At 55.1% G+C, this 115343-nt stretch carries 104 protein-coding genes and 1 pseudogene (2 of these 105 cut by a window edge); 43 read left to right on the top strand and 62 right to left on the bottom strand.

The features are described from left to right. From chrA to CKW14_RS02700, 6 genes are all read right to left on the bottom strand, one after another. Window positions 1-1029, bottom strand: the 5' portion of a protein-coding gene (gene chrA / locus CKW14_RS02675; protein WP_095124576.1) for a chromate efflux transporter. The gene continues 315 nt to the left of window position 1, outside the view; 1029 of the gene's 1344 nt are visible here — the first part of the coding sequence; its start codon is at window positions 1027-1029; the stop codon falls past the left edge of the window. Between the two features lie 460 nt (window positions 1030-1489). Then, the gene (moaE, locus tag CKW14_RS02680; protein ID WP_095124577.1) at window positions 1490-1951 is read right to left on the bottom strand and encodes a molybdopterin synthase catalytic subunit MoaE; all 462 of its coding nucleotides are present in this window, start codon (window positions 1949-1951) and stop codon (window positions 1490-1492) included. A 3-nt stretch (window positions 1952-1954) separates the two neighbouring features. Then, window positions 1955-2206 carry a MoaD/ThiS family protein gene (locus tag CKW14_RS02685; RefSeq protein ID WP_095124578.1) on the bottom strand — a complete coding sequence of 84 codons (252 nt, stop codon included), beginning with the start codon at window positions 2204-2206 and terminating at the stop codon, window positions 1955-1957. Next, window positions 2203-2688, bottom strand: a complete 486-nt coding sequence (gene moaC / locus CKW14_RS02690) for a cyclic pyranopterin monophosphate synthase MoaC (protein WP_095124579.1) — start codon at window positions 2686-2688, stop codon at window positions 2203-2205. Before moaC ends, CKW14_RS02685 begins: the two co-directional genes overlap by 4 nt. Continuing rightward, window positions 2685-3530 carry a formate dehydrogenase accessory sulfurtransferase FdhD gene (gene fdhD / locus CKW14_RS02695; protein WP_095124580.1) on the bottom strand — a complete coding sequence of 282 codons (846 nt, stop codon included), beginning with the start codon at window positions 3528-3530 and terminating at the stop codon, window positions 2685-2687. Before fdhD ends, moaC begins: the two co-directional genes overlap by 4 nt. A gap of 216 nt (window positions 3531-3746) precedes the next feature. Further along, complete coding sequence (locus tag CKW14_RS02700; RefSeq protein WP_095124581.1) at window positions 3747-4646, bottom strand: LysR family transcriptional regulator; 900 nt, start codon at window positions 4644-4646, stop codon at window positions 3747-3749. Window positions 4647-4935: 289 nt separating this feature from the next. On the opposite strand from CKW14_RS02700, the gene moaB reads away from it, so the two are divergent. Together moaB and glp are read left to right on the top strand one after the other, a co-directional pair. Then, a complete protein-coding gene (moaB, locus tag CKW14_RS02705; protein ID WP_095124582.1) occupies window positions 4936-5475 on the top strand; it encodes a molybdenum cofactor biosynthesis protein B in 540 nt (179 codons plus the stop codon). Beyond that, a complete protein-coding gene (glp, locus tag CKW14_RS02710) occupies window positions 5472-6677 on the top strand; it encodes a gephyrin-like molybdotransferase Glp (RefSeq protein ID WP_095124583.1) in 1206 nt (401 codons plus the stop codon). Before moaB ends, glp begins: the two co-directional genes overlap by 4 nt. Window positions 6678-6946: 269 nt before the next feature. On the opposite strand, the gene CKW14_RS02715 is transcribed toward glp, so the two are convergent. Both CKW14_RS02715 and moaA read right to left on the bottom strand, forming a co-directional pair. Further along, window positions 6947-7843, bottom strand: coding sequence for a bestrophin family protein (locus tag CKW14_RS02715; RefSeq protein ID WP_077572313.1), 897 nt, complete (start codon window positions 7841-7843; stop codon window positions 6947-6949). A 36-nt stretch (window positions 7844-7879) separates the two neighbouring features. Further along, window positions 7880-8878 carry a GTP 3',8-cyclase MoaA gene (moaA, locus tag CKW14_RS02720; protein WP_095124584.1) on the bottom strand — a complete coding sequence of 333 codons (999 nt, stop codon included), beginning with the start codon at window positions 8876-8878 and terminating at the stop codon, window positions 7880-7882. 354 nt (window positions 8879-9232) lie between these two features. On the opposite strand from moaA, the gene CKW14_RS02725 reads away from it, so the two are divergent. From CKW14_RS02725 to CKW14_RS02740, 4 genes are all read left to right on the top strand, one after another. Beyond that, a complete protein-coding gene (locus tag CKW14_RS02725; RefSeq protein ID WP_095124585.1) occupies window positions 9233-11557 on the top strand; it encodes an FdhF/YdeP family oxidoreductase in 2325 nt (774 codons plus the stop codon). A 106-nt stretch (window positions 11558-11663) separates the two neighbouring features. Continuing rightward, window positions 11664-13067: a cytochrome ubiquinol oxidase subunit I gene (locus tag CKW14_RS02730; protein WP_095124706.1), complete on the top strand. Its 1404-nt coding sequence runs from the start codon at window positions 11664-11666 to the stop codon at window positions 13065-13067. Between the two features lie 3 nt (window positions 13068-13070). Continuing rightward, complete coding sequence (gene cydB, locus CKW14_RS02735) at window positions 13071-14087, top strand: cytochrome d ubiquinol oxidase subunit II (protein ID WP_095124586.1); 1017 nt, start codon at window positions 13071-13073, stop codon at window positions 14085-14087. Then, a complete protein-coding gene (locus tag CKW14_RS02740) occupies window positions 14074-14229 on the top strand; it encodes a DUF2474 family protein (protein WP_095118385.1) in 156 nt (51 codons plus the stop codon). Before cydB ends, CKW14_RS02740 begins: the two co-directional genes overlap by 14 nt. Before the next feature lie 184 nt (window positions 14230-14413). On the opposite strand, the gene CKW14_RS02745 is transcribed toward CKW14_RS02740, so the two are convergent. Further along, window positions 14414-15265 (bottom strand): CAP domain-containing protein, encoded by an 852-nt coding sequence (locus CKW14_RS02745; protein WP_095124587.1) that lies wholly within the window; start codon window positions 15263-15265, stop codon window positions 14414-14416. 199 nt (window positions 15266-15464) lie between these two features. Between CKW14_RS02745 and CKW14_RS02750 the strand changes: the two genes are divergently transcribed. Beyond that, a complete protein-coding gene (locus tag CKW14_RS02750; RefSeq protein WP_034155563.1) occupies window positions 15465-16085 on the top strand; it encodes a cell wall hydrolase in 621 nt (206 codons plus the stop codon). Here the strand turns inward: CKW14_RS02750 and CKW14_RS02755 are convergent. Continuing rightward, complete coding sequence (locus tag CKW14_RS02755) at window positions 16082-16969, bottom strand: LysR family transcriptional regulator (protein ID WP_095124588.1); 888 nt, start codon at window positions 16967-16969, stop codon at window positions 16082-16084. The two genes, CKW14_RS02750 and CKW14_RS02755, sit on opposite strands and share 4 nt — an antisense overlap. Window positions 16970-17072: 103 nt before the next feature. Here CKW14_RS02755 and CKW14_RS02760 point away from each other — a divergent pair, with 103 nt between their 5' ends. Next, window positions 17073-18485 (top strand): MFS transporter, encoded by a 1413-nt coding sequence (locus CKW14_RS02760; RefSeq protein WP_095124589.1) that lies wholly within the window; start codon window positions 17073-17075, stop codon window positions 18483-18485. 28 nt (window positions 18486-18513) lie between these two features. Here the strand turns inward: CKW14_RS02760 and CKW14_RS02765 are convergent, their stop codons facing one another. The 4 genes from CKW14_RS02765 to CKW14_RS02780 all read right to left on the bottom strand — a co-directional run bounded on the left by CKW14_RS02765 (window position 18514) and on the right by CKW14_RS02780 (window position 21829). Further along, window positions 18514-19929, bottom strand: coding sequence for a heavy metal sensor histidine kinase (locus CKW14_RS02765; RefSeq protein ID WP_095124590.1), 1416 nt, complete (start codon window positions 19927-19929; stop codon window positions 18514-18516). After that, window positions 19926-20597 carry a heavy metal response regulator transcription factor gene (locus tag CKW14_RS02770; RefSeq protein WP_007918415.1) on the bottom strand — a complete coding sequence of 224 codons (672 nt, stop codon included), beginning with the start codon at window positions 20595-20597 and terminating at the stop codon, window positions 19926-19928. The genes CKW14_RS02765 and CKW14_RS02770 overlap by 4 nt, the downstream gene beginning before the upstream one ends. A 9-nt stretch (window positions 20598-20606) precedes the next feature. Then, window positions 20607-20864, bottom strand: a complete 258-nt coding sequence (locus tag CKW14_RS02775; protein WP_064389346.1) for a DUF2790 domain-containing protein — start codon at window positions 20862-20864, stop codon at window positions 20607-20609. Window positions 20865-21118: 254 nt separating this feature from the next. Continuing rightward, complete coding sequence (locus CKW14_RS02780) at window positions 21119-21829, bottom strand: murein L,D-transpeptidase catalytic domain family protein (RefSeq protein ID WP_095047934.1); 711 nt, start codon at window positions 21827-21829, stop codon at window positions 21119-21121. 151 nt (window positions 21830-21980) lie between these two features. Between CKW14_RS02780 and CKW14_RS02785 the strand changes: the two genes are divergently transcribed. Continuing rightward, window positions 21981-23597: a murein L,D-transpeptidase gene (locus tag CKW14_RS02785; protein WP_095124591.1), complete on the top strand. Its 1617-nt coding sequence runs from the start codon at window positions 21981-21983 to the stop codon at window positions 23595-23597. 3 nt (window positions 23598-23600) lie between these two features. Here CKW14_RS02785 and CKW14_RS02790 read toward each other — a convergent pair whose 3' ends face one another. The 4 genes from CKW14_RS02790 to CKW14_RS02805 all read right to left on the bottom strand — a co-directional run bounded on the left by CKW14_RS02790 (window position 23601) and on the right by CKW14_RS02805 (window position 27108). Beyond that, window positions 23601-24116, bottom strand: a complete 516-nt coding sequence (locus CKW14_RS02790; protein WP_095124592.1) for a DoxX family protein — start codon at window positions 24114-24116, stop codon at window positions 23601-23603. Window positions 24117-24565: 449 nt separating this feature from the next. Further along, window positions 24566-25195, bottom strand: a complete 630-nt coding sequence (locus CKW14_RS02795) for a DNA-3-methyladenine glycosylase (RefSeq protein WP_095124593.1) — start codon at window positions 25193-25195, stop codon at window positions 24566-24568. Further along, window positions 25196-25993 carry an isocitrate lyase/phosphoenolpyruvate mutase family protein gene (locus tag CKW14_RS02800; protein WP_095124594.1) on the bottom strand — a complete coding sequence of 266 codons (798 nt, stop codon included), beginning with the start codon at window positions 25991-25993 and terminating at the stop codon, window positions 25196-25198. Between the two features lie 32 nt (window positions 25994-26025). Beyond that, the gene (locus tag CKW14_RS02805; protein ID WP_095124595.1) at window positions 26026-27108 is read right to left on the bottom strand and encodes a bifunctional transcriptional activator/DNA repair enzyme AdaA; all 1083 of its coding nucleotides are present in this window, start codon (window positions 27106-27108) and stop codon (window positions 26026-26028) included. A gap of 210 nt (window positions 27109-27318) precedes the next feature. On the opposite strand from CKW14_RS02805, the gene CKW14_RS02810 reads away from it, so the two are divergent. Then, complete coding sequence (locus tag CKW14_RS02810; protein WP_095047928.1) at window positions 27319-27732, top strand: VOC family protein; 414 nt, start codon at window positions 27319-27321, stop codon at window positions 27730-27732. Here CKW14_RS02810 and CKW14_RS02815 read toward each other — a convergent pair. Continuing rightward, the gene (locus CKW14_RS02815) at window positions 27729-28349 is read right to left on the bottom strand and encodes a LysE family translocator (RefSeq protein ID WP_095124596.1); all 621 of its coding nucleotides are present in this window, start codon (window positions 28347-28349) and stop codon (window positions 27729-27731) included. The genes CKW14_RS02810 and CKW14_RS02815 overlap by 4 nt on opposite strands. Window positions 28350-28624: 275 nt before the next feature. Here CKW14_RS02815 and CKW14_RS02820 point away from each other — a divergent pair, with 275 nt between their 5' ends. The 3 genes from CKW14_RS02820 to CKW14_RS02830 all read left to right on the top strand — a co-directional run bounded on the left by CKW14_RS02820 (window position 28625) and on the right by CKW14_RS02830 (window position 32392). Further along, a complete protein-coding gene (locus CKW14_RS02820) occupies window positions 28625-29239 on the top strand; it encodes a biliverdin-producing heme oxygenase (RefSeq protein WP_095124597.1) in 615 nt (204 codons plus the stop codon). Continuing rightward, the gene (locus CKW14_RS02825; protein WP_095124598.1) at window positions 29236-31473 is read left to right on the top strand and encodes an ATP-binding protein; all 2238 of its coding nucleotides are present in this window, start codon (window positions 29236-29238) and stop codon (window positions 31471-31473) included. Before CKW14_RS02820 ends, CKW14_RS02825 begins: the two co-directional genes overlap by 4 nt. Window positions 31474-31804: 331 nt before the next feature. Beyond that, window positions 31805-32392, top strand: a complete 588-nt coding sequence (locus CKW14_RS02830) for a LysE family translocator (protein WP_095047924.1) — start codon at window positions 31805-31807, stop codon at window positions 32390-32392. A gap of 121 nt (window positions 32393-32513) precedes the next feature. Here the strand turns inward: CKW14_RS02830 and CKW14_RS02835 are convergent, their stop codons facing one another. From CKW14_RS02835 to CKW14_RS02855, 5 genes are all read right to left on the bottom strand, one after another. Beyond that, complete coding sequence (locus CKW14_RS02835) at window positions 32514-32822, bottom strand: antibiotic biosynthesis monooxygenase (protein ID WP_095047923.1); 309 nt, start codon at window positions 32820-32822, stop codon at window positions 32514-32516. A gap of 21 nt (window positions 32823-32843) precedes the next feature. Next, window positions 32844-33827: a zinc-dependent alcohol dehydrogenase family protein gene (locus CKW14_RS02840; RefSeq protein WP_095124599.1), complete on the bottom strand. Its 984-nt coding sequence runs from the start codon at window positions 33825-33827 to the stop codon at window positions 32844-32846. A gap of 61 nt (window positions 33828-33888) precedes the next feature. Further along, the gene (locus CKW14_RS02845; RefSeq protein ID WP_077572353.1) at window positions 33889-34191 is read right to left on the bottom strand and encodes a helix-turn-helix transcriptional regulator; all 303 of its coding nucleotides are present in this window, start codon (window positions 34189-34191) and stop codon (window positions 33889-33891) included. Window positions 34192-34409: 218 nt separating this feature from the next. Then, complete coding sequence (locus CKW14_RS02850) at window positions 34410-35243, bottom strand: AraC family transcriptional regulator (protein ID WP_095124600.1); 834 nt, start codon at window positions 35241-35243, stop codon at window positions 34410-34412. 35 nt (window positions 35244-35278) lie between these two features. Then, the gene (locus CKW14_RS02855) at window positions 35279-35782 is read right to left on the bottom strand and encodes a VOC family protein (protein WP_095124601.1); all 504 of its coding nucleotides are present in this window, start codon (window positions 35780-35782) and stop codon (window positions 35279-35281) included. Between the two features lie 312 nt (window positions 35783-36094). On the opposite strand from CKW14_RS02855, the gene CKW14_RS02860 reads away from it, so the two are divergent. After that, window positions 36095-36364 carry a transmembrane sensor/regulator PpyR gene (locus CKW14_RS02860; RefSeq protein WP_095124602.1) on the top strand — a complete coding sequence of 90 codons (270 nt, stop codon included), beginning with the start codon at window positions 36095-36097 and terminating at the stop codon, window positions 36362-36364. A gap of 212 nt (window positions 36365-36576) precedes the next feature. Here the strand turns inward: CKW14_RS02860 and CKW14_RS02865 are convergent, their stop codons facing one another. From CKW14_RS02865 to CKW14_RS02875, 3 genes are all read right to left on the bottom strand, one after another. Further along, window positions 36577-37245, bottom strand: coding sequence for a bifunctional 2-polyprenyl-6-hydroxyphenol methylase/3-demethylubiquinol 3-O-methyltransferase UbiG (locus tag CKW14_RS02865; RefSeq protein WP_095124603.1), 669 nt, complete (start codon window positions 37243-37245; stop codon window positions 36577-36579). Window positions 37246-37374: 129 nt separating this feature from the next. Then, window positions 37375-38148 (bottom strand): carboxymuconolactone decarboxylase family protein, encoded by a 774-nt coding sequence (locus CKW14_RS02870; RefSeq protein WP_095124707.1) that lies wholly within the window; start codon window positions 38146-38148, stop codon window positions 37375-37377. Between the two features lie 282 nt (window positions 38149-38430). After that, on the bottom strand, window positions 38431-38787 hold the full coding sequence (locus CKW14_RS02875) for a DUF6124 family protein (protein ID WP_256587177.1): 357 nt from the start codon (window positions 38785-38787) through the stop codon (window positions 38431-38433). Between the two features lie 856 nt (window positions 38788-39643). On the opposite strand from CKW14_RS02875, the gene CKW14_RS02880 reads away from it, so the two are divergent. After that, window positions 39644-40036 carry a GFA family protein gene (locus tag CKW14_RS02880; protein ID WP_095124604.1) on the top strand — a complete coding sequence of 131 codons (393 nt, stop codon included), beginning with the start codon at window positions 39644-39646 and terminating at the stop codon, window positions 40034-40036. Window positions 40037-40180: 144 nt separating this feature from the next. On the opposite strand, the gene CKW14_RS02885 is transcribed toward CKW14_RS02880, so the two are convergent. Beyond that, the gene (locus CKW14_RS02885; RefSeq protein ID WP_095124605.1) at window positions 40181-41011 is read right to left on the bottom strand and encodes an alpha/beta fold hydrolase; all 831 of its coding nucleotides are present in this window, start codon (window positions 41009-41011) and stop codon (window positions 40181-40183) included. Window positions 41012-41277: 266 nt separating this feature from the next. Between CKW14_RS02885 and CKW14_RS02890 the strand changes: the two genes are divergently transcribed. The 4 genes from CKW14_RS02890 to CKW14_RS02905 are packed head-to-tail and all read left to right on the top strand — an operon-like array spanning window position 41278 to window position 45519. After that, window positions 41278-41733: a (2Fe-2S)-binding protein gene (locus CKW14_RS02890; protein ID WP_003224136.1), complete on the top strand. Its 456-nt coding sequence runs from the start codon at window positions 41278-41280 to the stop codon at window positions 41731-41733. A 22-nt stretch (window positions 41734-41755) separates the two neighbouring features. Then, complete coding sequence (locus CKW14_RS02895; RefSeq protein ID WP_095124606.1) at window positions 41756-43918, top strand: xanthine dehydrogenase family protein molybdopterin-binding subunit; 2163 nt, start codon at window positions 41756-41758, stop codon at window positions 43916-43918. 1 nt (window position 43919) lies between these two features. Further along, window positions 43920-44498 carry a hypothetical protein gene (locus tag CKW14_RS02900; protein ID WP_095047912.1) on the top strand — a complete coding sequence of 193 codons (579 nt, stop codon included), beginning with the start codon at window positions 43920-43922 and terminating at the stop codon, window positions 44496-44498. 55 nt (window positions 44499-44553) lie between these two features. Further along, on the top strand, window positions 44554-45519 hold the full coding sequence (locus tag CKW14_RS02905; protein ID WP_095124607.1) for a diguanylate cyclase: 966 nt from the start codon (window positions 44554-44556) through the stop codon (window positions 45517-45519). A gap of 176 nt (window positions 45520-45695) precedes the next feature. On the opposite strand, the gene fabI is transcribed toward CKW14_RS02905, so the two are convergent. The 8 genes from fabI to gloB form a co-directional block, all read right to left on the bottom strand. Further along, window positions 45696-46490 carry an enoyl-ACP reductase FabI gene (fabI, locus tag CKW14_RS02910; RefSeq protein ID WP_007910591.1) on the bottom strand — a complete coding sequence of 265 codons (795 nt, stop codon included), beginning with the start codon at window positions 46488-46490 and terminating at the stop codon, window positions 45696-45698. A 19-nt stretch (window positions 46491-46509) separates the two neighbouring features. Beyond that, complete coding sequence (locus tag CKW14_RS02915) at window positions 46510-48120, bottom strand: ABC transporter ATP-binding protein (protein WP_095047910.1); 1611 nt, start codon at window positions 48118-48120, stop codon at window positions 46510-46512. A 1-nt stretch (window position 48121) separates the two neighbouring features. Beyond that, the gene (locus tag CKW14_RS02920; protein WP_095047909.1) at window positions 48122-49141 is read right to left on the bottom strand and encodes an ABC transporter permease; all 1020 of its coding nucleotides are present in this window, start codon (window positions 49139-49141) and stop codon (window positions 48122-48124) included. A 1-nt stretch (window position 49142) separates the two neighbouring features. Next, window positions 49143-50216 carry a microcin C ABC transporter permease YejB gene (locus tag CKW14_RS02925; protein ID WP_007910584.1) on the bottom strand — a complete coding sequence of 358 codons (1074 nt, stop codon included), beginning with the start codon at window positions 50214-50216 and terminating at the stop codon, window positions 49143-49145. A gap of 4 nt (window positions 50217-50220) precedes the next feature. Beyond that, window positions 50221-52062, bottom strand: coding sequence for an extracellular solute-binding protein (locus tag CKW14_RS02930; RefSeq protein ID WP_095124608.1), 1842 nt, complete (start codon window positions 52060-52062; stop codon window positions 50221-50223). After that, window positions 52059-53891, bottom strand: coding sequence for an extracellular solute-binding protein (locus CKW14_RS02935; protein WP_095047907.1), 1833 nt, complete (start codon window positions 53889-53891; stop codon window positions 52059-52061). The genes CKW14_RS02930 and CKW14_RS02935 overlap by 4 nt, the downstream gene beginning before the upstream one ends. Before the next feature lie 516 nt (window positions 53892-54407). After that, the gene (locus CKW14_RS02945) at window positions 54408-55871 is read right to left on the bottom strand and encodes a transglycosylase SLT domain-containing protein (RefSeq protein ID WP_093430717.1); all 1464 of its coding nucleotides are present in this window, start codon (window positions 55869-55871) and stop codon (window positions 54408-54410) included. A gap of 99 nt (window positions 55872-55970) precedes the next feature. Next, the gene (gene gloB / locus CKW14_RS02950; protein ID WP_093431663.1) at window positions 55971-56738 is read right to left on the bottom strand and encodes a hydroxyacylglutathione hydrolase; all 768 of its coding nucleotides are present in this window, start codon (window positions 56736-56738) and stop codon (window positions 55971-55973) included. A 66-nt stretch (window positions 56739-56804) separates the two neighbouring features. Between gloB and CKW14_RS02955 the strand changes: the two genes are divergently transcribed. Together CKW14_RS02955 and rnhA are read left to right on the top strand one after the other, a co-directional pair. Continuing rightward, window positions 56805-57563, top strand: coding sequence for a class I SAM-dependent methyltransferase (locus CKW14_RS02955; protein ID WP_093430718.1), 759 nt, complete (start codon window positions 56805-56807; stop codon window positions 57561-57563). Window positions 57564-57653: 90 nt separating this feature from the next. Further along, a complete protein-coding gene (rnhA, locus tag CKW14_RS02960) occupies window positions 57654-58124 on the top strand; it encodes a ribonuclease HI (RefSeq protein ID WP_093430719.1) in 471 nt (156 codons plus the stop codon). 624 nt (window positions 58125-58748) lie between these two features. Here rnhA and CKW14_RS02965 read toward each other — a convergent pair. The 4 genes from CKW14_RS02965 to CKW14_RS02980 form a co-directional block, all read right to left on the bottom strand. After that, a complete protein-coding gene (locus CKW14_RS02965) occupies window positions 58749-59807 on the bottom strand; it encodes a hypothetical protein (protein ID WP_095124610.1) in 1059 nt (352 codons plus the stop codon). Window positions 59808-59981: 174 nt separating this feature from the next. Further along, window positions 59982-60803: a hypothetical protein gene (locus CKW14_RS02970; RefSeq protein WP_141231769.1), complete on the bottom strand. Its 822-nt coding sequence runs from the start codon at window positions 60801-60803 to the stop codon at window positions 59982-59984. Window positions 60804-60880: 77 nt separating this feature from the next. Beyond that, window positions 60881-61180: a hypothetical protein gene (locus CKW14_RS02975; RefSeq protein ID WP_095124612.1), complete on the bottom strand. Its 300-nt coding sequence runs from the start codon at window positions 61178-61180 to the stop codon at window positions 60881-60883. A gap of 162 nt (window positions 61181-61342) precedes the next feature. After that, window positions 61343-62122, bottom strand: coding sequence for a hypothetical protein (locus tag CKW14_RS02980; RefSeq protein WP_095124613.1), 780 nt, complete (start codon window positions 62120-62122; stop codon window positions 61343-61345). 457 nt (window positions 62123-62579) lie between these two features. On the opposite strand from CKW14_RS02980, the gene CKW14_RS29915 reads away from it, so the two are divergent. After that, window positions 62580-62723: a hypothetical protein gene (locus CKW14_RS29915; protein ID WP_176471239.1), complete on the top strand. Its 144-nt coding sequence runs from the start codon at window positions 62580-62582 to the stop codon at window positions 62721-62723. A 36-nt stretch (window positions 62724-62759) separates the two neighbouring features. Here CKW14_RS29915 and CKW14_RS02985 read toward each other — a convergent pair whose 3' ends face one another. Further along, entirely contained in the window at window positions 62760-63899 is a 1140-nt protein-coding gene (locus tag CKW14_RS02985; RefSeq protein ID WP_095124614.1) for a hypothetical protein, read from the bottom strand. 118 nt (window positions 63900-64017) lie between these two features. Between CKW14_RS02985 and CKW14_RS02990 the strand changes: the two genes are divergently transcribed. Further along, window positions 64018-66162: an AAA family ATPase gene (locus tag CKW14_RS02990; RefSeq protein WP_095124708.1), complete on the top strand. Its 2145-nt coding sequence runs from the start codon at window positions 64018-64020 to the stop codon at window positions 66160-66162. Window positions 66163-66191: 29 nt separating this feature from the next. Here CKW14_RS02990 and CKW14_RS02995 read toward each other — a convergent pair whose 3' ends face one another. After that, window positions 66192-67745: an LA2681 family HEPN domain-containing protein gene (locus CKW14_RS02995; protein ID WP_095124615.1), complete on the bottom strand. Its 1554-nt coding sequence runs from the start codon at window positions 67743-67745 to the stop codon at window positions 66192-66194. 183 nt (window positions 67746-67928) lie between these two features. Between CKW14_RS02995 and CKW14_RS03000 the strand changes: the two genes are divergently transcribed. Next, window positions 67929-69290, top strand: coding sequence for a hypothetical protein (locus CKW14_RS03000; RefSeq protein WP_141231770.1), 1362 nt, complete (start codon window positions 67929-67931; stop codon window positions 69288-69290). A 284-nt stretch (window positions 69291-69574) separates the two neighbouring features. Continuing rightward, window positions 69575-72961, top strand: coding sequence for a P-loop NTPase fold protein (locus tag CKW14_RS03005; protein WP_095124617.1), 3387 nt, complete (start codon window positions 69575-69577; stop codon window positions 72959-72961). Window positions 72962-73088: 127 nt separating this feature from the next. Here the strand turns inward: CKW14_RS03005 and CKW14_RS03010 are convergent, their stop codons facing one another. After that, the gene (locus tag CKW14_RS03010; RefSeq protein WP_095124618.1) at window positions 73089-73328 is read right to left on the bottom strand and encodes a hypothetical protein; all 240 of its coding nucleotides are present in this window, start codon (window positions 73326-73328) and stop codon (window positions 73089-73091) included. A 393-nt stretch (window positions 73329-73721) separates the two neighbouring features. Continuing rightward, window positions 73722-74207: a helix-turn-helix domain-containing protein gene (locus CKW14_RS03015; protein ID WP_095124619.1), complete on the bottom strand. Its 486-nt coding sequence runs from the start codon at window positions 74205-74207 to the stop codon at window positions 73722-73724. A 197-nt stretch (window positions 74208-74404) separates the two neighbouring features. Between CKW14_RS03015 and CKW14_RS03020 the strand changes: the two genes are divergently transcribed. The 5 genes from CKW14_RS03020 (at window position 74405) to CKW14_RS03040 (ending at window position 77019) form a co-directional block, all read left to right on the top strand. Continuing rightward, window positions 74405-75139, top strand: a complete 735-nt coding sequence (locus CKW14_RS03020) for a metallophosphoesterase (RefSeq protein WP_095124620.1) — start codon at window positions 74405-74407, stop codon at window positions 75137-75139. 128 nt (window positions 75140-75267) lie between these two features. Further along, the gene (locus tag CKW14_RS03025; RefSeq protein ID WP_095124621.1) at window positions 75268-75576 is read left to right on the top strand and encodes a hypothetical protein; all 309 of its coding nucleotides are present in this window, start codon (window positions 75268-75270) and stop codon (window positions 75574-75576) included. A gap of 119 nt (window positions 75577-75695) precedes the next feature. Then, window positions 75696-76136 carry a hypothetical protein gene (locus CKW14_RS03030; RefSeq protein WP_095124622.1) on the top strand — a complete coding sequence of 147 codons (441 nt, stop codon included), beginning with the start codon at window positions 75696-75698 and terminating at the stop codon, window positions 76134-76136. Next, window positions 76129-76506, top strand: coding sequence for a hypothetical protein (locus tag CKW14_RS03035; RefSeq protein ID WP_095048508.1), 378 nt, complete (start codon window positions 76129-76131; stop codon window positions 76504-76506). The genes CKW14_RS03030 and CKW14_RS03035 overlap by 8 nt, the downstream gene beginning before the upstream one ends. Window positions 76507-76533: 27 nt before the next feature. Then, window positions 76534-77019 carry a hypothetical protein gene (locus tag CKW14_RS03040; protein ID WP_141231771.1) on the top strand — a complete coding sequence of 162 codons (486 nt, stop codon included), beginning with the start codon at window positions 76534-76536 and terminating at the stop codon, window positions 77017-77019. Between the two features lie 195 nt (window positions 77020-77214). Here CKW14_RS03040 and CKW14_RS03045 read toward each other — a convergent pair whose 3' ends face one another. Next, window positions 77215-77619, bottom strand: a complete 405-nt coding sequence (locus tag CKW14_RS03045; RefSeq protein WP_095048506.1) for a hypothetical protein — start codon at window positions 77617-77619, stop codon at window positions 77215-77217. Between the two features lie 554 nt (window positions 77620-78173). On the opposite strand from CKW14_RS03045, the gene CKW14_RS03050 reads away from it, so the two are divergent. Next, window positions 78174-78521 (top strand): hypothetical protein, encoded by a 348-nt coding sequence (locus CKW14_RS03050; protein ID WP_176471240.1) that lies wholly within the window; start codon window positions 78174-78176, stop codon window positions 78519-78521. A gap of 628 nt (window positions 78522-79149) precedes the next feature. Here the strand turns inward: CKW14_RS03050 and CKW14_RS03055 are convergent. Beyond that, on the bottom strand, window positions 79150-79512 hold the full coding sequence (locus CKW14_RS03055; RefSeq protein WP_095048504.1) for a helix-turn-helix domain-containing protein: 363 nt from the start codon (window positions 79510-79512) through the stop codon (window positions 79150-79152). Between the two features lie 104 nt (window positions 79513-79616). On the opposite strand from CKW14_RS03055, the gene CKW14_RS03060 reads away from it, so the two are divergent. Beyond that, a complete protein-coding gene (locus CKW14_RS03060) occupies window positions 79617-80615 on the top strand; it encodes a zinc-dependent alcohol dehydrogenase family protein (RefSeq protein WP_095048503.1) in 999 nt (332 codons plus the stop codon). A 164-nt stretch (window positions 80616-80779) separates the two neighbouring features. On the opposite strand, the gene CKW14_RS29255 is transcribed toward CKW14_RS03060, so the two are convergent. Both CKW14_RS29255 and CKW14_RS03065 read right to left on the bottom strand, forming a co-directional pair. Continuing rightward, window positions 80780-81178, bottom strand: coding sequence for a hypothetical protein (locus CKW14_RS29255; RefSeq protein ID WP_141231772.1), 399 nt, complete (start codon window positions 81176-81178; stop codon window positions 80780-80782). Window positions 81179-81235: 57 nt separating this feature from the next. Then, window positions 81236-82009: an EAL domain-containing protein gene (locus CKW14_RS03065; protein WP_176471241.1), complete on the bottom strand. Its 774-nt coding sequence runs from the start codon at window positions 82007-82009 to the stop codon at window positions 81236-81238. A 742-nt stretch (window positions 82010-82751) separates the two neighbouring features. Here CKW14_RS03065 and CKW14_RS03070 point away from each other — a divergent pair. From CKW14_RS03070 to CKW14_RS03100, 7 genes are all read left to right on the top strand, one after another. Then, window positions 82752-83423, top strand: a complete 672-nt coding sequence (locus tag CKW14_RS03070) for a response regulator transcription factor (RefSeq protein ID WP_095048501.1) — start codon at window positions 82752-82754, stop codon at window positions 83421-83423. A 20-nt stretch (window positions 83424-83443) separates the two neighbouring features. Further along, window positions 83444-86830, top strand: coding sequence for an ATP-binding protein (locus CKW14_RS03075; RefSeq protein WP_141231773.1), 3387 nt, complete (start codon window positions 83444-83446; stop codon window positions 86828-86830). Between the two features lie 824 nt (window positions 86831-87654). Next, window positions 87655-88179: a fimbrial protein gene (locus tag CKW14_RS03080; RefSeq protein WP_095048499.1), complete on the top strand. Its 525-nt coding sequence runs from the start codon at window positions 87655-87657 to the stop codon at window positions 88177-88179. Window positions 88180-88306: 127 nt separating this feature from the next. Continuing rightward, the gene (locus CKW14_RS03085) at window positions 88307-88984 is read left to right on the top strand and encodes a molecular chaperone (RefSeq protein ID WP_256587174.1); all 678 of its coding nucleotides are present in this window, start codon (window positions 88307-88309) and stop codon (window positions 88982-88984) included. A gap of 103 nt (window positions 88985-89087) precedes the next feature. Next, entirely contained in the window at window positions 89088-91658 is a 2571-nt protein-coding gene (locus tag CKW14_RS03090; protein WP_095124625.1) for a fimbria/pilus outer membrane usher protein, read from the top strand. A gap of 9 nt (window positions 91659-91667) precedes the next feature. Beyond that, a complete protein-coding gene (locus CKW14_RS03095; RefSeq protein WP_095124626.1) occupies window positions 91668-92657 on the top strand; it encodes a fimbrial protein in 990 nt (329 codons plus the stop codon). 595 nt (window positions 92658-93252) lie between these two features. Then, a complete protein-coding gene (locus CKW14_RS03100) occupies window positions 93253-97014 on the top strand; it encodes an autotransporter outer membrane beta-barrel domain-containing protein (protein ID WP_095124627.1) in 3762 nt (1253 codons plus the stop codon). Window positions 97015-97270: 256 nt separating this feature from the next. Here CKW14_RS03100 and CKW14_RS03105 read toward each other — a convergent pair whose 3' ends face one another. Further along, window positions 97271-98107, bottom strand: coding sequence for an MliC family protein (locus tag CKW14_RS03105; RefSeq protein WP_176471242.1), 837 nt, complete (start codon window positions 98105-98107; stop codon window positions 97271-97273). A gap of 294 nt (window positions 98108-98401) precedes the next feature. Between CKW14_RS03105 and CKW14_RS03110 the strand changes: the two genes are divergently transcribed. Further along, window positions 98402-98767 (top strand): histone-like nucleoid-structuring protein, MvaT/MvaU family, encoded by a 366-nt coding sequence (locus tag CKW14_RS03110; protein WP_095048494.1) that lies wholly within the window; start codon window positions 98402-98404, stop codon window positions 98765-98767. Between the two features lie 46 nt (window positions 98768-98813). On the opposite strand, the gene CKW14_RS03115 is transcribed toward CKW14_RS03110, so the two are convergent. From CKW14_RS03115 to CKW14_RS03130, 4 genes are all read right to left on the bottom strand, one after another. Continuing rightward, window positions 98814-98945: a DUF2256 domain-containing protein gene (locus CKW14_RS03115; RefSeq protein WP_095048493.1), complete on the bottom strand. Its 132-nt coding sequence runs from the start codon at window positions 98943-98945 to the stop codon at window positions 98814-98816. Between the two features lie 109 nt (window positions 98946-99054). Beyond that, on the bottom strand, window positions 99055-99858 hold the full coding sequence (locus CKW14_RS03120; protein ID WP_095124628.1) for an ABC transporter ATP-binding protein: 804 nt from the start codon (window positions 99856-99858) through the stop codon (window positions 99055-99057). After that, window positions 99855-100964 carry an iron ABC transporter permease gene (locus CKW14_RS03125; protein WP_095124629.1) on the bottom strand — a complete coding sequence of 370 codons (1110 nt, stop codon included), beginning with the start codon at window positions 100962-100964 and terminating at the stop codon, window positions 99855-99857. Before CKW14_RS03125 ends, CKW14_RS03120 begins: the two co-directional genes overlap by 4 nt. Beyond that, window positions 100945-102087, bottom strand: coding sequence for an ABC transporter substrate-binding protein (locus tag CKW14_RS03130; RefSeq protein WP_256587175.1), 1143 nt, complete (start codon window positions 102085-102087; stop codon window positions 100945-100947). Before CKW14_RS03130 ends, CKW14_RS03125 begins: the two co-directional genes overlap by 20 nt. Before the next feature lie 344 nt (window positions 102088-102431). On the opposite strand from CKW14_RS03130, the gene CKW14_RS03135 reads away from it, so the two are divergent. After that, on the top strand, window positions 102432-104333 hold the full coding sequence (locus CKW14_RS03135; RefSeq protein WP_095124631.1) for a potassium transporter Kup: 1902 nt from the start codon (window positions 102432-102434) through the stop codon (window positions 104331-104333). 132 nt (window positions 104334-104465) lie between these two features. Here CKW14_RS03135 and CKW14_RS03140 read toward each other — a convergent pair whose 3' ends face one another. Continuing rightward, window positions 104466-105239, bottom strand: coding sequence for a CHAD domain-containing protein (locus tag CKW14_RS03140; RefSeq protein ID WP_176471244.1), 774 nt, complete (start codon window positions 105237-105239; stop codon window positions 104466-104468). 158 nt (window positions 105240-105397) lie between these two features. On the opposite strand from CKW14_RS03140, the gene CKW14_RS03145 reads away from it, so the two are divergent. Further along, on the top strand, window positions 105398-106171 hold the full coding sequence (locus tag CKW14_RS03145) for a ParA family protein (RefSeq protein ID WP_095124633.1): 774 nt from the start codon (window positions 105398-105400) through the stop codon (window positions 106169-106171). A 128-nt stretch (window positions 106172-106299) separates the two neighbouring features. Next, a complete protein-coding gene (locus CKW14_RS03150; RefSeq protein WP_095124634.1) occupies window positions 106300-106710 on the top strand; it encodes an arsenate reductase ArsC in 411 nt (136 codons plus the stop codon). Between the two features lie 962 nt (window positions 106711-107672). Here the strand turns inward: CKW14_RS03150 and CKW14_RS03160 are convergent. From CKW14_RS03160 to CKW14_RS03195, 8 genes and pseudogenes are all read right to left on the bottom strand, one after another. After that, entirely contained in the window at window positions 107673-107882 is a 210-nt protein-coding gene (locus tag CKW14_RS03160) for a hypothetical protein (protein ID WP_095048484.1), read from the bottom strand. Between the two features lie 51 nt (window positions 107883-107933). Further along, window positions 107934-108995, bottom strand: a complete 1062-nt coding sequence (locus CKW14_RS03165) for an SDR family oxidoreductase (RefSeq protein WP_095124636.1) — start codon at window positions 108993-108995, stop codon at window positions 107934-107936. A gap of 271 nt (window positions 108996-109266) precedes the next feature. Then, a pseudogene (locus CKW14_RS03170) lies at window positions 109267-109632 on the bottom strand (isochorismatase family protein); the annotation flags it as partial. Between the two features lie 508 nt (window positions 109633-110140). Then, a complete protein-coding gene (locus tag CKW14_RS03175) occupies window positions 110141-110710 on the bottom strand; it encodes a cytochrome b (protein WP_095124637.1) in 570 nt (189 codons plus the stop codon). Window positions 110711-111325: 615 nt separating this feature from the next. Continuing rightward, window positions 111326-112504, bottom strand: a complete 1179-nt coding sequence (locus CKW14_RS03180) for an MFS transporter (protein WP_095124638.1) — start codon at window positions 112502-112504, stop codon at window positions 111326-111328. 276 nt (window positions 112505-112780) lie between these two features. Continuing rightward, a complete protein-coding gene (locus CKW14_RS03185; RefSeq protein ID WP_095124639.1) occupies window positions 112781-113773 on the bottom strand; it encodes an LLM class flavin-dependent oxidoreductase in 993 nt (330 codons plus the stop codon). 439 nt (window positions 113774-114212) lie between these two features. After that, window positions 114213-114767, bottom strand: coding sequence for an NADPH-dependent FMN reductase (locus CKW14_RS03190; protein WP_095124640.1), 555 nt, complete (start codon window positions 114765-114767; stop codon window positions 114213-114215). A 34-nt stretch (window positions 114768-114801) separates the two neighbouring features. Then, on the bottom strand, window positions 114802-115343 hold the 3' portion of the coding sequence (locus CKW14_RS03195; RefSeq protein ID WP_095124641.1) for a multidrug effflux MFS transporter. It continues 673 nt past the right edge of the window; only the last 542 of its 1215 coding nucleotides appear in the window; its start codon lies off the right edge, out of view — the gene reads right to left on this strand; the stop codon is at window positions 114802-114804.

A 115343-nucleotide genomic window follows, 5' to 3' on the forward strand; every position in this document is an offset into this window, starting at 1 on the left:
CACCAACGTTGCCGCCAGCGCCCCGGCGGCAAAGGCATGTTCGGGGCCGAACGCCGGTTGCACGTAGGCACCGACGAAACCGACAAACGCCACCACCATGATCAGCGGGCCCGGGGTGGTTTCGCCGAGGGCGAGGCCGTCGATCATCTGCGTTGCCGTCAACCAGCCGTAATGCCCGACGGCGCCCTGATAGACGTAAGGCAGCACCGCGTAGGCGCCGCCAAACGTGAGCAGGGCGGCTTTGGTGAAGAACCAGGCCATTTGTGTGAACGTGCCGTCCCAGCCAAATAGTGCAGTCAGTATCGCCATGGGCAAACACCACAGCGCGGCGCCGACCGACAGCAGCCGCAGCAACCTCGCAAGGCTGAAACGGGCATGTTCGGGGGCCGGTGTATCGTCGTCGATCAACGCCGGGCCGAAGGATTTCTCGCTGTTGCGCGCGCCGCCGTTGCTGAATCGTTGCGGCGCGAATCGTCCGCCCAGATAGCCGATCAGCGCGGCCCCGAGGACGATCAAAGGGAAGGGCACATTGAAGGCGAAAATCGCCACAAACGACGCCCCGGCAATCGCCCATAGCCAGGCATTCTTCAGGGCGCGCGAGCCGATGCGATGCGCAGCGTGCAACACAATCGCGGTGATTGCCGGTTTGATCCCGTAAAACACTCCGGCCACCGCCGGCACGTCACCGAACGCGACGTACAGCCACGACAAGCCAATCAGAATGAACAACGACGGCAGCACAAACAACGCACCGGCGATGACACCGCCCCAGGTGCGATGCAGCAGCCAGCCGATGTACGTCGCCAATTGCTGAGCCTCGGGGCCAGGCAGCAACATGCAGTAGTTGAGCGCGTGCAGAAAACGCTTTTCAGAGATCCAGCGTCGGCGCTCGACCAACTCCTGATGCATGATCGCGATCTGCCCGGCCGGGCCGCCGAAACCGATGCAGCCGAGTTTCAGCCAGAAGCGCCAGGCCTGGCTCAGGGTGACGGGATCGGGGCGGGGCAGGTTGTTCGGCGCTGTGCTCAAGCGAGACTCCGGGTTGAATCCTGGCGGAGCGGCTATCTAATCAGACTTTCAACCCTCACCCCAGCCCTCTCCCAGAGGGAGAGGGGGCCGACCGAGGTGTCTGGCGTTATCCATCGACCTGAGAGACCGAGTCGATTATGGATTCAGAGCCAATCTTTCAAGTCGGTAAATCTCTGCAATGTTCCCCAATCAGTCCCCTCTCCCTTGGGGAGAGGGGGCCGACCGCGGTGTCTGGCGTTATCCATCGACCTGAAAAATCGAGTCGATTATGGATTGGGTCATCAGCCAAACGCCTAAGGGAGAAGGGGCCGACGGAGGTGTCTGGCGTCAGCCGTCGACCTGAAAGATCTTATCGATTATGGATTCACCGCAACTGTTTCAGGTCGGCGTACTTCTGAAATATCCCCCAATCAGTCCCCTCTCCCTTTGGGAGAGGGTTAGGGTGAGGGGCTTTTGCTCTTCAGGCATGCGCCAGGCTCCAGCGCAACGCCGCATCCCGATCGCTCTCACGGCCCTCGACCCAGTGAGAACCCTCAGGCGTAGTCTCACGCTTCCAGAACGGCGCGCGAGTCTTGAGCACGTCCATGATGAACGCGCACGCCTCGAACGCCATATGCCGATGCTTGCTGCTAACCCCGACAAACACAATCGGCTCACTCACCGACAACGCACCGACCCGATGCACAATCTCCACGCCCAACAGCGGCCAGCGCTCGCGGGCTTCTTCGGCGATCTGTTCGAGGGCTTTTTCGGTCATGCCTGGATAGTGCTCCAGAAACAGTTCATTCACGCTCTGACCAACATTCAGATCACGCACATAACCAATGAAATTCACCACCGCGCCCACCCGTGGATTGCGCGCGTGCAGATCAGCCGTCAACTGGCCGACGTCGAAGTTTTTGTGCTGGACACGAATAGCCATCGATCAACCTCCGGTCACTGGCGGGAAAAACGCGATTTCATCGAAATCCTCAATCACCTGACTCGGCTGACACAATTCCTGATTCACCGCGCACATCAGGTTGCCGGCGCCGAGCACTTCACGCCACAGATCGCCGCGCTGCATGAGCATTTGCCGCACATCTTCAACGCTGGCCAATGCATCAGTCAGCGGAATTTTTTCACCGCCCAGATTCAACCGGTCACGGTAGCTGGCGAAGTAGTTGATCAGGATCATTGCGCGTCCTCCCATTGAAAGTGCCCCGAGCGTCCGCCCTGTTTGCTGAGCAGGCGGATATCGCCAATCACCATCGCCCGATCCACCGCTTTGCACATATCGTAAATAGTCAGCGCAGCAACGCTGGCGGCTGTCAACGCTTCGAGTTCGACGCCGGTCTGGCCGGTGAGGCGGCAGGTGCTGGTGATCTGCACGCGGTCCGGTTCGCAGGCCTTGAGTTCGACGCGAATCGAACTGAGCAGCAGCGCATGACATAGCGGGATCAGCTCGTGGGTACGTTTGGCGGCCTGGATGCCGGCGATCCGCGCCACCGCGAAGACATCGCCTTTCGGGTGACCGTTGGCCTGGATCATTTGCAGTGTTTCCGGGCGCATCTGCACCCAGGCTTGCGCGCTGGCTTCGCGGCGGGTCGCAGCTTTGTCGCTGACGTCGACCATGTTGGCGCGGCCCTGATCGTCAAGGTGGGTGAGGGTGTGGCTCATGCGGAAAACTCCTGGAGCGGGCTGTAAATTCGTGGGGCGTTGCGATGTGGCACGTGGATCAGATTGAGTCGATGCTTGAGCGCCCAACGCACGGTCAACGCGGTAGGCGCGGACAGACTGACGAGGGTGCCGAGGCGTGCGCGCACGGCTTTGTGAATCAGTTCGAGACTGCAACGGCTGGTGACCACGACGAAGCCTTCAGCAGCATCGATGGCGTCGATCTGCATCGCGCCGATCAGCTTGTCGAGGGCGTTGTGGCGGCCGATGTCTTCGCGGCACAGCAGCGCTTCACCGTTGGCGTCGAAGTACAGCGCGGCATGCAGGGCTCCACTGCTGCGCGCCAGTTGTTGAGCTGATTCGATGCGTTGGCGGATGCCGTCGAAATGCTCGGCCGGCGGTAGCGGTGAAGGTTGCAGAATTTGCAGTTGCGGCAACGCCTGCTCCAGCGCTTCGACGCCGCAGATGCCGCAGCCACTGGTGCCGGTCATTTGCCGACGATGATCCTTGAGGGCCCAGAACGCCCGGCTGGAAATCTGCACCTCGGCCTGACAGGCCTGATCGAAATGCGTGAGGCGGATGTCGTAGATCTCGTCGACGCTGTCGATGATCGCGTTGCTCAGGCTGAAGCCACGGATGAAGTCTTCGAGGTTGCCGGGCGAGACCATCATCACTGCCTGGCTCAGGCCGTTGTAGCTGATGGCGAGGGCGATTTCCGAGGCCAGCGCTGCGTGGGAGAGGGCGGCGTCCGGCAGGTATTCGCGAAACGCCACCTGCGCCGGTTGCGGTGCTGGGGCGTTGGGTTCGCTGGTGGATTCTGTGACGGTTTCGACTTGGCAGAGCATCTTGAAAGTCCCGAGGCGCTGAAGAGTGTTCAGGCTACGGGGGCGTTAAAAATGCGTCCAATCGCTTGTTCCGATGTGGTGATTGCTTTGGTCGATCAACCAAAATATGTGTTGTCGGGTCAGGCCCCATCGCGAGCAGGCTCACTCCTACATTTGGAATGCGTTCCCCTGTAGGAGCGAGCCTGCTCGCGAAGGCGGTCTGACATCCAACATCAATTATTCAGCGGGCACTTCTACCCCAAACAACTTCCGCGCCTCGGCAAAACACTTCTCGGCAATCGCCGAGCGCGGTTCGGTCTTGCGCATCACCAGCCCCAGCGGCGCCAGCACACTGGCATCCGGCAACTGCATGAACGACAGGTGCTCGATCGGCTCCTCAAGCCCGCTGTCCAGCGGCATGATCGCGCAGCAGAAGCCTTGGTGAATCGCCTGCAACAGCTGATAGGTCGAATCGCTTTCCATGATCGGCTGTGGACTGAGGCCACGGCTGCGGAAACTCAAATCGATGGATTTACGATAATGCATGCCGGCGGTGATCATCCCCAGCGGCAATTCGGCGGCGTCTTCCCAGCTCATTTCCGAGCCTTCGAAATGGAAATGGCGGTTGTCGTAAAGCAAGCCGACGCGGGTTTCGCCGATCTCGAAAAACTCGAAATAGTTCGGGTTGACGTGATCGAGGTAGCACACGCCGAGATCAAGCTGATTGTTGCCCAGCCCGGCAATGATCTCGTCGGAACTGAGCGACGACAGGCTGAATTTCAGCTCCGGATAAGTGCCGGACAAACCCTGAATGTAATTGACCGGGTTGAAGCTGCTCAGCGGCACCAGACCCAGACGCAGGCTACCGACCAATTGCCCGCGACACGCCGCCGCTTCGGCGAACAGACCGTCGTGAGCTGCCAGCAAGGTGCGCGCCCAGGCCAGCACACGCTCGCCAGCCTGGGTGAAACCTTCAAAGCGCTGGCCACGGTTGACCAGCACCAGATCCAGTTCGTCTTCGAGATTGCGCAGGCGCATCGACAACGTCGGTTGGGTGATGTGGCAGCGTGCGGCGGCCTGGCCGAAGTGGCGGGTTTCGTCCAGCGCGATCAGGAACTTGAGTTGTTTGATGTCCACGATGGCACCTGCTTGATGAGGATTTTTTGATTGAGTATTGACGCAGATGCGCGAGGCGCACGAAAAGCGCAGGATGCGACGATCTCATCTGAACGGTTATTCGTCCAATCGGAAGTGTTTAAGGGACTATCGATCGGCTCTATCAGGCCCGGTTTCACTGGCCCTGAACAACGTGAAAGGCACCGATAGAGCCGGTCGATAATGTGGTTGGCCAGAGTGATTAGACAGTACTCATAAGTGGCACTTAGGCTGCTCGGCAATGTTGATTGACTGCTGCCGGAGAACTGCCATGAGCGCCAAAGCCGATGCCCTGTTTGTCCCCCTGAATATTGCCGTACTGACGGTCAGCGATACGCGCGATTACGCCAGCGATACCTCGGGCCAATTGCTGGTCAGTCGGTTACTGGAAGCAGGGCACACGTTGAGCGAGCGCAACTTGCTCAAGGACGATCTGTACAAGATCCGCGCTCAGGTAGCGAACTGGATTGCCGACGAAGGTATTCAAGTGGTGCTGATCACCGGCGGCACCGGGTTCACCGGTCGCGACAGTACACCGGAAGCGGTGGCTTGCTTGTTCGATAAGCAGATTGATGGTTTTGGCGAACTGTTTCGCGCGATCTCGATTCTGGATATCGGTACGTCCACCGTGCAAAGCCGCGCGCTGGCCGGGCTGTCTAACGGCACGCTGGTGTGCTGTCTGCCAGGTTCGACCGGTGCTTGCCGTACGGCGTGGGAAGGCATTCTTGCCGAGCAGCTGGATAACCGTCATCGCCCGTGCAACTTCGTTCCGCACCTGAAAGCCGTGCAGGCCTGCGGCACTCGCGGATGAGCCGGGCACCGTTGATGCCGGTCGAGGACGCACTCGACCAGTTGCTCGACATGGCCAATGAGCAACGTCTGGCCGACAGCGAACTGCTGGCGCTCGACGATGCGTGTGGGCGGGTGCTGGCCAGTGATCTGGTGGCGACACTCGACCTGCCGCCGTGGCCGAACAGCGCCATGGACGGTTACGCGCTCAATCTCGCCGATCTGCACCGACAGCCGCTGCAGGTCTCACAGAAGGTTTACGCCGGGCTGGCGCCGGACACGTTGCTGCCCGGCACCTGTGCACGGATCTTTACCGGCGCACCGCTGCCGCCCGGCGCCACCTGCGTCGAGATGCAGGAGAACGTCGAAGTGCTGGAGGATGGCCGCGTGCGCTTCTTGCAGCCACTGAAAGCGGGGCAGAACATTCGCGCACAAGGTCAGGAAAATCGCGTGGGCGATATCCTGCTGCGCGCCGGCAAACGCCTGGGGCCGTTCGAACTGGCGGTCGCCGCCGGGCAAGGGCTGGCGCAACTGCACGTGGTGCGTCGCCCGCGTGTGGCGTTGCTGTCGACCGGTGATGAACTGGTCGAACCGGGCCAGCCGCTGCGCCCCGGCAGCATCTACAACAGCAACCGCGTATTGCTCGGCCACTGGTTGCGGGAGTTGGGCTGCGAGGTGATCGACGCCGGCATCCTCCCGGATCGCCCGGCGCAGACGCGGCTCAAACTTGAGCAACTGCAAGTGAGCGCGGATCTGATTCTGACCACGGGCGGCGTGTCTGCCGGCGATGCCGATTGCCTGGGGCAGGTGCTGCGCGACAACGGCAAACCGCTGTTGTGGAAACTCGCGATCAAGCCTGGCAAACCGCTGACGGTTGGGCATTTCGGCACGGTGCCGGTGATTGGTTTGCCGGGCAATCCGGCGTCGGCGCTGGTGACGTTCGGGTTGTTGGCGCGGCCGTATCTGCTGCGCGTACAAGGTGTCGAAGACGTCACGCCGCTGAGTTTTACGGTCAACGCGGGCTTCGATTGGCACAAGGCTGGCAGCCGTCGTGAATACCTGCGGGTGAAGCTGGAAGCAGGGCACGCAGTGCTTTATCCCAATCAAAGCTCCGGCGTCCTGCTCGGCGCCACCTGGGCCGACGGCCTGGTGGAAATCCCCGAGCACAGCACGCACAACCTCGGCGATCCGCTGCGCTTTATTCCCTTCAACGAACTCTTCTGACCTCACCACCAATCAAAACTGTGGGAGCGAGCCTGCTCGCGAATGCGAAGTGTCAGTCAACATCGATTTTGGCTGATAGGGCCCCTTCGCGAGCAGGCTCGCTCCCACAATGGATTTGGCGCTCATCAATACTCGGGTGTGAATGCAAAACCTGTAGGAGTGAGCCTGCTCGCGATGACGGAGGGTCAGTCGACGAAGATGTTGACTGCACCGGCGCCATCGCGAGCAGGCTCGCTCCCACAGGGTTTCGGGGTGTCTGGAGAGAAGGATCAGCTCAGCACATAGTCCACCGGCTTCAGCGCCGGCGGTACGTCTGCGCCCAGTTCGCTGAGGATATCGCGTTCGATGGTGCGCACCAGCGCATCGGTCGGCAGGTCGTTTTCGTCGCGGCCAAACGGGTCTTCCAGTTCATCGGCAATCGCATCGAGGCCAAAAAACGTGTAGCTGACTATCGCCGTGAACAGCGGCGTCAGCCAGCCCAGCGGTTCCGCCATGGCGAACGGCAGCAGGATGCAGAACAGATAAATCGTCCGGTGCAGCAATAGCGTGTAGGGAAACGGTAGTGGCGTGGTTTTGATCCGTTCACATACCGCTTGCGCCTGGGTCAGGCTGGTCAGGTGATTGGCCAGCAGCATGTAGCGCCACTCAGTCAGTTCACCGTTCTGATGCAAATCGGAACACTGCTGGCCGACCGTCTGCAAAATGCGTCCGCTGTAGTCCGGGGTCTGCGGATCAGGTTTCGGCATGATCCATTGGCTGCTCGCATCGGCCTCGCTTTCCTTGCGCAATCGCGCGTTCAACGCATGGGCAAAGCCGCACAGGTTGAGCAACAACGGCTTGCGCTCAGCCGATTCACGAATCACATGGGTTTCACGGATCACCGAGCGAATGTGCACGATCACTTCGCCCCAGGCCTTGCGCGCCTCGTACCAGCGGTCATAGCAGGCGTTGTTGCGAAAATTCATGAAGATCGACAGCGACAAACCGAGCAACGTAAACGGCGTGGCGTTGACCTTGGTGAAGTTGCTTGGATGGAGGATTTCCACCAGCACGATGGCCGAAGCCAGCAGGGTGACCATCAACGTGCGCAGGGCGATGCGCTTGGCGATCGAACCCTTGAGGGTGAAGAGAATGGCGAACTGGTTGACCTTGGGTCTGATGATCATGCTGTGCGGTTCCGATAACCGATGAAACTGGCGGGATCAGCCGCCGGTCATGTTCATGAAGCGCACGACCTGAACATCATCGTTCACTTCGAAATTATGCCGATACGGCTTGAGTTTCATCGCCTCGACAATGGCTTTCTCCAGCCGCTGCGGTTGCCCCGGGTGGGCGCGCAGCACCGCTTTCAGATCCACCGAATGCTCGTTACCCAGACACAGTAGCAGGCGCCCTTCGACGGTGAGGCGCACACGGTTGCAGGTGCCACAAAAGTTGTGGCTGTGCGGTGAGATAAAACCCAGGCGAATCTCCGGCGCCTCGGCCAGCCGCCAGTAGCGCGACGGGCCTTGGGTCGATTCCGCCGAGTCGATCAGGGTGTAGCGCTCGGCGATTTTTTCGCGCACCTGCGCGCTGGAGAAAAATGACTCGGCACGGCTGTGTTCGCTGATGATCCCCAGCGGCATCTCTTCGATGAAAGAGACGTCGAGCTGACGATCAATGGCGAAGCTGACCAGATCGTTGATCTCTTGATCATTACGGCCCTGCATCACCACCACGTTGAGTTTAGTGCGGGTAAAACCGGCCTTGCGCGCGGCATCGATGCCGTTGATCACCTGCGCCAGATCGCCGGTGCGGGTCATCTGTTTGAAGCGCTGCGGATCAAGGCTGTCGAGGCTGATATTCAGGCGTTTGACCCCGGCGTCGAACAGCGGCGCCGCGAGTTTGCCCAGTTGCGAGCCGTTGGTGGTCATGCACAACTCGCGCAGGCCGGGCAGGGCGGCGATCTGCTCGCACAGCTTGACTACGCCCGGACGGATCAGCGGCTCGCCACCGGTGAGGCGAATCTTGCGCGTGCCGAGCGCCACAAAGCTCTGTGCCAGTTGGTAGATTTCCTCCAGCGTCAGCACCTGCTGCCGTGGCAGAAACTGCATGTCTTCGGCCATGCAATAGACGCAGCGGAAATCGCAGCGGTCGGTCACCGACATGCGCAGATAGTCGACGCGGCGGTTGTAACCATCGATCAAGACACGCTCTGACATGACAGCCTCGCAGGAATGAAAATCCCGGTTGAAGGGATTCGGTCAGCGCAGGTTATGGCTAACTTTCAGTGGCGTCCAATCACTGTTAATGAACAGCTGATTGATGCCGTCGATGATGAATTATTTTTCGTGGAAAGTTGCTCCGTTAGTTTCGCAAGGCCCCGTAAATAAAGGGTTTTTAGCCGTGATAGATGCTTTCGATAAGGCGGTCATTAATAGCGATTAGACAACGTTTTGTAACGGTTCATATCCTTGCCCCGGCAAACCCAACGACCGCTTTGCAACCTTGAAAGTCGGCCGTCGCTGTTTAACCGAATCAGGTTCATGCCTGTGTGCATCGTCATGGAGAGTCCCATGTCACAAGTCGACCGTTACAAACCCTACAAAGGCGCCGCTGCCGGTTGGGGCGCTGTCATCAGCCTGACCAAATCCTGGCTGGGCAGTGAAAACGCCCTGAAGAACATCCGCGCCATGCTCAAGACCAACCAGAACGGCGGCTTCGACTGCCCGGGTTGCGCCTGGGGTGAAGCGCCGGGCGCGAGCATGTTGAAGTTCTGCGAAAACGGCGCGAAAGCGGTGAACTGGGAAGCGACCGGGCGTTTGGTCGACCCGGCGTTCTTCAACAAGTACACGGTGTCGAGCCTGGCCGAGCAGAGCGACTACTGGCTGGAATATCAGGGTCGTCTGACCCACCCGATGCGCTACGACGCGCGGGTCGACCGCTATGTGGAAATCAGCTGGGACGACGCGTTCACGCTGATTGCCGATCACCTGAAAAACCTCAAGTCGCCGCACGAGGCCGAGTTCTACACCTCCGGTCGTGCGAGCAATGAAGCGGCGTTTCTCTATCAATTGTTCGTCCGTGCGTTCGGTACCAACAACTTCCCCGACTGCTCGAACATGTGCCACGAAGCCAGTGCGGTGAGCATGATCGAGACCCTCGGCGTCGGTAAAGGCACCGTGGTCTACGAGGACCTGCATCACGCCGACGCGATTTTCGTCATCGGCCAGAACCCCGGCACCAACCACCCGCGCATGCTCGAACCGCTGCGTGAAGCGGTAAAGCGCGGCGCCCAAGTGGTCTGTATCAATCCGCTGAAAGAGCGTGGCCTGGAGCGTTTCCAGAACCCGCAGAACCCGCTCGAAATGCTCAGCAACGGCTGGGAAGCGACCAACACCGCGTACTTCCGCCCGGCGCTGGGTGGCGACATGGCGATGATTCGCGGCATGGTCAAATTCCTCTTGCAGTGGGAGCGCGAAGCTCAGGCCACGGGCGGCGAACCGGTGTTCGATCATGCGTTCATTGCCGAGCACACCACAGGGCTCGACAGCTATCTGGCTGAAGTCGAGGCGACAAGCTGGGAGCACATTCTCGAGCAGTCTGGCGTGCCGTTGCATGACATCGAACTGGCCGCGCGCATGTATGGCCGCGCCAAGAGCGTGATCATGTGCTGGGCCATGGGCCTGACCCAGCACGTGCATTCCGTGGCGACCTTGCAGGAAGTCATCAACCTGCAACTGCTGCGCGGTAACGTCGGCCGTCCGGGCGCCGGGCTTTCCCCGGTTCGCGGACACAGTAACGTGCAGGGCGACCGCACCATGGGCATCAACGAGCTGGCGCCGAAAGACTTGATGGACGCGCTGGAAAAACGCTTCAACTTCGACGTGCCGCGCATGCACGGGCACAACACGGTGATGGCGATCGGCGCCATGGAGCGTGGCGAAGCCAAGGTGTTTATCGGTCTGGGCGGCAACTTCGCCCAAGCCACGCCGGACACCCCGCGCACCCACGCCGCCATGCGCAAACTCGACCTGACCGTGCACATCGCGACCAAGCTGAACCGCAGCCATCTGGTCACCGGTCGCGACGCGCTGATCCTGCCGTGCCTCGGGCGTACCGACATCGATATTCAGGCCGAAGGTCCGCAAGGCGTGACCGTCGAAGACACCTTCAGCATGGTGCATTTGTCGTTCGGTCAGTTGAAACCGAAGTCGGCGCATTTGAAATCCGAGCCGGCGATCATTGCCGGGATCGCCGCCGCGACTTTGGGCAAACACCCGATCGATTGGGAGTGGGTGGTGGGCGACTACGGGCGCATCCGCAACCTGATTGCCGACGTGATTCCGGGCTTCGAAAACTTTAATGAAAAACTGCTGATTCCGGGTGGCTTCCACCTCGGCAACGACGCTTCGGATCGGGTCTGGAACACCGAAAGTGGCAAGGCCCAGTTCACCCCGTGCGTGCTGCCCGAGCACTTGATCAGCGAAGGCGTGCGCAACTTGCCGGTGAAACCGCACCTGATTCTGCAAACCATGCGTTCCCACGATCAGTACAACACCACGCTGTATGGCCTCGATGACCGTTATCGCGGGGTTTACGGCATGCGCGAGGTGATCTTTGCCAACGAACAGGACATCCAGCGCTTGGGTTTCGAGCCGGGGCAGAAGGTTGATCTGGTGGCGCTGTGGGATGACGAACGTGAACGTCGGGTCAGCGGTTTTACCTTGATCGCCTACGACATTCCGGCAGGGCAGGCAGCGGCTTACTACCCGGAGACCAATCCGCTGGTGCCGCTGGAAAGCTACGGCGACCGGACCTACACGCCGACGTCCAAATTCGTGGCGATCCGCCTCGAAGCTGCGAAGGTCAGCAACCTGATTCCGTCGTCGGTGGCGTAATCCGCAACCTATAAAAACCATAGCAATTTGACTGGCTGCAGGCGTTCGCGTCTGGCGGTGGCCCGGGTTCGTGCTGCCGCTTTTCAGCCTGGATGAGGACATCATCATGTTCAATCTGGAGGCACTGGACCTGGCGCGAATTCAATTCGCGTTCACGGTTTCGTTCCACATTATTTTCCCGGCGATCACCATTGGCCTGGCGAGTTTTCTCGCGGTACTCGAAGGCCTGTGGCTGAAAACCCGCAACGACACCTACCGCGATCTCTACCATTTCTGGTCGAAGATCTTTGCGGTCAACTTTGGCATGGGCGTGGTTTCGGGGCTGGTCATGGCGTACCAGTTCGGCACCAACTGGAGCGGCTTCTCGGATTTTGCCGGGAGCATCACCGGGCCGCTGCTGACCTATGAAGTGCTGACCGCGTTCTTCCTTGAGGCCGGGTTCCTCGGGGTGATGTTGTTTGGCTGGAACCGTGTCGGCCGGGGCTTGCACTTCTTCGCCACGGTGATGGTGGCGATCGGCACGTTGATTTCGACGTTCTGGATTCTTGCCTCCAACAGCTGGATGCAGACGCCGCAGGGCTTCGAAATCGTCGACGGTCGGGTGATGCCACTGGACTGGCTGGCCATTGTATTCAACCCGTCGTTTCCGTTCCGTCTGGCGCATATGGCGATTGCCGCGTTCGTCGCGACATCGTTTTTTGTCGGAGCGTCCGCTGCCTGGCATTTGCTGCGCGGCAACAACACCGCGCCGGTGCGCAAGATGTTCTCCATGGCGTTGTGGATGGCCCTGATCGTTGCGCCGATCCAGGCCGTGGTCGGTGACGCCCATGGCTTGAACACGCTGGAACATCAACCGGCGAAGATCGCCGCCATCGAAGGCCACTGGGAAAACGCCGACAACGGTCCGACGCCGCTGGTGCTGTTCGGCATTCCGGACATGGAAGCGGAGAAAACCAAATATGCGTTGGAGATTCCGTATCTCGGCAGCCTGATCCTCACCCACAGCCTCGACAAGCAGATCCCGGCGCTGAAGAGCTTCCCGAAAGAGGACCGGCCGAATTCGACCGTGATTTTCTGGAGCTTTCGCGTCATGGCGGGGTTGGGGATGTTGATGATTCTCGTTGGTTTGCTCGGTCTGGCGTTGCGCCGTGGCGGCAAGCTTTACCGGCATCGCGGCTTCCAGCGTCTGGTGTTGTTGATGGGGCCGAGCGGCTTGATTGCGCTGCTGGCCGGTTGGATCACCACGGAAGTCGGGCGTCAGCCGTGGGTGGTGTATGGCTTGCTGCGCACCCACGATGCCGCGTCGCATCACTCGGTGGCGCAGATGAGTACGTCGCTGGCGCTGTTCGTGGTGATCTATTTCACGGTGTTCAGCGTGGGCATCGGCTACATGATGAAACTGGTGAAAAAAGGCCCGCAGCCGCACCACGAACATCCGCCTGAGGGCGATGAATTGCAGACGCCGCGTCGACCGATTTCGGCGGCTATCGCCCCTATGAAGGAGCATTGAGTTATGGCTATTCAGGGTATCGATCTCTCGTTGATCTGGGGAGTGATCATCGCCTTCGGGGTGATGATGTACGTGATCATGGACGGCTTCGATCTGGGCCTGGGGATCCTGTTTCCGCTGATCCCGGATGAGCAGGAACGCGATGTGATGATGAACACCGTCGCGCCGGTCTGGGACGGTAACGAGACGTGGTTGGTGCTCGGTGGCGCGGCGTTGTATGGCGCGTTTCCGCTGGCGTACGGGGTGATTCTCGAGGCGTTGTATCTGCCGCTGATCCTGATGCTTTGCGGTTTGATTTTCCGCGGCGTGGCGTTCGAGTTTCGCTTCAAGTCGTCGCCGCAAAAACGCCATTGGTGGGACAAGGCGTTTATCGGTGGCTCGCTGCTGGCGACGTTCTCCCAAGGCGTGGTGATCGGCGCGTATGTGTCCGGGATTCCGGTGGTCGATCGGCAGTTTGCCGGTGGTGGTCTGGACTGGTTGGCACCGTTTCCGCTGGTGTGTGGTGTGGGCCTGGTGATCGCGTATGCGTTGCTCGGCAGCACCTGGTTGCTGGTCAAGACCGAGGGCATGCTGGAATCGCGGATGCGCCTGTTCACCCGGCCGCTGGCCTTTCTGTTGATGGCGATGGTGCTGGTGATTGGCGTGTGGACCCTGCAACTGCATCCAGAACTGGCGACGCGTTGGTCGACGCACGGGCATCTGCAGGTGTTTGCCGGGTTGGTGGTGTTGGCGTTGCTGTCGCTGTTCGGGCTTTTGCGCACGTTGCGTCAGCGGCATACGCACTGGCCGTTCGTGTTCACGCTGGTGCTGATGCTGCTCGGTTACATCGGCCTGGCGCTGAGCATCTGGCCGAACATCATCCCGCCGTCGGTAAGCATCTGGGCCGCCGCGTCACCGCCGTCGAGCCAGTTGTTTGCGCTGATCGGTGCACTGTTCATCCTGCCGGTGATTCTGATGTACACCTTCTGGAGCTACTACGTGTTCCGCGGCAAAGTGAGGATTGGCGATGGCTACCATTGATTCGCGAGAAGTGAAATCCAGCCGCTGGTACAAGCGTCTGGGCTGGCTGTTGTTGATCTGGCTGGGCAGCGTGGTGTCGCTGGCGGTTGTCGCCAGTGTGCTGAAACTGGCGATGTATGCCGCGGGGATGAGAACCCACTGACCCCAAAAAACCGGAGCCTGGCTCCGGTTTTTTATTGCCGCCGATCTTGAGGTCACTGACTACCCCCTGTAGGAGTGAGCCTGCTCGCGAAGGCGTCAGGTCAGACAACATTGATGTTGAATGTACTGGCCTCTTCGCGAGCAAGCTCGCTCCCACAGGGGAGGGTGATCAACTTGGGAGCGGGTTACTGGGCGCCGAACATCGCGGTCCAGTAGATGCCGGCACTGCTTTTCGGGTCGGTCGCGTAGGCGGCGCCGAGTTCCTGGTATTGCGGGTTCATCAGGTTGGCGCAGTGGCCGGGGCTGGCGAGCCAGCCTTCGACGACTTTGTGCACGGTGTCTTGCCCGGCGGCGATGTTTTCGCCGACCTGTTGGCCGCTGTAACCGGCGAGTTCCGCGCGATCGCCGGGGGTGCGACCGTCGCGGTCCTTGTGGTCGAAGTAATTGTTGTTGGCCATGTCGCGGCTGTGATCCTGGGAGATCGTGCCCAGTGTCGTGTTCCAGGCCAGCGGTGCGGCAGCGGCAAAAGCCTGACCCCCACACTGTCGTGCCTGACTGCGGGCGACGTTGAGTTCACTGAGCAACTTCTGTCCTTCACTTTGCGCATCCCCCAGCTTGGCCGACAGCAGCGGCCGCGCCAGCACGATGCGCCAGTCACGGTCGTCGCGGCTGACACCAACATCGACAAACTGCGGATCGAGCACCACCTGACAGAAACTTTCTTTGATCGCCTGCATCGCCGACGCCGCATCACGTGGGCCGTTGAGCGTGATCGCCTGCACATTGACCATCGGATAACTGGCGCTGGCCATGGCTTGCTGAAGATCGACAGCACCGGTGGCGCGTAATCTCAGCCGGGGATCAGCCGACAGCGGTGGCAGTTCATTCGATGCCTGCGACCCGCAACGCTGTGGCTGGCTGCGGTAGCTGTTGATCGACTCGATCAATTGCGACTCATCGCCAGCCAGCGCCGGAATGGCAAACATAACGCCCACGGACAAAGCGGCAAGACGCAGAACGAATGGCATGAAGCGCATGGAAATCTCCCTTGAGCTGAATGCGCCCATGATGCGCGAAAGGCCCCCGGTGAGTGCAATGTCTTTTTTCTTCATTCAGCGGTTTTTCTGCGCAACTTTGTCTCTGGGTTTGCCGTCTACACTCACCGAAGACCCCGGGATACGGGTGTCTCCCCGACGTAACACCTTGCCCGACTCGGGCGCTGCCGGAAGAACAGACATGGGATTGAAAGGCTGGGCGGGTTGTCTCGTATTCACCCTGTTGGCAGGCTCTGCATGGGCCACCGATCAGGCCCCGATCAAAGCGAAGGCTGAAGAAAAAGCCCAAGTGCTGGAAGAGAAAGCGGCGGACAAGGTTAGCGCCGCACCGGCACCGAAAGCCGAAGCCATCACCCCGACCGAAGTGCAAGCGGTCGACCCGGCCGGCGCGGCGCCGCTGGACGATCCGATCACTTGCCTGGCGCGCAGTATCTATTGGGAAGCCAAAGGCAAAGACACGCCGGAAATGGAAGCGGTGGCCAGTGTGGTGATGAATCGCCTCGGCCACGAAGGTTTCCCCGACACGGTGTGCGCTGTCGTCAAACAAGGTTCGGAAACCAAGAGCTGCCAGTTTTCCTGGTGGTGCGACGGGCGTCCGGATCAGGTCAAGGAAGATGCCGAATACACGCTGGCCAAGGATATCGCCCGCAAAGCGCTGAACCGCCAGCTCAAGGATCGCACCAACGGCGCGCTGTATTTCCACGACCGCAATGTGCATCCGAGCTGGGCCAAGGAATATCGCAAGACCGCTGAAACGAAAAAATTTCTCTTCTACAAACCTGCCGGCGGCGACGCGCGCTAAGCGCAGACCTGCCGCACACAATCACGCAACCAGCGATGCGCCGGGTCAGCGTCCATGCGCGGGTGCCAGAGCATCGACACGCTGATGTCCGGCATCGCGAAGGGCAGGGCGAAACTGTGCAGGCCCGTGCGCAGTTTGCTGGTATGACGCTGCGGGACCGTGGCGATCAGGTCTGACTCACGCACCAGCGTCAGCGCCGCCGAGAATCCACCGAACGAGGTGACGATGTCCCGCGTCAGACCGAGCGCGAGTAACGCTTCGTCTACTGGTCCGCTGCTGCGCCCGCGTCGTGAAATGAGAATGTGCTCGCCGCCGGCAAAGCGCCTGCTGGTGATTTTTCCCGAACGCAAGGCATGCCCCTCTCGAACCACACCGATCCATTGATCCTGAAACAGGATGCGGCTGTGCAGTGTCGGGTCGGTGCTGTCATCGACCACGCCGGTTTCCAGATCGACGCGGCCTTCGCGCAGCGGCGTGCTGTCCTTGTCGGCTTTTTGCACAAAGCGCAGGCGTACATCGGGCGCTTCTGCAGCGATACGCGCGAGCAGGGCAGCGGCGAAGGTTTCAACAAAGCCGTCGGTGTTGCGCAGGGTGAAGGTGCGTTGCAAGCGGCGCGGGTCGAGCACCTCGGCAGGGCGTAAAACCGCCTCGGCTTCCTGCACCAGATGACTGACCCGCTCGCGCAATTCGAGTGCGCGCGGCGTTGGCACCAGGCCACGACCTGCTCGCACCAGCAAGGGATCCCCGGTGGTTTCGCGCAAACGGGCGAGGGCGCGACTCATGGCCGACGGGCTCAACCGCAGGCATTTGGCGGCGCGGGCGACGCTGCCTTCGCGCAGTAACACGTCGAGGGTGATCAGCAGGTTCAGATCCGGGGTGGTCATAACATGGCGTTCCATGCAGGTATTGAGTGCAAAGCATGCGTCTTGCGCCGTGTGTTGTCGAGGCTCAGGCTTTGACGCATCACCTTTGCACTGTGAGCCTGCTATGCCCCAAGAACCTCTGAGCCCTCCCGCCCGCTGGGCGCTGACCAGTCTGGCCTTGTCGATGTTGATGCCTTCCCTGGACACCAGCATCGCCAACGCCGGCTTGCCGATCCTCGCGACGGCGTTCGAGGCGACGTTTCAACAGGTGCAATGGATCGTGCTCGCTTACCTGTTGGCGATCACCACGTTGATCGTCAGCGTCGGGCGTCTGGGCGATGGTTTTGGTCGACGTCGACTGCTGTTGATCGGGATCGGCATTTTCACCAGCGCTTCGTTGGCCTGTGCGCTGGCTCCCGGACTGGGTTGGCTGATCGGCGCACGGGCGGTGCAAGGCGTCGGCGCGGCGATCATGTTCGCTTTGACAGTGGCGTTGGTGGCCGATGCGGTGCCGAAGACGCGGGCAGGCAGTGCGATGGGCTTGCTGGCGACGATGTCGGCGACGGGCACCAGTCTTGGGCCGTCGCTGGGTGGGTTGTTGATGACGCATGTCGGCTGGCAGGCGATTTTCCTGCTCAACGTGCCGCTGGGCTTGCTCAATGTCTGGCTGGTGTATCGCTTTCTGCCGGTGGATCGCGCAGCAGGGCCGCGAGTGACGTTCGATTATTCTGGCAGCGCGGTGCTGGTCTTCACGCTGGCGGCCTATGCGCTGGCAATGACGCAGGAAGGTTTCATGTTGCCGTTGCTGCTGGCCAGCTTGGGCGGCGCGGGCTTGTTCTTCATGATCGAGAAGAAGGCCAAGGCGCCGCTGATACGCTTGTCACTGTTCGCTGACCGGCGATTGAGCAGCAGCCTGGCGCTGACCTTGCTGGTGACGACCGTGATGATGACCACGCTGGTGGTGGGACCGTTTTACCTGAGTCGCGGATTGGGCCTCAGCAGTGCAGTGGTCGGCTTAGCGTTATCGCTCGGGCCGTTGTTGTCTGCGTTTGGCGGTGTGCCGGCCGGGCGTCTGGTGGACCGCTTCGGCGCGCGGCGCATCGTGCCGGGCGCGTTACTCGCCATGGCCTGCGGTTGTGGCTTGTTGGCGCTGTTGCCGATGAGTCTGGGGTTGCCCGCCTATTTGCTGTCGATTGCAGTGGTCGCCGTCGGCTATGCGCTGTTTCAGGCGGCGAACAACACCGGGTTGATGGCCGGAGTTCGTCAGGAGCAACGCGGTGTGGTTTCGGCGATGCTTGGATTGGCACGTAATCTGGGGTTGATCACCGGGGCGGCTGTGATGGGTGCAGTGTTTGCGCTGGCGGCGGGCGATCCGACTCAGGCCCCTGCAACCGCCATTGCCAGCGGCTTGCACATCACTTTTGGCGTCGCGGTGGCATTGATGGCTATGGCTTTGATCATAAGCCGAGCGCAGTTCAACTGTAGGAGTGAGCCTGCTCGCGATAGCGGTGTGTCAGTTAATGAGGATGTTGGCTGAACCACCGCTATCGCGAGCAGGCTCACTCCTACAGGGGATTTGTGCTGTCTTGCCGGGCGGGGAAGAACAGTTCGAAGCAGGTGATGCCATCGGCACTGCTGACGCTATAGCGGCCCTGATGCAACTGCATGATGGTCGCGACGATTGACAAGCCCAAACCATTGGATTGCGCTGAGCGCTCGCGTGACTGATCGACGCGGTAAAAACGCTCGAACAGCCGCGCCAAATGTTCAGGGGCAATGGTTGTGCCCTGATTGCGTACCCGCAGATAACTGCCATCCAACTCGGCAATCGCTTCCACCTGCACCGTCGAATCCGCCGCACCGTACTTGATCGCATTGGCGCACAGGTTGGCTAGCGCACGGCGCAGCAGCATCGGTTCGGCCCAGATCACACCGCTACCACGAGCCTCAATGTACACCCCGACATCAGCCGCCAATCCTTCAAAATAATCGGCAATGCGCTGCATCTCATCCGCCGCGTCCAGCTCCTGGCGCTGGCTCAGCGCACTGGCCGGATCGGTGCGGGCGAGGAACAGCATGTTGTCGAGCATCCGCGTCAGCCGCTCAAGCTCTTCGACGTTAGAGGCGAGCAACTGCTGATAGGCCTCAATGCTACGGTTCTGCTGCAGCGCGACCTGGGTTTCGCCGAGCAGGTTGTTGATCGGCGTGCGCAACTCATGGGCCATGTCGGTGGACACCTGACTCAACTGCGTAAAGCCCTTGGCGAGGCGGTCGAGCATGGCATTGAAGGCTTCGATCATCGGCTGCAATTCTCGTGGTGCACCGCTGCTGGCAAGGCGTTCGCCAAGGTTGCCGACACCAATGCCATGCGCGTGTTTCGCCAGTCGCCGCAACGGCAATAAACCGCGATACACCAGCAGGCAGCCCACCACTGCCAGCAACAGTGCCGCCAGCGAGGCGAGGCCATAAACACTCAAGCGGTAGTTGGCGAGCATCGCCGTGCGCTCGCTCATCAAACGCCCGGTGGTGACTTGCAAGTTGCCCAGTTCGCCGGAATCGATACTCGCCGCCACCGCCGAAAACGGCACGCCGTCGACGCTCGGCAAGTGCTGCACGTCCTTGAGCGTCATCGGCTGGTCGCTGGGCACCGGCGGCAACGTAGGCGTGCTCAGATTGCCCGGATTGACCACCAGCAGCGGCGGTTGCCCCGGCGAGCCAATGGTCAGCAACGCTTCGCGATTACCAAGCATGTTCTGGAACAACGCCGGTTTGTTCTTGATCAATTCGAGGGTGTTGCTGTCATTGAGAAAGGTGCGCAACTGATCGACGCGGCTGACCAGTGAGATGTCGTCGCGGCGAATCAGTTGCGCTTCGAGTTCGCCGTACAGCGCGGCGCCGAGGCCGGCCAGCGAGGCGAACGCGAGCAGGGCAAACACCAGCGCCAGGCGCAGTGTCAGGGAATACGGGCGATGGGCGCTCATGGTTGCGTATCGAAGCGATAGCCGATGCCACGCACGCTATGGATCAGCTTGAGCTGGAACGGGTCATCGATCTTCGCCCGCAAGCGGCGCACCGCGACATCAACCACGTTGGTGTCGCTGTCGAAATTCATGTCCCACACCCGTGAAGCAATCAGCGAACGGGCGAGAACCTGGCCGGTATGAGTGGCGAACAACTGCAGCAACGCGAACTCTTTGTTGGTCAGGGTGATGCGCACCCCGGCGCGGCTTACGCGGCGTTTGAGCACGTCGATCTGCAGGTCGGCGACTTGCAATTGTTCGTCTTCATGGATCGGCCCGCGCCGCGTCAGGGTGCGCAGGCGCGCCACCAGTTCGGCGAAGGAAAACGGCTTGATCAGGTAATCATCAGCACCTAGTTCGAGGCCTTTGACGCGGTCAGCGATATCGTCGCGGGCGGTGAGGAACAGCACCGGCGTATCAGCTTCCTTGCGCAGCCGGCGCAGGACTTCCCAGCCATCCATTTTCGGCATCATCACATCGAGCACGATCACATCGAAACTGTGTTCCAGCGCCAGGTGCAGGCCGTCGGCGCCGTCACGGGCGAGGCTGACGCTGTAACCCAGTTCCTGCAAACCGTTGAGCAGGTAATTGCCGGCCTTGGGTTCGTCTTCGACAACCAGAATATTCATCGATCAGTCTCAATGGTCATTGATGCAGCCGCTGCCTTGTACCTGATAGTCCAGCACATGTTCGCGGCCCTGATGGTCGAGGTAATTCAATTGCGCCGGGACCACGCCACACGCTTGTGAAATATCGGTGCTGGACAGGACTTTGTCGACATCCAGATTGACGTAGAAACCGGATTTGTCATGAATCACGGCGGTGTCGGGCATGTTCGCGGCGAACGCGCTGCCGGTGGCGAGGAGGGCGGTGAAGGCGAGCAGAAGGGTTTTCATGGTCAGTCACTCAGTGGTCGGAGTTGATCGGCATTGGCGCCGGGACAACTTCAGGCTACCGAGCGATCCGCACGGCAAACCGACAGCTGAATGACAAAGTTGTAATGAAACGGTGTACGAAGATTTTCCAGACTCAACTCAAATCCTCGTGGGAGCTGGCTTGCCAGCGATGAGGCCTGCACAGTCAAAATTTCATTGACTGATCCACCGCTATCGCTGGCAAGCCAGCTCCCACAGGGTTACAGGTTGTGCCGTCAGCTCGCGTGGGTGTTGAGGATGCTCGCCACCTGCTGCGGCTGGCAGTTCAGGTACGGCGACGACTTCAGCCAGCGCTGATCCGGGTACCACGAAAACATGAACTGGCCATTCTTCAACCGGTCGATCACCTGCTTGGCGATCTGTGGCCGAACCGCTGGGCAGCCCTGGCTGCGGCCGATGCGCCCCTGTTTCTTGCTCCACAACGGATTCACATAACTGGCGGCGTGAATGACGATCGCGCGATCGCGGGCCATGTCATTGAAACCCGGCTCCAGACCGTCCATGCGCAGCGAATAACCGTGGGTGCCGCTGTAGCTTTCCTGCGTGCGGAACAGGCCAAGGCTCGACTGGTAACTGCCTTCGACATTGGAAAACTGCGTAGCGAAGTTTTCCCCGGAGTTGGAGCCGTGGGCAACCAGATCGCGCAGCACCAGTTTCTTTTTGTTGAGGTCGAAGATCCACAGACGGCGTTCGGTGGATGGCTGCGAATAGTCGATGATCGCCAGATGGCGGGACGGTTTCGCACCGTTGTTGACCGCGCACTGCATGGCGTTCAACGCACCTTTCAGCGCTTGGGGATTGAGTTCTGGCGCGGCGTGCGCGAGGCTGGTGTAGAGAACCGGCGATGGTTTGCCGGCGGCAAAAACTGGACTGGTCACGACGAGAGCGGTGGCAGTCAACAGAAGTCGGCGCAAAAACGTCAACATTTTATAAAGTGTCCTCACTTGCTACTTATTTGGCACTTTGGCTCCTGACTCCCAGTCAATACCCGCAAGCCCGTCGATCGAGCCTGACTCTCAAGCGCACCTGATGTAAGGTTGGCCATCATCTGGACGGCCATGGATTGGAGTAAAGCAGTTGTTCAAAAAGTACGCATGCTACTTGAGCATTTGTTTGCTCGCTGCGCCGTTTGTCGCTTGTGCCGATGAGCCGCTGCCGCCGCTGGAAACACTGCCGACGCCACCGGCAGAAATGCCGGTCGAGCCGCAAAGTCCCTTGCAGGCAGTTTTGATCAGTCTGGCGCAGTCATGCCCGGCGATTGCCGCACATCTCAATGGCCCGGCGCTGACGCAATTGCAGGCCTTCTATCAGCAGCAGGACTGGATGCCGGTGTGGGCGAGTGAATCTGCGCGATTGCCGATGTTGCAGGCGCAATTACAGTTGTTGGCCGATGATGGCCTCAATCCAAAACGCTATCCGATCGCGACCACAGCGCCGCAGGATGGCGAGTTGTGTGCCGACATCGACATCAGCCGCAACTACCTCCAGGCCCTGCAGGATCTGCATTACGGAAGCCTGCTGCAATCACACTTCGAACCGCTGTGGCATGCCGACGCCACCCCACGCGACCGTCAGGCGGAATTGTTGGCCATCGCGGTACCGGGCATGCACGACATTCCCGCCGCGTTCGAACTGGCCCGACCGCGCCTGGCGCAATATCAGGACCTGCGTCAGCTCTACGCTGCGCAACGGCTCAAAGCCTTGCCGCAATGGCAGTCGGTGGGCAGCGGGCCGCTGTTGCGCCCGGCCATGGAAGACAAACGCGTGCCGGAACTGGCCCAGCGTCTTTACAACGAAGGTTATCTGACTCAGGTCGTTGGTACGCCCGGCAATGCTTATGACGGCGTGCTGGTCGACGCCGTGAAGAGTTTTCAGGCCAACCATTCGCTGCAGGCTGACGGTGTAGTCGGGCCGGGCACGATTGCCGAACTCAACATCAGTCCGCTGACCCGTCGCGAGCAGTTGCGGGTCAACCTCGAACGTTTCCGCTGGATGGCTCAGGACATGGAGCCCGATGGCTTGCTGGTCAACGTCGCCGCCGCGGAACTGACGCTGTATCAGGGCGGCGTACCGGTGTGGCAGACGCGCACTCAGGTGGGCCGCGCCGAACGCCAGACGCCGCTGCTGAAATCGCGGGTGACACGCCTGACCCTGAACCCGACCTGGACCGTGCCGCCGACCATCTGGAAAGAAGACAAGCTGCCGGAAATCCGCAAGGACCAGACCTTCCTCAGCCGGCAGAACCTGCAAGTGCTCGACGCCAACGGGCAGCCGCTGGCGGCGGCGGACATCGATTGGGACAACCCCGGCAACATCATGCTGCGTCAGGACGCCGGGCCGCGTAATCCGTTGGGGCAAATGGTCATCCGCTTCCCCAACCCGTTCTCGGTGTACCTGCACGACACGCCAAGCAAGGCGCTGTTCGAAAAAGGACCACGCGCTTTCAGCTCCGGTTGCGTGCGGGTCGAACACCCAATGCAACTGCGTGATCTGCTGCTCACCCCGGCGGAAAAGGCCCGCACCGAAACCTTGCTGGCCACCGGCACCACTCACGAATTTCGCTTGTCGGCACCGGTGCCGATCCTGATGACCTACTGGACGGCCCAGGTCGACAGCAGCGGCCGCGTGCGCTACTCACCGGACATCTACAGTCGCGATAGCGCGTTGCTGGTGGGGCTTGATCGAGCGCACTGAGCCTCAGCGGGTGCTTCGGTTCCAGAACACCCGCGCCAGCCACGCATCGACACTCAACTTGCCCGCCCCGGCGAGCACCAGCGGCAGTAGCGCGGCCAGGTAAATCGCCGGCAGCTTGAAGTTGCCGAAGCCTTTGTTGGTGATCGCATACCCCTGCGCCAGTTCGCTCAGTGACGACCAGTCTGCGGGCCAGTGCACGGCGGCGGTCGCCACGACGGTGACCACGATCAGCGAAACCGCCGAAATGCGCGTGCCGAAGCCAAGCAGAATCGCCAGTGCGCAGATCAGTTCGGCCCACATCGACAGTTCCCAGTTCAGCGTTGCCGGCAGTTGATCGAATGGGAAGGGGAATCTGTCCTGGATGTCTTCGAACCAGTTCTGCCCGTTGAGTTTCTCCAGCCCGGATTCGAAGAATTCCCAGGCGATGAACAGGCGCAGGGTCAGAGGGGCGAGCCAGGTGCCGGCGCGGTCGAGGTTCAGGTGCAGGGTTTTGATGGCGGTTGAAAGGGTGGCGGTCATGATGCAGCTCCGGTGAGTTGAGTGAAATCGACCGGGGCATTTCAGCGTTGGGGTGTATCGGGTGTGTGTCGACGGTGTGGGGATTGTGCTTTTGGTGTGTCTGCGGCTTCGGGATATACAGTGCGATACAGTCAAAGGCCCCTCACCCCAGCCCTCTCACGGGGGGAGAGGGGGCTGACCGAGTTGTCTTGCGTCATCCATCGACCTGAGAAATCCGGTCGATTATGGATCTAAGTTTTGGCGATCATGGATTCACAGACGCTATTTCAGGTCGGCGTAAAATCTCCCATCTTCCCCAATCAGTCCTCTTTGCCTCTGGGAGAGAGCTAGTGAGGGCAGTCGATTATAGGTTTGAGAAGTCTTGTCGATCGTGGATTCACAGATGCTATTTCAGGTCGGTGTAAATCTCCAATATCCCCCAATCAGTCACCTCTACCTCTGGGAGAGGGCTAGGGTGAGGGCAACGGTTTAGGCACCCGCCACAAATACCACGCCGCCACCGTCCGATACGGCCGCCAAGCCAACCCGATCTCAACCATCTGCCTACGCGTAGGCTGCACCTCCAACCCCTTCAATCGCCGATACCCCTCGCGCACACCAAAGTCATCCGCCGGCAAAATATCCATGCGCTCCAGGCTGTAGATCAGCAACATCTCCATCGTCCAGCGACCGACCCCGCGCAAACTGACCAAACGCTCGATCAACGCCTCGTCATCCATCGCCAGCGCCGTAGCGTAATCCGGCACCACACCCGCCAGCGTCGCCTGAGCAATCCCCTGAATCGTCGCAATCTTGCTCGCCGAAAACCCGCAACCGCGCATGCGATCAAACTCCGTCGCCAGAATCTGCTCGGGACGAGGAAACGTCTGACCGGGAAACAATCCCACCAAGCGCCCGACAATCGCATCGCCGGCCTTGGCATGCAGCTGCTGATAAGCAATCGCCCGCACCAATGACTCGTACGGATCACGCGCCGGATGCGGTTGATGCAGGCACGGGCCGACCGCTTCGATATGGCGCCGCCAGTGCGGATCAAGCGCGGCCAGAAACGCGCTGGCCGCTTGATAGTCGTCAGCCATTTATTTCAGCAAGCCGTTGACTTCGCCGTAGGTGAACGCCTTGAGTTCATGGCTGTCGAGTTTGCCGCTGGCCAGAAAGCTTTTCACCAGCCCGCCCATCGCGCCATAGAGGAATTCGGCAATGCCGGAGCCGGCGCTCAAGCGGCGTACGCCCAGCGCCAGCAGCTCTTCAGTCGACGGCAAACACGCGAAGCCAAGCACGTTGACCGGCAGCGCCGTGCCCTTGCAGATTGCCTCGATTTCATAGGCACTCGTGACGCCCGCCGCGAACAGGCCATCGGCACCGGCCGCTTGATATAACGCAGCGCGACGCAGGGTTTCGGCGACGCGATCTTCGGCCGGAACCAGGCTTTTCAGATAGACGTCGGTGCGCGCATTGATGAACAGCTGCACCTCGCGCTTGTTGGCCACCTGACGTGCCACTTCGATCTTGCGCGCGAGCAACTCCGGATCCGCAGAACCGTCCTCGATATTGATGCCAACAGCACCCGCCGCAATCACCGCATCCAACACTTCCGCCACGCGCCCGAGGTCGTCGGAATAACCGGCCTCGACGTCCACGGTCAACGGCACGCTGATCACCCGGGCGATGGCTTCTACCGTCGACACCAGCCGTTCGAGGGGCAGAGCGTTGCCGTCCGGGTAGCCGTGGGCCCAGGCCACTGCGGCGCTGCTGGTGGCCACGGCTTTACCGCCCAGGTGCTCGACCAGTCGCGCGCCGGTGGCGTCGCCGACGTTGGTCAGCATCAACAGGCCTTGCTGGTGCAACTGGTGAAACTGCGTAGCGAGCGCGTTCATCAAAAATCCTTCTTGTCAGTTGATTCGATCCGTCAGAATGCCAGGGGTTGCGTGAGCTGCACGGCGGCGTTTTCCAGTCGCAGCAGAAACGCTTTGCGCGGCTGCCCACCACCATAGCCGGTCAGCGAGCCATCCGCGCCGATCACGCGATGACAAGGCACCACAATCGACAGCCGATTGTGCCCGTTGGCCAGGCCGACCGCGCGACTGGCGCCGGGTTTGCCCAAACCGGCGGCGATGGCGCCGTAGGTGCTGGTGTGGCCGTAAGGGATTTGCAGCAGCGCCGACCAGACCTGCCGGGCGAACTCGCTGCCGGGCAGGTGCAATGGCACGGTAAAGGTATTCAGCTGGCCGGCGAAATACTGCGCCAGTTGCGCCTCGATCTGCTGCAAATGCGCGTTGTGCCCCGGCGCCACCGCGTAACCGTAGCGGTTCTGCAATTCCTCGACTTCGCGGGTCAGTGCCGGGCGATCAAGAAACTCCAGCAACACCAGGCCACGGCGTTCGGCCATGGCAATCATCGGCCCCAGTGGCGTGGTCAACCGGGTGAACAGCAGCGGCTCGCTGTGTCCGGCGCGGCCCGGGGTGATGTGGAAGGACTTCTGAAAGGCATCGCGAAAACCGCTGAGCGATTCATAACCCGAATCAAACGCGGCGTGATCAATCGAGATGCCTTGCTTGATCCCGCCCAGCGCCATGCCCAAGCGGCGCGTGCGCAGCCACGCATGGAAGGTCATGCCGAAATGCTGCTTGAACCAGCGCCGCAGCTTCAGCGGTTCGATGCCTTCAGCGAGCAATTGTGCGTCGCTCCAGCGCACCTCCGGATCGGCGTCCACGGCGTTGAGCAGCCGTTGCACCCAGTCCGGGGCGATGGCTGCGGCATCCAGTGGTTTGCAGCGCAGGCAGGCGCGATAGCCCGCCGACAGGCAGTCGTCGGCGTGGGCGAAGAACTCGACGTTCTCCGGTTTCGGTTTGCGCGCCGTGCAACTGGGGCGGCAGAAGATCCCGGTGGTTTTCACGGCCGTGAAGAACACGCCCTCGTAGGCAGTGTCGCGTTCGAGCATGGCGCGAACCATCTCGGCGTGGGGCGGCAGGACAGCGGTTTGTATGTTCATGGGCTGAGAGTAAAACCAGTTTGTCGATGGCTCCACCGAAAAATCGACAGTGAATTTTCAACCCCTCTGAACTACCGTGTAGGAGCTGCCACAGGCTGCGATCTTGATCGTTCCCACGCTCTGCGTGGGAATGCAGCCCGGGACGCTCCGCGTCCCAAAATCCCAGATCGCCGCTATCGGCAGCTCCTACCGTTTGTTGAGGTGTGTCCGATGCATCCGTTTTCCATCCAGCATATCGATCACATCGTCCTGCGCGTCGCGGACCTGCCGCGCAGCATCGACTTCTACAGCCAGGTGTTCGGTGCCGAAGTGGTCAAGCGCAACGAACCGTTGGGCCTGATACACCTGCGCGCCGGCACGTCGATGATCGACCTCGTCGACCTGCAAGGCGAACTCGGCCGCAAGGGCGGCGGGGCGGCCGGCAGCGAACGGCGTAACGTCGATCACTTCTGCCTGCGCATCGAGCCGTTCGACGAAGAAGCACTGCGCGCGCACTTGCAATCCTTCGGCTTGAGCGTGGCCAAAGCCGAGTCACGCTTCGGCGCCGAGGGCAAAGGGCTGTCGCTGTACTGCTTCGACCCGGACGGCAATCAGGTCGAACTCAAAGGCCCGTCCGAGGCTTAAGCGCGTTTGGCCATCAACAGCACCGAAGCCGCCGCCGACAGCAGGCCTGCGCAGCAACGATTGAAGATTCGTTTGCCGCGCGGCTCGGCGAACCAGCGGCGCATGTGCAGGCCCATCCAGGCGTAGGCGCTGATGGCGATCCACTCCAATAAAAGGAACAGCACGCCGAGTACGGCGAATTGCGCCGCCACCGGGCGCGCCGGGTCGACGAATTGCGGCAGAAACGCGGTGAACAGCAAAATCGCCTTCGGATTGCCCGCCGCCACCAGAAACTCCTGTCGTGCTAAAGCAAAGAAGCCAACGGTCCCGCCTGTTACTTGCTGCTCGGCCTCGGGATTGGCCCGCCACAATTGCCAGGCCAGGTACAACAGATACGCCGCGCCGACGATCTTGATCGCATGGAACAACCATTCCGAAGTCTGCAACACCACTGAGAGACCGGCACCGGCCAGTGCGATCATCCCGGCGAACGCCAGAATCCGTCCGATGCCCGCCGTGCAGGCGCGGCGAAAGCCATAACGCGTGGCGTTGCTGACCGACAGCAGATTGTTTGGCCCGGGGGCCATGTTCAGGGCGAAGCAGGCCGGAAGAAACAGGATGAGCGTGGCGAGATCCATGACGGCACTCCAGAAACGAGAGCGATATTTTTAGCACAGCCTCCGGGCGCTCAGACCCATACAGTCACGCGGCGCTGTCGGGGTACAGCGCCCGGTGCCGTTGGGCAACGCGGTCGAACTTTTTGCAGATGCCTTCACTCTGAATGACTCAGAGGGTGATGGTTTCGGCAGAAATATCTATCCGGCCGGTCAGAAACCGCGATAGCCGTGTAAAATTTCACCGACGTTGCATTCACCCCGTTTGGCCCCCGGCGGCCCCACCAAGAGCGATCTACATGCAAGCAAAGGCCCGTGAAGTTTATGTGCCACCGGTGCTGCAAGATCTGCGAGCCGGCACTGCCGAACTGCACATCGCACTGGAAAAACGCCTTCCTTTTTTCTCCGATACCCTCGATACCCAGGCTTTTGTGCGGTTGATGCAGGCTTATTACGGCTTCTATCTGCCGCTGGAAAACGCCTTGCTCCGCAGTGATGCAATTCCTGCCGATTTTGATCTGACGCCTCGACTCAAAGCGCCAACCTTGCGCACTGATCTGCACGCGCTGGGCGTATCTGCCGAAGCGCTGCAAAACCTGCCGCAGTGCGAGCAGTTGCCGGTCATCGACTCAAGCGCTGCCTGCCTTGGCGTGCTCTACGTCCTCGAGGGGGCGACGCTGGGCGGGCAGATTCTGCGCCGGGAAATCTCGACGCGGTTAGGCCTGGAAGCCGATAACGGCGCGGCTTTTCTCGATATCTACGGCGCCGCCACGGGCCGGCGCTGGCGTGACTTTATCGAATACCTCGGCAGTCGGCCAATGAGCGCCGCCGAGCGCGGCGCTGTCGTCACCGCCGCACAAACCACATTCAGCTGTTTCGAGCGCTGGCTCGAAAGCCGGGAGGTACTGGCATGAACCCGCAAGACAAAGAAGCCTTTGAAGAACTGCTGGCCAACTGTGCCGACGAGCCGATTCGTTTCCCCGGTGCGATCCAGCCCCACGGCTTGCTGTTGACCCTGAGCGAACCTGCATTGGCGATCATTCAGGTCAGCGCCAACGTCGAAAGCCTGCTGGCCCGGGTGCCGCAAAGCCTGATCGGCCAGCCACTGGAAAGCCTGATCGGCGACGCCGAAGCGGCGCAAGTGCGCGAAGCTTTACTGCAACCGTCGCTGTCCGATGTGCAGCCGCTGCGCTTCAGGCTCAACGGCACGGCATTCGAGGGTTTGCTGCACCGCCATCAAGGTGTGCTGATTCTGGAGCTGGAAATCCACGTGGAAAATTTCCAGCCGCGCAATGTCGCCGGCAATCAAACGCATCTGGGGCGCATGCTCCAGCGTCTGCAAGGGGCCACCACGTTGCAGGCGCTGTATGACATCAGCGTCAAGGAAATTCAGGCCATGACCGGTTACGACCGGGTGTTGATCTATCGTTTCGAGGAGGAGGGCCACGGCCAGGTGATCGCCGAAGCCTCCGACCCGTCGATGGAAGTATTCAATGGCCTGTTTTTCCCAGCGTCGGACATTCCCGAACAGGCGCGCGAGCTGTATCGCACCAATTGGCTGCGGATTATCCCCAATGCCGACTACCAACCGGTGCCGCTGGTGCCTAAGCTGCGCCCGGACACGAACACGCCGCTGGACCTGAGTTTCGCCACCCTGCGCAGTGTGTCGCCGATCCACTGCCAGTACATGAAAAACATGGGCGTGTTGTCGTCGATGAGCATTTCCCTGCTCAAGGGTGACAAGCTTTGGGGCCTGATCAGTTGCGGCAATCGTCAGCCACTGCACGTGCCGCATGAGTTGCGTGCGGCGTGCCAGACCATCGGCCAGGTACTGTCGTTGCAGATTAGCGCCATGGAAGCGCTGGAGATCAGCCGTCAGCGTGAAGAAAAAGTCGAAGCCTTGGCGCTGCTCAATCAGGCGATGATCGACTCGCCGCAGAATGTCTTCGACGGTCTGGCCAATCAACCGCAGACGTTGATGGCGCTGACCAATGCCGGCGGCATCGCGATCATCGAAGACAAACAACTGCACCGTTACGGCAACTGCCCGGAACCGGAAGACATTCGCGCCTTGCACAAGTGGCTGCAGGACAGCGGCGAGGCGGTGTTTGCCAGTCATCACCTGGCCAGCGTCTACCCGCCGGCCGCGCAATATCAGCAGGTGGCCAGCGGCGTGCTTGCCATGAGCCTGCCGAAACCGGTGGACAACGGCGTGTTCTGGTTCCGTCCGGAGGTCAAGGAGAACATCAATTGGAGCGGCGATCCGCGCAAGCCGCTGGACCTGGAAAACTCCGGCGCCGGCCTGCGTTTGCGCCCGCGTACCTCGTTCGAAATCTGGAAAGTAGAGATGGCCGGGATCTCCACCAAGTGGAGCCACGGTGATTTGTTCGCCGCCAATGATCTGCGCCGTTCGGCACTGGAAAACGATCTGGCCCGGCAGGTCCGCCGTGAGCAGGAAGCGGTGCGCGCCCGCGATGAATTGGTGGCGGTGGTGTCGCACGATCTGCGTAACCCGATGACCGTGATCTCGATGCTCTGCGGCATGATGCAGAAGGCTTTCAGCTCCGACGGCCCGCACACTTCGCGCAGGATCTCCACGGCCATCGACACCATGCAGCAGGCCGCCGGGCGCATGAATACGCTGTTGGAGGACCTGCTCGACACCTCGAAAATCGACGCCGGGCGCTACTCCATCACCCCGCAGAAACTCGATGTCGGGCAGATGTTCGAGGAGGCGCAGGCGTTGCTCGCGCCGCTGGCGTTGGACAAGGACATCAGCATTTCCTTCGCCGCCGACCCCGATCTGCGTATCCATGCCGACCCCGAGCGGCTGTTTCAGGTGCTGTCTAATCTGGTCGGCAACGCGATCAAGTTCACCCCGCGCCTGGGCACGGTGGGCGTGCATGCCACGTCGGTCGGCGATGATATCGTTTTCACTGTGCGCGACAGCGGCGAGGGCATTCCCAAGGAACATCTGCCGCACGTCTTTGACCGTTACTGGACGGTGAAAGAGGGCAATCCGACCGGCACCGGTCTGGGGTTATACATCACCCAAGGTATCGTCGAAGCCCATGGCGGGCGGATCTTCGCCGAGAGTGAACCGGGGCAGGGCAGCGAGTTCCGCTTCACCGTGCCGCGTTTGGACTGATCGTCTTTTTATGTGTGGGAGCGAGCCTGCTCGCGAATGGGGTCGTCCTGGCAATGCAGTGCTGAATGACCCACCGCATTCGTCGGAACGCCGCCCGGAGCAGGCTCGCTCCCACAGGGGATTTGTGTCGTTTGATCGTTCCCACGCTCTGCGTGGGAATGCCTCAACGGACGCTCTGCGTTCGGCTCTGGAAGGGACGCGGAGCGTCCCGGGCTACATTCCCACGCAGAGCGTGGGAACGATCAGGATCACAGGGGCATTTTCTTCAATACCGAGGACCGGGTGCTCGCTACCGTGAGCACCTTGTTCCTCGATTTGAAGCAGGTGTGCGATGAGTCTGATTGTTTCCATGGCGGCTTTTGCGTTGGCTGCGTCGATCACGCCGGGGCCGGTGAATATCGTGGCGTTGAGTTCCGGGGCGCAGTTCGGTTTTCGCGCCAGTCAGCGGCATGTTGCCGGAGCGACGCTGGGGTTTGTGCTGTTGCTGGTGTTGATGGGATTGGGCCTGCATGAGGTGTTGAAGCTCTGGCCGTTCATGACCCGTGTGGTGCAACTGGCCGGCGTGGCGTTTCTGCTGTTCATGGCGTGGAAACTGGCCATGGATGACGGACAGTTGAATGCCGGTGAGTCAGGGCGGGCGCCATCGATGCTGTATGGCGCGGTGATGCAATGGCTCAACCCGAAAGCCTGGCTGGCATGCGTCGCGGGTATGGGCGCGTTTGTCGCTGATGGCGAGGCGCGGCTGGTGTGGCAGTTTGCGGCGGTGTATCTGGTGATTTGTTATCTGTCGGTCGGCTGCTGGGCGTATGCCGGGACGTTTTTGCGTGGGTATTTGAGCAATGCGGCGGGAATGCGTTGGTTCAATCGGGTGATGGCGGGGTTGTTGGCCGTCAGCGCGATATACCTGCTGCTACCGTAAACCCTGTAGGAGTGAGCCTGCTCGCGATAGCGGTGTATCAGTCAATATAAATGTCGATTGATAGACCGCTATCGCGAGCAGGCTCACTCCTACAATGGATCACGGGTAGCCGAGAGATTGATTAGTTGAATGGCTGCTGAAACGCGCCACCTTCGATGTGCCAGACCTTCGGCTCGTCCGAAAAATACTCCTCCAGGCCCAGCATGAACAGCCGATGGTCTTCACTCGCTTCAAACCCCGGCGTGTGATCCTCAAGGGATTGCCAGCGCACAATCAAATTGAACACCTCAGGCGTTTCGATTCCTGGCGCGAGCAGGTGGCCGCCGTAACCCTTTGCCCGTTTGAGCAAAGGCTCGACCTCGGCGAACGCACGCCGAAACGCTTCAGTTTGTTCTTGGTGAACGGGTAGTAGAGCGATCTCGTAAACCATGATGTTCTCCTCGAAGTGAGTTCAGCGATTGTCGACTTGAGACGACGGCATGACAGCAATCGCGATCTTCCCTTGGAGGCCGTTGTTGGGCGTCTCCAGCCGGGCCTGGGCCAGGCCGATGTCGGCCAGCGCATAGACCGCGCCAACGTGCGGGCGCAACTGACCGTTGGCGATCAATGCGCTCAACTCATCGAGTTTGCCGCGATTCTGTCGGGTGAAAACGAAGTGGTAGCTGGCGTTCTTGCCCCAGGCCTGAATCAGGTTTTGCGGCTGGGCAAGGTCCACGATCGACACCACGCGGCCAAGCTGTGCGAGGGCGTCGGGACTGCGCGCCAAGGTGTTGCCGCCGATGGTATCGAACACCACATCGACGCCGTGGCCAGCGGTTTCGCGCAGGATCGCCTCGACGTAATCTTCCTTTTCGTAGTCGATCAGCACATCGGCGCCCATACGCTGGGCGAACTCGAAATTGCCTTCACGCACGGTAGTAAAAACCTTCGCGCCGATGGCTTTGGCCAACTGGATTGCGACATGACCGACGCCACCCGCGCCGCCATGGATCAGAATGCTCTCGCCGACTCTGAGCGCCGCCCGCACGACCAGCGCTTCCCACGCCGTGCCGCCAACCAGACTCAGGCTTGCCGCTTCAAGGTGGCTCAGTGCGGGCGGCTTCTTGCCGATAATGCTTTCGGCCGCCACGTGGTATTCGGCATAACTGCCTGGGCCGTCGAAAATCTGCGGGGTGTACCAGACTTCGTCACCCGGCCCGAACGCCGTCACCCCCGGCCCGACGGCTTCGACAACGCCGGAGACGTCGTGCCCGGTAATGGCGGGGAGGGGCACCAGATCGGCATAGTCGCCACGGCGAACCTGATAATCCAGCGGGTTGATGGAGGTAGCGTGCACCCGTACCAGCACTTCGCCCGCTTGTGGCACTGGCTTGGGTACCTCACAAAGTTCGAACGATTGCGCGCCGCCAAATGAAGTAAGGATCATCGCTTGCATTGCATTTCCTCGTTTCGGTAAAAAGGGATATCGGGAATTCTCGATATCGTGGGGCAAAAAATTACAGCTCGCTGCCGATGATCTCGGCCAGCGCGCTGATCGCTGCTTCGTTGCGTTTGTAATAGGTCCACTGCCCAATACGCCTGACTTCGACCAGGCCGGCGCGTTGCAGCGTCGCCAGGTAATCGGACACCGTCGACTGCGACAGCCCGACGCCTTCCTGAATACTGCTGACGCAAACACCCACCGTATGCACGTCACCTTCGTCCTGGGGAGGAAAGTGTTTCTCGGGATCCTTCAAGCCTTTGAGGATTTCCAGGCGTGTGCGGTTCGAGAGGGCTTTGAAGATTTCGAGTAGTTCCATGCCGCGACGATATCGGAATTTACCGATATGTCAATATCTGAATGTGTTGGCCAGCGATTGATCGTTCCCATGCTCCGCGTGGGAATGCCTCAACGGACGCTCTGCGTTCGGCTCTGGAAGGGACGCGGAGCGTCCCGGGCTGCGTTCCCACGCAGAGCGTGGGAACGATCAAACAAGCTCGCTCCCACGGGGGGAAGTGTTGATTTTCAGATGAGGTGTCAGCCGCGATATTGGCCGGGCGTTGCCGCCAGATGCTGCTTGAACGCTCGTTGAAAATGCGCCTGGTCGGCAAACCCGGCTTCCAGCGCCACATCAGCGATCAACTCCCCGCTGCGCAAACGCTCGCGGGCGAACTGGATGCGCTGGTTGACCAAAAATGCGTGGGGCGTCATGCCGTAATGCTGTTTGAAGGCGCGGATCAGGTACGACGGTGAAAGCTGTGCAGCGGCGCAGATGTCGTCGAGGTTGAGCACTTCGGTGCAGTGCTCGCGGATGAAATCGGCAGCGCGTTCCAGTTTGAAATTTGGCTCGCGCAGAGAGGGGCCGGCGGGGTTCAAACGCAGTTGCAGGTCGCTGAAAAACTCCACCGCCGCGCTTTGCTTGCGCAGCACATCCTGTTGCGGGTCGACTAACGTTTGATACAGCCCGTTCAGTTCGTTGAACAGCGCAGTGTCATCAAGGTGTGTGGTGGAAAAACGCCGAAACTCAAGATCACCGGCAAAGCCCAACTGATGCTGCAAATCCGTCAGCCAGGGCGTTTCCACGTACAGCATCACATACGACCACGGCTGATCATCGATCGGATTGCACGCATGCACATCGCCGGGGTTCATCAGCACCACAGTGCCCGCCGCGACCTCGAACTGCGCCTGCTCATGCACATAGGTGCTGCGACCGGCGGTGATCGCGCCAATGGAAAAGTGCGCATGGGAATGCCGCGCGTAGCAGACCTCGCGGCCATCGGCGATGGCCCGCGCTTCAATGAACGGCAGCGCCGCGTCGCGCCAGAAGCGCGGGGCTTTTTCAGGGTGTTTGGCGGCAGCGTGTTTCATCGTTGTTATTCCCGGCAGGCCAGGGCGCCATTGTATTAGCTCTGGCCGGCAAAGGCCCGTTCAAGTTCGGCAATGTCGAGTTTTTTCATCGTGAACATGGCCTGCATCGCTCGCTGCGATTTGCTGGTGTCGGCATCCAGCATCATGTGCATGAACGCCACCGGCACGATCTGCCACGACACGCCGAACTTGTCCTTGAGCCAGCCGCATTGCTGGGCTTCGACGGGACCACCCTCGGACAGATTGCCCCAGAAATGGTCGACCTCTTCCTGATTCTGGCAATTGACTTGGAACGAGATCGCCTCGCTGAATTTGAACATCGGCCCACCGTTAAGGCCGGTGAAGGTCTGGCCATCGAGTTCGAAACTGACGGTCATCACCGCACCTTCCGGTTTGCCGTGAAATTCCTGGCCGACCTTGCTGTAGTGGGTCAGGCCGGTGATTTTCGCGTGATCGAAGATTGAGCAGTAAAACTTCGCAGCGGCTTCGGCCTGATCGTCGAACCAAAGGCAAGGGGTGAGTTTTTGAAAGCGTTGCATGGCAGTCATCCTCGGCAGGTTAGACAGCTGGATTTACAGCGTAGTCAGTCCTTGGTCGATTGCCGGTGCCGTAGATCGACAATTGCCGAGCATTGGAAATCCTGACGACGGAGACACCGAGCCGCAGACCGGATTTTCTTACCGTGTCTTTATGTAGTCGTAATGACAAGGTTTCAGGTCGAATTGACTGCGTCCGGCTTGTGTCAAATTGACTCGTTATCGTGCAACAAACTGATTTTATTGAATTGAAAATCGGGCACGAGACTTGATGTACTCAACTTACCTAAACGAACCGCTCAGGAGTACGACACCATGCTCACTTTCTTTGAAAACCCGCTGAACTTTCTGCACCTGTCGAGCAAAATCCTCGTCGCTGGTCTGCTCATGCTGCTCGCTGGCATATACGGCGCGTATATCTACAACGGCCACATGCCGATTGCGCTGCTGGTGGCGATGCATTCGCTGACCATCCTCGGCCCGACCCTGATCAAGATCGGTTACGTCATGCGCCTGCTGGCGCAGTACCGCATCCGTGGTCCCGAAACCACTGTGGGAGCTTGCCTGCAAGCGATTGCGGTCTGATATTCAACATTGATGTCGCCTGAAATACCGTCATCGCGAGCAGGCTCACTCCCACAGGTTTGTATGGTGGTCACAAATTCCTGGCACACCCAAACCACTGTGGGAGCTGGCTTGCCAGCGATGAGGCCAGCACCTTCAACATCAATGTTGACTGACCCGACGCCATCGCTGGCAAGCCAGCTCCTACAATGATTGATGGTGTTTCTGAAATCTCAGCGGCGCTCGGCAACCATCAGCAAGGACTGCGGCACTGGACTTTGCGGATGCTGTGGCTCCTGCAAACCGGCCAATTGGAACCCGGCCATGTCCAGCGCATTCAACCAGCTCGACAACGTGCGGAAATACCACGGCATCGGCTGCCACTGACCTTTGAATCCCGCGAACGATTCTTCGCGCCAGCCATCCTGATAATCGCCTGCCGCGACAGACCATGGATGCAGTGTCTGAATGACCACAACACCTGTGGGAACAAGCAAGGCATTCATCGCGGCAAGCAGCGGAATTATGTCTTGATGCAGTAGCGAGAAATTCGCGCACACCAGGTTGTAGTCACGACCGATATCGACCTTGCCATCGACCAGCGCTTCGTAACTCGCAACATGCACCCGCGCCGCCCCCGCCAGACGCGCCGCTTCGACCAGCCGCGCATCGCCATCCACCCCGACGGCATCAATCCCCCGATCCGCCAGCGCCCGCAACAGCCAGCCTTCACCGCAGCCGAGGTCGAGCACACGCTGCGGCTGCCGGCCCATGATCGCCAACAAAATCGCTTGATCGGTAACCTGCTGACGGCTTTCGATGGCGCCGCTGCGGATCACCTCGATCCAGACATCAGCGTTGTCGTGCCAGCTCTGCAAAAGGCTGGATTCGGGGGAGGGCATGGCGGAGTCCCGACTTCTGAAAAACCACAGTATGGACGCTGATCGCAAGCCAGGGTTTGTAGATCAGCGCACCCACACAACTCCGAACGCCGATATTTTTGAGAAATCGATATCAGGTCCATTTTTCGGTCATTTTTTCGAAGCCGCCAAAGCCTCTTTGAGCGCTGCATTTGCACGTTCGGCGGTTTGCGCATCACCGTGCTTTTTCAGCAGCTCAGTGACCTCGGCCAACTGTGCCGCGCTGAGCCCGACGCGCAGGCTCGCCGCCATATGCGCGCGCAGTTGCGATTCTACGCCCGGCGTTGCAGCCAGCGCCCCGACGGTCGCCAGTTCACGGCTTTGCCAGTCAAGGTTGTCGCGCTCGAAGATGTCGCCGAACAGGTGGGTTTGCAGGAACTGGTTGATAACCGGGGCGAACTCGAACACCGGGCCTTTGACCGGGGCGCCCGAAATTTTCGTTTGATTCGCGGTGCCGCTGGCCAGCAGTTCATCCCCAACTGGAATCGCCCGGCCCGGCTCACGCCCCGGCGCATCTTCGATGCCGCGTTGTTTGCGTACCTGCACCACCGTCATCAGCTCGTTCAAGGCATTGAGGCTGCGCGGGAACCCGACGTAAGCGTAGAGCTGCACGAGAATTTCCCGGGTTTCGCTGATGGTCAGGCCGGCGTCGAGTGCCTGGTTGAGCGCCGAGTTGAGGTTGCGCATGTCGCTGGTCGCCATGAACGCGGCAATCAGTGGAATCGTCTGTTGTTTACCCGACAGGGCCTGTGCGGTGGTTTGCGGAGTGGTCATGGATTGCGGTGTCTCGGCTGCTTGAGTGGTAGCGCTGAACATCGACCCAACGATCAGGCAGAACGCCATAAGTGCGGGAAGGGCAGCGCTGCTGCGTGTGTCAGTGGCCATCGTGAAAGGCTCCATCCTTTGCGGTTCTGCGATGTCCTGAGTAGCTGTGGTCGAGCCATAGCCATAGCTCAGGTCCATGCAGCCAACGCCGAGGGCGGATACTTCGAGTGAACGGTTGCCGCGTGTGCGCTTGTGCATGTCGATCTCCCGTTGGGCGTGGGGAGCACAGTAAGCGAGGTGACGGGGGGGCACTAGACGGCTAAATCGGGATGGCTTGATGAATTCTGCTCATCAATCTACGGAATGAGTGAAGGGGTAACTCTGCACTCATCCTTTGGGTGACTACTGTGGCACGCGCAGCTTGTCCAGCAGGCGATTGACCAGCAGCTCGTTCAGCATGATCACCTGTTGCAGCGCCAGCAGCGGTTTGCGCTCCGGGCCGCCTATTGAGTTGGCGATGTTACCGGCCATGGAGTGGGCGTAGGAAAGCGACTCACAGGCTTCGACCCGTAGGGTTTCTTCATCCAGCGTGGGGTCGACCAAATAGACCGGGCGAAACTTGGGTGAGCTTGGCAGCGCCCCCAGTGCTTCGGGTCGCATGTAGTAGTCGAGGGCGCGGTCGGTGGCTTCTTTGACCTTTTGCGGGTTGAGCGCTGGGTCGTGAGGGATTGGATCGGTGGGTGGCGGATTTGGCGTGATTTAGAACATGGATGAAACTCCTATCGCAGTTTAAGGAGCCATCACTCTCGCTACCAAACGAGTGGGTGGTGGCCATACGCGGGTTGGTAGACCGGCTGCAATAGGAACCCGGCGCTCACGAGTGAGCCCCACGCATGACCACCATTGAACTGAGCCTCCACAAAGAGAAAGCACAGGGTGTCGTCACACGGCTATTACAGACGGGCTACCAAACCCGATCACTGTTTTGCAGTGACAGGCAAACGATATAGCCCGGCACATAGCCGTGTAAGCCGGCGGATTCTGGCGTACGCGTAGGTAACGACGCAAGGTGTTGTAGGGAGGATGGCGTAACGGTTTGTGTGCTTTAAACGTGATCACGGCCTTCGTGTTTATTGATGAAAATACTGGATGGCGGGGGCTTTGGGTTTTGCGGTGTGTCAGTGCGATTCCCCCCCTCACCCCAGCCCTCTCCCCCAAAGGGGGCGAGGGGGAAAGGGAGCAGATCTCCATGTACTTCCAGGCCTGAGTCCGACTCGGTATCTCAAGTCGGTGCAACTTGCACATTCAGCGCGGTCAGTTCCCTCTCCCCCAGGGGGGCGAGGGGGAAAGGGAGCTGATCTTTGTGCTCTTCAAACCTGAGTCCGACTCGGTATTTCAAGTCGGTGCAACTTGCACATTCAGCGCGGTCAGTTCCCTCTCCCCCAGGGGGCGAGGGGGAAAGGGAGCTGATCTTTGTGCTCTTCAAACCTGAGTCCGACTCGGTATTTCAAGTCGGTGCAACTTGCACATTCAGCGCGGTCAGTTCCCTCTACCTCTGGGAGAGGGTTAGGGTGAGGGCTGTCGCTAATTTTAAATTCTGAAGAGGAGGTGCGACATGAATCTATTGACCGGCAGTTGCCTGTGCGGCGATGTCCGTTTCGAAGTGACAGGTCAGCCCTACCGAGTCGGCATCTGCCACTGCCTCGACTGCCGCAAACGCCACGGCACGCTCTTTCACACCTCGGCCATATTTCCCGAGGATGCGTTGAAGGTCACCGGCGAAACCCGCGACTACAACGGGCGCTTTTTCTGCCCGCGTTGCGGCTCACCTGTGTTCACACGTTCGGCAGATGAAGTAGAGGTCAACATCGGATCGCTCGATGAGCCTAATCAGTTCAAACCTACTTACGAACTCTGGACCATTCGGCGTGAATCATGGTTGCCGGCGCTGCCACTGGCTCACCACTACGAGCGTGATCGTGAAAGCACGGGGCGCACAGAGGAATAATGGACGTGAGCCCAATCACATCCCCCTTGTGGGAGCGAGCCTGCTCGCGAATGCGGTGGGTCATTCAGCTCAAGTTCAACTGACAGATCGCATTCGCGAGCAGGCTCGCTCCCACAGGGGGGAAGTGTATGGCTGCCAATGATTTCAGCTGCGAATAAAGGCCAGCAGATCCGCGTTGATCGTTTCGGCCTCCGTCGTCGGCATCCCGTGCGGAAACCCCGGATACGACTTCAGCGTGCCATTGGGCAGCAACTTCGCCGACAACGGCCCTGAATCCGCATACGGCACAATCTGATCATCCTCGCCATGCATCACCAGCACCGGCACCGTGACCTTCTTCAAGTCTTCGGTGAAATCGGTCTGCGAAAACGCCACGATCCCATCGTAGTGCGCCTTCGCTCCGCCGATCATGCCCTGACGCCACCAGTTGGCAATAATCCCTTCCGATGGCGTGGCCCCGGGCCGGTTGTAGCCATAAAACGGCCCGGTCGGAATATCGCGATAAAACTGCGCGCGATTCGCCGCGAGTTGCGCCTGAAAGTCATCGAATACCGATTTCGGCAGCCCACCCGGATTGCTCTCGGTCTGCACCATCAACGGTGGCACCGCGCTGATCAGCACACCTTTGGCAACGTTGTCCTGACCATGCCGGGCAATGTAATGAATCACCTCACCGCCACCGGTCGAATGGCCGACATGCACGACGTTCTTCAGGCCCAGATGATTAACCACAGCCAGCGTATCGTCGGCGTAATGATCCATGTCGTGCCCGTCCCAGACCTGACTCGAACGTCCATGCCCACGGCGATCATGGGCAACCACCCGGAAGCCTTTGCCGAGGAAGAACAGCATCTGTGCGTCCCAATCGTCCGAGCTGAGCGGCCAGCCGTGGTGGAAGTGGATCACCGGCGCGTCTTTCGGGCCCCAGTCTTTGTAGAAAATCTCGACGCCGTCTTTGCTGGTGACAAATCCCATGTTCGCAACTCCAGACCAATCTGATGGGTAACCCGCGCGGTCAGCGCGGACCGGTTTCGCTCATGACGAGTTTTCCACTGCGATGGCTCAGTGCGAGCCGTTATCAACTGTAGGATTAAAGTCGACATCTGCATGACCGGTGGTCGCAACGTCTGGCTTCGTGCGCAAATTAGGCTTTGCTGAAAGGGATAAGCCGAGGCGCGCGTAGGCTTTGATGGCCACAGCGGCGCCCCTTCAGAACACCGTGAGTCTGAGGAAATTCCCCGATGCTGACCTTGAATATCAATGGCAAGGATCAGGAGCTCGATGTCCCCGCGGACATGCCGTTGCTCTGGGTCCTGCGCGATGTCGCGCACTTGACCGGTACCAAATTTGGCTGCGGCATGGCCCAGTGCGGGGCCTGCACCGTGCACGTTGACGGGGCGCCGTTGCGCGCCTGCATTACGCCCGCGACCGCCGTAGCCCATGGCCAGAAAATTCTCACCATCGAAGGGCTGTCCACCGATGGTTCGCACCCGGTGCAGCAAGCCTGGGCCGAACTTGACGTGGTGCAGTGCGGTTACTGCCAGTCGGGGCAGATCATGTCTGCTGCCGCGCTGCTGGCGAAAATCCCCAAACCCACCGACAGCGATATCGATCAGGCGCTCTCCGGCAATATCTGCCGTTGCGGAACCTATCCCCGCATTCGCGCAGCGGTTAAGCGTGCATCGGAAATCGGCTGATTCAATCTGTGGGAGATAGGCGATGAACAGTCCTGTATCGCGTCGGAGTTTTCTCAAAGGCAGCGCCCTGTTGGGCGGCGGTCTGGTGGTGGCGTTTGTCGTCCCTGGCGGCCACAAGTTTGCCTATGCGGCCGAGAATGAAGGCAAGGTGTTTGCGCCGAATGCATTTTTGCGAATCGCAGCGGACAACAGCGTGACGGTGCTGCTCGGGCATTCGGAAATGGGCCAGGGCATCTGGACCGGCCTGACCATGTTGATTGCCGAGGAGCTGGACGCGGACTGGTCGAAGATCCGCGTCGAGCACTCGCCCGCGTCGGCGGCGGATTACGGCATGCCCGGTTTTGGCGGCATGCAGATTACCGGCGGCTCGACGTCGACGTGGATGGAGTTTGACCGCTATCGGCTGGCAGGCGCGACCGCGCGGCAGATGCTGGTGGAGGCGGCGGCGAAACGCTTCGAGGTGGCACCGTCGGCCATTCGCACTGAATCGGGCGTGGTGATTGCCGGTGACAAGCGTGCAACTTATGGCGAGCTGGCAGATGCCGCCGGGCAATTGCCGGTGCCGGATCCGAAGTCGATTACCTTCAAGGAAGCCAAGGACTGGAAGGTCATTGGCAAACCGACCAAACGCCTCGACACACCGGAGAAAATCACCGGCCGCGCCAAGTTCGGCATGGACGTGCAGTTTGAAGGATTGATGACCGCAATGGTCGCGCGCCCACCGGTATTCGGTGCCACTGTTAAATCTTTCGAAGGCGCTGAAGCGCTGGCGGTGCCGGGCGTACACAAAGTGGTGCAGGTACCGACGGGCGTGGCGGTGATTGCCGAGCATTACTGGGCGGCGAAACTGGGGCGTGATGCGCTGAAGGTCGATTGGGACCTGGGTCCGCATGCGGACCTGAGCAGCGAAAAACTGCTGGCGAGTTTCCGCAAACTGGCCGCGACGCAAGGCACGTCGGCGAGTCAGGCCGGTGATGCAAAGGGCAGTTTTGGCAAAGCGGCGAAGAAGATCGATGTCGAATACAGCGTGCCTTATCTGGCTCATGCGCCGATGGAGCCGCTCAACTGCACGGTGAAAATCAGTGCGGAAAAATGCGAAATCTGGACCGGCACACAATTCCAGACGCTGGATCAAATGGTCGCTGGCAAGATCACTGGCCTGAAGCCGGAGCAGGTGGAAATTCACACCGAATTCCTTGGCGGTGGTTTTGGGCGCCGGGCCAACCCGACATCAGACTTCGTCGCCGAGGCGGTGCAAGTGGCGAAAGCCGCCGCGATGCCGGTGAAAACCGTGTGGTCGCGTGAAGACGATATTCGCGGCGGTTATTACCGTTCGATGTTCCTCCATCAGGCGAAGATCGGTTTGGGTGCTGATGGCTTGCCGTCGAGCTGGCAGCACGTGCTGGTCGGGCAGTCGATCATGACCGGCACGCTGATGGAGGCGACGATGGTCAAAAACGGCATCGACCCGACCTCGGTCGAAGGCGTTTCCGACAGTCCTTACGTTAAAGGCCTGGCCAATCATCAGGTCGATCTGCATTCGCCGCAAACGGGCATCAATGTGTTGTGGCTGCGCTCGGTTGGCCATAGCCATACCGGTTTTGTCATGGAATCGCTGATCGATGAAATGGCCACGGCGGCGGGCAAGGATCCGGTCGAGTACCGACGAACCTTGCTCAAGGATCATCCTCGGCATTTGGGCGTGCTCAATCTGGCGGTGGAAAAGGCTAACTGGAAAGCACCATTGCCGGATGGCCATGCGTTGGGCGTGGCAGTGCACGAGTCGTTCGGTAGCTACGTTGCGCAGGTGGCGGAGGTGTCGCAGGACAATTTGGCGATTCGCGTGCATCGCGTGGTCTGTGCGGTGGACTGCGGGATTGCGGTGAATCCGCAGAGTATCGCGGCGCAGATGGAATCGTGCATCACCTTCGGTCTGGGCATGGCGCTGCACAGCAAACTGACGCTCAAGGACGGCGCGGTCGTGCAATCCAACTATCACGATTATCAGGTGCTGCGGCTCAACGAGATGCCGGTGGTGGAAGTGCACATCGTGCCCAGCAGCGACAAACCCGGTGGCATCGGCGAGGCCGGTGTGCCGCCGACCGCGCCAGCCGTGGCCAACGCGGTGTTCGCCCTGACCGGGCAACGCCTGCGCGAGTTGCCGCTGCAACTGTCGGGGGTGTGAGATGAAACGACATCTAGTGTTGGGCACGGTGGTTCTACTGGGGCTGGGCGGTTATGCCTCGGACCTGTTTGCCGATGATCAGGAAGCCTTGAAAGCCTTCACCACGGTACAGAAAGTCTTCCAGAGTCCGCGCTGCCAGAACTGTCACATTCCCGGTGATTCGCCGTTGCAGTTCGACGCCGGCATTCCCCATGCGATGAACGTGGTGCGCGGCATGGACGGCAAGGGCGCCGCCGGTTTGCCTTGCGCCACCTGCCACGCGGAAAACAATCCGCCGGCCAGTTACGGCCCGCATGCGCCACCGGGGGCGCCGCACTGGAGCCTGCCGCCGGCAGCGCACAAAATGGCCTGGATCGGCCTGCCACCGGACAAGCTCTGCGCGATGATCAAGGACCGTTCGAGCAATGGCGATCGCGACTTTGCTGCACTGATCAAGCATGTCAGCGAAGACAAATTGGTGCTGTGGGGCTGGAATCCCGGGGCAGGGCGCGCGCCGGTGCCAGTGCCGCACGATATTTTTGTCACGCAATTCAAGCTCTGGGCCGATGCGGGCGGGCCATGCCCGGTGGCGCAAATGTGAGCCATTGCCAAATTAGCGCTACGCTTGGAAGCATTGTTGCCAATGGAGTGTGCTGATGCTGGTTCCAGGAAAACCTGCGAATGAAACGGCGCGCGTTCAAGCGTTGCACGGTCTTGAGCTGCTCGATTCCGCCCCTGAAGAACGTTTCGACCGACTGACACGGTTGGCGAAACGCCTGTTCAATGTGCCGATTGCACTGGTGACGTTGGTCGACACCAATCGGCAGTGGTTCAAGTCGTGCGTGGGCCTGGATGTCAGCGAGACACCGAGGGATGTCTCGTTCTGCGGCCATGCGATTCTTAACGACGGCCTGCTGTTGGTGCCGGACGCCCGCGAGGATGTGCGCTTCCATGACAACCCGTTGGTGACAGGCGCGCCGAACATTCGCTTCTACGCCGGTTACCCGCTGACCGTGCCCAATGGCAATAAAATGGGCACGCTGTGCCTGATCGACACCAAGCCCCGCGACCTCGACGAGGAAGAGCGCGCGTTGTTGCGTGATCTGGCGGAAATGGCCGAGCAAGAGTTGGCCGCTGTGCAGATCGCGAGCATGGATGAGTTGACGTTGCTGTCCAATCGCCGTGGTTTCAAACAACTGGCGCAGCATGCACTGGACGCCTGCGCACGGCTGGAACGGCCGGCAACCTTGCTGTTTTTCGACCTCAATGACTTCAAGCAGATCAACGATCTGTATGGGCATGCCGAGGGTGACAGTGCGCTGAAAACCTTTGCCGACGTGCTGCGCATCGCCTTTCGCGAGAGTGATGTGGTCGGGCGCCTGGGCGGGGATGAGTTCGTCGCGTTGCTGACCGGCTCCAGCCATATTGAAACGACGGCGATCATGGCGCGGCTCAAGGAAATCCTTGAAGAGCGCAATGCCACGTTGCACCGCGGGTATGCGATTCGCTTCAGCGTCGGCCAGATCGAATACGACGCCAAACGCCATGAGACCGTGGATCGGCTGCTGGCGGATGCCGATAGCGCGATGTATGTGCACAAGCAGGCCTTGAAGCGTTGTTAGCGAATGCACCGCAGATCGCTTGTAGGAATGAGCCTGCTCGCGATAGCGTCCGGCCATCAACCTCTTCATTGCCTGACACACCGCTATCGCGAGCAGGCTCGCTCCCACAGGGGACAGTGTTGCAGGCATAAAAAAACCCGCCAGATCGGCGGGTTTTTTTATTGGCTAACCGAAGATCACTCTTCGATGTTGCCCATGGCGGTGGTGTTGAAGCCGCCGTCGACGTACATGATTTCGCCGCTGATGCCCGACGCCAGGTCGGAGCACAGGAAGGCGCCGGCGTTGCCGACTTCGTCGATGGTGACGTTGCGACGCAGCGGGGTTTGCGCTTCGTTGGCGGCCAGCATCTTGCGGAAGTTCTTGATGCCCGAGGCTGCCAGGGTACGGATCGGGCCAGCCGATACGCAGTTGACGCGGGTGCCATCCGGGCCCAGAGAGCCGGCCAGGTAACGTACGCCAGCTTCCAGCGAAGCCTTGGCCATGCCCATTACGTTGTAGTTAGGCATGGTGCGCTCGGCGCCCAGGTACGACAGGGTCAGCAGGCTGCCGTTGCGGCCTTTCATCATTTCGCGGCCGGCTTTGGCCAGGGCCACGAAGCTGTAGGCGCTGATGTCGTGAGCGATGCGGAAACCGTCACGGGTGGTGGCTTCGGTGAAGTCGCCGTCCAGTTGGTCGCCCGGGGCGAAGCCAACGGAGTGGACGATGCAGTCCAGGCCGTCCCACTTCTTGCTCAGTGCTTCGAAGACCTTGGCGATTTCTTCATCGCTGGCCACGTCGCACGGGAAGCACAGCTCAGGGCTCGAACCCCAGCCTTGGGCGAATTCTTCAACACGACCTTTCAGTTTGTCGTTCTGATAAGTGAAGGCAAGCTCAGCGCCCTCGCGATGCATGGCGGCAGCGATGCCGGATGCGATGGACAGCTTGCTGGCGACACCGACGATCAGTACGCGCTTACCGGCGAGAAAACCCATGTGTTGCTCCTCTTTCAGGTTATTGCGCAGTGGCTGGTGCCAAAAAAGCGGCTTCCAGCAACTGCTGTGTATACGGATGTTGGGGGGCGGCAAAAATACTTTGCGCGTCTCCCTGTTCGACCACTTGGCCATGCTTGACCACCATCAACTGGTGGCTCAGCGCTTTGACGACAGCCAGATCATGGCTGATAAACAAATACGTCAGGTTGTACTTGGCTTGCAGTGAACGCAACAGCTCCACCACTTGCCGCTGCACCGTGCGGTCGAGCGCCGACGTCGGCTCGTCCAGCAGGATCAGCGCCGGTTTCAGCACCAAAGCCCGGGCAATGGCGATTCGCTGCCGTTGCCCACCGGAAAATTCGTGGGGGTAGCGGTGCCGGGTTTCCGGATCCAGACCTACCTCCTTCAATGCCGCAATAATCGCCGCCTCTTGTTCCTCAGCGGTGCCCATCTTGTGAATCCGCAGGCCTTCGCCAACGATATCGCTGACACACATGCGCGGGCTCAGGCTGCCAAACGGGTCCTGAAACACCACCTGCATCTCCCGACGCAACGGGCGAACCTCGTTCTGCGTCAGGCAGTCTAGCTGCTTGCCTTCAAAGCGGATCGCGCCTTTGCTGCCGATCAGCCGCAAAATCGCCAGACCCAGGGTGGATTTACCGGAGCCGCTTTCTCCCACGATCCCCAGGGTCTGACCCTGCGGTAGGCTGAAATTGATGCCGTCCACTGCCTTGACGTGATCCACCGTGCGCTTGAGCAGGCCTTTCTTGATCGGGAACCAGACTTTCAAGTCCTCGACTTCAAGCAGCGGCGCGCCGATTTTATTGCTCGCCGGGCCTCCGCTGGGCTCCGCGCCGAGCAATTCCCGAGTGTACGGATGCTGCGGCGAACGGAACAGCTCTGCGCACGATGCCTGTTCGACGATGCAACCGCGCTGCATGACACATACACGATGCGCAATTCTTCGCACCAGGTTCAAATCGTGACTGATCAGTAACAACGACATGCCCAATCGAGCCTGCAATTCCTTGAGCAAATCGAGGATTTTCAGCTGAACGGTCACGTCCAGCGCCGTGGTCGGTTCGTCGGCAATCAGCAATTCCGGCTCGTTGGCCAGGGCCATGGCGATCATTACACGCTGGCGCTGGCCACCGGACAACTCGTGGGGCAAGGCCTTGAGACGCTTGTGCGGCTCGGGGATGCCGACCATGTCCAGCAGCTCCAGCGTACGCTTGGTCGCGACTTTGCCGGTCAGACCCTTGTGGATGCCGAGGACTTCGTTGATCTGCTTCTCGATCGAGTGCAGCGGATTCAGCGAAGTCATCGGCTCCTGAAAGATCATCGCGATGCGGTTGCCACGGATGTGGCGGATGGTTTTCTCACTGAGCCCCAGCAGGTTTTGCCCGGCATAGTTGATGCTGCCGGCCGGATGGCGGGCCATCGGGTAGGGCAGCAGGCGCAGGATCGAATGCGCGGTGACCGATTTGCCCGAGCCGGATTCGCCGACCAGCGCCAGGGTTTCGCCGCGTTTGATGTCGAAACTCACGCCTTCGACGACCCGGTGCACGCGCTCGCCGAAACCGAATTCGACGGCGAGGTCACGCACTTCGATCAGATTGTCCTGATTCATTTCACTTCCTCGGGTCGAAGGCGTCGCGAGCGGACTCGCCGATAAACACCAGCAAACTCAGCATCAACGCCAGCACGGCGAAGGCACTCATGCCCAGCCACGGCGCTTGCAGGTTGGATTTGCCCTGGGCGACCAGTTCACCCAGCGACGGACTGCCGGCCGGCAAGCCGAAACCGAGGAAGTCCAAAGCGGTGAGGGTGCCGATGGCGCCGGTGAGGATGAACGGCATAAACGTCATGGTCGAGACCATCGCGTTGGGCAGGATGTGGCGGAACATGATCGCGCCGTTCTGCATGCCCAGCGCCCGCGCCGCGCGCACGTATTCAAGGTTGCGGCCACGGAGGAACTCAGCGCGCACCACGTCGACCAGGCTCATCCACGAGAACAGCAGCATGATCCCCAGCAGCCACCAGAAATTCGGCTGGACGAAACTGGCGAGGATGATCAGCAGATACAGCACCGGCAGCCCCGACCAGATCTCCAGAAAACGCTGCCCGGCCAGATCGACCCAGCCGCCATAGAAGCCCTGCAAAGCACCGGCAATCACGCCGATGATCGAACTCAGCACGGTCAACGTCAGCGCGAACAGCACCGAAATGCGGAAACCGTAGATCACCCGCGCCAGCACATCGCGGCCCTGATCGTCAGTGCCGAGCAGGTTGTCCGCCGACGGCGGCGCCGGGGCCGGGACTTTCAGGTCGTAGTTGATGCTCTGGTAGCTGTAGGGAATCGGCGCCCACAGCACCCACGCATCCTTGGCCTTGAGCAGTTCGCGGATGTACGGGCTCTTGTAGTTGGCTTCCAGCGGGAATTCGCCGCCGAACGCAGTTTCCGGGTAGCGCTTGATCGCCGGGAAGTACCAATTGTTGTCGTAATGCACCACCAACGGCTTGTCGTTGGCGATCAGCTCGGCGCCCAGGCTCAGGCCGAACAGCACCAGAAACAGCCACAGCGACCACCAGCCACGTTTGTTGGCTTTGAACAGTTCGAAGCGGCGGCGGTTGAGAGGGGACAGGTTCATCTCAATGCTCCCGGCTTTCGAAGTCGATGCGCGGATCGACCAAGGTGTAGGTGAGGTCGCCGATCAGTTTCACCACCAGCCCCAGCAGGGTGAAGATGAACAGGGTACCGAACACCACCGGGTAATCGCGGTTGATCGCCGCTTCAAAGCTCATCAGGCCGAGACCGTCGAGGGAGAAAATCACTTCCACCAGCAAGGATCCTGTGAAGAAGATGCCGATGAACGCCGACGGGAATCCGGCAATCACCAGCAGCATGGCGTTGCGGAACACATGGCCGTACAACACGCGATGGCGGGTCAGGCCTTTGGCCTTGGCGGTGACCACGTATTGCTTGTTGATTTCGTCGAGAAAGCTGTTTTTGGTCAGCAGGGTCATGGTTGCGAAGTTACCGATCACCAGTGCGGTCACCGGCAGCGCCAGGTGCCAGAAGTAATCGAGGATCTTGCCGCCGAAGCTCAGTTCATCGAAGTTGTTTGAGGTCAGGCCCCTTAGCGGGAACCAGTCGAGATAACTGCCGCCGGCAAACACCACGATCAGCAGGATCGCAAAGAGAAACGCCGGGATCGCATAGCCGACGATGATCGCCGAACTGGTCCAGACATCGAAATGGCTGCCGTGCCGGGTGGCCTTGGCGATCCCCAGCGGGATCGACACCAGGTACATGATCAGCGTGCTCCACAGTCCGAGCGAGATCGACACCGGCATCTTTTCCTTGATCAGGTCGATGACCTTGGCGTCGCGGAAGAAACTGTCGCCGAAATCCAGCTGCGCGTAGTTCTTGACCATGATCCACAGACGTTCCGGGGCCGATTTGTCGAACCCGTACATGTGCTCGATTTCCTTGATCAGCGCCGGGTCCAGACCCTGTGCGCCGCGATAGGAGGAGCCGGCCACCGACACCTCGGCACCGCCGCCGGCAATGCGGCTGGTGGCGCCTTCGAAGCCTTCGAGCTTGGCGATCATCTGTTCCACCGGCCCACCGGGCGCGGCCTGGATGATCACGAAGTTGATCAGCAGAATGCCGAACAGGGTCGGGATGATCAGCAGCAGTCGCCGAAAAATATACGCCAGCATCTGATTACTCCGTGCCCACAGGGTCGGCTTGCAGTTTGGTTTCGACTTCTACTGCCGGTTTTGCGTCGGGCTTGACCCACCAGGTATTAATCCCGATGTCGTACTTGGGCGAGACTTTCGGGTGACCGATGTGGTTCCAGTACGCCACGCGCCAGGTCTTGATGTGCCAGTTGGGCACCACGTAGTAACCCCATTGCAGCACGCGATCCAGTGCGCGGGCGTGGGCCACCAGGCTTTTGCGTGAGTCGGCGTTGATCAGGTTTTCGACCAGTTGATCGACAATCGGATCCTTCAGGCCAATGGTGTTGCGGCTGCTCGGTTTGTCGGCAGCGGCGCTCATCCAGAATTCGCGCTGTTCGTTACCCGGTGAGTTGGACTGCGGGAAGCTGCCGACCATCATGTCGAAGTCCCGCGAACGCACGCGGTTGATGTACTGCGAAACGTCGACGCGGCGGATTACCAGATCGATGCCAAGGTCGCTGAGGTTGCGCTTGAATGGCAGCAGTACGCGTTCGAATTCGGTCTGCGCGAGCAGGAACTCGATCACCACCGGTTTGCCCGTGGCGTCGACCATTTTGTCGTCGACGATCTTCCAACCGGCCTCTTGCAGCAGTTGATAGGCCTCGCGCTGCTGCGCGCGGATCATGCCGCTGGCATCGGTCTTCGGATTCTCGAACGCTTCGCTGAACACCTGCGCCGGCAGTTTGCTGCGGAACGGCTTGAGGATCGCCACTTGATCGGCGTCGGGCAGGCCGGTGGCGGCCATTTCCGAGTTTTCGAAATAGCTGCGGGTGCGGAAGTAGGCGCTGTTGAACAGTTGTTTGTTGGTCCACTCGAAATCGAACAGCAGACCGAGTGCCTGACGCACCCGCACATCCTGAAACACCGGGCGACGCAGGTTGAAGACGAAGCCCTGCATGCCGGTCGGGTTGCTGTTGGCGATCTGTTCCTTGATCAAGCGGCCTTCGGTAACCGCCGGGATGTTGTAGGCGTTGGCCCAGTTCTTTGCGGTCATTTCCAGCCAGTAATCGAATTGTCCGGCCTTCAGCGCTTCGAGCGCGACGGTGTTGTCGCGGTAGTAATCGGTGGTCATCGTGTCGAAGTTGTAGAAGCCACGGTTGACCGGCAGGTCCTTGCCCCAGTAATCCTTGACCCGCTCGTAACGCACTGAACGTCCGGCCTTCACTTCGGCAACCTTGTAAGGGCCGCTGCCCAGCGGAATTTCCAGGTTGCCCTTGGTGAAGTCGCGATCGGCCCACCAGTGCTTGGGCAGCACCGGTAACTGGCCGAGGATCAGCGGTAGTTCACGGTTATTGGTGTGCTTGAACTTGAAGAGCACTTTCAGCGGATCTTCGGCGATCACTTCGGAAACGTCACTGTAGTAGCCGCGAAACAGCGGTGAACCTTCCTTGGTCAGCGTGTTGAAGCTGAACACCACGTCCTCGGCGCGTACCGGGTGGCCGTCGTGGAAGCGCGCTTCGGGGCGCAGGTAGAAACGCACCCAGCTGTTGTCCGGGGCTCTTTCGATCTGCCGGGCGATCAGGCCGTATTCGGTGAACGGTTCGTCGAGGCTGTGTTTGGTCAAGGTGTCGTAGATCTGCCCGACATCGTCGGCCGGCACGCCTTTGCTGATAAACGGGTTGAGGCTGTCGAAGCCGCCGAAACCGGCCTGACGGAAGATGCCGCCCTTGGGCGCGTCGGGGTTCACATAATCGAAATGCTTGAAATCGGCTGGGTATTTCGGCGGCTCGTTGTACAGGGTCACGGCGTGTTGCGGAGCGGCAAAGGCCAGCCCGGCGAACAGCAAACCGCTGGCCTGGACGAGCAGGGCGCGGATCGGTTTCATTGATCTTTCTCCGAAGACTTCAGCCACCACGCGCTCAGGCCCAGAGTGTAGGGCGGCGTGGTGACGTGGGCCAACCGGTTGCGGTAGGCCAGACGGTGATAATTGAGGTACCAGTTGGGAATGCTGTAGTGCTGCCAGAGCAGCACGCGGTCGAGCGCCTTGCCAGCGGCGACCTGCTCGTCGCGGGTGCGCGCGGCGAGCAATTGTTCGAGCAGGTGATCCACTACCGGGTTGGCAATGCCTGCGTAATTCTTGCTGCCCTTGACCCCGACCTGACTGGAGTGGAAGTACTGCCACTGCTCCAGGCCCGGGCTGAGGGTCTGGTTGAGCGTCATCGAGATCATGTCAAAATCAAATTGATCGAGGCGCTGTTTGTACTGCGCCCGATCCACGGTGCGCAGGCGCGCGTCGATGCCGATGCTGTTGAGGTTCTCGATATAGGGCTGGTAGAGGCGCTCCAGGTTCGGATTGACCAGCAGCAGCTCGAACCGCAGCGGTTGGCCGTCAGCGTTTTGCAGGCGCTGACCGTTGAGCTTCCAGCCGGCTTCGGCGAGCAATGCCAATGCCTTGCGCATGGTTTCCCGGGGAATGCCGCGTCCATCGGTTTTTGGCAGGGTGAACGGCTCGGTGAACAGCTTGGCCGGCAGTTGTTCCTTGTACGGCTTGAGCATCAGCCATTCATGCCCGACCGGCAGGCCGGAGGTGGTGAACTCGCTGTTGGGGTAATAACTGGTGGTGCGTTTGTAGGCATCGCTGAACAGTGCGCGGTTGGTCCACTCGAAGTCGAACATCAGGCCCAGCGCTTCACGGGTCTTAACGTCCGAGAACGTCGCACGGCGGGTGTTCATGAACAGGCCCTGACTCTGGGTCGGGATCTGATGCGGGATCTGTGCCTTGATCACATCGCCACGGCGTATGGCCGGGAAGTTGTAGCCGTTGGCCCAGTTCTTCGCCTGATGCTCGATGTAAATGTCGAATTCGCCAGCCTTGAATGCTTCGAAGGCGACATCGCTGTCGCGGTAGAACTCGACTTCCATGCGATCGAAGTTGTACTTGCCGCGATTGACCGGCAAGTCCTTGCCCCAGTAATCCTTGACCCGCTCGAAGATCAACTGCCGGCCCGGCGTCACCGAAGTGATGCGATAGGGGCCGCTGCCCAGTGGCGGTTCGAAGGTAGTGGCCTTGAAGTCGCGGTCTTTCCAGTAGTGCTGCGGCAGCACCGGCAATTCGCCAAGGCGCAGGATCAGTAGCGGATTGCCCGAGCGCTTGAGCACGAAGCGAATGCGCTGCTTGTTGAGAATGTCGACCCGCAGCACTTCCTGCAACGCGGTACGGTACAGCGGATGGCCGTCCTTGAGCAGCGTTCGATAGGAGAAGGCGACGTCATAGGCGGTGATCGGCGTGCCGTCGTGGAAACGCGCTTCCGGGCGCAGGTTGAAGACTACCCAGCTGCGATCTTCGCTGTACTCCACCGATTGCGCGATCAAACCATAGCTCGACGCCGGCTCGTCACCGGACGGCGAATACTGGCCGGTGCCAACCATCAGCGGCTCGTTCAGTTCATTGATGCCGTACTGAAGGAAATTCGCGGTGGTGACCGGGCTGGTGCCTTTGAACGTGTACGGATTGACCGTATCGAAGGTGCCGAACGCCATTACCCGCAACGTACCGCCCTTAGGCGCTTGCGGGTTGACCCAGTCGAAGTGGGTAAATCTGGCCGGGTACTTGAGCGTGCCGAACTGCGCATAACCGTGACTTTCGGTAATCGTCGCGCTTGCGGTTGAGCTCAAGGCCAGGCTGATCAGGAGCAGGAGGAGGGGACGCTTCAAGTCAGATCCGATCCAGGCGGCTTGGGCTTAGTGGGCCGTACAGTAACAGCTTGTCTGGACAGGAAAAAGATGTGGGTTAAAGAGCCCCTCACCCTAACCCTCTCCCGGAGGGAGAGGGGACTGATCGTGGTGTTTGGACGAATTACACCGACGTGCTGCACCGAGTCGAACTCAAGTTCTCAAAAGCCCCTCACCCTAACCCTCTCCCGGGGGGAGAGGGGACTGACTGTGGTGTCTGGGCGAATTGCACCGACGTGCTGCACCGAGTCGAACTCAAGTTTTCAAAAGCCCCTCACCCTAACCCTCTCCCGGGGGGAGAGGGGACTGACTGTGGTGTTTGCGAGAGCTGCGCCGACGTGCGATACCGAGCCGAACTCGGATGTTGAACAGCACGGAGATCGGCTCCCTTTCCCCCTCGCCCCCTTGGGGGAGAGGGCTGGGGTGAGGGGGATGGATCTAATGCACACCTCAAAAACGTGATCAAAAAAAGCCCCCGAAATCTCAGGGGCTCTTCTGTCAGTGCGGCTGATAAACCGTGAGCATCTGCCCCGGCTTCAGTGCTTTACCCGCACCCGGATTCCAGCGCTTGAGATGCTGCATCTCAACGTTGAAGCGCTTGGCCACGACGTACAGCGTGTCGCCGCGTTTGACCTTGTACTGGGTTTGCTGCGCGCTGTCGTCCTTGCCTTTGCTCTTGCTGTTGGCCGCAATCACCGTGTTGACCCGGCCGGATTTGCGTGCCGGCGCGCGCTTGGTGGTGTCTTGCATCACCAGGGTCTGACCAACCTTGAGGTTCTTGCCGGTCAGCTTGTTCCAGCGCTGCAGGTCTTTGACTTCGACCTTGTTGGCCTTGGCGATGGAACCGAGGTTGTCGCCACGCTTCACGCGATAGGCACGCTTGAGCTGCGCCACTTCCGACGGATCGGCACCCTCGAACACCGGTTTCAGTGAACGCGGGCTGATCAGCTCTTCCGGACGCATGGTCTGCAAACTGGCCGTCAGCAATTGCGCCTTCGACGTCGGCACCAGCAAATGCTGAGGGCCGTCGATGGTGGTGCGTTGCTTGAAGGCCGGGTTGAGCTGGAACAGTTCGTCTTCGTCGATGTTGGCCACCGCAGCGACCTTGGACAGGTCCATGCGCTGGTTGATTTCGACGACCTGGAAGTACGGTTCGTTGGCGATCGGGTTGAGGTTCACGCCGTAGGCTTCCGGCGCCAGCACCACTTGCGACAGCGCCAGCAGCTTCGGCACGTAGGCCTGGGTTTCCGCCGGCAACGGCAGGTTCCAGTAGTCGGTGGGCAGGCCGAGCTTTTCGTTACGTTCGATGGCGCGGCTGACCGTGCCTTCACCGGCGTTGTACGCCGCCAAGGCCAGCAACCAGTCGCCGTTGAACATGTCGTGCAGGCGGGTCAGGTAATCCATCGCTGCCGTGGTCGAGGCGGTGATGTCGCGACGGCCATCGTAGAAGCGCGTCTGACGCAGATTGAAATAACGCCCGGTGGACGGAATGAATTGCCACAACCCGACTGCATCGGCCCGGGAATAGGCCATCGGGTTGTAGGCGCTTTCAATCACTGGCAGCAGGGCCAGTTCCAGCGGCATGTTGCGTTCTTCGAGCCGTTCGACGATGTAGTGAATATAGAGACTGCCGCGTTCGCCGGCGTTCTCGAGGAAAGAGGGATTGCTGGCGAACCACAGGCGCTGTTGCTCGATGCGCGGGTTGACGCCGAGACCTTCCTGCAGCTGAAAGCCCTGGCGCATGCGTTCCCAGATGTCCTGGGGAACCTGTGGGCTGGGCTTTTCGGACAGCCAGATCGGCTTCTGCTTGGCTCGCGCAGCAATGTTCGGCGTATGGGTCGCTTCAGTCTGCGGAGCATGGCTGGAACAGCCCGCCAGCGTGGCGGACACAGCCACCGCGATGGCTTGCGCCAGGCGGGTCAATGCGTCTGAATTGACGGACTTACGTATGGATGACGACATTGGCTGGAAGTAAGTTCCGGGCAAAAATGTCGGGCGATTCTAGAAAGCGCACCCCCTGCGGTCAACCATTCAGAATTTTTGTACCAAGTGGTGGGGGGCTTAGAACTTATCTTTCCAAGCCCGCAGAGCCGCAAATACCTCACTCGGCGCCCGGTTTTGAGCGCCTGCCCGTTCGTCCACTTTTTGTGTAACTAATGTTTCAGAGGTACGCAAGAACGGATTTGTGAGCTTTTCCAGTGCCAGGGTCGAAGGCAGGGTCATGACGCCGTTTTGCCGCTGCTGAGTGACTTTTTCCAGACGGGCGGCGATGTCCGGATTGCCCGGCTCGACGGCGGCGGCAAACTTCAGATTGCTCAGGGTGTATTCATGGGTGCAGTAGACCAGGGTATCTTCCGGTAGAGCAGCGAGGCGGCTGAGCGAGTGGTGCATTTGCTCCGGCGTGCCCTCGAACAGGCGACCGCAACCGGCGGCGAACAGGGTGTCGCCGCAAAACAGCAGGCCGTGGTGGTAATAGGCAATGTGCCCCAAGGTGTGACCGGGCACCGCATAGACGTCGAAGTCCCAGCCGAGCACGCTGACCGTGTCGTTGTCCTCGAGCGCCACGTCGCGCCCCGGGATGCTTTCGCTGGCCGGGCCGTAGACTTTCGCGCCGCTCAGCGCTTTCAGGCGTTCGACGCCGCCGACGTGATCATGATGGTGGTGGGTGATCAGGATATCGCTCAACACCCAGCCCGGATGCGCTGCAAGCCACGCCTGAACCGGCGCGGCATCGCCCGGGTCGACCACGGCGCAGCGCTGGGTGCGGTGATCCTGTAACAACCAGATGTAGTTGTCGGTGAACGCGGGCAGGGCACTGATCTGTATCATCGTCGGAATTCGCCAAGCGGAAAACATTGGCGCATCTTAGTAGTTCCTGGCGCTTTGGAGAATGCGATGAGTGATAAAGCGTTCGCACAGGCTGATCCTGACTGGCTGGCCCTGATCGGTGCAGCCCGTGAATGGCTGTCCGGCCCGCTCGGGCAATTTCTGCTCGATGAAGAGCGGCGCATGCTCGAAGACGAGTTGGGCCGTTTCTTTGGCGGTTATCTGGTGCACTACGGGCCATCGGCCGAAACCCCGCCGTCGGCACCGCAAGTGCAGCGCAATGTGCGCCTCGGTGCACCGTTGCCCGGGGTCGAGATCGTCTGCGAGGAGCAGGCCTGGCCGCTGAGCGAGCATGCCGCCGATGTGGTGGTGATGCAGCACGGTCTGGATTTCTGCCTGTCGCCCCACGGTTTGCTGCGTGAAGCAGCGAGCAGCGTGCGTCCCGGTGGGCATTTGCTGATCATCGGCATCAACCCCTGGAGCACCTGGGGGCTGCGCCATGTGTTCGCCCACGACGCCTTGCGCCAGGCGCGCTGCATCTCGCCGTCGCGGGTCGCCGACTGGCTCAATCTGCTGGGCTTCGCGCTGGAGAAACGCCGCTTCGGGTGCTATCGTCCGCCGCTCGCGTCACCCAAGTGGCAGGCCCGTCTGGCCGGCTGGGAACGCAAGGCCGGTGACTGGCAATTGTCGGGTGGCGGCTTCTATTTACTGGTCGCGCGCAAGATTGTGGTCGGACTGCGACCGTTGCGTCAGGAGCGGCGCGAGCCGATGGGCAAGCTGATTCCGCTGCCGATGGCCAAGGTCAACCGCCGTCGTATCGAACCGTAAACCTTCTTTTATTTGTGGCCGGGTGTGTCCCGGCCTCGGTCATTGTCGATCCGTGATCGGCAGGACAGGCATTTTTCTGGATAGATTGGCATGAGCGAAAGCGTTGAAAGCGTCGACACCGTAGAGCTGTTCACTGACGGCGCCTGCAAAGGCAACCCCGGCCCCGGCGGCTGGGGCGCCTTGCTGGTGTGCAAGGGCGTCGAAAAGGAACTGTGGGGTGGCGAAACCAACACCACCAATAACCGCATGGAACTGCTCGGCGCGATCCGTGGCCTCGAAGCCTTGAAGCGGCCGTGTGAAGTATTGCTGGTGACCGACTCGCAGTACGTGATGAAGGGCATCAACGAGTGGATGGCCAACTGGAAGAAGCGCGGCTGGAAAACCGCAGCGAAGGAGCCGGTGAAAAACGCTGATCTGTGGAAAGAGCTGGACGAGCAGGTCAACCGCCACAAGGTTACCTGGAAGTGGGTGCGTGGGCACATTGGCCATCACGGTAACGAGCGGGCTGACCAGCTGGCTAACCGTGGGGTGGATGAGGTTCGCGGTTACAAGCAGAGCTGATTTCGCTTCTGAACCGTGGTGTGGCCATTCGCGAGCAGGCCCGCTCCCACACTGGATCGTGCTCACAACACATTCAATGTGGGAGCGAGCCTGCTCGCGAAGGGCGCGCCACGGTCTGACTGAAACACCCCGCCGAGCGTGTTAACATCCGCGTTTTTTGCAAGATCGACCCGTTGAGAGCTGAACACTGATGGCCACCAGATCCGTTCTTATTCTCTCGATTGTCAACGACTATGTAAAAAATATTTCTTTGCCTCCAAAACCCCTGCACCCTCTGACCCTCAGAGCCCCAGCTTTTCCTGAAAAACCTCTGAATTCGTAAAAAGTGTAAAAAAGGGCCCTGTTTGGGCCCTTCTGTTTACGTTTTATTCTGAGCCTTCGATTTGCCTGCCTGCACGCGCGCTTGCATACCTGCCTGACACACGCCCGCCCGCTGCCTGGCTGGAGACGGATCAATCACCCGTCCTACGATCATTCAGGGCCGCGAGATCAATCCTCCAATCTGCTCTCGCCCCAGCCAATGTGCAGCGAAATCGTTTATAAGCGAAGGCAATAACAGAAACGGTGCGATACGGAGTAAGCTCCTGGTTCGGGCTCTAGTGGTATTGATTTTTTGCTTGAGGTTCAGGCGTCATTTGAGCCAAAGAGCATGCTTTTTAATGCGGCAACATCAGGGGAGCTCGCTAGTTGAATGGATGTCAGCGAGCTTACACGATGCTGGAGGTTTTCAATATCGTCCAAGAGGTCGAGAATGTCTCCGATTGAGTTGATACGCTCCTGATCGAGTTTAATATCTCTGCTTGTGGAGTACGAACGCATTATTAAATCATTCAATGAATAGGTTTGCTCGTATTTTAAAACACGCTGGAAATCAATTTTTTTAATGTCTTCCTTTGTGAGTGTCGCGTATATCATGGAAAAAATATCTTCTTCATCACCCATGCCATTCACAAGCTTGGTCAGCACGCTTTTTAGTTGGCGTTCTAGCTCTTGAAGGCTCACTTCGTACCTGGGGTGAATTCGACCGTTATAAGTGAGGGAAAGCAAGTTTAGGTTGTTCAGGGTGCTTAGTAACGAATAGGCTAGATAGTTGGCGTCAAATTCCATAAAGCGCCGGAATTTGCTTTTTTTGATATTTTCCCATTGGCTGCGTTTTACTTTTCGGTACGCACCGTATGGGATGGTTTCGTTTGAGTGTCCAAATTGAACTTCGGTGCTGTCAAGATAATCATTGATGTAACTTGCGAAATCTGCCGCAATTGCGGATGCTGCCTTGACTCCAGATGTAAAAGCAATTTTTTCGTCGGTCAGGTTACTTTTTTCCATCAGACTGGAAAAATGCTCATTGGCGTCCGTTGTTAGTGCTATTAGAGTTCCAGTTTGTCGTTCTAATATGGTGTCAATTTTTGCTTCTAATGATGAAAGTGTTGATTTGTTGGCTTCGAGAGCGAGTTTTAATTTTTCGGATGCGGCACTGATGGAAATGAAACAGTATTGTTCGAAGCTTATAAAAATCTGGGGCGAAAAATAGAGATTGGAAGGCGCCTCTAGAGATTTAAGGTTGCAGACAATTCGACCCAAGTTATCGCGAACCTGAGTTCCATCAATGGAATATCCGTCATTATCTAGTTTGGCTTGAAGCTCGGGCGGTATTTTTACTGTTATATGTTTTTCGGTATCCATTTCTAGATCTCGCGTCGAATGAGGTAGAAAGGTGGTTGTGATCCACCAGTAAAAAGAGTTCTTAACCTATAAGATGATGCCGGCAGCTAGACGTAACTTTTCTTGCTTATCGGCAGGGGTTTTAGACATGTCACTTCTTGAGCGCATGGCATTTGTATTTTTACGACCAGCTGATCACTCATGTTCTGAATCCGATTCGCTCTGGGCGGTTGTTAGACTGATTTCAGCAGGAAATGCCTTGGCCATCTTTTTTTCTACGACAGGATCCATTGTTCTTGCCGTGGGCGATGTGAGAAAAGATTTGTTTACAACTACGTCATCGTATTTAACAAAGTCTTTAGGGTTTGGCCGCTTAGCCTTGTCTGACGTTTTGAAGTACGCTTTGATAATGAACTGACTTCCAGGCTGAAGATTCCAGTAATCATCGAGATTTTTCACGCTTGCCGGGAACAAAAAACGTACCCAGTTTTTTCGCCAGTATTCATTTTTTGAATTTTTCTTTTTGATTGGCGCGAAATCTTTAAGCACCAGAAGGATTAGCGGGATTTCATATTCTTCCAGATGGTGGTAGCCCCAGATCTTCCTTTCGTCTGCGAAATTCAGAAGCTCAATGAAGTCCTCGACTTTTGCGTAACCAACGTAGTCGCGAAACTGGAACCAGTGAAGATGCCAGCGCGAGAAAAAAGACTCTCTGAGTGCAGATGCGATCTCGGCGTTGTATGAAGCAGGGATCAGCACTTCATATTTTGCCCTGCCTCCTTCTTTAATTGGGCAAGGATGTTGTTCGACGCCTAAGACAGGGTTGTGACTAAAGACCTTGGTGATTTTGCTTGTCCCTGACTCACCCTTGATATGAAGGTCTTCCCTGCAAACCGGACATCTTACCAGAGGGCGTAAATTTGGTCGGTTGGAGGCATCCAACAGCGAGCCATATTCAGCACGGTAGCCCTCGACGGTGATTGGCTTTCCAGTGCGGCTGTCTTGAGCTTGATGCATGTCCCTATCTCACAAAAAATGAGATAGTGGCGTTGCGCTATGAAAAATTCAACCAGTTATTGTTGGTCAACAGGGGGTCAGCCTCTGAATGCTGGATTGTCTCGCGAGTCTAGGCCGGCGGCCCCATGGTTCAATCCCAGCTGGTAATAATGTCCAGCTATTGACGCGCAACTGACCAGGCTGCCGGCAGATATCTGGTCAGGTACGACTCCGATGAATATACGTTTGCGTGACTTTTTGACATTTTGCTGTAGGCGATAAACACGATAAAACTGTAATTGATTGAAGGGGGATGTTGCGGCTTCTACCTCCCAATCACAGTGCTCTCGAAGTACGGAGTTGATTTGATCTTCTTTTAAATCAATTTTTTCGGTCATGGTATATGCTCCTTTTTAATACTTTGCAGTGGGAGCAAGTAGCTTGTAAATGTTCTTTAGGCAGCTATCGCTGCTATCACGCGGCGGTGGGGCTAGGCGATACCAAAGTTCCTGCCTTGCTTCATTTATTTTTTGCAATGTCTGTCCAATAAAAGTGCCTGTTTAAACAAAATCTCCCGAGAGCGTCCATACCGTGCTTTGGTGCTCTTCAAAGTTGCCACCTATCTCCAGTGAGGCCTTGCTGAGCTGAGCTTTCAGGCCGGCATTGATGCCGAAGTCTTCGGTGTATGTCAGTGTCAACGAGAACTGTTTGAGACCGTGCTCTTTCCGGTTATTGGCAATCGTCTGCCACATTGGTTCGAAGGGATACCAGACAAGGTCATCTGGGATCGTTGGCGAAGCATGGCCTTCGAGGGTCGAGGTAAAGAGTAATCGCGAATTGTCATTCCGTGTATGCCCAGCCTCCATGGTTGCTGACTCACCCGTAGCTGCAAAGGTACCGCCCAGGTTGGCAGCAAACTCTCGTCCCAATCCTTTGACATGTTCTGCCCGGATGCTCGATGCACCTAGCGCAGCGAGCAAGCGAATGGCCTCTGCGAATTTGTGTTCAAAGGCAAATTTATGAAATCCCGCTAGCGGGAAATACATTGTTTGCTTCGCGGGGTGCTTTGCATAGACCAACCGCTCTTGCGGGTGGCCAGGAGGAAATTGCAGATCGCAGGCGCGCTGTGCGCTGATTACTGAAACATTATCGATTTCTGCAATCGTGTTGAGGACTTTTTCCAACGTTTTGGAGGTTGCGATGGAGATCCAGTCCAGTGGGTTCTTTTCACTTAAAATCGTTTCCCTGACGGTACGTAAATGCCCCGAGATTTTGTGCTCGACCTTGCCGTCTTTTGAAATAATAATGAGCTGATTGTTCAGCGAGTTCTGACCGTCCACAGGCTCTCCTTAGAAGTTTACGCATCTCCTACCCGAGCATCATAGTAAATGCTAGTGGGCACGTTATCCCTATTTTACCGGCGTTCCTGCGTGAAGCCTCAGCCAGAAGGATTCGGTCAGGCGACAACATTCGTCAAGATTGGAGCCGCATTGAGTGCCCACGACAGTTTCTTGCGCCATTTAGCTACCTCTAACGCGCAGGCTCTCTGAAGCTCCGGCATGAGAATTGCTGTTTGCAGTGGCTGGAGTAGAAATCTGAGGAAGAAACGAAGGGTTCAGCCTGAGCTGAACTTTCAGGAAAAAAATTCAAGTCTTCCACGATCAAGATGCTTGATGGATGCCAAGACCTGAGGCCGAAAAGAATTTTTTTTTTTGTGTCCTTCGCTCCTGCAATGGTCGCGTTCATGATCGGTTCGTCACAAGCCGTGACACCGAATGAAAGACCTAGGAGTTACGTATGAACAAGCAGTCTCCCAAACGCAGCAACCACGAAGCCGACATCAGTAACCGCAACAAAGGCACGCCCGGTACGAATATCACCGTGGATAAAAACCAAAGCAATCGCAGCAAACAACTGACCGAAAATCGCAATAAGAAATAATAGGCGGTGGGGGAGGCGGGTACGAACTGCTCGCCTCTACGACAAGGGCCTTCCAAGGAGTGCCCGTGCTTTTCGGAACTCCTCCTCGAAAGCATCGAACACTTCCCGAATGTGCCACCAAGGCAAATCCTTCTGCATCATTTCTCGAAGCAGAACCGCATTGAGCCACGCAAACCTGAACTTTCTGTTGTGCGCTGAGACGCTGCTCCATAAGCCCCCGTGCTTATTGAGTAGGTGCCTTACACTCTCCAGCAGTCCCTCCAAAACTGAGTCGCGAGGTTTGCCAGGGTGGAGTTCTTCCCAACGCCTCAGTGTCCGTTGCTTATCTGATATATCCATGTAGCGCTTGGCTAAAATCTCCCCCAAAAACGCACTCGCTCTCCCGTTGCCGTGGAAGCCGGCGTCTACCGCCAAACTGCGCAGTTGCTCAGCAATAGGTCGAGTCCAGTTCTTGTCGTGCTCATCGAATCTGGGAATCACTGATTTTAGTAAAATCTCGTTTTCAAGCTTGGCAGCTACGAGATTTTCCCATTCCCGGACACTAATCTCCGCGACAACCCAAGCGCTGACTCTAACTATGACTGCAAAAAAATCCGCGATTCTGTTGTGCTCGAAAATTGGTGTGTTCAATTGTTGGGGATCGTTATTCCACTCGTAGGCTGACATCCTCGCTGCGCTGCCTGCGCAACCAAGCTTGAGGGTCAGTGTTGAGCAAGCAATAGCGCGTATTTTTTCCTCGATAGAAGTCCTGGCAGGCAAGACCTCGCACCCCAGCTTTTTGTCCTCCACCAGCCAAGTCGTCCAGTAATCGATCGATCGTTGATCTTTGAATACCTCCCCACTAAGAAAACCTTTCCACTCCAGCTCGGATTGCCAAATGGTGTCCTGTCCATCCAAGAGGTCAGCTACCGGTGCGCGCTGAATCAACGCATCGATTGAAGCGACGCTGGTGGGCCTGCAAGGCGGGCAAGCATTTGGTGAGAAAACCCAGGCGTCGAGGCTCTTCCAGCTTGGCCAGGCAGGATCTCTACGTGCCGACTGCTCATATGAGTTTTCGAGAGCCGTTTGCCCGTAAACCAATTTGAACAAGGTAGTTATTGGAATGAAGAATAGGAAGCCTGGATAGTGACGAAGCTCTCTGCCAAGTGGTTGATGAGAATCTATGCTGTTCAGCATTCAAATGCCTAATCAAAAAGTGGTGGTATGGGAGGCCCTGATCTACGATTTACAAGCATGCTTTCCAACAAGTGACAGACCTAAGTGGTTTGGGCTTCCTGCAGCCAAGGATAGCGCCGTGATAAAAAATATCATTCTACGTGGCGTATCGAGCTATTCCCCGGATGTGAACTCATCCATCGGCCCTCTGACAAAAGTCAACGTGTTCTATGGACACAATGGCACGGGCAAGACCACCGTTGGGAACTACCTCCAAGATCCTGGCGATTTGATCTACCACCAATGCAGTGCATTGCCTTCAGATGCTGACCGTGAAGTGCTGGTTTACAACCACATCTTTACGGAAACCAATTTCCACGCTAGCTCTCAGCCAGGCGTTTTTACTCTGAACGAAGGCAATATCGAAGCAGGTAAAGCCCTTGAAGCCGCCGAGTCTGCACTCAAGAGACTCACAGAAGAACGCCAAACTGTGGTGGTGGCAGGGAATTCGCTAGGTGAGGCACAAAAGGTCAACAAGAGTGAGCTGCAAGACCGTATCTGGGTATTGAAAAAACCTTTCGACAACGCGCCTTTGAAGTACTGTTTAGCCTCCATGAATACCAAGGAAAAGCTGACAGAGAAGGTCGTCGCTCTCGATTTGGTGCAGACATCCGATACTTTCGAATTACTCTCAGCAGAGGCTGAGCAACTGCAACAGGCCAGTGATGCCGTACTGCCAGGGATACCCGCACTGAGCTTTGCTGAGGGTGAAATAGAAACCCACGATTTACTATTGGAGACCATTACTGGTTCAAGTGACTCGTATTTGTCGGCACTTATAAGTGAATTAGGTAATTCCGACTGGGTCAAGCAAGCCCTGAGCTTTGCCACCAAGGAGGAGCGTTGTCCCTTTTGCCAGCAACCGCTGCCAGTCCAGTTTTATGATGAAATCAGAAAAGTCTTCGATAAAACGTATGAGCAACGAATTGGGCAACTGGCTTCGCTGAAAAATCGATACGAAGCCGGCGTCGCTCGCTTGCAGGCCCATTTGCGCCGAACTGAATATCAGTTACCTGAGTTCCAGGCCCACATAAAAAGTCTTGAAGCCATACTGCGCCTAAACATTCAGAGTCTCTCAGCCAAAGTGGCGACTCCATCTGTTTCGATCATGTTGACTGCAACTGCGGATGCCCTTGGAGACCTCAATGCCTTGATCAGGGTCGAACAAGGGAGAATCGATTTGATCAATCTCAAGGTAAAGGACAAGAAAACCCATTTGGATAAAATCAAATCGCGCTTTTGGAACTGCTTTCGCTTGAGCTGCGATACGTTGATAACCTCGGCAAGAAAAGTACACAAAGACTATGCATCGCAGCGGGACGAAAAGCGCGACGCATTGGACGCTATTCGCGCGCAGGAACAAATACAACAGGACATCATCAACCACAGCAAATCAAAAATCACGAACATCGATCAGTCTGTCGATAGCATCAACGCATCCCTCGATATGCTTGGGCTCAAAGGATTTACTGTAGTTAGGGAGAACGGTGAGCTTCCTCTATACCGTCTCCAGAGACCTTTTCAACAGGCAGGTGTTTTCAAAACGCTCAGCGAAGGTGAGAAGACCCTCATTTCCTTCCTCTACTTTCTGGAAGTCTGCAACGGTGATTTGGACGGGAAGGGTGGCAAGCTTAAAAGCCACCGCATCATCGTCATCGACGATCCCATATCCAGCCTTTCCCACAACTACATCTACGATATCGCTTCCATGATATATCGTCGCATCCTAAACCCGAAGGATCGTTTTAAGCAGGTATTCATCCTTACCCACAACCTGTTCTTCTTCCACGAAATGCTCAAACACTTGAGGAAGTCAGACGAATATTCTCTGTTCAGGATCACCAAGGCGATGTACAGCACAATTACGCCAATGAAGCCAACAGACGTACAGAACGACTATCAATCTTTCTGGCAGACCATCAAGGATGCCCAGAAGGGGCGCACGTCTGTAATAGTGATTCCAAACATGATGCGCAACATCCTCGAATATTATTTCGCCTTCGTTCACCGTCAAGATATTTTACAGAGCGCATTGTTAGAACTTGCTGACGAGGACGTAGAATTTAGAGCCTTGTATCGATACGTGAACCGGGAATCTCATTCTGACGCTGTCAATATCAATGATTTCGGTGAGGTTGATCCTGAGCACTTTATTCAGCGATTCAAGCAGGTGTTCGTTAAAACAGGTTTTGGGGAGCATTTTGAAAAAATGATGGGCGAGTAACACGAGCGAGCTGTTCGATGCGGTTGTATTTATTCATCCTCATCTCGTCCCCGAATCCAGTCGTGATCATGGACAATCATGTCTCCGAGCAAGCCACGCTCTCGCTGAGCCAATCCTTTTTCGTGTTGAGTAATTGCGAGGGTAAGCATCTGAATTGCTGACCGGGCCACCCGCAGGGCGTTCAATACCTCTTGGGTGAACTGCTCACGGTGATGGTGCTCGACTTCAGGCGCTTGTCTACTGTAAGCCGGATCACCAAGATCATGCAGTACCACGAAGCGGTGCGTACCGGAGTTACGAAGATCCTTCTGTGAACGGAGGATGCCTTCTTTACCGGCGTAGTCTTCGGCAAGCTCCACAAGGCCATACAGAGCTTTGGCGCCGTTGCGAACCACCGTCTGGACTTTAGTCGCGAGCGGGCGCACCCCCGTCAATTTATCTGGTTCTCCCCGCCATAACGTGCCGAAGTAGATCTTGTTGTAGGGTTGTCCTAGTTCGAAGTAATGATTCGCCGTGACAGCGACCTTGTCGAGCAGATCAAGCGCTGTCCTGTGAGCGAGTATGAGTGCCGAGGTATCTGGGCCATAGGTGGCAAAGTCGAGCGTGTCTGAGAATCGCCCTGTCTTCGGCCAAACGCTTTCGTCGACGGCTCGCCATGCCAGATCACGGGCCAGAATAAAGTCGCTCTTGAGTATGTTGAACATGGCGAATAGAGGTGGGGGCGTCGCCGCTGCGTCGGGCTCGCGCTCCAGTATCCCGGGAAGCATGAGCCAGTCCAGCTTGCCCAATGTTGGGTCAACGAGTTCGACAGCTGGAGCGAGCGTTAATCGTTCAGCTTCCACCCATGTGATGAACGGATCCGTGTGTGGTGAACGGGGTGGTGGATCTCCGAGCTTTTTAGCGAATGCTGAGATCTCTCTTGCTGCCTGCGCACCCGCATATTCGACAATTCGATCCTCATATCTGTGCGCAATTTTAGCCAGCATGATGGCTTCAATGCGTGTCAGATCAGAGCATCCTCCTTGGTCAAAAAGCCACAGCAAATCACGGGCCGCCCGGTATGCGGCAACTCCGTTTTCAGGATCGATTTCAAGAGCAGTAAGCCTTGCATCATGGGCTTCGCCCAGCCGTAAACTATTGCTGAACTGGTTCGCGAGATTCGTCCAGGCCTGTGTTCTCAGTGATGGCTTAGCATTAACGTCTTGACCAACCTTCCAGAAGCACCGGCGCGCCTGCGCACGGTGCTCTCGATTACGCTCTTGGTGATCCAGCCAACTGAAATTCCCCGGCGGACGCCCAGCCGCCGCGACGAGCGCGTTTGCGAGATTGTAGGTGACCTCTGTGGTTGGATGCACACTGTGAAGCTCTTGAAACAAAGTGAGGCCTTCTTCAATGGCATCCTGCTGCTGGGTCATCACACCTCCATCCACCAGAGTACTCGCTCGAAGATTCATCCAATTGAGGCGATCGGGTGTATCGAGGTCGATCTGTCGTGCTTGTGTTACAGCCAGATCAGGGTCGGTATTCAACAAATGATCGAGGTGCGCATGCAGCTTGTTGTAACGGCTAAGTCCTGATGGCATGAGGGCTCTCGTGTGATGGGTGCAATGTGCGTCATTCACCGACGTACCATAGCTCACCACGGCGCTCAGTTTTGAGACTTGAGAACCCGTCTTGGATTATCAATGGCAAAATGCGCGAACGATTGACCGGCAAGGAGCCATCGCCGTAGGCTAATGCTCAGGTTTCATCGTCCAGGGAAGGCCATGATTGAGTTTGCATGCAAACACTGCCAACAAAGCATTCGCTTGAGCGACAATAAGGCTGGTATCTCTGGTAGATGCCCTCATTGCACAGAGCCGGTGACTGTTCCCCTCGCGAGTGACTTGCCGCTGCATGACGATGTTTTCGTCGAATTTGAGCCAACACAGCCCATCGTTTTACGCCCTAGCGAGGGAAGTGGAAGTGCAGATTTAGGGTCACGATCCGTTACGCTCGCCAGAAGCGCTATCGCATGGTTTTTTGGACTGCTTTTTCTGGGGTTGTTCCTGTTGAGCGTTTGGCGGTATCCACTAGTGTCGCTGCCGGCACTGGCCGGTGCGTCATTGCTCATCCCACCTTTATATGAACGAGTTCGGTCTCTACTTGGATTAAATTTAGGTATTCAGTCGAAGATCATCGGCTCGGGCGTGCTGTTCATCTGCTACATGGTGATGTTCAACTCTGCCACGTCCAATGAAAAGGCCGAGCGCAGCAAGCTTGCGCAACAACAGGTCGAGCAGCAGCGTCAGGCCGAGCGCACCCAGACCGCTCATTACCTCAAGTCGAACAAAGCTGCGATCCAAGCCGAGGCGAACGCTCTTATTGATCAGGGCAAGATTGCCGACGCGCTGAACGTTGTTCGCAAGTATCAAGGTCTTGGAGACGCCGACATTGATGCAATCGCACTGAAGGTGGAGCTAAAAAATAAGGCTATGGCTGTTGAGGCCAAAAAGACCAAACTCGTCGAGAGCCTCGCCACTATCAAAGATGACAATGTCTCTGCGCGGGCCAGAATTTACGAGCAACTGGTCACTTTGACTCCTGACAATGCCGCGTACAAAAAACAGCTGGCGGAGCTCAATATTAAAATCACGCAGGCTGCCGCGAATAAGAAATTACAGGATGAGGCTGCCACACTCAAAGCCTACCAACAACAAATGGGGCTGGTTTGGCGCTACGGTACCCACAACGATGATATGACTCAAAAAGAGGTACTGACTGCGCAGGTCGATTCGACCAACACGTTGTCCTTCGGTTTTCCATATGCAGGCGCACAACGGGCTACGCTCGAATTACGAAAACATCCTCGGTGGGGATCGGACGTTATCCTACAGATTGAGCGGGGGCAGTTTCTGTGCAGCAGCTACGACGGTTGCAGCGTAAGCGTTCGATTTGGCGATGGCAAGCCTCAACGTTTTTCTGCCAGTGAGCCGAGTGACAACAGCACAACGTACCTCTTCATTTCCGACTACAGCAAGTTTATGAGTCAGCTTCGCAAGGTCGATGAAGTGGTCATCGAGGCGAGCTTTTATCAGGCGGGTAATCAGACGTTGAAGTTCTCTACAGCAGACTTGAACTGGAAGTAATGTCGCGAATTTATTCATGAGTCTAGATCGGCTGGTGGTGGAGGAGACGGCAGGAAAGCCGGATCTTCAGCATAGAGTCAAGTCGGTTAGAGAGTGGAAGCAACTGCCACGAAAGCCTAGACCAATCGGTCAGGGAGGAGTTTCTTAGATTAACCTGCAATCGACGTTTATAACACCATATGGTGGTGTTGTTGAGCTAACCTCATCCGGACTAACACGCTTAGTTTGGGCTAGTCGGACTCTGACGAGATCTACACACGCAGGGATGGCATAAAAGGACTTCTATGCGGCTGATCAATTTCCATACCGAGCATCCTGCTACTCAGGACGTGTTCCCCGGCGGTAGCCACGACAAGGTGGCGAGCGCAATACATGGTCTTTTGCTGAGCGACGGGCCTTCCAAGGTCGTCGGCCTGGACGGTGAGTTTGGCTCTGGCAAGAGCTCGATTTTGTATATGTTGAAGTCAAAGCTGACGGCTGCGGATTCTGACTTCAGGGTATGGGTTTTCGATTGTGAGCAAAATTATCAGGGATCGACCAAGAGCAACTTCATCGAGCTCTTCACCGACGAGGTACTCAAGGAAGTACCTCATGTCAGCAAGGCTGCAGAGGCCCTCAAGGCCTCCCGCGATCGAGCCCTCGGGCGCTTGTTCGAGTACAACAAACGAACAACGAGCCGCGTCAGTGCTTGGGCGTTGGCGCTTGTCGCTAGCCTGTTTTTCGCCGCCACCTCATTCCGGGAGCTTTTCGCACTTTCGCGTAGCTCTCATGCTGCATTCACAGGTACATCGCCCGAAGCCGCCGCGCTCATCAACACGTTGCAAGATCCCTTTTGGTGGCTTATCGCGGTGCACCTTGTTTCATTTTTCAGCCCTGTGCTGATCCTTGCCGCTGCCAAATTCTGCCATAGGAAGGTGCAGGTCGGTGCCCAGAAGTGGAGCCTTCTGAGCCTTTTCAAAGGCTCCAGCGACGACCATATTGAGGAGAAGATTGAAGTGGGCAAGGAGGTTACGCCTCTTGATCTCAAAAAGACGCTTCTCGAACAGCTGAAGGTTGTTGAAGACAAGCGTTACGTCATCATCTTGGACAACCTTGATCGCTTGCCAAAGGAAAGCCTTAGGTCGGTTTGGAGCGACCTAGAGATCTTTATTGAGGCTGCTTCCAAAGCTGCGAATCTGACCGTGATCGTTCCATTCTGCTCAAACAAAGTGGCGGAATACCTGAAGGCAGACGGAGATCGACGTTACGATGCCAGGGACTTCATAGCGAAAAAATTCCCGGTGGTGTTCCGTTCGCCACCGGTAATTACCTCAGGCTGGAAAGATGGATATCGTCAGCTGTGGAAACACACCTTTCCGGATGTCGGCGGAAACGTCATTGAGCAGAGCGCACAGCTACTGCAGCGTCACAGCCCCATGGCCAATAGCCTAGTTACGCCACGGCTGCAAAAAAAATTCATCAACGACATAGCCACTACAGCCTTGGTGGTGGGAGAGGAGATCAGCCTTCTTGCTATCGCCAGCCATATTCTGCTCTGCAAGTATGCTGAGCTCTCGTTGGTGGAGATCCTCCGCACTGATGGGTTCTCGGCGGCCTATGAAAAAGAGATTGGGGACGAGCAAGGTGGGCTGGTCAAAGACACTAAAGCCATTCTGAGCGCCACCCTCGGCGATTCCATGGAGGCTGGATGGCAGATCCAATTCCTGCAGATTCATTACCTCACCACAGGTGATATCGCGATCGCCGAACTTTTGGACACGCCATTAGCAGAGGCCTTCGCCAACGAGGATTACGAGGCGCTGGGTGGTCTTACTTCACTGTTCGGTTTCTCCGACGCCATGAAGCGTCTGGTTGCCCAGCGCCCTCTGTTGGCGTCTCTGCTGCCAACCATTTCCAAAGCCCATCAAGTGCAGGAAGACGAATGGATCGAGCCGCTCTTAGAACTGATCAATACCGCGCAGCTGAAATTGTTCGGCGAGTCCCAGACAGGCTCTGAAGAGTTCTATGACGCCGTATCTTATTGCAAAGGTCATGGGTTGGATGGGCAGCTATTGACTGGTCATGGCGGTCAGCTGAAAACCAACCTGATGAAAATTCTGAATTCGCCTTTTGATCAAGAGCAGTTGCAGCCGGCTTGGGATCTACTGCAGGAGTACGACAAATATCTTCAGGCTCAAGGTTTTGAGTTTGAAGAGATCGTTGTGAAACGGTCTGAGTATGTGATGCACCTACTGGCTGATATTGCCCATTTGAAAGTGATAAAAGCCAATGGCTTCACCTTCGCGAACGTGGGTCTGTCAGATGCTCACCTGCAATTGGTCAGTTGCACTGATCATCCAATCAGCGGGGTGACTTTGCCGACCGAGTGCGTCGTACCTGCGCTCGAATGGTTGTACGCGGAGCGGAATCTTGGAGGCGGTATCACCGGTGGTATCACGGCAGCGGATGTGGCCGTCTTGGCGAAATTCACTGGCGCTGCCGGCGAAGTGGAGAGCGCGGTACTGGGCTTGGCATTAGCCACGGATGTCGATCAAGTCATCGCTACTGCGATTACGACGTTGCTTGCAAACAGCGCCAATCCGTTGGTCAAGGCGGTGGCGGCAGCTACGTACATTCGCCAAGCTGACGCCGATTCACTAGCCAAACTGGACGATTTGGATGGTGTCTTGGAGTCCTCTGTCTTCCGAGCGCTTGCAAATGCTACGGTTACCACAGCTGCTCTTTTCCAATTATTGCCGGATGAAAAGGTTGGTGAGGCGATCAGTGGATTCTTGGCTTACCTAATCCAAGGGGAACATATTGGGCCACTGCAATGTAGTTGGGTAGCATCTAACTTCGGCCTGTTGACGAAATCGATTGAGCCTTTTGGAGTGTCTGAGCTTGATTTGGCAACTTGGCTGACAGGATGGGACGCTCCTATCGAGAAGTGCTGTCAAGATATTCTCAAAGTTGACGTAAATTTGATCAATGTCGTCATGAAGTCAGATAAGAGTGTGCTGCCCAAAACTCGGGAGAGTGTGCTCAAGCAGCTCACGAGTGATGAGCGGACTCGTGATGAATGGGTTCAGATCATCTCGGCAGGGGCGAAACAGCACCAGGCAATCACGAGTTCGATAGTGCAGAATGGAATCTCCATACCCACGATTACGGCAGTTAGCGATGCTTTGATCGATGTGCTTACTTCTCTCGCTAATGGTACCCTCACCTCGCCATGGGGAGCGGCCCAATACGCCCTGATGGATTCGTTGCTTAAGTTGCTTGATGCGCAGCAGCGCGATGTTATCGGGATTCGCTTGAGGTCAATGCTCTTTTCTGAATCCGTAGAGCCTGACAATTTCGCTATCCCGCTTTCGAAGTACGGTCACCTGATTCCGGACATTCAGCCCTCTAATCCGCAAGAGGTGCAACGGATCGTACTGTTCTTGGCGTACCTTAGCCGGAAGCCTGAAAGCCTTCCAGCTTTGGCCAAATTCTTCGATGCGAAGGCCGAGCAGATTGCAGCATTCAAATACTCAAGTGAACTCCGGAGTACGATGGGCGAAGCCGTTGCCAAGCTTTCTGAGATCACCCCAGCCCTGTACAAAAAGTTTGCACAGACCAAGGGTTTCAAGCGCATGATCCAGTCGCTCAAAAAGGCCGCACGTGATCCGGAACCTGAGCAAGATACGTGATCGCTGCTCCTGGCGTGCTGTAGGGATACTGCGCTTGCCGAAGTGTTTGGTCTTCAGCGAGTACGATGTCCATCGGGACGACCGGCCGGGTTTGGGAGGGCCTCCGAGATTTTCAGCCTTTGACTTACTAGTCCTGTAGCGCGGCTTGTTCGGCAGCTTTCGCGTAATCCTCGGCTGCCTTGGTCAGTCGCTCATAGTTAAGTTCGTGTATCAGTCCCCCATCTAGTAGGGCAAGCAGGTAGCCGTCGATCAAACTCTTGTGCTGATGGACGTGCGCCTTCGTTGTGGTGGAGTCGAAAGCCGCAAGAAGCTTCGGCCAGCGATCTTGATGTTGGATGGTTAAGCCTGAATCTGAGTCAATTGCCATTAAGAATGCCCTCTGTCTTGGGTGATCCTAAAGGATTGAGCTTCGCCTCACTAGCCAGCGTCCGTGAAAAGTGGGAAGTGTTGTCTCGGCGCCGTTTCGAAGCATGACAACTGGACTGCATCAGTCGATCGCCGGTAGGTCGGCTCGGCGTGAGCAGGATTATGAGCTTCGGGTTTGAGCCCAATGCAAAATGGCGATCATGGCCGATCGCGGCAGCGCCACTCAGGTGGTCGACTTGAAGAGGCGCAAAGCCATTCCCAGACTGAACGGCTTACGAGTCCACCTGATTCTTGGGGGGAGTGAGTTTCAACATGGAGCTGCGTCGGAAGGTCGAGCCCTTTGCGTATGCTCAGGGTCAGGGCCGTTATGAAGAGGCGCGAATGTTTCTTCAATTCAAATTTTGGACTTCCCGTCCTGATCCGTCATTTTCCAAAGGTCATGAACCGTGGACTTTGGAAGCCCCAGCTTCTCCATCGTCGCTTTTTGAGTAAGGCCTTCTCGCTTGCACTCCTGGACGGCGGCCATCTTGCGTAGCTGTTCACTGGCGCGTGATTTGAGTACGCCGCTTTCCATGCTCTCGGCCAATTTCTTCGTGCCGCCCATACTCTCAAATTCAGCGAGTTCTTTCTGAACCCGCTGAAGGATGTCGGATGGCGAGACGTTATCGCGTGTTGCTACGCACAGGGCAAGCAACGTAACGGGATCAAATTGGAGCGCCTTCGAAAGCTTTTCGAACTTGTTGAGCGTTGGAGATGATCTTGCATTTTCGATTTGCCAGAAGTGTTTGCGATCACTGACATCTCCCAGATCCTGCTGAGATAAGCCCCGTACCGCCCGAGCAGTCCGTAGTACGGCCGCAAACCCTTTGCTTAAGGACATCAGAGTCTCTCGAAAAACGAGGATGTAGCCATGTTGCTCAGTCCGGTGCGACGGTATATAGTCCTCCTGCCGGATTTTTCGGTAGGTCTACCAGGCTGTAGAAACAGAGCAACAGCATCTGCGACTACTTCGCTGGCACGCATGTCCATACGCTGATACTGACCTTGTCAATTTAGCTGTAAATCGAGATCAGGCCATTGCTTAAACTTCTCGTGCTGTCAGACCTGCACAACGAGTTCGCGTCCTATCAGCCCCTATCCAATGGCTATGACCTGGTGATTTTGGCCGGTGACATCGACTTGAAAGGACGGGGAGTGGAGTGGGCGAATGAGACGTTTGATTGCCCCGTGATTTACGTGTGTGGAAATCATGAGTTTTATAGAGGACACATAGATCACACCCTTCACAAGATGAAGGAAGCCGCCTTACCGCACGTTCACGTCCTTGAAAACGAGACTTTTATTTGGAATCAAACGCGGTTTCTTTGCGCCACTGGCTGGACTGATTTTTCCTCGACTGAAAACGTAGCTGCGGCTACCCAAATAGCATGGGATTGGATGAATGATTTTCGTGTTATTCGCACTGGAGAAAACTATCGCCGGCTGCGCCCGTCCGACCTCATCAGCAGGAATCACGATTCCTTCGCTTGGCTGTCCAAGGAACTCGGTGAGCCCTTCGATGGCAACACTATCGTTGTGACGCACCACGCACCTATACCCGAAGTAATGGGTGATAAACACGAGGGACATTTGAGTGCTGCCTACTCAAACCGCTGGCACGCACTTCTGGATAAAGCGGATCTATGGATTTTTGGGCATACACACCGCGCAGTCGATATCGCGATGGGTAGCTGTCGTGTGGTCTCGAACCCTAGAGGTTATCCAGGTGAGCGGACGGGCTTTAATCACGGCTTTGTAATTGATCTTCAGTGAGAAGCTCACTCCACTGGAGAGTTATGGGGGTTTGGCGCAGCTCTGTGTTGATCTTGAAGAGGGCTGGGAGATGTATGGAGTAGACAACGAAACACGATCGCCAGCTGGCAGTTCAAGCGAGCTACTTTATGACTGAGCGACAGCTCCCATCGTCTCTTCCGGCAGAGGTCGCGGCGGCTATGGAAAAGGATTTTGGTGTGAGCATCACGGCGTTCCTTTTCGCAGCCGTCGACAGTCCACCCGTCATCATGGGAACAATTTATGGCGATACCACGGGCCGTTTCCGAGAGGGTGCGAGTATGCGAACTTCTCGCATAACGGGCGTCACCTTCATTGACGGTTATGCATTATTCCAAACCGTGGCAGGTAGCAGATATGTGATCGTCAGTTGGGCGTTTGGCGGCGGCAATCTCTATTTGAATCGCATCTATCACTGAGCGAACTGCGGGTACGGATACGCGGATCGAAAAGACTCTCGGGCTCTCCAGATGGCAACGGGTATAGGGAAGAAAATCCCTGTCTGGTACTCATGGGAAGAGCAGGTTAAAGCGAAATTATGAATACAAGCGTTACGGATATAGACCTGCTAGGCGATCTACTTTTTGGGCCTGCGCAGCCTCTTAGTGGATCAAATCTGAGCAACGATGAATTGATCGAACTAGCCGCTGAGAGCTTCACAGAAAAGCCATTTTGCATCGTCAGACAATGGATGATTTTGGATGTGATGCTCCCAGAGTTTCAGGAGCGAGAAATCAAAGCTCAGGGGTTTGAGGCAACGCGTTTGTACGCCCAATCATCTGAGTTCGACAGCGAAAACACTTACCTGCCTGGCGACAGCATTCTCAGTGATTTCCAATGTGAATTTGATGGCTTCATTTTTGAAAGCAAACACAGGATCTTCATCTTGGCCGGCCGAGGCGCGCGCAAGCATGTGAGCTTGCCCGCTGTTGAGGCAATAGCCGCTGCCATAAAGCGAGTAGAGAAAACCTATGGTTGAAAATCTGTTGCCGATCTTGCGCGATCGCTATCCGGAGTTTTTCTCCCACGCACCACTGCGCGAGATCGGATGTATGCCAGGCTGGCTGGATTTGCTAGATGAACTGTGTGGCGCGCTGACAACCTACCTGAAAGCTCACCCCGAGGTGCCTCAAGTGCGGGCGCGTCAGGTGAAGGAAAAGTTCGGGGGATTGCGGTTTTATTACTCGGGTGGTGATGCGACGTGCCGTGAGTTGATCGCTCGTGCAGAAGAAAGGTCGTTGGCTATCTGCGAGGTCTGTGGCGGGGCTGGGAAGTTAGGAGGGGAGGACTGGCTCCGCGTACGGTGCCTTGATCACGTCAATTGGTTACCGCCAGGCGACTGCGCATGAACTCTCGGAAAGCTCCTTGTTGAATCCATGAACGCAGACCTTTGGGGCACTGTGAATTCGCCTTCGCCAAGCATTGAACTTCACGACATCGTTCGGCGCAGTATGCCTTCTCCCTCATTTCAATCTCTTGCCGAGATGTTGTGTATCAATGAAGAAAGGAATGTGATGTATAGGGAACGTGATTTAGCCATTTGGTGCTCAGTGTATGAGACATGCGGTGCCAATGAATTTGTGCGTTTGGTTGAAGAGGCGGTCGCCACCTACAGCCGTGTACCCATCTATGATTGGCCGATCCGAGTTGACGTATCCGAACTCGGGTTACCATGCGCCCAGATATTGCAAAGCGTTGTGAGCGGTCGAGATTTATATGCAAGCGTCTCAGATAACTATATCGAGATCGGATCCCGCCTGACGAACCATCTTTCTCAGCACCTGCAACGGCATCTGGTGGACAATGAGATGGCCACCGACGACATGAAGGAGGATCAATTGTTCAGAGATTTAGGTCTGTAGCTGAGCCGCTTGCTGACGCGTAGCCGCACCTTCGATCCAAATTTGTTCATGCATGGCATTTACTTCAGCTCGCATCTGGAGGCTCAGGTAAAGCAGCCTTGCACTGCCCAGTCAGGTCGGCTTCCAGGACTCATTTTTTGTGTGCGACAGGCTGGCGGAGAGGAGGGGATAGTCACTCCAGAAAACCAGCGGTAATTAGCAGAACCGGTGAGCCGCTAAACGCTCCATGTCTCGAACCCAGGTTCTCAGAAAACGACGCCAGTCATGGGCATAGCTTCCTTCCGGAAAACGCTCAGCAATTGCATTGGCTGCTTCGAATCTGGTTCGCCAAACTTCCGGTATGTGCTGGTCTAAAACGATTACAAAGTGGTGCCCGTCGCTGCTTTCGTACGGCGTTTCCGGCACAAAGTCCCTCAACTCCTCGATTGTCATAAGCGCAGCAGCCCCATGAGGTTGTTCGAGGTCTTGTCGATCAATTTCATCGAGAATGCTTAGGTGAGGTTTTGCGCGATCATCCCCTGGTCGCAAGTCCTCCAGCCCCCACAAAGCGGCCCGCCTTGCACGCTCTCGCTGCCACAGACTTTTCAAATCAATCGCCATCAAGTTTTCCTTAATACATCCACGTTCTGCACCGCGTCATCGGCAGGTGTGATTTCAACTGCTGCCACATCCTTCCTGGACGACCTGCGACGCTTCAACAGGGGACGTAATTGTACGCTGCTAGATGTGTTGATCTGAACGCACGCATTGCGCAATCTACAAACAAAACGAGTGTGGAGGCCGTCGTGACTGCGTGAGGGCCGAGTCAAGAAAAATATATTTTCAGAAGACGCCTTGAAAATTTTTTCGAGCGACGGATCTTTATATTTGAGGACAACAAAAAAGCAGCGATCTCAGCGCCCACCTACCGGCGATCCTGCTGAGGAAACGGTGTGGGTTTTTTGTTTATTCAGTGCTTCTGCTTTTGGCCTTTTCTTGCCATTTATCCTGCTGACGCTGATGTGTGACTGCCCTGTGGGCATAGCAAAGTCGGCACTTAGCGGCGTAAGCCGCTGCTATCCAGTTTGATTTCAAACAACGAGTCATTTTTTGAAAAAATACCCGTGCCGGACAACTTCGTGCGAGTCAGTCCGTAGATCAAATGGAGAGAGCAGATGGAAGACGAGATTGAGTTTAAGGTTTGGCGCTCGGCGCAGCAGGCATGTAGCAAGGTGTCGTTTGCGCGACTGCTTGAAGAGGCGGTCGCCAGTTTCAAGAGAATCCCTGGGCTTGATCCTATCGTGCGCCTGCACGCGTCAGGGATCGGTGCTGAGAGCATCAGAGTGCTACGTGATGCTCTGGAACGCTCTGATATCGATGCGGGCCCATTTGCGTCTCACGTCGAGCTTAGGTCTCGTCTGAGAATGCATTTACGCGATCATCTGCAATCGCACCTGATGAAGATCGGCTTTGCTTCTGACGCGATGAAAGCGGATCAGTTGGAACGGGATATGGGGCTGTAGTCATCGATGTCATCGACGATCCCAAAGACCGCCTTTGGCAGGCAACAATTATTCACGATGTCCCGTTCGCCTAGGTGTCATGCGATAATACCTGCCTTTACCATAGACCCCTGACCACCTTCGCTTGTAGCTATCACGCTTTCTACTAACGCTCAGAGAGGCGAGAGGCGCTTCGCGAAGGAACGATGTTAAGCCGCATCCGATTGATGGCATGTTGGCTTAGCCTACGATGACAAAATGGCGCCAGAGCACATTTCAGCGCGATTTTCTAGCGTCTGGTTGTTCACTCTGACGAGGGAGCGAAATAGCGTATCTCTGCCAGCCGTCGATCCGTTCAAGCGTGAAGGAAGACCATGCTCAGCGCGCTCGTGCTGGACGGTCAGTCGCAAACGTCTGATCAGTTAAGCCCTAGGCACCTTGGTGTAGCTTTACAAAAACCGTCATGGCCACGACGGCTCTATCATTAGTTTGTGGCGGGCTTATTGAGCTGGACGACTTAATTTTTGATCAGCCTTACCCTTAGAGTAGGCAACACTCTCTTGCGTTCATCTATTCTCCAATGGAAAACGCGTTCAGTAATGATGGCAAAAAAAGCAGATCTATAAATCGCATATCTTGCGCGTAATAATCATTGACTGCTCGCCCGTTCTCGATTGAGCTCCAACTGGTCTAGCAAATCAGAATTAACTTCCGCCCAATCATACAGTGCGAGCAATGGTTTCACGAATTCCCTGCCCAAAGCTGTAAGAGAGTATTCAACCATTGGCGGCACAATTTGAAACACTTCACGGTGGATCAATCCTTCGCACTCTAACTCGCGCAAGGTCTGTGTAAGCATCTTTTTCGAGACACCAGGCATGCTGCGTTGCAACTGCCCTGTACGAAGCTCGCCGAAATGAAGAATGTACAGAACCATAGACGTCCATTTTGGCGAGAGTAGCCTGTGGATACGTCGGGGAGGGCAGTTTATATCTACAGTCAACGGAATCATGGTTACTCCTGAGTGCCTACGTTCCAAAAAAGTACCTACTCGACAAGTATAATACAACGTCCCAATAATGCGCATCTTGATTAAAGAAGCTGTGAGACTTGGAAATGACCGTTTCATCTATCCGTGCGCTAATCCTCGATAACTACGAAACCAACGAATTCAGAGACGCGCGAATAGAGCGTCCTGCACCTGCGTCCAATGAGGTTTTGGTTCGTATCGTCGCTAGCGGCGTGAATCCGATCGACTACAAAATCCGTACAGGAAAAGCCCCTTATGCGATGCCAGATCTCCCTGCAGTTCTAGGCTGCGACATGGCTGGCGTTGTTGAAGCTGTCGGCTCAAGCGTCAAAGATTTATCCGTAGGTGATGAAGTCTATGGGCTGATAGGCGGTGTACGAGGTCTGCAGGGATCGTTGGCCGAATACGTTGCAGTCGATTCAGATCTGGTTGCTGTTAAACCTAAGAATTTAACTTTCCGTGAAGCGGCGGCTATGCCACTCACGTTTCTCACCGCTTGGGAAGGTTTGGTTGAGCGCGCTCAGATTAAGGCTGGTCAGAAAATACTGATTCATGGCGGCGCAGGTGGTGTCGGTCACATGGCTGTACAGATCGCTAAAGCTCTTGGCGCCGAAGTATTCGCAACGGTTTCAAAGAGTAAGCACCCGATCGTCGAAGGATACGGTGCTACCGCGATCGATTATCGTGAAGTCTCGGTGGACTACTACACGAAACTGCACACAGGTAATGAAGGATTCGACGTCATTTACGATACAGTCGGAAGCAATTGTCTGGATGACTCTTTTAACGCAATACGTCTTTATGGTCATATCGTAAGTTGCGCAGCTTTCGGAACCCACAGCTTGGCCACCGGATCCCTGCGGGGTTCGACGATGTCTGCCATATTTATTTTGCTCCCGCTGCTGACTGGCAAAGACCGAGCGAGATTCAAGAGTATTCTTGGTGAAGCAACTAAACTTGTAGAAAGAGGAAAAATTAAACCACTGCTGGATCCTCAGCGCTTTACTCTAAATGAGGCTCGGCAAGCTCATGATGCAGTAGAGCAAGGAAATACGGCGGGGAAAATAGTAATCGAAATCGTCTGACCCGCAATCACGCCAATGATGTAAATCGCAGGGTGGCATTAAAAAAGCAAATCTACGAGGCCGCACTACGTCCGCCACCCCTGCGGGAGAAAAAGTAAAGGAATATTCTTTGTTCATTAAGTAAAAAATTTCTGCTGCGGCGGTAAACTAGAAAAGCGAGCTAATCATTTCAGAATAATGTCAGCAAGATTGGTTTTGCTATCCAATGCCTGTGCGCGGGCAGAGATAATATAGCTAAGCGTAGCCGCATCTGGAAGTCCGGGCAAAATACCTTCAGTTAGCATCAGCAAATCTGAATGTTGCAGAGCTCGATACTTGAGTATTTGTAGTGGTGTAGACCCCGATTGAATAGATCGATGAGGGTTGTCATGCCACATCAAGCTCTCTTCAATAATGAGCAGATGAACGGGGCAGCTTGGCACCAAGGTTAACTTTAGCGCTTCCAAGGAAGAAGATGCTTCCGCGATTCGAAAATACCCTAGTGCATTAAGGTTTTTTTCTATATAAATTCGTCGCTCATATTTCGTGTCTGCAATAACGATGCGAAGGTTTTTAGGGGACATATTGACTCTGCCGTGGAGAACGTAATTATCAGACGTAAGTCTGGGTTGTTTGTCGTACTATGGAAAAAAAGTGCGATAGGATTGTACAAAGCTTATAAATTTCTCCGACGACATCGGCTTTGCAATAAAAAATCCTTGGGCTATATCTACGTCTAATTTTCTAGCCAAATCATAGTCTTCTTCAGTCTCAATTCCTTCGGCTATGGTAGTCAATCCCAAGTCGCGGGCAAGTAACACTGTGTGTTGAATGAGCTTTCTACCGGAAACATTTGCTCTGGCCCCATGTATGAAGCTTTTATCAATTTTTAGTTTGCTAAATGCAATTGTCGCTAAACGCTGAAGGGACGAAAAACCAACGCCGAAGTCGTCAATAGCGCAACTAAATCCCCGAAGTCTTAACTGCTCCACAGTTTCAGATAGCGACAACTCCGAGTTATGTGATGAAGATTCTGTTATCTCTACCGTGAAATTTTTGGGGTTAAGATCATGCTGATTAAAAAAAAGTGATAATTCCTCAGCCCAATCTACTGAAGCTGCAATATCTGCACAAACATTAACAGCTATGTTCAACTCCACTCCTTTTAGCCGCCGAAAAGTGACACCTGTATGACATAGCATCTTTTTCCATAACGCTCTGCGCTCGGAGTAAGTCTCAAGCACCGCGAAAATATCACCTGGGCCGCGTACTCCAGATCCATCACTGTCCCACCTAGCTAAAGCTTCAGCTCCATATAGAGCCCCGGTGCGTATATGGATTTGTGGCTGATAATAAGCAATTATTTGCTGAAGGCATTCCGACGCATTTAATTGACGTTCTGATTTGTGTTCCACAGAGGTTATTTTCCTGGTCGGCTTGTTTTAATAACTGCGTTGTGTTCAGTGCTAATGCTCAGTAATGCTGAACATTATCAGCCTCATCTTAGGTAGTGAATGGTTTGCGCCAAAATCGTATTGTTTTTGCGATGACCAAAATATGAAGTCTTTTCACAGTATTTCGCACTCTAGGAAAAGTTTTTAAATACACTTTGGCGCCGAATTGGCGGGGGCGAAGTGAAATAAGAAGCTACATAATCACTCAGCATCTTATGATGCGAATATAGCTGTTTTTCCTAATTTCGCTTGCGGGATAGTCTTGCATGATAGTAAGGATTCCTAATCAGCGCGTGTCGGAGTACTGAGTCCCCACTCACCAATACATAGGATAATTCCTAAACAATATTAGGAGTTAATAACATAACCTATTAGGTGTGCGAGCAATGTTTTTACAGTCAGACTTAATAAATATTATGACTAGATGCTGAGTCGCACCTATAGGGAACTAAAATCTTAGATTTTTTAGCAGGTAGGAAAACCTGTTCACCATTCGCCGATGATCTTACTGCTGGGTTCGGTTTCTATCATCGTGGGTAGTTTTTGAGCTATCGATTCTAAATTCAAGTTTGAAGTGCTGAGGATGGTAAAAATTCAAATTAATGTGGAGGAATATTACAGCGTCACATTCCGCTTTATGTCTCAGTGATCCATTGAGATCGAGTAATGGTGTTCATGAAAACGTTAAACCTAGGGTTGTGTTATGTGTGAAAATAAAGAGAAGGCGAAACCTATTAAAATAATAATTGCCGATGATCATCCAGTAGTGACATTGGGGGTTAATAAATTATTAAGCGATTGCAAAGATCTCCAAGTAGTAGCCACCGCTACAAAAATCTTTGACCTTTTCAAGAGGCTGGACGAGGTAAGTTGTGACATTTTGATTTGTGATTACTCTTTTGAAAGTGATGGCGAACCCGATGGGCTACTGTTGCTAGAGAAGATACGACGATTGCATCCTAGCGTTAAGATAATACTATTCACCGCTCATGACGATCTTGTAGTTGTACAGAGAGCAGTGAGGGCCGGGGTGTCCGGCTTTCTAAGCAAAGCAAGTAATGATGCTAATTCGTTTTTTAACGTAATTCATCGAGTCCATTCTGGGGAGAAATATCTTGACTCACTCACTTCAAAAACCATGCTTGATCATCTAATGTCGAACGACTTATCACCTGCTACGCTAACTAACTTAACTCTTACGGCCAGGGAGTTAGAAGTGATGCGTATGTTTTCAAGAGGAATGTCGGTTACCGATATAGCGCAACATACAGACCGCAGTGTAAAGACAATCAGCACTCAAAAAAAACAAGCAATGTTAAAACTTGGCGCTACGAATGACGTAGAGCTTCTTAATGCCTTCAATCAGCTTTTCTGAATGCGAAAGGTAGATGCCACGTGTTGAACTTAATAAAGCATATCGAACGATCCCAGCCAGTAGATTGCTCAAAAGTTAAACAATCTTTTCCAAATCTAATGGAGAGATACTCTACACGGCTATTGTTTACGGGTGGTGCTGTCGCAACTCTCGTTATAATAGCTGCACTCTTTACTATCTTGGCCATGTTGATAACCGACTTTTTCAATGCACAACTGAATATTTTCGAAACTCAGCACGAGAGAGTAAAAGCTAATGTGGATCGTACTCAAGCACGGGTAAAGCAAGCGGTAGAGTCGTACGAACTTTTGTCGAATATGCGCAAAAGTAACTCTGGCCCCATTAGAAACGTTCATAAAGGTGTTGCGCATGAGTTCTCAATTGGCATCACAGGGCCTGAGACAACGGTAATTCCAGCTATGCTTTTCTCTAGAATAGAATACGATACAAACAGGGGGAAGATAAAAGATTTTTTGCATCTTATACAGGAATTCTCGCCAATCTCGTTAATGAGATTTCGTGATGTCGGGTATTCGTTGGGAGGCTTTGCCTATTCTGCAGATCATCAACTACTGGCAATTGGCCCGCCTTTAACTTCTCCTGAACTTCAGAAAGCCCATGACTATGGAGTTGACAATTACGTCAGGCATACCATTGATGCAGTAGAAAAACAGATAATAAACATCGCACCAGAAGTCATCCTTAAAGAGCGTATCGTTTGGATTCCTATTGCTTTGTCACCTATCACCAACGAAATGACAGGATATTACGCTGCTCCTGTCTACCGTTCATCAGAACGAATTGCTGTTGTGGTGGCAAGCGTGCCACTAAAAAAATTCCCAATTCTATTTCAAGATTCCACCCATCAACCTAATTTTTTTGTCCTCTCCCAGAATCTAGACCATGTAATGGGGGGTGGAGAGGAATATTCGGTCGAACGCCGCCTCGCAGATTTGGCTATCGAATTCAAAGCAGACTTCGATAAGACTGGAGATCGACCTCTTCTTATTTACCGAAACGGGATTTTTATTTACTCCCAGCTAATTACCGGCCCGAACTGGACAGCAGTTTTCGTATTTGATTGGAACGCAATTATTAGTAGCCTCAAAAAACCACTGATAATATGCGTGGCACTATTCTGCGTGATTATATCTTTACTGTGGGGGTTTGCGATTTATTTTAACAGATCCGTGCTTGGCCCTTTAGGGTCAAGTTCACGCATTATTTATGATAGCGATATATTTAATCGCGCAGTATTAAACATAGCTCCTGTCGCACTTACAATTTACGAGCCTTTATCGAAAACTATAGTTCTGCAAAATAATGAGGCAATGAAACTGCTTGAGACTTCCTGCGATATTGACGGCTTTTACAGACAGTTGCTTGAACACACGAACACTTTTGGGAGGCATGCCGATGAATTAGAACCGCACGCGGGCATGACCGCCTCAAACAATTTTGAAACTCGGATATACGATGATAAGGGTTGTTTTAGGGAGGTTTCAGTTAATTATTCAATGGCAAGATATAAGCAAACCGATGTTTTACTATTTGGAATGATTGACATTAGCGATCAAAAATCAACTGTCCGTTATTTGGAAGAGGCAAAGCAGGCTGCTGACAAAGCGAACAAAGCTAAATCTGTATTTTTGGCAACGATAAGCCATGAAATACGTACTCCAATGCACGGTGCATTGGGAAATCTCGAATTACTCACATTGGAGCAATTTACCGCTAATCAGAAGGAAAGGTTGAGTATAATTCGGCACTCCTTTGACGCTCTGCTAACCCTTGTGAATGACGTACTGGATCTATCGAAAATTGAAGCGCAGGAATTTCGCTTAAATATCGAACTTTTCAATTTTGTTGAATTAGTTGAACGGTGTGCACAAACCTTCGCACCTGTTATTTCTGATAAAGGATTGCGTTTTCTTTGCTTGATTGATCCTGACATGGAAGGTATTTGGCGTGGTGACGCCCAGCGGATTTCTCAGGTCTTAATGAACCTTCTCAGCAACGCTGTGAAATTCACTGTGTGTGGTTCCATAACGTTGAAGATCGCACCAGGACGTATGGAAGGCAATAAGCAGTGGGTTCACTTAAGTCTAGGTGACACCGGTATTGGAATCTGTTCTGATAATCTCGATGCAGTATTTGAACCATTCGTACAAGCTGATCCTAGAATAGGAAAAAGATTCGGCGGTACCGGCCTTGGTCTCGCGTTATGCAGAGAAATTACTTCGTTAATGGGAGGGTTTATCTCTGTTGATAGTGAGCCGAATGTTGGATCTATTTTCCAAGTTAATTGGCCTCTAATGCGTGAGAACGAGAACAGTGCTTCGGCGCACTCACAGAAAAAACATATATTTGATACGGTAGTAGTTTGTTGTGACGCTCCACTTTGGGAATTGCACTTGGTTGCCCAAGTCAGAGCTTGGTTTCCCGGTGTGACAGTAGTATGTAGTAACGGTCATGATGAAAAGCATCATAATAATGCGAAAGCCATTTTACTGATTGCGCTTACCAATGAGCCTTTGTTTGGGTGGTGGAGCGAACCGTCGAACTACTATGAGGATACGATTTTAGTTTCACCTCACGGCCCTCTATATCCCGAAAGACAGGGAGCTAACGTCCATGTTACATCTTTTTCAGCTTCGATGTTAAGGCTTGCTCTATCAACAAGTAATAAGAGTGGACAAATCATTGAGTCTTATGACTCTCGAATTGAAACTTATCATCAGGCGAATAGTTCTCGTTTTTTAGTCGTTGAAGATGATCCCGTCAACAGGGAACTGCTGAGATGCCAGCTTGCGGCATTGGGTTATTCTAATGTGGATTGTGTGAGTAATGGCTCTGAAGCGCTAGAGAAAATTGTTATTACTTCTTATGAACTTATCATAAGTGATCTGAATATGGCCGTAATGAATGGTCTTGACCTCATTGCAAGAATTAGAGCGTTGAAAATATTTACCCCGGTGATAATTAGTACCGCCGATCTAGTATCAAGATTCGATCTGGCAAGTGACATTGAACTAATGTACAAGCCGATATCATTGAAGCAGTTAAAGCTTTTCATTAATAAGGTTGTGAATGATGAGGTTTCGGCTCTGACTTGTGAGGATAATGATGCGCTTCCCCTAGACGCTGTTTCTGAAATGCGAAGATTACTACTAGCCGAGTGGGTTGCTGATGAGCAGACTTTGCGCCACGCGTTAGACACAAACGACAGCGATAAAATTGTTCGACTTGCTCATCGTCTAAAAGGGGCGTTTTTAGCGATTGGAGAAAATACTGGTGCTAGAGAATGCGATCATCTATGCGCACTTGTTAAGTCCAAAAATATAATATTTGTTCGGTCAAGAGTAGAGGCGCACCTAAATTACATAAAAAACAGTTTTATAAACTAATCAATGTAGTTTAATGGTTGTCATCACTCGCTTTATTCTTTAAGTCATTAACTAAGGCTCAAGTGTTCCAAAAATTATTGCTCTTTACTATAGGGGATTGCCAGAAGGAAGTTGTATTGCTTGGCGAATATAGTACTGAACAGTGTGATTCGCTTCTATTATTTGAGCATGTCATGTCAGGCCATGTGGTCGGGGTACTGCGTGGTTTGTAGGTTATCTATATGCCCTTGCTGGGGGGGGCGAAATATTTAAGCTGTGAGTCGCAGTCACGCTGTCCCTGTGAGCCCCTCGACATGTCGTGATGGTACATTTTTTAATACCTTGTAGTCATCGCAGTTCTATTTTTTATTCGTTCGGGCTTCCAAATATCACAGTGTCTCCATGTCTCATTGAGCTATTTTCCCCTAACGGAAAAGTCGTTCCCAGTTAAAACAAAGGATACGAAGTTGTGAAAAGCATCGGGGCACATCAGCAGTTCGTATGAATTCTCTAGAACTGGATCCCTCACATTAGCTCATCGGCGACCTAGCACCCGCTGAATGCGAGTAAAACTCAAAGTTTCCGGAGTTGGTTGGCGCTAGATTCACGGCGTTAAAAAAAATAAGAGTATTCTTAGATAAAAATGGGAGTAGTCACAATACATCCTGACGTGAGTTCAAGGCAGCATAGTAGTGCAGATCGATCATATTTTTAATCTAAGTTGCGTAATTAAAATTGGTATTTTTACGGATCTTAGTTTGACTATCAATGATCCTCTGGCACGAGCGAAATTAGTACTAAGACTCAACACTACTTTACTGCCTTAACTGGCGCATAGGAAAATCATGAACAGAAAACTGATTGTTATGGCTTTGCTGGCAGGCTCCGCTTTTTCCTCAGCATCGTATGCAGCTGACGGAGTCGTTAATTTCACCGGTACTATTACCGATGCAGCTTGCACTGTTAGTCCAAGTTCTACTTCCGCAACTGTTGCTCTCGGGACGATCAGTTCAAAAGCGTTTAGCGCAGCAGGAGCTACGTCAGCTCCTACTCGTTTCGGTATCACCTTGACTACTTGTCCGGCGTCGGTTACTACCGCCTCTTTGAAGTTCGATGGGCCTGCGAATTCCGAGAATAGTGGTCTGCTGGCGCTTACCAGTGGCGCCGGCGTCGCTACAGGCGTGGGAATTGGCATCTATGAAAGTAATTCAACCACTCTGATTCCTGTAGGCACAAAGTCTGCGACTAAGGCTCTTGCGTCAGGAGCAGATACCACTTTCGAATTTGTCGCGAAGTACGTATCTACTGCGGCGACGGTGGTCTCCGGCAAAGCTAATGCTACGAGCAACTTTACCGTTTCCTATAACTAAGATTTTATACAAAAGGTATAGCTAGGCTAGTCCTAATCTATATAGCACTTTGCTTCGGCTGAGGGACTGCTTATAAGTTGAGTAGCCCTCAGTTATTTACATTGTGATGCATACCTAGGAGCAACGCATGCCTCGGTTGAATATGTTCGGCTGCTTGGTGGTTTTCCTGCTTAGCATATCAAATGTTGCACAAGCAGGAGTCGTAGTTGGTGCAACGAGAGTTATTTATGACGGTAAAAAAAAGGAAGCGTCTATATCAGTAGCAAATGCTGATAAAAGTACTCCTTTTCTCATTCAGTCCTGGTTTGAAGTTGATGAAGGAGTACATCAAGAGACGTTACCATTTATCATTACCCCGCCCCTGTTTCGGTTGGATGTTGGGAGAGAAAATATCTTGCGCATTGTGCGAGTGGGCAACCAGTTGCCAAAAGACAGAGAAGCTGTCTATTGGTTAAATATTAAATCTATTCCAGCGACCGAAGAATCTACTCTTAATAAACTTCAGATTTCCGTGAAAACTCGTATCAAATTGTTCTACCGTCCAGTAGGCCTACCGGGAAATGCAAACGAGGCGCACAAACTCTTAGTTTTTTCTAAAAACAACGGTCGACTGATTGCTACCAATCCGACGCCTTACCACATCTCTTTTTTTAAAATAAATATCGGTTCTGAAGAGATCAAGGATGTAGGAATGGTTGAGCCATTCAGCACTCGTGAATGGGCTATCCCCGACGGATCTGCAGGTGACATAAGTTGGCAGTCTATTAATGACTATGGGGGCATCACAGATATGGTTAAACAGTGAATATATCCCTCGACCCATCGTATGAACAATAGCCAGCGATCTTTTTCCCCGCAATATTAACGCTCCCCCCCCCCCCAACAATGCACGGTAGGAGACCAATGCAATGAAGATAGTTACTTTCGGTCACCGCGACCCCATACATTTGAAACGTAACCGTGGCCTGATTATTAGTACTTCTTCAGCCTGGATCCTGCTCACACTTTCGCTAATTTCGTTTTGCATTTTAGTGTTTTCACCCGGATTAACTGCAAAAGAATATTTCGATCCTTCAGCGTTAGAAATGATCGCGGACGATCAACCAGTTCCTGATCTCACCAATTTCTCGACTGGAAATGGGCAGTTACCGGGAACGTACATGGTAGACATCTACCTGAACGGTAACAAAGTCGATACTCGCAATATCAAATTTTTCCGTTTGCAGGATAGCCTACTTCCCGAACTCACTGTTGGGCAACTAACCGCACTGGGTGTAAAAACTGAAGCGCTTGCAAGCCTCCAGAATCTTCCAGCGGATAAAACGTTGTCGGATTTGGGCCAATACATCCCTGATGCCAATAGTCAGCTTAATTTTGCAGAGCAGCGCCTCGACTTGAGCATTCCACAAGCCGCTCTTAACAACGAGGCTCGCGGTTATGTGGATCCTATTTTATGGGATAGGGGGGTGAATGCTTTCCTGATGAACTACAGCTTTAGCGGTGCGAACACTTGGGAGGATGGACGCGCAGGGACGAGTGATAGTAATTATCTTAATTTGCGTAGCGGGCTGAACTGGGGGGATTGGCGCCTACGCAATTACTCTACGTACTACGATAACAACGGCCAAACGTCGTTGGATAATGTCAACACCTACCTGCAACATGATATCACGCCTTTGAAAGGTCAGTTGACACTAGGCGATAGTGTGACCCCGAGCGACGTATTCGATAGCGTCCAATATCGAGGTATACAACTTAACTCGGACGATAATATGTATCCCGATAGCTTGCGCGGTTTTGCTCCAGTCGTGCGAGGGATCGCGCGTAGTAACGCACAGGTTACTGTTCGTCAAAACGGATACATTATTTATCAAAGCTATGTGCCACCAGGTGCGTTCGCCATATCTGATCTTTACCCTACCTCCGCCAGTGGCGACTTGGAGGTTACCATTACAGAGACCGATGGTTCAGAGCGCTCTTTGACACAGCCTTTTTCAGCCGTGCCCGTAATGCTTCGTGAGGGTCGCCTAAAATACGCCTTGACCGCCGGTGAATATCGGACGGCCAACTCCGATGCGCTTACACCCTATTTCGGCCAAGGTACCATGATCTATGGCTTACCTTTCGACAGCACCGCCTACGGTGGGGTGCTGATAGCTAAAAATTACAACTCCCAGGTTTTTGGTTTAGGCCATGGATTTGGCCTCTGGGGCTCTTTATCGATTGACGCCACTCAGGCCAAGGCGGAACTGGACAACGGTGAGACGAGATCAGGGCAATCTTATCGTTTTCAATATGCAAAAGATATAGAAGTGACCAGTACTACTTTTACACTGGCGGGCTATCGTTATTCCACCAATGGCTTTTATGATTTTCAAGAAACCAACGATATTGGTTCGTTCGGCAAAAACGACATGTGGCGTAACAATTACATTAAGCGAAGCAAGGCGCAAATTAGTATCAACCAGTCGTTGGGCGCCTATGGGAACGTCTACGTCAACGCTTTCCAGCAGGACTACTGGCGTCGCGGCGGTGTTGAGCGAAATATAAGCATTGGTTATAGCGTCAGCAAAAATAGCATTACCTATGGCTTAAACTATACGTTGTCTCAATCGCCGGAACGAAACAGCAAGGATCAGCAATTAGCGCTTAACATTCAGATTCCGCTAGACAACCTGTTACCGAATAGTTGGGCAAGCTACAACATAAGTGCCAGTAAAAATAGCGGCACATCCCAACAGATTGGCCTGGGCGGCACAGCGTTGGCAGATAACAACCTTAACTACAATATAAGCCAAGGCTATGCCGATAAAGGCGTAGGAGGAAGTGGAAACGCCAGCGCTAGCTATCTTGGAACTTATGCTGAGGCTCAAGTTGGTTACAGCTATACCAGCACCTCCGAACGCCTGAATTACGGAGCGCAAGGTGGAATCGTTGCTCATTCCGACGGAGTCACTTTTTCCCAGCAACACGGAGAGACTATTGCGCTCGTAGAGGCGCTTGGGGCCGCTGGGGCGAAAATCCAGAATAACACTGGCGTGCGTACTGATTGGAGGGGGTATGCGGTCGTACCGTATCTTAGTACCTACCGACAGAACCGAATTGCTTTGGATACAGAATCTTTAGGTGATGATATAGACCTAGAAACTGCGACACAAACAGTCATCCCTACTAGGGGGGCGGTGGTGTTGGCTAAATTCCAGACTCGCATTGGCAGTCGCGTACTGTTAACACTGAATTATAAAAACAAGCCAGTTCCTTTCGGTGCAACCGTTGCGCTACAGCCCAATTCGGAAGCGTCAGACAACGTCGGCATTGTTGGTACTAATGGGCAGGTCTACTTGAGCGGTGTAGCCGATCGCGGTTTGCTATACGTGAAGTGGGGTAGTCACGACCACAATCGATGCGAGGCGAATTTTGAGCTGCCGAAAGCAGAAAGTATCTCATCAATCCAGGTAATAGCTGTCGATTGCAAATAGGAATTGATCATGAATATTTTAAACAAGAGTCGTTTCTCAAGTTTCGCGTTTTCGCTTTTTCTGATGATCGTGAATAGCGTATCTGGCTTGACTGCGCATGCAGCATGCACACCTGTAAACGGCTGGAAAGAAAAACCTTTCAATGTATCGATTCCAGCAATAAGGGTTGAGGGTAATACTCCAACTGGCACCGTTTTGTATTCACAAGTAGTTTCATATCCGGATGGGCCGTATGCAACTAATTGTCGAGAACCAGTGGTTCTTAGGGCGGAGTTTAGGGGGCGTACTCCAGACGGCAACGGGTTGCTCCAAACCAATTTGCAAGGTGTGGGTATGAGGTTGCTAGTATTAGGTTACAATAAATACTTTGGAGGGGCTGGTAATTATCCATATGCGTTTTTGACTCCTCAGAATGGCAGTTCTGGCACATTGGTAATGAACTCGCGTGGTTTTAAAGTTGAGATTATAAAAACCGGGCCAATTACTCCGGGCTCTATAAATACAGGGCTTTATGCTGGTGAGATTGTTGAAGAGATTAGTCCATATTGGATGTCGGCAATTAATATTGTTAATGGCGGGAGCTTTACCACAACAACTTGCTCGATCGGGAGCACGTCACTCAATGTCGCAATGGGAGAGGTGAAGCGAAGTACCTTTAGTGGAGTGGGGAGTACCTCAGGAGCCAAAGAATTTTCGATTCCTATTAATTGTAATGGAATAACTCCATTGAAAATCACTTGGAATGCAGCGGCAGATAGTTCTGGAGTAAAAGGCGTGATGGCGCTAGGGTCAACTATGGGAAATCTCGATGCTAAAGGAGTCGGTATACAGTTGTTGTCCCGTGGAGCGCCGGTGACGTTAGGAGCGGCCACAGCTGTGGGAGACTCGACCTCCGGGAATAATAATATCGTGATGGAGGCGCGTTATTATCAAACTCAAAGTACAGTGACCGCCGGGAAGGCAAATGGCACGGCTACTTTTACTTTGACGTATAACTAAAAACTCGCTATGCAGTGCATTGGTCTATAGCCTTAATTTGTCTGAGTCTATGTAACGAGGCGAATTAACAAATAGGGACTAGCCGTCTGCATTACTTAGCGGTATACAGGCGGCGATATACTTGACGGTATCGTCAAAAGTTGGTGTAAGCGGTTTCGGTTTTATAATGATTGCTTATCGAGTCTGGAGTTGGGCAAGCGCCTCTCAGTACGGAGATTTTAGGTCGAAGCGTTACCCCCGTTGTTATATTCTCGGAATATTTTCTGCCCCGTCCATGGTTGTTAACGCAAGACTATTGCGGCGTTTTTGGGCGAGCTTTCACGCGATTGAACCTCCGCTTTGACAAAACAGTAGTCTTTCAGGAAACGAGCTTATCAAGTGCTCGCGGAGGTGTGATGCATTCACCCTTATATAAAAATACGATGTATACGAAATTGTTTATTGCCTGAAGCACTTTAACTAATGCCAGGCTTTTAATTAGTTTTTCGACCTTCGCATAACTAAAGCAAGACGTGACGGCTCGCCTCCATGCGCCGTTAGAGACAACCAATACATTTCATCGCTTTACCGTGCAAAACTTATAGGTAGGGGAAGAATGAATGCTAAATACGTAGTTAGCCCGGAAAGATTCAAAAAGAAGCTCTTGTCGATTCTAATTTGTCAGGCAACTGCTTTACTTTCCGCGTTGAGTTTACCTGCCGCAGCTCAGCAGGTTAAGGCAAATGGCACCAGCATAACTACGGACGACGGTATAAGTATCAATACGTCTGGAAGTGATTATCTGGACGGAATCGGCCTATACGCGCTAAGTAAAGGTAAAATATTTACCTCTGATGCATCTGTCACTACAGATGGCGAAAGAGCCTTCGGAGCTCATGCGAGCGGTGCTGACAGTCTCATCGAAATTAGCGGCGGTAGAATTCGATCATCGGGCGCTACTTCTCATGGCGCTTATGCAGTTTTTGGCAGCAAACTTAATCTACGGCGCGACTCTTCCGGTGACGGTGTTGAGGTTGTCGTAACTGGTGATGCGGCGTATGGCGTAACAGCGGTACAGGGAGCAAATATCCTTATTGATGGTGCAGTTATTAACGTTGAAGGTAATAGGGTTGGAGAGAATTTAGCCGGAGGCATAAAGGTACATGATGCCAGCACGGCCACCGTTACTGATTCCGCAATTTCTACTACAGGCGATCGTTCAAACGGGATCTATGTATCGGCGAAGTCTCAAATAAAAATAACAGGTGGCTCTATCAGTACTAAGGGTAAAACTAGCAATGGCGTGGCTGTGTATGCAGGCTCAGCTGACTTGAGTGATGTTCAAGTGAGTGTGAACGAGGGACGGGGCTTAATTGCGTCATCGGAACTGTCTCAAGTCAATATGACCCGTGGCAGTATCATAACTCATAGTGCAGGAGTCATTGGTGGCTCCGCTGCGTATGTGGCAGGCGGTGCCCAAATTTCTATCGATGGTTCTTCTATTGAGACTAGGGGGGACGATGCGCAGGCGTTACATTCGGGTGATACTGACTCATTTATTAATGTTGTTAATACAGATGTTAGTACGTCAGGTAAAGGTGCACACGCAATCTTTGCTAGCCGAGGCGGTTTGATTTCACTCAATAATAGTATATTAAGTACTAAAGGGGCGGAGGCTGGCGGTGTGATTGCAAGCGCTTTAGGCACTGCTTCCTTAGACAGAGTCACGATAGCAACGGAAGGAGTAGCTGCTCGCGGCATTTACTTGACTGACCGAAGCGTCGGATCACTTCGGAGCACTTCGATCCAGACCGACAACACGGGCGCTAGTGCAGTTCACTTGGATAACAGCATACTCACAGGCGAAAATATCGACATACATACTTTGGGGGGAGGGGGACATGGATTAGTTCTGGATGGTCTTGGCTCTAAAGCTACGCTATCCCAAATGCATATAAAAACCCAAGGCAATAACGCAAATGGATTATACTCAAGCGGAGGCGAAATTCGAGGCTCTAATATTGTAGTCTTAACATCTGGCGCAGATGCAGCAGGTTTGTTGGCAAATTATGGAGCTTTAGTCAGTGTGGTAAATTCGTCAATATCGGCTTCAGGTGAGAATGGTGATGGTGTCATAGCAAGGAATGGTTCAATTCTGACTCTGGATAATGTAGGCATTACATCTGATATGGGGCGTAGCATTGCGGTCGATGAGGGGAGCGGTTTTGCTTCTATCTCTAATAGTAGTGTGACTAGTCGTGGCGATAATGGCTCGGCTACCTACGCTAATAATGGCGCTGTGATCGATATTAAGGATACAAAGCTTATCACCCAAGGTGACAGTGCATTTGGTCTCCACCTGACGGGCAACGGAACCGCGATGCGCGCAGCGCGCTCGCATATTACGACTTTAGGTGATTTTTCGTATGGAGGTTGGATCGGCGATAATGGAAAAATGACTTTCAATGATAGCGTCATTATCTCGCATGGAAATAGTTCATCAGGCATTCACGTCACTTCTGGAGGCACCGTTGCTGCAGATGGATTGACTCTAATAACTTCAGGTAATGATAGTGTTGGTGTTTCCCTATCTGATGGTAGTAGAGCGTCATTTGGGAACAGCCATATCATTTCGGAAAAGAGTACTGCGTTACGAGTAAAGTCTGGAAACGTAGCGATTGACGTCATGAATAATAGCTCAATAACGGGTGGTAATGGGGTGCTCCTTTCTGGAGAATCTGCCTCCGCTACAGTTTTAAGCGCTAGCGAGAATGCTCATTTAAACGGAAACATTCTTGTGATGGATCAAGACACCCGCATTAATCTCAGTTTAGCCGGCAACTCTACTTGGGATGGTTCCGCCGTACGCTTTTCTGGGCCTAGTGTCGTTTTAGACTTGGATTTGAAAGGGGGTTCTATTTGGAACATGCTGAGTGACTCTAATGTAAGCAGCTTGCGCATTGCCGATAGCACGATCGCCTTTTCCCCGCCGAACTCGAATCGCTCTGCTTTTGAAGAATTCAAGACCCTAACTGTGGCAGGCAACTACATCGGCGATAACGGGGTGCTTGCAATGAATGCGCGGCTAGGCGGCGATGACTCACACAGTGACAAGCTCATAATACAAGGGGACTCGAGCGGTGAAACATTCCTCAAGCTCAACAATTCTAGCGGCCAAGGTCATTTTACCTACGGTGATGGTATTGAAGTGGTGCGGGTGGATGGTGCGTCTAATGGCGTATTCAAGCTGGGTAACCGTGTGGTTGCAGGCAGCAATGAGTACCTTCTATTCCAAGGAGGCAAGACCTCTGAACATGACGGTGATTGGTATCTACGTTCGGAAGCACCCGAAGAAAAGCATGATGATCTTGTTGAGGTAGTAGGTCTGGAGCATCCGGAGCAGCCAGAGCCGGTGCGTCCCAATAAGCCGAGTCTATACCGACCTGAAATTGGTGCTTATCTTGGCAATACTCGGGCAGCGATTGGTATGTTCCAGCACACCTTGCACGAGCGAGCTGGTGAGCTCGACTCTAGTCCCACTGAGGGCGCACAAGGTTCGGTATGGATGCGTGTGAAGCATAATGACTTCACTGGCGATACCGGCGAGAACCAAATCGACCTGAACACAAGCACCGACACGTTACAGCTTGGTGCAGAGGTGGCCCGTTGGACAGATGGCGATGATAATTATCACTTGGGCGTGATGGCTGCTAAAGGTAAGGCGACGACTGGTATCAGCTCCAATATTCTCGGCTACAACGCTAAGGGGGAGGTGGAAGGCTACAGCGTGGGTATGTACGGTACTTGGTTTCAGAACGGTGTTGATTCGACGGGTGCATATGTCGATACCTGGTTGCAATCCGGACATTATGAGAACGGTGTCAAAGGTGATGGCTTGGCTCGCGAAAGCTATCGCAGCAGAACGTTGTCGGCTTCGGTTGAAACCGGCTATGCCTTAAACATGGGACAAGGGGAGAGCAAGGCTTACTACCTAGAACCGCAAGCGCAGGTAATCTATACGAACTTCAAGGCAGACAAGCACCGAGAAGAGAATGGTACTACGGTCAAATCGAAGGCTTCGGATAACGTCACCACGCGCTTGGGGGCCCGAGCATATGTCCGTCCGACGGAAAAATCGGGCACTCGCATACAACCCTTTGTTGCCGTGAACTGGTGGCACAGTGAGGACGACAGTGCAATGTCGTTCAACAATATCACCAGCAAACTTAGCACAGCGAATGATACGTATGAGGTAAAGGTCGGCGCTGAGGTTGATATCGGCAGCGGATGGAGCGCCTGGGGTCACTTGAGCACCCAGATAGCAACTGCTAATCAGAGCGAGACCGCTGGTCAGTTTGGTGTGAAATATTGCTGGTAGATTATGTCACGCCTGAATAGTACGGCCCGGTTTGCTGGGCCGTTCTTTTAGTCCTAATTCCCCTCGGGTTGTTACCAGTGCGCGTCACGCGCGGCAGGTTACGGATGACCATCGCCAGCAGATGTAATTGCTTAGGTGACAAGTCATGTCAGCTCTTAAAGTGCAGGCTTGCGCGAAAGCAGTCGCTGTTGAGTGCTTTCGGCAGAATGTTGCCGTTCAAGCATTCGTAATTTCGCCGCTTGATTGAAATCGCTGCTTAAGGCTTTCTTTTGCAAAGCTCTTCGGGGGCGCCATATCCCCAGATGATTATGGTTTCGGTCTGATGCTCCCAAAGCGATTCATTGGGCCCGACGTACTTGATGCCACTGCCACTCGGTTGCTGATACATCAGCGATACGCTGTCGCTACGCTCGGCGATCAATGTCGGTGGATCAGTTTCGAAGAACATGGCAGTTATCTCGTTCGCGGAGTTGCCGTCGCATTCGTAATAGATAGGCCCAGTGCCAGCTACCAGTCGGTACCGTGCTTGCAACTCAGCGATGCGGGATTGATATTCCATGCGCAAGCATGCAGCGACATCATTACTCTTCCAGCAGTCGTTTCGCCCCTTAATCCATCCCCGCTGCTCTGCTTTGAGCCGTGGAGCATGCTCGTTGCCGGCCTTAGTGCTTACACTGGCATATACTGCCGAGAGCTTGCGATCGAGGGCCGATAGCGCTTTGTCTTCACATATCTTTGCTTCAATACCACTAGGCTTCACTTTTGTGCATTCGTACGATGGGTCAGGTGATTCATTGACAATCAACAATTTTCTCATGCGCGCTTCGGTCGCCCACATCTCACTGATTTGCTGATCAACGTACAGGCACCATTGCTCTGAGCTTCGCTCAGGAACATCTGGTCGATCGCGAACCCCGAGCTTGAATTCGATCACCGACTTCCATTCGTTAGAACCTAAATCCGATCCGTGCCCTTGAGTATCAGCCGTATGCAGAACCTTTTCGACCGATTGATACCATGTTGTTGAACATAGGGATTGCGCCTGAGCGATGCCTGTGACACTAACCAATAATAAAACCAAATATTTGCTCACATAGGGTTCCTTTAATTTAGGCAATCGCGAAGTACCGATCTTATTCTCTCTGACGCGCTATTGATCGGTAAATCCTCGGTAGATTGCAGTATCTCTAGCATCTGGTGTCAACGATTGACTAACTCGGTGAGCCTAAGGTTCTCCTCTGGAGGAGCGCTGAGACCTACACAGAATTGTTTGATTTTCGGCTGGGTCATAGTACTAACTGATAATTTTCCGTAGCCTAGTCACCGAGCAGGCACGAAAAGCAGATATGCAATATACTCTTAGTTATCTATCTAACCGAGACTTGTCATGTCAAAACTTGCCGAATTCCGCCAGCTGGAAAAACACCTAGCCGAACAGCTCCAAGCGCTCGAAGCCCTCAAAGGCGACGCTGGCCTCAAGAAAGAAATTGAATTCGAAACGAAGCTGCGCGATTTGCTCGCAAAATACGGCTATAGCCTCAAGGACGTGATCAACCTGCTCGATCCTCAAGCAGTCCGTCGCGCTCCAGTAGCCGAGTCCAAAGTGGGCAGTCGCAAGCCTCGCCAGTTGAAGGTTTATAAAAACCCTCACACAGGCGAAGTCGTCGAAACTAAAGGCGGCAACCATAAGACGTTGAAAGATTGGAAAGCAGAGCACGGCGCTGCGACCGTCGAGTCTTGGCTCAAAAAGTAATCTTAGATCTAACAATAAAGGGGCCTCTAATGGCCCTTTTTTTAATTCAGCCTTTGCTGCGCCGGCAGCGCTCCGAGCAGTAGCGAACTTCATACCAGCAGCGCGCCCACTTTTTTCTCCATGTGAAGGGAAGACCGCAGGTCACGCAAGTTTTGACTGGCAGAGCACCTTTTTTCAGAATGACTCACCTTCATCTATGCCCTGGCCTTACCGGCGCGCGCGACGTTGCCTTGTGGCATCAAGATTACCTCTTAATTAGAACCGTGATCTCACATAAACCGTAAATTTTATCTACCGCCAGCCTGGCTCTCGGGCGCAATCACCGATACTGGATAGATCGCTGTGAAGGCGCCGGCTTCGACGCTCAGCGCTCTGCAGTCAACCCCATACACCTGCGCCAGATTTTCTGGGGTTAATGTGGTTCTCGTTGGGCCGCAGCAATGCACGATGCCCTGATCAAGCATGAGCGTGTCGTCCGCGTAGCGACTGGCCAGATTCATGTCATGAAAGATCGCCAGCGTGACGATGTTGTGCTTGCGTGTGTACTCGCTGACGGCATCAAGAATCTGTAATTGATTGGCCAAATCCAAAGCCGAGGTGGGTTCATCCAGCAGCAGTAGTTGCGGACTGCGAATTAGCGCTAGGGCAAGGTAAATCATCTGTCGTTCGCCACCGGAAAGTTGACCAGGCTGTTTCTCGGCGAAACGTTGCAATCCAAGCAGCTCAAGCAGTTCGGTTGCCTTGTATCGCGCCTCTGCGCTGGTTTTCCAGCTGCGTGCACTGCCTTGCTGAGCGAGCAGCAAGAGCTCATAGGTCGACAGTCGTACGTCGAGATGCGCGAGATCTTGCGCGACGTAGCCAATCATCCTCGCGCGGGTGGCAGGAGACATCCCCAGTAATGCCGTGCCGTTGATGCTGGCAAAACCGAAAGCAGGCACGAGTCCGCACAATCCTTTCATGAAGGTCGACTTCCCCGCACCGTTGGCACCCAGCAAAGCCATTGTGTTGCCGGCGTCAACGTTCACGTTCAATCCCTTGAGAATAGGCTTGCCGCGCAAAGTCACCCGGTAGTTGGTGGTAGTGAAACTCATCGGGACGTCAGCCTCCGGTCGCGCAGGATAAGAATGATAAAGAATGGCAGACCAATTAGTGAGGTGACCATGCCGATGGGTAACACGGCACCGGGGACGATCAATTTGCTGGCCAGAGAGGCCAGGGTCACGAAGATGATTCCGCAAGCAATGGTCACGCCGATGGTGAAGCGCTGGTCTTCGCCCACTAGCAGCCTTGCAACGTGCGGCGCGACGAGGCCCACAAAGCCGATCACACCCACCACCGAAGTGACAGCGCCCGCCAACAGCGCCGCCAATACCAACATCGTCGTGCGCAGTCGGCGCACCGGAATGCCGAACACCACGGCCTGTTCGCCAAAGCTGCGCAACGCCGTCAACGCCCAGGCTTGGAGCAGCACGACCGGAATTGCGATGGTTGCGATCACGGCACACAACGTGACTTTGTTCCAGGTGGCATGCAGCAGCGAGCCCATCAGCCAGAACACGATGCTTTGCAATTGATCGGTGCTCGCCACGTATTGAGCCATCCCCAACAGTGAGCTGAAGACAAAGTGCATCGCGATTCCCAGCAACGTGATGGCCTGAAGGCCCACATGTCCGCGTGTCAGCAGCAGGATGATTCCAACTGTCGTTAACGAGAATAGGAACGCGTTGGCGGTGACTATCAGGTCGGCGCTCAATCCTGGCAACGCATGGCTAAAAGATAGGTTGAAGGCGAGTGCCAGTGACGCACCGAAACCTGCGGCTGACGAGATACCTAGCGTAAAAGGCTCTGCGAGCGGGTTGTCGAGGACGGACTGCATAATCAATCCCGAGAGCGACAAGCAGGTGCCGGCTAGTACCGCCATCAGTGTCATCGGCATCCGCAGCTCCCAAAGGATTACCCGGGTGCTGGAATCGACACTGTCGGGACGTAGCAACCCGGTTATAGCTTCGCCCAGTGTGAGCGTCCCGGAGCCGACGATCAGGTCAGCAATGAATGCTGCAAGTGCCAACACCAACAAGAGGGTCAGTAACGCGCTACGTCGCCAAATGGTATGAGCGTAGTGGGCCTGGGGGGAGGGCGGGACGAGAGGGCCGGATATCGCCATGGCCGCTGGTAACTCAGTCATTGGCGGGCGCATGCGAGTAGAGGACGGCGGGCACGGCTTCCAATCCGGTAAGGCTGAAAAGCGTGGCGAGGCTTTCGGCTGTATCTAGGTGCTGTCCGCTGTCGGGATAGAACGCTTGATTGAGGTATTCGAGCGCGAGAATGTTCCAGGAGCTTGCGTAAAACTGGTGATAGATTCCGTACACCCGAGCGTTCTGGCTGGCTTTCAATTGGGCGAATCCAGGACGCTCCTGCAGCAGGCTCAATGAGCGATCTATCATCGGCTGCTGCACACTATCACCAAAACCAAATGGCGGTGCGACAGAGGTCGAACCTGGGAACTGTGAGCCAGTCATCACATAGACGTCGGGCTTTTTGCTGAGCACCGTTTCCAGTGTCACGTCACCGGTTGCACCGAGCAGTAAGCTAGACCCTAAGTTCTGCCCTCCGGCGGCTTGCACGAGTTTCCCCCAGTACACGTCACCATGAGTGAAACAGCATGCAGACGCACCGCCTTGGCCGGCTTTTGCCTCGACGAACACCAAGGGTTTTTGCGTGTGTTGCTTGATGTTCTGATCGATCTTGGCGAGATGATTCTGATAGAAATCAAGGTATGCCTTCGCTTCTGCTTCGCGATTGAGCACTTTGCCTAACAGAGCTACGGTTTTCTGGCTGTTGACCACGGGATCAATGTCGCTGTCGACAAACACCACGGGGATTTTGAGTGCCGCGAGCTTTTGCGCGACACCAGCACTCTCCAAGGAGGCGCGGGCGCGGGTCTGGAAAACCAGCAGGTCAGGATGTGCCGAAACTATCGCTTCCAGATTGAGATCGCCTTCATCGCCGAACTTCATGTCCGTCGCACGATTCGCCGATTCCGGCCACTGCTGCTCGAACACTTTCCAGGTGTTCGGATCGGCACGCTTGACGATGTTGTTCCAAGCGACGATGCGCTTAAAAGGATCCTGGCGGTCGAGCAGGGCCAAGGTGAATAGGTCACGGCCATCCTGAAGGACGATTCGCTTAGGCTCTTGCGCAATCTCTACTTGGCGATTGGCAACATCGGTCACCGTTACGGGATAGGTCGTCGCATTTGCCATCGACTGACCTGCAACTAGCAAACAGATACTCGCGATGAGATTTTTCAAATGTTGCATAGGAGTTTCCATAGCCGCTGAGTAGACGCGTTGATCGAGACCGTCCTACCTGAATCGAATCAAAAAACGCGGGCCTAGGCTATGGGAATAAATCTCATTCGTCCTTTAAAGAAAATTTCATGCTCCTAATGTTGCAATTACAAAAGGAGGCATGGCGAGGACGGATTGTTGGGAATATTGATACGAGTTTTTACGGTTTCTTTACGGTAGATTTTGTTGCTCACCACGATACTGGCCCCGATTTTTTAGATCGTCCATGTGCCTTGCTCTGCAGTTGGCCCTGGAAAAACGTATTGCCCAAGGATGGCATGCAGTTACTCCCCGCTAATTGAGAGGGCGTCACCTTGAGTGAGACCGCAACCGTTACACACACAGACTCCCTATCCAAAACATCCGGGGTGGGCTTGCTTGTCGCCGCTGTAGGTGTGGTTTACGGAGACATTGGCACTAGCCCCCTCTACACCTTGAAAGAGGTCTTTTCCGGGCACTACGGTGTTCAAGTGAATCACGATGGCGTACTTGGCATCCTGTCATTGATCTTTTGGTCATTGATCTGGGTAGTCTCGATCAAATACGTATTGTTCATTTTACGTGCCGACAATCAGGGCGAAGGCGGCATCATGGCGTTGACTGCCTTAGCCCGCCGTGCGTCAGCACCTTATCCGCACATGAGCAAGATACTGGTTCTGCTCGGTCTGTTCGGTGCGGCACTTTTTTACGGGGACAGCATGATCACCCCGGCTATTTCGGTGCTCTCGGCGGTAGAGGGGCTGCAGTTAGCATTTGATGGTATCGAGCGCTGGGTCGTGCCTATATCAGTGGTCGTGCTCGTCGCCCTGTTCTTGATACAGAAACATGGCACAGCTCGAATCGGCATCCTATTTGGCCCTGTCATGGTGCTGTGGTTTGTGGTGCTGGGCGCCCTCGGTATCCACGGCATTTTGCAGCGCCCCGAAGTGCTGCAAGCGCTAAACCCTGTTTGGGCAGTACAGTTTTTTGTTGCTCATCCAGGCATGGGTGTAGCCATTTTGGGCGCCGTCGTGTTGGCATTGACCGGTGCTGAAGCACTGTATGCCGACATGGGACATTTTGGCCGCAAGCCGATTTCTCGTGCATGGTTCATGTTGGTGTTGCCGGGGCTGGTACTCAATTATTTTGGCCAAGGCGCGTTGATCCTGGAAAACCCAGAGGCAGTGCGCAACCCGTTCTATTTACTAGCGCCGAGCTGGGCACTGCTGCCTATGGTCGCGCTCTCCACACTGGCGACCATCATCGCTTCTCAAGCCGTAATCTCCGGTGCTTTCTCCCTGACGCGCCAGGCCATCCAACTAGGGTACGTCCCTCGTATGTTTATCCAGCACACCTCCAGCCAAGAGCAGGGGCAGATCTACATCGGGACGGTCAACTGGGCGTTAATGGTCGGTGTAGTGTTGCTGGTGATTGGCTTCGAGTCGTCCAGTGCTTTGGCTGCTGCCTACGGGGTCGCTGTGACGGGCACAATGCTGATCACGACCATCTTGTCCTCGGCTGTAGTGCTTCTCCTCTGGAAAACACCGCGTTGGCTGGCCATTCCGTTGCTGCTGGGCTTTCTGCTAGTAGACGGTCTGTATTTCGCGGCCAACGCGCCGAAGATTTTTCAAGGCGGTGCGTTCCCCGTGATCGCAGGCATTGGTCTGTTTATCTTGATGACCACCTGGAAGCGGGGGCGGAAGATCATCGTTGAGCGCTTGGACGAGACCGCACTTCCTCTGCCGTTGTTCATCAGCAGCATACGTTCGCAGCCACCGCATCGGGTTCAAGGTACTGCAGTGTTTCTAACGGCCAAGGCTGATGCTGTCCCCCATGCGCTCTTGCACAACCTCTTGCATAACCAGGTTCTGCACGAGCAGGTGGTTTTGCTAACGGTGGTCTCTGAAGACAGCCCGCGTGTGACTGCTGATCGGCGGTTTGAGGTCGAGGCGTACGGCGAGGGGTTTTTCCGAGTTAGCCTGCACTTTGGGTTCATCGAGGAGCCTGACGTACCCGCAGCGTTGAGTCTCTGTCACTTGAATGAGCTGGATTTCAGTCCGATGCGTACCACCTACTTCCTTAGCCGCGAAACAGTTATTCCGACCAAGCGTATCGGGATGGCTCGTTGGCGAGAAAGCCTGTTCGCCTTTCTACTCAAGAACGCCAACAGCAACCTTAAATACTTCAATTTGCCGCTGAATCGAGTGATCGAATTGGGCACGCAGGTTGAGATGTAGAGGTAAGCAAGGTTGCTCTAGTTTGATTGTTTAGCGACTGTCTGGCGGCGCTCACTTTTTCCAGTGGGCGCCGTTGAAGCGTTTGAATTCAGCTAACCACGCGACCACATCGCCTCAGTGGGATGGCCAATTTTACTCCGCCAGATCCTTCTTCAAGTGATCAAGCAGTGATGCCAGCTTCAGCTCAGCATCTGCCAGCGCCTGTTCTGACGCGGCCTCCCAATAGGGGGCGATTTCGAGCAAGTCCGGTTCAGCCTCAGCTCGCAGGCACCACTGATGGTGATCGTGCCATGAGCCAAGTGATGTTTGTACCGACTTCAATTGATCTCTGGATTTTGCCTTGAGTGGTGACAGTGTCGGAAACGCATCGGATAGGTATCTCGCGTTTTTCACGATGATCCGTAACTCGTGTCGATCAAAGTCTTTATCGCGAAGTCCAGCAACCAATTGAGTGATTCTTTTCTTCAGTGCTTTCTCAATCTGTCTTTTGACATCAACCAGTTCGCCTGCTCTCTCTGCTGTCCTGAATAGCTCCGGCCATTGATCCAATTCGGCGAATAATTTGTCGAGCACCGTGCTGGCGGCGATCTCTCGGTACTGTTCTATCCGGGCTGCACTTCGGCTCTCCGCCTGGTGCGAATAGCCCCTTTTTTGCAGCTCGCCGATGATGACCTCCAGATCCCTGGTGAGTGTAGTCGCTCTGCCGACTTCGGCTGCAGATTGATTCAACGCGGCTACCTCCGGCATGTTGCGCAGAGGGCGCAAGAGACTGCGTATTTTCCGTACCGCAATCCTCAAATCATGCAGCGCTTCGCTGTCGCTGTTGGCTTTTATCCTGGCGCGCGAGTGATAAAGGGAGACTTCCAAGGAAATAATCTGGGCAACAAAATTGTCGACAAAAGACATCATCGACCTCGCATAAAAGGATGTTGGCAAAGCGTAGCAGAGCTATGGGTCGTTGCTGCCATTGCCTACGAGGGCTGCAATATAAAATTCATCAAGTTGTTGCTGTGGGTTCGCGGGAAATCGATAAACTGAAGTCTTTTGCCGCAGGAAGGGCATCGATGCGTCGTGTTGTTTTCAATCAAAAGGGAGGTGTTGGCAAGTCGAGCATCGTGTGCAACCTGGCTGCTGCAAGCGCAATGGAAGGCTATCGAACGCTCGTTGTTGATCTGGATGCCCAGGCCAATTCCACTTACTATCTGACGGGCCTGTTCGGTGATGATATCCCGGTGGGTATCGCAGACTTTTTCAAGCAAACATTGTCTTCAGGGCCTGCCCCCAAAAAAAGCCGTGCTCGGATCGTAGAGACACCCTACGACAATCTTCACCTCATCACGGCCAGCGGCGAGCTCGCGGATTTGCAGCCAAAGCTGGAAGCGAAATTCAAGATAAACAAGCTGCGGCGGCTGTTGGACGACATTTCCCAGGATTACGACCGGATATACATCGACACGCCTCCTGCGATGAATTTTTATTCGTTCAGTGCGCTCATCGCTGCTGATGCGGTTCTGATTCCATTTGATTGCGATACATTCGCTCGCCAAGCTTTGTACCAGGTACTGGCACAAGTGGCCGAACTACAAGCTGACCATAACGAATCGTTAGTGGTGGAGGGAATTGTCATCAACCACTATCTGACCACGACGGGTTTCCACCGTAATTTGGTCGAAGAACTCATCAAGGAAGGATTGCCGATTCTTCCTGTCTATCTCGGCAATTCGATCAAGATGCGTGAGTCTCATGAACGGTGCCAGCCTCTGATTCACCTCGATAGAAATCACAAGCTCACACGCCAGTTTGTTGACCTCCTGCATGTGCTGGAGGACGCAGGCTAAATCGGCGCGAGCAATGAAAGATTTGGAAATAGTACATCGCCACCGACTAGAGGTCGGATGATAAAAACGCTGCTTTACTAAGCGATGTCGTTTTCTCAGATCACCGTTGGATCGGGAGGGGGAAAGAAATGGCTGACAAAATCCGGGTGCTGTTTGTCTGCGCCAAAAACGACGTCCGTTCGCTTTTGGCGGAGGCCCTGCTTAGCCACACTGACTCATCAAACTTCGAAGCATTCAGTGCCGGCCTGGAGCTCGGCGAGGTCGATCCGCGAACCGTGGAGTCCCTTGATCACATTGGCATTGAGACCATTGGCTTGCGTAGCAAATCGATCAATGAATTTGATGGGCAAGAGTTTCATTACGTGATCACTCTGTGTGATAAGTCTTCCGAAGAGAGCTCACGTATGCCGTCCTCCGGTGAGGTCATCGTGTGGAATTTTGAAGACCCAACGACCAGTGAAAGGCATGAACCTTTTCGCCATGCGCTGCAAGAGATTCATGACCGCATCAAAATGTTCGTAACCGTGAAAACAAGATAGTGACTTGAGGCATCGGCCAATTCAGTACCATCAATGGTCGGTACAAAAGCTAAAAACTAATCAGGTTGTACATCCACGCCACTGCGAACAGGCTCCAAAAGCACGACGTGAGGAGAGTAGTTCGGATCAATAGGATGCCCAACGCTCATTGAAAGTCTTCTAAGTCTCGAAGTAGTGATAACCGGGTCAGCCTTGTTGAAGCGTTGATTGGGGCGACCATATGTCGATTTGTGGCTATACCGACCATCTCAGCTAGCTATTCAACTCCACTGCAAGCATTGCGCGCTCTTTACTCAATGGCTGAAGAACTCCCGGTGATCCTCTCGTATGAAGATAGAGAAAGTATCCGTCGTTTTGATTATGAATTATCCGGTACACCTCACCAGGCGAGAGCCTACTAGGAAAGACAGTTCTGTCTAAGAGCAGCTCGAAGTGAGAGATGTGTAGGGATCGCAATGCAGTCATAAACGCTTCCTGCTCCTGGCGATGCCACCGCCGCAACATTAGGTGGCGAAGGAAGAAAACGAGACAAGTGACTACAGCCAAGCCTATAGCAACCAATGATCTAATATCAGGTTCCATGTAGCAGCTCCCTTTGCGTCATGCAGACCATCCCGAGCTCAAGCGTCATGCTGACGTCACTGCGAGCTTAGCCAAACCTCCATTTTCTGCAGCCTGCCTATTTCGAGAAAAAAATCGGTTTCCCTAAATCTGGTTACCAGTCAGCCACTTCAAAACTGCAGTGGCCGGCCTCTCTCAGTGCCCACCTTAAAATCAGATCCGCTGATGCTCGATATTGATCTGCCATGAAGAGGTTTCGAGCCTCCAAACCAAACCAAACATGCTTACTCGAAGCATTATTGCGGCAAAAAAAAGCCCGCCATGGGGAGTGCGGGCTGTGAATCGTAAAAGGAGCTGACTTCACCGTACGCCGATGGACGTGAAAAAAATGTAAGAGGTATTCATAGAGACTTCTTGAGGCGTGCCAAACCTTGCTTGATGTGGCCAGCGTTTTCACCAATTGCGTAAAGCGCTCCTCGGACATTGTCTCCGACGTCTGCGTGCCCCTGAGCTTCAGCGTGCAACGTCAATTCCATTAATGCCGCTTCTAGAGCGAGCTGATTCTGATACATCCTTTCCAGCACGTCGGACAACGAGTATTCGCCTGCCATTTTCCTTCTCCTTTCCTTGGAATCTTCTGAGAAAACCTGTTCTGAAACGACCTAGGGTATCAAGCGCATTTCGCGTAGTTTGTCGAACACGTCGAAAAATGCTTGATCACTCGCCTGGTAGGCGGTGAAGCCCATGGCACGGCTTTTCGACATATCCGTGACAACTTCGATTGGTCGACCAAGGTCTGCATCGGTGTGCCATGGGGACACCAAGCGACCAATATCCGGTTCTTTCAAACCGTGTTCCGCAACCAGGTTCGTCCATACGGCTTGGTCGTCAGTCACCTGCTGCTCAAGGGGTGAAAGTGAAGCGGGATAATCGGCAGCAGGCAAGTCGAAATACTCGGCAATTCGGCTCCACATCCATTTCCAACGAAACACATCGCCATTGGTGACGTTGAATGCTTGGTTGGCTGCAGCCGGCGTGGTGGCCGCCCACAGTTGTTGTCTCGCCAACTGACGGGCATCCGTCATATCGGTAAGGCTGTCCCACTGCACTCTTGATCCGGGAAACACAAAAGGGCGATTGGTTTGTTTGCAAATCGAGGCATAGACGGCGAGGGTGGTTGCCATGTTCATCGCGTTGCCTACGGCAACCCCGGTGACGGTATGCGGGCGATGAACGCTCCACGTGAAGCCGTCCTTTTCAGCAGAGGCGAAGAGCTCGTCCTCTTGGGCGTAATAGAAATTCTCGACATCCAGGCGACCCTGCTCTTCGCGGAAGGGTGTTTGCGGAAGGCTGCCTTTTCCATACGCTTCGAACGGGCCGAGGTAGTGTTTCAGGCCAGTGACCAGCGCTACGTGCTCGACGCTCTTGGCTGGGCGAATGGCGGTGAGCACATTGCGAACCATGGCGGCATTAACACGAATGTTCTCGGCTTCTGTGGCTTGCCGTGACCACGTGGTAATGAACACATGAGTGGGTTTCAAATCCGCCAGCGCATGTTCCAGCGAAGCGGGATCCTGAAGGTCTGCCGCGACAGGTATTACGCCGTGCACTTGTGACGGATGCCTCGACAGCGCGGCGACCTGCCACTTGTTGTCGATGAGTAACTGAGTGATGGCGCTGCCGACGATGCCGCTGGCGCCCACGACCAAAGCTGTCTGGGTCATACGTTTCTCCTAGATTTAGGTTTGGGAGTTCCTATAAGCAACGGAGGTTCAACCTAAACCGGATGCGTATGAGCGTCTTTTGTATGCGATGCATATTATTCGGATGAAATAACCGTTCGCTATTGCCCACCTTAGAGTTCTGGCTGACCAAGTGATCTTTGTTTGGCTATAAAAGGCGGCGTAATAGGCTCCATTCATTGAGCCATGAGGCTGTCTCACGTGTAGGACACGCCTAAACCCCGCAATGCGGCCCTTGAGTTTCACATCAAATTTACGATTGATGTGCCGTCACCGCCGAGTAGCTGTTCATCTTGTGGTAGCTGGGAATCTGCTGCGATACCAAGTTCCCCTGGCCTTCAATGTCGTTGCGCGAGTCGCGGTGCAGCTCACAAGCTACCGAGAACCAGTTCATCATTTGTGCGCTGGCCTGAGTCATGCGGCTCCACGCGGCTTGCTGCACGGTGGTATCGAAGGTGGCGGACGCATCAGTCACCACGAACACATCAAAACCTCCCTCCAGTGCCGACAGGGTCGGGAACGCCATACACATATCCGTTACGACACCGGCGATGATTATCTGCTTGCACCCGGTGGCCTTGATCACCTTGACGAAGTCTTCGCTGTCCCAAGCATTGATCGTGTCCAAGCGCAGCGTGGCATAGCTTCGCTCTACCGGATTGAAACCATAGGCACTCAGAAGAGCCTCAAATCGTGTGCTTATTTCAGCTTGCCCGCAAGCTGGCACATAGATTGCCAATGTCGCCTGACCCACAACCTCAGTGCCAATCTCGCCTTTAAATGGTGTCGGATGCATGGGCAGAAAAACCTGCCACTGAAAACTGTCTCTGTTCCGCTCAAGGTTTAGGAGTCGACAATTGAGACCCAACCTCTCCCAGCCACGACTCGAATCGAAGTGCTTCATTCAAAAGGCGCAGTCGTGGTGACCTGGGCAGCAGAAGTGCACCGACAGGTTCTCCTTTCCTGCGAGAATCAACTCCGCGATGATTGCGATGGGATCTGGTGCAGTTGCCGAAGTACTTTATCTGGAGTGGGGACGTAGCCTGAGTAGGTGACTTGCCGGAAGGCTATCGAACCGGCAAGTTACCCGAATTCGAGGAATACCAGCCTATCGCTATCCAACTTAGTCAGCGGTCAAGAGGCTTCTTGCGATGGAAATCAGGCGCCATGCTCAGGAGCACTCCATCTCGATCAATCCAGTGATGCTTCAAGGCCATCGCCACATGGCCCAAGACAAGCACAGCGGAACTCCAAGCAAAAATGACATGCACCCATTTTGCTAAGTCGTAAGCGTCCGGCTGAGGCGCTACCAGCGCCGGCAATTTAAACAGCCCCAACACCATGATCGGCTTGTCAGCGACCGAACTCCACACCCATCCTGAAATTGGCAGCGCTATCAGTGCAAGCGCATACAGGATGAAATGACCAGCATGCGCCAGGCGCCTCATGGGAGGAGAAATGTTCTCCGGCATGGCAGGCGGTTGATGAGTAGCTCGCCATGCCACCCTGATCACTAGGAGGAACAGAAGGGCACTGGCAAACGCCTTGTGCCAAAAAGTCAGCCCATGGGAAGGATTCAGCTCTTCTCGGAAGTACACTGCCAAGGCACCTACGATCCACACTCCAATCCAAATGCTGCCCATCGACCAGTGCAACAGTTTTGCGGTACTTGTGTAGGAAGGGCTACGTCTAGACATGTTTGCCGTCCATTAAGAAATGATCTTAAGGATGTCATAAGTTTTCGCGCGCAAAAAATATAGCTTGGTTTACTGTTAGTAGACTCCAAGTCTACACCTATATACATCGCCCCTCCCTTGAAGATAGACCAAGGAAAAGCGACTCGCGCACGGTGCATCATCTTGTAGCGCAGAACTTGGCCCTTCTCTGACACGCACGCCTCAAGCTTTTGAATGTCTGTCCAAAGTCGGATCGTAGTCAAAAGCTCTAAGCCTATTGGTGATTTTTATTCTACTCAGAGTAAACCAGGCAATTATGGAACCGCTATATCGGATTAATCTCGGATTAGAGGTATTCGATAGGAGGTATTGCGATGATAAGGGTTAGAAATTTAGGCATGGCTTTGGCAACAGTATTTTTGTTGTCAGGCTGCTTCGGGGATACTGAAACGCACCAAGCAAATGAGGGAAAGCCTGATACGGGAGCATCAGTGCATATGAAGCAGGAAAAGCGGTGAGTCAGACGCTACGATGAGCTTCATATCCAACGAGTGACGATCTCGAAACTTGAGAGGCAGCGCTTTTAGCGCTACCTCTCAAGCCTTTCTAGCGCTGCCAGCTAGGAGGCATCAACATTTAAGCGGTCTGGAGTGAGGCGGATTCGCTGTGCTTACGATCAAGCGCGCCAGACGCCAGCGCGAGCAAAAGCGCAATCACCGAGAGCAGAGCGCCTGCCCAGTTGGGGGATGCCAGGCCAAGACCAGCAGCAATTACGAGGCCACCGATCCAAGCGCCAATAGCGTTGCCGAGATTGAACAGGCCGATGTTTACCGCAGATGCCAGCGTTGGAGCTCCTGCCACTCGCGCCTTGTCCATTACAAGTTTCTGGATAGGGGAGACGGTCGCGAAGCCGAATCCAGCCATGAGCAGGATACAGGCCACCGACATGATCTGGCTGTGCGCGGTCACGCTGAAGATCAGCAAGACGATTGCCTGGCCACCCAGCGTCAGATAAAGCAGCGGCATCAGAGCCCTGTCAGCGTAACGGCCACCCAGGATATTGCCGAGGAACAGGCCGAGACCGAAGACGACCATTAGCCATGTCACGCTAGCAGGATTGAATCTGGCGATGTCGACCATCATCGGCGCGATATAGGTAATCGAGGTGAAGAAGGCCGCTGGGCCGAAGACAGTGATACCCATCGCTAGCAACACACGGGTGTTCGCAAACGCTGCGAATTCTTTCCTGATTTGAGGGCGCTCGTGGTTCGGGATCTTGGGTACCAACATCATGACGCCAACGAACCCCAGCACACCCACCGCAGTAATTGCGTAGAAAGTGTCACGCCAGCTCATTACTTGGCTTAGCCACGTACCTACCGGGACGCCTAACAGGTTGGCTACAGTCAGGCCTGAAAACATGAAGGAGATGGCCTGAACACGCTTGTTTGGCGCAACTAGGTCGGCGGCGAGGATTGCACCAATGCCGAAGAATGCGCCGTGCGTCAAAGAGGTCACAAGGCGACCCAGCAGAGCGATATTGAAATCACTTGCGGTTGCTGTGACGAAGTTGCCAATGATAAACAGGCTCATCAAAAGCATGAGCATGCCTTTGCGAGGAATTCGGGTGCCCAAGATGATCAAGAGCGGCGCGCCGACAAACACGCCCAAGGCGTATACGGTGGCCAAGTTACCGGCTTGGGTGATGGAAATATTGAAGTCTGCGGCCACTTGGGGCAGAAGCCCTGCAATGACGAATTCAGTCGTTCCGATGCCGAATGCACTGAGGGCCAGCGCCCATAAAGCTAAAGGCATGGTTTTCATCCTTTGTGTTGAGTTGGAGTGGCGCGCCTCAAGGCGAGCCTGATGGGGAGGAGGGCGATGGGATGCTCGCCACTTCTTGTTGCGGCGATACTTCGCCGGGGATGGATCTTGCAGGATGTAACTTTGCCAATATCGTCTGTGCAGATAAAGGCACGGTTAGTAGTAACTGAGTTGAGTATTTTTCTACTCTAAATTGCTGTTTTTGAATATGGCAATAGACAAGCGCGCGACTACCTACGAGCGGCTAGGCGCCGCTCGAAGTTTTTCTCAATCGACCTCATCAGCAAGCGCTTGAGCGGCGATTTCGTAGGATTTACGGCGAGCTGCTGGCTCAAAGATCCGAGCATCGATCATGAGTTCATCAGCCCCTGTGAACTCTATGAATTCCATCATTGTCGAGCGCACGTCTTCGCGCGTGCCGATTGCAGTGAAAGCAAGTTCACGCTCCAAGCTTGCGCGAAGATTTGGAGGAATAGCCTGCATGTAGCCCTCAACGGGTTCCGGTAGTAGCGTGATATTTCCAGTGTGAACGCCTGCAACCCATTTTCGATGCGAGCTTGCGATGAATTCCGCTTCCGCGCGCGTTTCGGCTGCGAAAACGTTGATCCCAGCCATCACGTACGGCTTGTCCAAGTGGTGGGATGGTCTGAACTGTGAGCGATAAACCTGCAGAGCTTCCTTGATCATCCTGGGAGCGAAGTGGGAGGCGAACGCATACGGCAATCCCAAGTGAGCGGCTAAACCTGCTCCATAAGTACTGGAACCAAGAATCCAAACAGGGATGTCCTGCCCCGCGCCAGGAACAGCGCGCACAGGCTGGCGACCGTTGTCTTCGAAGTAGTCGAGGATCTCGACGACGTCCGATGGGAATTGATCTGCGCTGGTTTCAGCGGAGCGGCGCAACGCTCGCATTGTCATGCTGTCTGCGCCTGGAGCCCTACCAAGCCCGAGATCAATGCGACCAGGATAAAGCGTTTCCAAGGTACCAAACTGTTCAGCCACTGTGAGCGGCGAGTGGTTCGGCAGCATGATTCCCCCGGAGCCAATGCGGATCGAGGTGGTGTTTGCTGCGAGATGGCTCATCAACAGTGTGGTTGCCGAGGAGCCAATGCCAGGCATGTTGTGGTGTTCGGCGAGCCAGTAACGTCGGTATCCGCATGCCTCTGCATGCTGAGCAAGCTTTACTGAATTCTCATAGGTTTGAGCCAGAGTACTGCCGGCGTTGATGGGAATGAGGTCGAGGATGGACAGTGCAGTCATGGGGTCACGCTCCTAGGAAACATAGAACCCAGTGTGTCAGTTGAAAGAATGTTTATAAACGCCGCGCTACTCGCTACAGAGTTGAGTAAAACGCTACATGGCTTCGGAGAGAGGAGTAAATCCCTACCCTCAATGCCAAAGCAGCTCGGGGTGGCCTTAGTAGGCCCCTTCTAATGGCGGTGTACGCAATGACCAATTGCCACGGTCAGGAATGTCTTACTGATAGTGAACGATCGCTTGTACAAGCTGCATGGTTATCCGCAGCGCTTTTCCTGAAATGTGATCAGGTGCAGCGGGCGGCACTACCACGTCGCCATCAAAGGCGATAAACGCTTGGATGGGGTACTCAAAATTGAGCTCAGATCCACAATTTTTTTTTGGGGGGGGCCACTGCGAGGATGTGACGAGCAAGTCGGCACATCCTCAGCGCATGCTAGACCTAGCCCCGTGAAACCATTTTGCTCAGTGCAACCAGTTGATTGGCAATGAAGTCTCGGGTCGGGGCGTCGCTGATCTGGTCATTGACCTGATCAATCTTGCTGGGAAGTTGACCGACCATGACCTCGGGCTTGTTGAGTACCAAGGCATCGAAAAACACCAATATCTGCCGCAGGTGATATTGCGCACGGGCCCCACCGATCTGGCCAGGTGATCCTGTTTGAATCGCAACGGGCTTCCCGGCAAATGGAGTGTCGGGTAAGCGTGAGATCCAGTCCAAAGCATTCTTCAGTACGCCAGGCACTGAGTAGTTGTACTCAGGTGTGACAATGATGACGGCATCGGCTTGTTTGATGGCCTTGCCCATCTTCACTACTGACTCCGGAAAACCTTCGGCCTGAACATCCGCATCATAATGCGGGATGTCCCCCACAGATCCCAGAAACTCGATCGAAACGCCTTCAGGCGCCAAGGACGGTAGCGAGCGTGCCAGCGTGGCATGAAACGAGGCTTTTCTCAGGCTACCGAGGAGTATGACAAACCGCAGTGGTTGCATCTTGAAGTCCTTATAAGTGGAGATGAAGAAAGAATCAGCCGGCTTGTTCGCCGAATGGGTGTGGCATGACTGAGCGGTAGCCGATCACGAAAGTCAGGGCACCCAACACCGCACACGCAAGCATCACCCCCGCCATGGCATGAGATGTTTGGCCGTCATAAAACACACCGGCCAACAGGCTTGCGCAGGCCCCTCCAAGCATTTGAGTTGCACGTAGCAGCGCTGCACCCGCCCCAGCAGTTGTAGATAGATCTTCAAGCGCCGAGTGAGTGGCGTTTGGCATGACAATGCCGGTACACAGGTTGCTCAAGACCACCAGCGCCGTAAGGATGTAAAGCGGGTAAATGGCCAGTTGGGACTCGACCACCAATCCCAGGCTGATCAGCAAGCTAGCGAGCAATGCGCCGCCAAGCACGCGGTGCTCTGCAAAGCCCGCGTGTATCAACTTTCCATTTATCCAAGAGCCTGAGATTGTGCCCATGGCTGTCAGAGCGAATAGCACAGCAAAGCCAGCGCTGGTCAGGCCCAAGTTGTTCATAAACACCAGGGGCGAGGCTGCGATATAGGCAAACATAC

Origin of the sequence: Pseudomonas sp. Irchel s3a12 (genome assembly GCF_900187485.1) — a bacterium.
GTDB lineage: Bacteria > Pseudomonadota > Gammaproteobacteria > Pseudomonadales > Pseudomonadaceae > Aquipseudomonas > Aquipseudomonas neuropathica.

Excerpts from the sequence above, each read along its gene's own strand:
- CKW14_RS02685 (WP_095124578.1), bottom strand. The coding sequence starts at position 2,206 with ATGATCCTGATCAACTACTTCGCCAGCTACCGTGACCGGTTGAATCTG.
- CKW14_RS02750 (WP_034155563.1), top strand. The coding sequence starts at position 15,465 with ATGGGATTGAAAGGCTGGGCGGGTTGTCTCGTATTCACCCTGTTGGCA.
- CKW14_RS02900 (WP_095047912.1), top strand. The coding sequence starts at position 43,920 with ATGAAACGACATCTAGTGTTGGGCACGGTGGTTCTACTGGGGCTGGGC.
- CKW14_RS02745 (WP_095124587.1), bottom strand. The coding sequence starts at position 15,265 with ATGCGCTTCATGCCATTCGTTCTGCGTCTTGCCGCTTTGTCCGTGGGC.
- CKW14_RS02925 (WP_007910584.1), bottom strand. The coding sequence starts at position 50,216 with ATGCTGGCGTATATTTTTCGGCGACTGCTGCTGATCATCCCGACCCTG.
- CKW14_RS29255 (WP_141231772.1), bottom strand. The coding sequence starts at position 81,178 with ATGTCCCCTAAAAACCTTCGCATCGTTATTGCAGACACGAAATATGAG.
- CKW14_RS03030 (WP_095124622.1), top strand. The coding sequence starts at position 75,696 with ATGAATACAAGCGTTACGGATATAGACCTGCTAGGCGATCTACTTTTT.
- CKW14_RS03180 (WP_095124638.1), bottom strand. The coding sequence starts at position 112,504 with ATGCCTTTAGCTTTATGGGCGCTGGCCCTCAGTGCATTCGGCATCGGA.
- CKW14_RS02820 (WP_095124597.1), top strand. The coding sequence starts at position 28,625 with ATGCAAGCAAAGGCCCGTGAAGTTTATGTGCCACCGGTGCTGCAAGAT.
- CKW14_RS02885 (WP_095124605.1), bottom strand. The coding sequence starts at position 41,011 with ATGGGATTTGTCACCAGCAAAGACGGCGTCGAGATTTTCTACAAAGAC.
- CKW14_RS02865 (WP_095124603.1), bottom strand. The coding sequence starts at position 37,245 with ATGCCCTCCCCCGAATCCAGCCTTTTGCAGAGCTGGCACGACAACGCT.
- moaE (WP_095124577.1), bottom strand. The coding sequence starts at position 1,951 with ATGGCTATTCGTGTCCAGCACAAAAACTTCGACGTCGGCCAGTTGACG.
- CKW14_RS02815 (WP_095124596.1), bottom strand. The coding sequence starts at position 28,349 with ATGGATCTCGCCACGCTCATCCTGTTTCTTCCGGCCTGCTTCGCCCTG.
- CKW14_RS02945 (WP_093430717.1), bottom strand. The coding sequence starts at position 55,871 with ATGTCGTCATCCATACGTAAGTCCGTCAATTCAGACGCATTGACCCGC.
- CKW14_RS03040 (WP_141231771.1), top strand. The coding sequence starts at position 76,534 with ATGAACGCAGACCTTTGGGGCACTGTGAATTCGCCTTCGCCAAGCATT.
- CKW14_RS03090 (WP_095124625.1), top strand. The coding sequence starts at position 89,088 with ATGAAGATAGTTACTTTCGGTCACCGCGACCCCATACATTTGAAACGT.
- CKW14_RS03005 (WP_095124617.1), top strand. The coding sequence starts at position 69,575 with ATGCGGCTGATCAATTTCCATACCGAGCATCCTGCTACTCAGGACGTG.
- glp (WP_095124583.1), top strand. The coding sequence starts at position 5,472 with ATGAGCCGGGCACCGTTGATGCCGGTCGAGGACGCACTCGACCAGTTG.
- CKW14_RS03120 (WP_095124628.1), bottom strand. The coding sequence starts at position 99,858 with ATGAGTTTCACTACCACCAACTACCGGGTGACTTTGCGCGGCAAGCCT.
- CKW14_RS03145 (WP_095124633.1), top strand. The coding sequence starts at position 105,398 with ATGCGTCGTGTTGTTTTCAATCAAAAGGGAGGTGTTGGCAAGTCGAGC.
- CKW14_RS02800 (WP_095124594.1), bottom strand. The coding sequence starts at position 25,993 with ATGAACGCGCTCGCTACGCAGTTTCACCAGTTGCACCAGCAAGGCCTG.
- CKW14_RS02835 (WP_095047923.1), bottom strand. The coding sequence starts at position 32,822 with ATGGTTTACGAGATCGCTCTACTACCCGTTCACCAAGAACAAACTGAA.
- CKW14_RS02830 (WP_095047924.1), top strand. The coding sequence starts at position 31,805 with ATGAGTCTGATTGTTTCCATGGCGGCTTTTGCGTTGGCTGCGTCGATC.
- CKW14_RS03125 (WP_095124629.1), bottom strand. The coding sequence starts at position 100,964 with ATGCGCCCGCCAATGACTGAGTTACCAGCGGCCATGGCGATATCCGGC.
- CKW14_RS03140 (WP_176471244.1), bottom strand. The coding sequence starts at position 105,239 with ATGTCTTTTGTCGACAATTTTGTTGCCCAGATTATTTCCTTGGAAGTC.
- CKW14_RS03190 (WP_095124640.1), bottom strand. The coding sequence starts at position 114,767 with ATGCAACCACTGCGGTTTGTCATACTCCTCGGTAGCCTGAGAAAAGCC.
- CKW14_RS02845 (WP_077572353.1), bottom strand. The coding sequence starts at position 34,191 with ATGGAACTACTCGAAATCTTCAAAGCCCTCTCGAACCGCACACGCCTG.
- fabI (WP_007910591.1), bottom strand. The coding sequence starts at position 46,490 with ATGGGTTTTCTCGCCGGTAAGCGCGTACTGATCGTCGGTGTCGCCAGC.
- CKW14_RS02860 (WP_095124602.1), top strand. The coding sequence starts at position 36,095 with ATGCTCACTTTCTTTGAAAACCCGCTGAACTTTCTGCACCTGTCGAGC.
- CKW14_RS02825 (WP_095124598.1), top strand. The coding sequence starts at position 29,236 with ATGAACCCGCAAGACAAAGAAGCCTTTGAAGAACTGCTGGCCAACTGT.
- CKW14_RS02975 (WP_095124612.1), bottom strand. The coding sequence starts at position 61,180 with ATGACCGAAAAAATTGATTTAAAAGAAGATCAAATCAACTCCGTACTT.
- CKW14_RS02790 (WP_095124592.1), bottom strand. The coding sequence starts at position 24,116 with ATGACCGCCACCCTTTCAACCGCCATCAAAACCCTGCACCTGAACCTC.
- CKW14_RS03165 (WP_095124636.1), bottom strand. The coding sequence starts at position 108,995 with ATGACCCAGACAGCTTTGGTCGTGGGCGCCAGCGGCATCGTCGGCAGC.
- CKW14_RS02715 (WP_077572313.1), bottom strand. The coding sequence starts at position 7,843 with ATGATCATCAGACCCAAGGTCAACCAGTTCGCCATTCTCTTCACCCTC.
- CKW14_RS03060 (WP_095048503.1), top strand. The coding sequence starts at position 79,617 with ATGACCGTTTCATCTATCCGTGCGCTAATCCTCGATAACTACGAAACC.
- CKW14_RS03160 (WP_095048484.1), bottom strand. The coding sequence starts at position 107,882 with ATGGCAGGCGAATACTCGTTGTCCGACGTGCTGGAAAGGATGTATCAG.
- CKW14_RS02730 (WP_095124706.1), top strand. The coding sequence starts at position 11,664 with ATGTTCAATCTGGAGGCACTGGACCTGGCGCGAATTCAATTCGCGTTC.
- CKW14_RS02840 (WP_095124599.1), bottom strand. The coding sequence starts at position 33,827 with ATGCAAGCGATGATCCTTACTTCATTTGGCGGCGCGCAATCGTTCGAA.
- moaA (WP_095124584.1), bottom strand. The coding sequence starts at position 8,878 with ATGTCAGAGCGTGTCTTGATCGATGGTTACAACCGCCGCGTCGACTAT.
- CKW14_RS03110 (WP_095048494.1), top strand. The coding sequence starts at position 98,402 with ATGTCAAAACTTGCCGAATTCCGCCAGCTGGAAAAACACCTAGCCGAA.
- CKW14_RS03085 (WP_256587174.1), top strand. The coding sequence starts at position 88,307 with ATGCCTCGGTTGAATATGTTCGGCTGCTTGGTGGTTTTCCTGCTTAGC.
- CKW14_RS03100 (WP_095124627.1), top strand. The coding sequence starts at position 93,253 with ATGAATGCTAAATACGTAGTTAGCCCGGAAAGATTCAAAAAGAAGCTC.
- CKW14_RS03045 (WP_095048506.1), bottom strand. The coding sequence starts at position 77,619 with ATGGCGATTGATTTGAAAAGTCTGTGGCAGCGAGAGCGTGCAAGGCGG.
- CKW14_RS02780 (WP_095047934.1), bottom strand. The coding sequence starts at position 21,829 with ATGTTGACGTTTTTGCGCCGACTTCTGTTGACTGCCACCGCTCTCGTC.
- CKW14_RS02970 (WP_141231769.1), bottom strand. The coding sequence starts at position 60,803 with ATGCATCAAGCTCAAGACAGCCGCACTGGAAAGCCAATCACCGTCGAG.
- CKW14_RS02995 (WP_095124615.1), bottom strand. The coding sequence starts at position 67,745 with ATGCCATCAGGACTTAGCCGTTACAACAAGCTGCATGCGCACCTCGAT.
- CKW14_RS03130 (WP_256587175.1), bottom strand. The coding sequence starts at position 102,087 with ATGCAACATTTGAAAAATCTCATCGCGAGTATCTGTTTGCTAGTTGCA.
- CKW14_RS03025 (WP_095124621.1), top strand. The coding sequence starts at position 75,268 with ATGACTGAGCGACAGCTCCCATCGTCTCTTCCGGCAGAGGTCGCGGCG.
- moaB (WP_095124582.1), top strand. The coding sequence starts at position 4,936 with ATGAGCGCCAAAGCCGATGCCCTGTTTGTCCCCCTGAATATTGCCGTA.
- CKW14_RS02920 (WP_095047909.1), bottom strand. The coding sequence starts at position 49,141 with ATGAACCTGTCCCCTCTCAACCGCCGCCGCTTCGAACTGTTCAAAGCC.
- gloB (WP_093431663.1), bottom strand. The coding sequence starts at position 56,738 with ATGATACAGATCAGTGCCCTGCCCGCGTTCACCGACAACTACATCTGG.
- CKW14_RS29915 (WP_176471239.1), top strand. The coding sequence starts at position 62,580 with ATGAACAAGCAGTCTCCCAAACGCAGCAACCACGAAGCCGACATCAGT.
- CKW14_RS03035 (WP_095048508.1), top strand. The coding sequence starts at position 76,129 with ATGGTTGAAAATCTGTTGCCGATCTTGCGCGATCGCTATCCGGAGTTT.
- CKW14_RS02765 (WP_095124590.1), bottom strand. The coding sequence starts at position 19,929 with ATGAGCGCCCATCGCCCGTATTCCCTGACACTGCGCCTGGCGCTGGTG.
- CKW14_RS02740 (WP_095118385.1), top strand. The coding sequence starts at position 14,074 with ATGGCTACCATTGATTCGCGAGAAGTGAAATCCAGCCGCTGGTACAAG.
- CKW14_RS02760 (WP_095124589.1), top strand. The coding sequence starts at position 17,073 with ATGCCCCAAGAACCTCTGAGCCCTCCCGCCCGCTGGGCGCTGACCAGT.
- CKW14_RS02775 (WP_064389346.1), bottom strand. The coding sequence starts at position 20,864 with ATGAAAACCCTTCTGCTCGCCTTCACCGCCCTCCTCGCCACCGGCAGC.
- CKW14_RS03000 (WP_141231770.1), top strand. The coding sequence starts at position 67,929 with ATGATTGAGTTTGCATGCAAACACTGCCAACAAAGCATTCGCTTGAGC.
- CKW14_RS03175 (WP_095124637.1), bottom strand. The coding sequence starts at position 110,710 with ATGTCTAGACGTAGCCCTTCCTACACAAGTACCGCAAAACTGTTGCAC.
- CKW14_RS03050 (WP_176471240.1), top strand. The coding sequence starts at position 78,174 with ATGGAAGACGAGATTGAGTTTAAGGTTTGGCGCTCGGCGCAGCAGGCA.
- CKW14_RS03015 (WP_095124619.1), bottom strand. The coding sequence starts at position 74,207 with ATGTCCTTAAGCAAAGGGTTTGCGGCCGTACTACGGACTGCTCGGGCG.
- CKW14_RS02810 (WP_095047928.1), top strand. The coding sequence starts at position 27,319 with ATGCATCCGTTTTCCATCCAGCATATCGATCACATCGTCCTGCGCGTC.
- CKW14_RS03185 (WP_095124639.1), bottom strand. The coding sequence starts at position 113,773 with ATGACTGCACTGTCCATCCTCGACCTCATTCCCATCAACGCCGGCAGT.
- CKW14_RS03080 (WP_095048499.1), top strand. The coding sequence starts at position 87,655 with ATGAACAGAAAACTGATTGTTATGGCTTTGCTGGCAGGCTCCGCTTTT.
- CKW14_RS02725 (WP_095124585.1), top strand. The coding sequence starts at position 9,233 with ATGTCACAAGTCGACCGTTACAAACCCTACAAAGGCGCCGCTGCCGGT.
- CKW14_RS03055 (WP_095048504.1), bottom strand. The coding sequence starts at position 79,512 with ATGATTCCGTTGACTGTAGATATAAACTGCCCTCCCCGACGTATCCAC.
- CKW14_RS02905 (WP_095124607.1), top strand. The coding sequence starts at position 44,554 with ATGCTGGTTCCAGGAAAACCTGCGAATGAAACGGCGCGCGTTCAAGCG.
- CKW14_RS02870 (WP_095124707.1), bottom strand. The coding sequence starts at position 38,148 with ATGGCCACTGACACACGCAGCAGCGCTGCCCTTCCCGCACTTATGGCG.
- CKW14_RS02805 (WP_095124595.1), bottom strand. The coding sequence starts at position 27,108 with ATGAACATACAAACCGCTGTCCTGCCGCCCCACGCCGAGATGGTTCGC.
- CKW14_RS02985 (WP_095124614.1), bottom strand. The coding sequence starts at position 63,899 with ATGCTGAACAGCATAGATTCTCATCAACCACTTGGCAGAGAGCTTCGT.
- CKW14_RS02895 (WP_095124606.1), top strand. The coding sequence starts at position 41,756 with ATGAACAGTCCTGTATCGCGTCGGAGTTTTCTCAAAGGCAGCGCCCTG.
- CKW14_RS02915 (WP_095047910.1), bottom strand. The coding sequence starts at position 48,120 with ATGAATCAGGACAATCTGATCGAAGTGCGTGACCTCGCCGTCGAATTC.
- CKW14_RS02755 (WP_095124588.1), bottom strand. The coding sequence starts at position 16,969 with ATGACCACCCCGGATCTGAACCTGCTGATCACCCTCGACGTGTTACTG.
- cydB (WP_095124586.1), top strand. The coding sequence starts at position 13,071 with ATGGCTATTCAGGGTATCGATCTCTCGTTGATCTGGGGAGTGATCATC.
- CKW14_RS03095 (WP_095124626.1), top strand. The coding sequence starts at position 91,668 with ATGAATATTTTAAACAAGAGTCGTTTCTCAAGTTTCGCGTTTTCGCTT.
- CKW14_RS03150 (WP_095124634.1), top strand. The coding sequence starts at position 106,300 with ATGGCTGACAAAATCCGGGTGCTGTTTGTCTGCGCCAAAAACGACGTC.
- CKW14_RS02955 (WP_093430718.1), top strand. The coding sequence starts at position 56,805 with ATGAGTGATAAAGCGTTCGCACAGGCTGATCCTGACTGGCTGGCCCTG.
- CKW14_RS02930 (WP_095124608.1), bottom strand. The coding sequence starts at position 52,062 with ATGAAACCGATCCGCGCCCTGCTCGTCCAGGCCAGCGGTTTGCTGTTC.
- CKW14_RS02880 (WP_095124604.1), top strand. The coding sequence starts at position 39,644 with ATGAATCTATTGACCGGCAGTTGCCTGTGCGGCGATGTCCGTTTCGAA.
- CKW14_RS02965 (WP_095124610.1), bottom strand. The coding sequence starts at position 59,807 with ATGGATACCGAAAAACATATAACAGTAAAAATACCGCCCGAGCTTCAA.
- CKW14_RS02850 (WP_095124600.1), bottom strand. The coding sequence starts at position 35,243 with ATGAAACACGCTGCCGCCAAACACCCTGAAAAAGCCCCGCGCTTCTGG.
- CKW14_RS03070 (WP_095048501.1), top strand. The coding sequence starts at position 82,752 with ATGTGTGAAAATAAAGAGAAGGCGAAACCTATTAAAATAATAATTGCC.
- CKW14_RS02795 (WP_095124593.1), bottom strand. The coding sequence starts at position 25,195 with ATGGCTGACGACTATCAAGCGGCCAGCGCGTTTCTGGCCGCGCTTGAT.
- rnhA (WP_093430719.1), top strand. The coding sequence starts at position 57,654 with ATGAGCGAAAGCGTTGAAAGCGTCGACACCGTAGAGCTGTTCACTGAC.
- moaC (WP_095124579.1), bottom strand. The coding sequence starts at position 2,688 with ATGAGCCACACCCTCACCCACCTTGACGATCAGGGCCGCGCCAACATG.
- CKW14_RS02770 (WP_007918415.1), bottom strand. The coding sequence starts at position 20,597 with ATGAATATTCTGGTTGTCGAAGACGAACCCAAGGCCGGCAATTACCTG.
- CKW14_RS02890 (WP_003224136.1), top strand. The coding sequence starts at position 41,278 with ATGCTGACCTTGAATATCAATGGCAAGGATCAGGAGCTCGATGTCCCC.
- fdhD (WP_095124580.1), bottom strand. The coding sequence starts at position 3,530 with ATGCTCTGCCAAGTCGAAACCGTCACAGAATCCACCAGCGAACCCAAC.
- CKW14_RS02855 (WP_095124601.1), bottom strand. The coding sequence starts at position 35,782 with ATGCAACGCTTTCAAAAACTCACCCCTTGCCTTTGGTTCGACGATCAG.
- CKW14_RS03010 (WP_095124618.1), bottom strand. The coding sequence starts at position 73,328 with ATGGCAATTGACTCAGATTCAGGCTTAACCATCCAACATCAAGATCGC.